Origin of the sequence: Methylobacterium sp. J-078, assembly GCF_022829285.1 — a bacterium.
Classification (GTDB): Bacteria; Pseudomonadota; Alphaproteobacteria; order Rhizobiales; family Beijerinckiaceae; genus Methylobacterium.
The window spans coordinates 56,588-170,830 of sequence record NZ_JAKSYI010000055.1 but is presented as its reverse complement, the minus strand read 5'-3'; the positions used below and the strand labels follow the sequence as shown (position 1 = coordinate 170,830).

At 69.3% G+C, this 114,243-nt stretch carries 101 protein-coding genes (1 of these 101 running past the window's edge); 55 read left to right on the top strand and 46 right to left on the bottom strand.

Annotated elements, in window-relative coordinates; translation table 11 throughout:
- Positions 1-907, top strand: partial view of a hypothetical protein gene (locus tag MKK58_RS07115; protein ID WP_243911398.1) — the 3' end only. The gene continues 7,268 nt to the left of window position 1, outside the view; 907 of the gene's 8,175 nt are visible here — the last part of the coding sequence; the start codon falls outside the window, past its left edge; it ends in the stop codon at positions 905-907.
- Positions 908-1,002: 95 nt separating this feature from the next.
- Here the strand turns inward: MKK58_RS07115 and MKK58_RS07110 are convergent, their stop codons facing one another.
- Both MKK58_RS07110 and MKK58_RS07105 read right to left on the bottom strand, forming a co-directional pair.
- Positions 1,003-1,455, bottom strand: a complete 453-nt coding sequence (locus MKK58_RS07110; RefSeq protein WP_243911397.1) for a DUF1489 family protein — start codon at positions 1,453-1,455, stop codon at positions 1,003-1,005.
- 77 nt (positions 1,456-1,532) lie between these two features.
- Positions 1,533-2,753 carry a hypothetical protein gene (locus MKK58_RS07105; protein ID WP_243911396.1) on the bottom strand — a complete coding sequence of 407 codons (1,221 nt, stop codon included), beginning with the start codon at positions 2,751-2,753 and terminating at the stop codon, positions 1,533-1,535.
- Positions 2,754-2,903: 150 nt separating this feature from the next.
- Here MKK58_RS07105 and MKK58_RS07100 point away from each other — a divergent pair, with 150 nt between their 5' ends.
- The 5 genes from MKK58_RS07100 to MKK58_RS07080 all read left to right on the top strand — a co-directional run bounded on the left by MKK58_RS07100 (position 2,904) and on the right by MKK58_RS07080 (position 8,049).
- Positions 2,904-4,136, top strand: a complete 1,233-nt coding sequence (locus MKK58_RS07100) for an MFS transporter (protein ID WP_243911395.1) — start codon at positions 2,904-2,906, stop codon at positions 4,134-4,136.
- 30 nt (positions 4,137-4,166) lie between these two features.
- Positions 4,167-5,333 carry an ABC transporter permease gene (locus tag MKK58_RS07095; RefSeq protein WP_409565206.1) on the top strand — a complete coding sequence of 389 codons (1,167 nt, stop codon included), beginning with the start codon at positions 4,167-4,169 and terminating at the stop codon, positions 5,331-5,333.
- Positions 5,334-5,487: 154 nt separating this feature from the next.
- Positions 5,488-6,210: an ABC transporter ATP-binding protein gene (locus MKK58_RS07090; protein WP_409565210.1), complete on the top strand. Its 723-nt coding sequence runs from the start codon at positions 5,488-5,490 to the stop codon at positions 6,208-6,210.
- A gap of 59 nt (positions 6,211-6,269) precedes the next feature.
- Positions 6,270-7,352 (top strand): MlaD family protein, encoded by a 1,083-nt coding sequence (locus MKK58_RS07085; protein ID WP_243911392.1) that lies wholly within the window; start codon positions 6,270-6,272, stop codon positions 7,350-7,352.
- Between the two features lie 109 nt (positions 7,353-7,461).
- A complete protein-coding gene (locus tag MKK58_RS07080; protein ID WP_243911391.1) occupies positions 7,462-8,049 on the top strand; it encodes an ABC-type transport auxiliary lipoprotein family protein in 588 nt (195 codons plus the stop codon).
- Positions 8,050-8,054: 5 nt separating this feature from the next.
- Here MKK58_RS07080 and MKK58_RS07075 read toward each other — a convergent pair whose 3' ends face one another.
- The 3 genes from MKK58_RS07075 to thiE all read right to left on the bottom strand — a co-directional run bounded on the left by MKK58_RS07075 (position 8,055) and on the right by thiE (position 10,316).
- A complete protein-coding gene (locus MKK58_RS07075; RefSeq protein WP_243911390.1) occupies positions 8,055-8,684 on the bottom strand; it encodes a helix-turn-helix domain-containing protein in 630 nt (209 codons plus the stop codon).
- 87 nt (positions 8,685-8,771) lie between these two features.
- The gene (gene thiD, locus MKK58_RS07070; protein ID WP_243911389.1) at positions 8,772-9,578 is read right to left on the bottom strand and encodes a bifunctional hydroxymethylpyrimidine kinase/phosphomethylpyrimidine kinase; all 807 of its coding nucleotides are present in this window, start codon (positions 9,576-9,578) and stop codon (positions 8,772-8,774) included.
- 27 nt (positions 9,579-9,605) lie between these two features.
- Positions 9,606-10,316 (bottom strand): thiamine phosphate synthase, encoded by a 711-nt coding sequence (gene thiE, locus MKK58_RS07065; RefSeq protein ID WP_243911388.1) that lies wholly within the window; start codon positions 10,314-10,316, stop codon positions 9,606-9,608.
- A gap of 153 nt (positions 10,317-10,469) precedes the next feature.
- Between thiE and MKK58_RS07060 the strand changes: the two genes are divergently transcribed.
- From MKK58_RS07060 to MKK58_RS07035, 6 genes are all read left to right on the top strand, one after another.
- Positions 10,470-11,048, top strand: a complete 579-nt coding sequence (locus MKK58_RS07060; protein WP_243911387.1) for a sugar O-acetyltransferase — start codon at positions 10,470-10,472, stop codon at positions 11,046-11,048.
- Positions 11,049-11,144: 96 nt separating this feature from the next.
- On the top strand, positions 11,145-12,143 hold the full coding sequence (locus MKK58_RS07055; RefSeq protein ID WP_243911386.1) for an NUDIX hydrolase: 999 nt from the start codon (positions 11,145-11,147) through the stop codon (positions 12,141-12,143).
- Positions 12,144-12,303: 160 nt separating this feature from the next.
- A complete protein-coding gene (gene nadA / locus MKK58_RS07050) occupies positions 12,304-13,329 on the top strand; it encodes a quinolinate synthase NadA (RefSeq protein WP_243911385.1) in 1,026 nt (341 codons plus the stop codon).
- Positions 13,326-14,885, top strand: a complete 1,560-nt coding sequence (locus MKK58_RS07045) for an L-aspartate oxidase (RefSeq protein ID WP_243911384.1) — start codon at positions 13,326-13,328, stop codon at positions 14,883-14,885. The genes nadA and MKK58_RS07045 overlap by 4 nt, the downstream gene beginning before the upstream one ends.
- A 65-nt stretch (positions 14,886-14,950) precedes the next feature.
- Positions 14,951-15,814: a carboxylating nicotinate-nucleotide diphosphorylase gene (gene nadC / locus MKK58_RS07040; RefSeq protein WP_243911383.1), complete on the top strand. Its 864-nt coding sequence runs from the start codon at positions 14,951-14,953 to the stop codon at positions 15,812-15,814.
- Between the two features lie 203 nt (positions 15,815-16,017).
- Positions 16,018-16,680: a L,D-transpeptidase gene (locus tag MKK58_RS07035; RefSeq protein WP_243911382.1), complete on the top strand. Its 663-nt coding sequence runs from the start codon at positions 16,018-16,020 to the stop codon at positions 16,678-16,680.
- 70 nt (positions 16,681-16,750) lie between these two features.
- On the opposite strand, the gene MKK58_RS07030 is transcribed toward MKK58_RS07035, so the two are convergent.
- The gene (locus MKK58_RS07030) at positions 16,751-17,098 is read right to left on the bottom strand and encodes a DUF6460 domain-containing protein (protein WP_243911491.1); all 348 of its coding nucleotides are present in this window, start codon (positions 17,096-17,098) and stop codon (positions 16,751-16,753) included.
- 256 nt (positions 17,099-17,354) lie between these two features.
- Here MKK58_RS07030 and MKK58_RS07025 point away from each other — a divergent pair, with 256 nt between their 5' ends.
- Genes MKK58_RS07025 through pdeM form a run of 3 tightly spaced genes read left to right on the top strand, consistent with a single transcriptional unit; the run spans position 17,355 to position 21,622 of the window.
- Positions 17,355-18,317, top strand: a complete 963-nt coding sequence (locus tag MKK58_RS07025) for an alpha/beta hydrolase (RefSeq protein WP_243911381.1) — start codon at positions 17,355-17,357, stop codon at positions 18,315-18,317.
- Positions 18,314-20,866, top strand: coding sequence for a ligase-associated DNA damage response DEXH box helicase (locus MKK58_RS07020; protein ID WP_243911490.1), 2,553 nt, complete (start codon positions 18,314-18,316; stop codon positions 20,864-20,866). Before MKK58_RS07025 ends, MKK58_RS07020 begins: the two co-directional genes overlap by 4 nt.
- 42 nt (positions 20,867-20,908) lie before the next feature.
- Positions 20,909-21,622 carry a ligase-associated DNA damage response endonuclease PdeM gene (gene pdeM, locus MKK58_RS07015; protein ID WP_243911380.1) on the top strand — a complete coding sequence of 238 codons (714 nt, stop codon included), beginning with the start codon at positions 20,909-20,911 and terminating at the stop codon, positions 21,620-21,622.
- Positions 21,623-21,636: 14 nt separating this feature from the next.
- On the opposite strand, the gene MKK58_RS07010 is transcribed toward pdeM, so the two are convergent.
- Both MKK58_RS07010 and MKK58_RS07005 read right to left on the bottom strand, forming a co-directional pair.
- Positions 21,637-22,074 (bottom strand): DUF3429 domain-containing protein, encoded by a 438-nt coding sequence (locus tag MKK58_RS07010; protein WP_243911379.1) that lies wholly within the window; start codon positions 22,072-22,074, stop codon positions 21,637-21,639.
- Between the two features lie 159 nt (positions 22,075-22,233).
- Positions 22,234-25,515, bottom strand: coding sequence for a tetratricopeptide repeat protein (locus MKK58_RS07005; protein ID WP_243911378.1), 3,282 nt, complete (start codon positions 25,513-25,515; stop codon positions 22,234-22,236).
- 277 nt (positions 25,516-25,792) lie between these two features.
- Between MKK58_RS07005 and MKK58_RS07000 the strand changes: the two genes are divergently transcribed.
- From MKK58_RS07000 to MKK58_RS06990, 3 genes are all read left to right on the top strand, one after another.
- Complete coding sequence (locus MKK58_RS07000; protein ID WP_243911377.1) at positions 25,793-27,580, top strand: acyl-CoA dehydrogenase C-terminal domain-containing protein; 1,788 nt, start codon at positions 25,793-25,795, stop codon at positions 27,578-27,580.
- A gap of 169 nt (positions 27,581-27,749) precedes the next feature.
- On the top strand, positions 27,750-28,958 hold the full coding sequence (locus tag MKK58_RS06995; protein WP_243911376.1) for an acetyl-CoA C-acetyltransferase: 1,209 nt from the start codon (positions 27,750-27,752) through the stop codon (positions 28,956-28,958).
- 101 nt (positions 28,959-29,059) lie between these two features.
- Positions 29,060-29,566: a hypothetical protein gene (locus MKK58_RS06990; protein WP_243911375.1), complete on the top strand. Its 507-nt coding sequence runs from the start codon at positions 29,060-29,062 to the stop codon at positions 29,564-29,566.
- Between the two features lie 30 nt (positions 29,567-29,596).
- Here MKK58_RS06990 and MKK58_RS06985 read toward each other — a convergent pair whose 3' ends face one another.
- The gene (locus tag MKK58_RS06985; protein WP_243911374.1) at positions 29,597-30,382 is read right to left on the bottom strand and encodes an EAL domain-containing protein; all 786 of its coding nucleotides are present in this window, start codon (positions 30,380-30,382) and stop codon (positions 29,597-29,599) included.
- A gap of 117 nt (positions 30,383-30,499) precedes the next feature.
- Between MKK58_RS06985 and MKK58_RS06980 the strand changes: the two genes are divergently transcribed.
- Positions 30,500-32,704, top strand: a complete 2,205-nt coding sequence (locus MKK58_RS06980; protein ID WP_243911373.1) for a 3-hydroxyacyl-CoA dehydrogenase NAD-binding domain-containing protein — start codon at positions 30,500-30,502, stop codon at positions 32,702-32,704.
- Between the two features lie 388 nt (positions 32,705-33,092).
- Here the strand turns inward: MKK58_RS06980 and MKK58_RS06975 are convergent, their stop codons facing one another.
- A complete protein-coding gene (locus MKK58_RS06975; protein ID WP_243911372.1) occupies positions 33,093-36,533 on the bottom strand; it encodes a DUF3971 domain-containing protein in 3,441 nt (1,146 codons plus the stop codon).
- A gap of 157 nt (positions 36,534-36,690) precedes the next feature.
- Here MKK58_RS06975 and MKK58_RS06970 point away from each other — a divergent pair, with 157 nt between their 5' ends.
- Complete coding sequence (locus tag MKK58_RS06970) at positions 36,691-37,158, top strand: peroxiredoxin (protein WP_243911489.1); 468 nt, start codon at positions 36,691-36,693, stop codon at positions 37,156-37,158.
- A 134-nt stretch (positions 37,159-37,292) separates the two neighbouring features.
- Entirely contained in the window at positions 37,293-38,516 is a 1,224-nt protein-coding gene (locus MKK58_RS06965; protein ID WP_409565205.1) for a peptidoglycan DD-metalloendopeptidase family protein, read from the top strand.
- Between the two features lie 100 nt (positions 38,517-38,616).
- On the opposite strand, the gene prfB is transcribed toward MKK58_RS06965, so the two are convergent.
- A protein-coding gene (gene prfB, locus MKK58_RS06960) for a peptide chain release factor 2 (protein ID WP_243911371.1) occupies positions 38,617-39,745 on the bottom strand; the annotation gives its coding sequence in 2 pieces (ribosomal slippage) (positions 38,617-39,675 and positions 39,677-39,745; 1,128 coding nt in all).
- Positions 39,746-39,853: 108 nt separating this feature from the next.
- On the opposite strand from prfB, the gene MKK58_RS06955 reads away from it, so the two are divergent.
- Positions 39,854-40,231: a DUF2809 domain-containing protein gene (locus MKK58_RS06955; RefSeq protein ID WP_243911370.1), complete on the top strand. Its 378-nt coding sequence runs from the start codon at positions 39,854-39,856 to the stop codon at positions 40,229-40,231.
- 6 nt (positions 40,232-40,237) lie between these two features.
- On the opposite strand, the gene MKK58_RS06950 is transcribed toward MKK58_RS06955, so the two are convergent.
- The 4 genes from MKK58_RS06950 to MKK58_RS06935 form a co-directional block, all read right to left on the bottom strand.
- The gene (locus tag MKK58_RS06950) at positions 40,238-40,561 is read right to left on the bottom strand and encodes a hypothetical protein (RefSeq protein ID WP_243911369.1); all 324 of its coding nucleotides are present in this window, start codon (positions 40,559-40,561) and stop codon (positions 40,238-40,240) included.
- 152 nt (positions 40,562-40,713) lie between these two features.
- Positions 40,714-40,926, bottom strand: a complete 213-nt coding sequence (locus MKK58_RS06945) for a hypothetical protein (protein WP_243911487.1) — start codon at positions 40,924-40,926, stop codon at positions 40,714-40,716.
- 166 nt (positions 40,927-41,092) lie between these two features.
- Complete coding sequence (locus MKK58_RS06940; protein WP_243911368.1) at positions 41,093-42,310, bottom strand: LL-diaminopimelate aminotransferase; 1,218 nt, start codon at positions 42,308-42,310, stop codon at positions 41,093-41,095.
- A gap of 243 nt (positions 42,311-42,553) precedes the next feature.
- Positions 42,554-42,892: a hypothetical protein gene (locus MKK58_RS06935; RefSeq protein ID WP_243911367.1), complete on the bottom strand. Its 339-nt coding sequence runs from the start codon at positions 42,890-42,892 to the stop codon at positions 42,554-42,556.
- Between the two features lie 144 nt (positions 42,893-43,036).
- On the opposite strand from MKK58_RS06935, the gene phaC reads away from it, so the two are divergent.
- The 3 genes from phaC to MKK58_RS06920 all read left to right on the top strand — a co-directional run bounded on the left by phaC (position 43,037) and on the right by MKK58_RS06920 (position 46,672).
- Positions 43,037-44,842, top strand: coding sequence for a class I poly(R)-hydroxyalkanoic acid synthase (gene phaC / locus MKK58_RS06930; protein WP_243911366.1), 1,806 nt, complete (start codon positions 43,037-43,039; stop codon positions 44,840-44,842).
- Positions 44,839-45,303, top strand: a complete 465-nt coding sequence (locus MKK58_RS06925) for a GNAT family N-acetyltransferase (protein WP_243911365.1) — start codon at positions 44,839-44,841, stop codon at positions 45,301-45,303. The genes phaC and MKK58_RS06925 overlap by 4 nt, the downstream gene beginning before the upstream one ends.
- A gap of 130 nt (positions 45,304-45,433) precedes the next feature.
- Positions 45,434-46,672, top strand: coding sequence for an MFS transporter (locus MKK58_RS06920; RefSeq protein WP_243911364.1), 1,239 nt, complete (start codon positions 45,434-45,436; stop codon positions 46,670-46,672).
- A gap of 25 nt (positions 46,673-46,697) precedes the next feature.
- Here the strand turns inward: MKK58_RS06920 and MKK58_RS06915 are convergent, their stop codons facing one another.
- Positions 46,698-48,035 (bottom strand): OmpP1/FadL family transporter, encoded by a 1,338-nt coding sequence (locus MKK58_RS06915; protein WP_243911363.1) that lies wholly within the window; start codon positions 48,033-48,035, stop codon positions 46,698-46,700.
- 438 nt (positions 48,036-48,473) lie between these two features.
- Between MKK58_RS06915 and MKK58_RS06910 the strand changes: the two genes are divergently transcribed.
- Both MKK58_RS06910 and bioB read left to right on the top strand, forming a co-directional pair.
- The gene (locus MKK58_RS06910; RefSeq protein ID WP_243911362.1) at positions 48,474-49,358 is read left to right on the top strand and encodes a fumarylacetoacetate hydrolase family protein; all 885 of its coding nucleotides are present in this window, start codon (positions 48,474-48,476) and stop codon (positions 49,356-49,358) included.
- A gap of 49 nt (positions 49,359-49,407) precedes the next feature.
- Entirely contained in the window at positions 49,408-50,427 is a 1,020-nt protein-coding gene (gene bioB / locus MKK58_RS06905) for a biotin synthase BioB (RefSeq protein ID WP_243911361.1), read from the top strand.
- 34 nt (positions 50,428-50,461) lie between these two features.
- Here the strand turns inward: bioB and MKK58_RS06900 are convergent, their stop codons facing one another.
- The 4 genes from MKK58_RS06900 to mnmA all read right to left on the bottom strand — a co-directional run bounded on the left by MKK58_RS06900 (position 50,462) and on the right by mnmA (position 54,818).
- Positions 50,462-51,937, bottom strand: coding sequence for a sensor histidine kinase (locus tag MKK58_RS06900; RefSeq protein ID WP_243911360.1), 1,476 nt, complete (start codon positions 51,935-51,937; stop codon positions 50,462-50,464).
- A 191-nt stretch (positions 51,938-52,128) separates the two neighbouring features.
- A complete protein-coding gene (locus MKK58_RS06895) occupies positions 52,129-52,905 on the bottom strand; it encodes a TVP38/TMEM64 family protein (RefSeq protein WP_243911359.1) in 777 nt (258 codons plus the stop codon).
- Between the two features lie 59 nt (positions 52,906-52,964).
- Positions 52,965-53,618: a class I SAM-dependent methyltransferase gene (locus MKK58_RS06890; protein WP_243911358.1), complete on the bottom strand. Its 654-nt coding sequence runs from the start codon at positions 53,616-53,618 to the stop codon at positions 52,965-52,967.
- A gap of 48 nt (positions 53,619-53,666) precedes the next feature.
- The gene (gene mnmA / locus MKK58_RS06885; RefSeq protein WP_243911357.1) at positions 53,667-54,818 is read right to left on the bottom strand and encodes a tRNA 2-thiouridine(34) synthase MnmA; all 1,152 of its coding nucleotides are present in this window, start codon (positions 54,816-54,818) and stop codon (positions 53,667-53,669) included.
- A 283-nt stretch (positions 54,819-55,101) separates the two neighbouring features.
- Between mnmA and MKK58_RS06880 the strand changes: the two genes are divergently transcribed.
- The 8 genes from MKK58_RS06880 (at position 55,102) to MKK58_RS06845 (ending at position 63,134) form a co-directional block, all read left to right on the top strand.
- Positions 55,102-56,754, top strand: a complete 1,653-nt coding sequence (locus tag MKK58_RS06880; protein ID WP_243911356.1) for a flagellar hook-length control protein FliK — start codon at positions 55,102-55,104, stop codon at positions 56,752-56,754.
- Between the two features lie 12 nt (positions 56,755-56,766).
- Positions 56,767-57,441 carry a flagellar hook assembly protein FlgD gene (locus MKK58_RS06875; protein WP_243911355.1) on the top strand — a complete coding sequence of 225 codons (675 nt, stop codon included), beginning with the start codon at positions 56,767-56,769 and terminating at the stop codon, positions 57,439-57,441.
- 100 nt (positions 57,442-57,541) lie between these two features.
- Positions 57,542-57,817 carry a DUF1153 domain-containing protein gene (locus MKK58_RS06870; protein ID WP_018044452.1) on the top strand — a complete coding sequence of 92 codons (276 nt, stop codon included), beginning with the start codon at positions 57,542-57,544 and terminating at the stop codon, positions 57,815-57,817.
- Between the two features lie 210 nt (positions 57,818-58,027).
- Positions 58,028-59,641, top strand: coding sequence for a flagellar basal-body MS-ring/collar protein FliF (gene fliF / locus MKK58_RS06865; RefSeq protein WP_243911354.1), 1,614 nt, complete (start codon positions 58,028-58,030; stop codon positions 59,639-59,641).
- Positions 59,642-59,680: 39 nt separating this feature from the next.
- Entirely contained in the window at positions 59,681-60,733 is a 1,053-nt protein-coding gene (fliG, locus tag MKK58_RS06860) for a flagellar motor switch protein FliG (protein WP_243911353.1), read from the top strand.
- A complete protein-coding gene (locus MKK58_RS06855; protein ID WP_243911352.1) occupies positions 60,730-61,329 on the top strand; it encodes a FliH/SctL family protein in 600 nt (199 codons plus the stop codon). The genes fliG and MKK58_RS06855 overlap by 4 nt, the downstream gene beginning before the upstream one ends.
- Positions 61,330-61,353: 24 nt before the next feature.
- Positions 61,354-61,698, top strand: coding sequence for a flagellar motor switch protein FliN (gene fliN, locus MKK58_RS06850; protein ID WP_243911351.1), 345 nt, complete (start codon positions 61,354-61,356; stop codon positions 61,696-61,698).
- A 68-nt stretch (positions 61,699-61,766) separates the two neighbouring features.
- Positions 61,767-63,134, top strand: a complete 1,368-nt coding sequence (locus MKK58_RS06845; RefSeq protein ID WP_243911350.1) for a sigma-54 interaction domain-containing protein — start codon at positions 61,767-61,769, stop codon at positions 63,132-63,134.
- 39 nt (positions 63,135-63,173) lie between these two features.
- On the opposite strand, the gene MKK58_RS06840 is transcribed toward MKK58_RS06845, so the two are convergent.
- The gene (locus MKK58_RS06840) at positions 63,174-63,440 is read right to left on the bottom strand and encodes a hypothetical protein (RefSeq protein WP_243911349.1); all 267 of its coding nucleotides are present in this window, start codon (positions 63,438-63,440) and stop codon (positions 63,174-63,176) included.
- A 53-nt stretch (positions 63,441-63,493) separates the two neighbouring features.
- The gene (locus MKK58_RS06835) at positions 63,494-64,807 is read right to left on the bottom strand and encodes a capsule biosynthesis protein (RefSeq protein WP_243911348.1); all 1,314 of its coding nucleotides are present in this window, start codon (positions 64,805-64,807) and stop codon (positions 63,494-63,496) included.
- A 256-nt stretch (positions 64,808-65,063) separates the two neighbouring features.
- Between MKK58_RS06835 and MKK58_RS06830 the strand changes: the two genes are divergently transcribed.
- The 6 genes from MKK58_RS06830 (at position 65,064) to MKK58_RS06805 (ending at position 71,871) form a co-directional block, all read left to right on the top strand.
- Positions 65,064-65,393 (top strand): (2Fe-2S) ferredoxin domain-containing protein, encoded by a 330-nt coding sequence (locus tag MKK58_RS06830; protein ID WP_243911347.1) that lies wholly within the window; start codon positions 65,064-65,066, stop codon positions 65,391-65,393.
- 93 nt (positions 65,394-65,486) lie between these two features.
- Complete coding sequence (locus MKK58_RS06825; RefSeq protein ID WP_243911346.1) at positions 65,487-66,566, top strand: lysylphosphatidylglycerol synthase domain-containing protein; 1,080 nt, start codon at positions 65,487-65,489, stop codon at positions 66,564-66,566.
- A 73-nt stretch (positions 66,567-66,639) separates the two neighbouring features.
- On the top strand, positions 66,640-67,470 hold the full coding sequence (locus tag MKK58_RS06820; RefSeq protein WP_243911486.1) for an EamA family transporter: 831 nt from the start codon (positions 66,640-66,642) through the stop codon (positions 67,468-67,470).
- Positions 67,471-67,774: 304 nt separating this feature from the next.
- On the top strand, positions 67,775-69,244 hold the full coding sequence (locus MKK58_RS06815) for a Hint domain-containing protein (protein WP_243911345.1): 1,470 nt from the start codon (positions 67,775-67,777) through the stop codon (positions 69,242-69,244).
- A 385-nt stretch (positions 69,245-69,629) separates the two neighbouring features.
- A complete protein-coding gene (locus MKK58_RS06810; protein ID WP_243911344.1) occupies positions 69,630-69,908 on the top strand; it encodes a hypothetical protein in 279 nt (92 codons plus the stop codon).
- A gap of 304 nt (positions 69,909-70,212) precedes the next feature.
- A complete protein-coding gene (locus MKK58_RS06805; protein ID WP_243911343.1) occupies positions 70,213-71,871 on the top strand; it encodes a GAF domain-containing protein in 1,659 nt (552 codons plus the stop codon).
- A gap of 34 nt (positions 71,872-71,905) precedes the next feature.
- Here the strand turns inward: MKK58_RS06805 and gmk are convergent, their stop codons facing one another.
- From gmk to MKK58_RS06760, 9 genes are all read right to left on the bottom strand, one after another.
- Positions 71,906-72,568: a guanylate kinase gene (gene gmk, locus MKK58_RS06800; protein ID WP_243911342.1), complete on the bottom strand. Its 663-nt coding sequence runs from the start codon at positions 72,566-72,568 to the stop codon at positions 71,906-71,908.
- 12 nt (positions 72,569-72,580) lie between these two features.
- On the bottom strand, positions 72,581-73,444 hold the full coding sequence (locus tag MKK58_RS06795) for a YicC/YloC family endoribonuclease (RefSeq protein WP_279578264.1): 864 nt from the start codon (positions 73,442-73,444) through the stop codon (positions 72,581-72,583).
- Between the two features lie 28 nt (positions 73,445-73,472).
- On the bottom strand, positions 73,473-74,834 hold the full coding sequence (mltG, locus tag MKK58_RS06790) for an endolytic transglycosylase MltG (protein ID WP_243911340.1): 1,362 nt from the start codon (positions 74,832-74,834) through the stop codon (positions 73,473-73,475).
- Positions 74,835-75,086: 252 nt separating this feature from the next.
- On the bottom strand, positions 75,087-76,010 hold the full coding sequence (locus tag MKK58_RS06785; protein WP_243911339.1) for a serine protease: 924 nt from the start codon (positions 76,008-76,010) through the stop codon (positions 75,087-75,089).
- A gap of 101 nt (positions 76,011-76,111) precedes the next feature.
- Positions 76,112-77,374 (bottom strand): beta-ketoacyl-ACP synthase II, encoded by a 1,263-nt coding sequence (gene fabF, locus MKK58_RS06780; protein WP_243911338.1) that lies wholly within the window; start codon positions 77,372-77,374, stop codon positions 76,112-76,114.
- 86 nt (positions 77,375-77,460) lie between these two features.
- Positions 77,461-77,697, bottom strand: a complete 237-nt coding sequence (locus MKK58_RS06775; RefSeq protein ID WP_018044468.1) for an acyl carrier protein — start codon at positions 77,695-77,697, stop codon at positions 77,461-77,463.
- Positions 77,698-78,238: 541 nt separating this feature from the next.
- Positions 78,239-78,979 carry a 3-oxoacyl-[acyl-carrier-protein] reductase gene (fabG, locus tag MKK58_RS06770; RefSeq protein WP_243911337.1) on the bottom strand — a complete coding sequence of 247 codons (741 nt, stop codon included), beginning with the start codon at positions 78,977-78,979 and terminating at the stop codon, positions 78,239-78,241.
- Between the two features lie 15 nt (positions 78,980-78,994).
- Entirely contained in the window at positions 78,995-79,936 is a 942-nt protein-coding gene (fabD, locus tag MKK58_RS06765) for an ACP S-malonyltransferase (protein WP_243911336.1), read from the bottom strand.
- 153 nt (positions 79,937-80,089) lie between these two features.
- Positions 80,090-80,812, bottom strand: coding sequence for a carbonic anhydrase (locus MKK58_RS06760; protein ID WP_243911335.1), 723 nt, complete (start codon positions 80,810-80,812; stop codon positions 80,090-80,092).
- 232 nt (positions 80,813-81,044) lie between these two features.
- On the opposite strand from MKK58_RS06760, the gene rpoZ reads away from it, so the two are divergent.
- From rpoZ to MKK58_RS06745, 3 genes are all read left to right on the top strand, one after another.
- Positions 81,045-81,455: a DNA-directed RNA polymerase subunit omega gene (gene rpoZ / locus MKK58_RS06755; protein ID WP_238279753.1), complete on the top strand. Its 411-nt coding sequence runs from the start codon at positions 81,045-81,047 to the stop codon at positions 81,453-81,455.
- A 182-nt stretch (positions 81,456-81,637) separates the two neighbouring features.
- Entirely contained in the window at positions 81,638-83,881 is a 2,244-nt protein-coding gene (locus MKK58_RS06750) for a RelA/SpoT family protein (protein WP_243911334.1), read from the top strand.
- Between the two features lie 459 nt (positions 83,882-84,340).
- A complete protein-coding gene (locus tag MKK58_RS06745) occupies positions 84,341-86,998 on the top strand; it encodes an MGH1-like glycoside hydrolase domain-containing protein (RefSeq protein WP_409565203.1) in 2,658 nt (885 codons plus the stop codon).
- Positions 86,999-87,158: 160 nt separating this feature from the next.
- Here MKK58_RS06745 and MKK58_RS06740 read toward each other — a convergent pair whose 3' ends face one another.
- Positions 87,159-87,425: a DUF6894 family protein gene (locus MKK58_RS06740; protein ID WP_243911332.1), complete on the bottom strand. Its 267-nt coding sequence runs from the start codon at positions 87,423-87,425 to the stop codon at positions 87,159-87,161.
- A 266-nt stretch (positions 87,426-87,691) separates the two neighbouring features.
- Between MKK58_RS06740 and MKK58_RS06735 the strand changes: the two genes are divergently transcribed.
- Positions 87,692-88,534, top strand: a complete 843-nt coding sequence (locus MKK58_RS06735) for a YdcF family protein (RefSeq protein WP_243911331.1) — start codon at positions 87,692-87,694, stop codon at positions 88,532-88,534.
- Here the strand turns inward: MKK58_RS06735 and MKK58_RS06730 are convergent.
- From MKK58_RS06730 to MKK58_RS06700, 7 genes are all read right to left on the bottom strand, one after another.
- Positions 88,483-88,752 (bottom strand): DUF3253 domain-containing protein, encoded by a 270-nt coding sequence (locus MKK58_RS06730; protein ID WP_243911485.1) that lies wholly within the window; start codon positions 88,750-88,752, stop codon positions 88,483-88,485. The genes MKK58_RS06735 and MKK58_RS06730 overlap by 52 nt on opposite strands.
- Positions 88,753-88,886: 134 nt before the next feature.
- Positions 88,887-89,609 (bottom strand): DUF599 domain-containing protein, encoded by a 723-nt coding sequence (locus MKK58_RS06725; RefSeq protein ID WP_238279748.1) that lies wholly within the window; start codon positions 89,607-89,609, stop codon positions 88,887-88,889.
- Positions 89,610-89,724: 115 nt separating this feature from the next.
- On the bottom strand, positions 89,725-90,003 hold the full coding sequence (locus MKK58_RS06720; RefSeq protein WP_243911330.1) for an acylphosphatase: 279 nt from the start codon (positions 90,001-90,003) through the stop codon (positions 89,725-89,727).
- Entirely contained in the window at positions 90,003-90,434 is a 432-nt protein-coding gene (locus tag MKK58_RS06715) for a gamma-glutamylcyclotransferase (protein ID WP_243911329.1), read from the bottom strand. The genes MKK58_RS06720 and MKK58_RS06715 overlap by 1 nt, the downstream gene beginning before the upstream one ends.
- A gap of 67 nt (positions 90,435-90,501) precedes the next feature.
- Complete coding sequence (locus MKK58_RS06710; protein WP_243911328.1) at positions 90,502-92,505, bottom strand: acetyl/propionyl/methylcrotonyl-CoA carboxylase subunit alpha; 2,004 nt, start codon at positions 92,503-92,505, stop codon at positions 90,502-90,504.
- A gap of 211 nt (positions 92,506-92,716) precedes the next feature.
- Positions 92,717-93,151 (bottom strand): hypothetical protein, encoded by a 435-nt coding sequence (locus MKK58_RS06705; RefSeq protein ID WP_243911327.1) that lies wholly within the window; start codon positions 93,149-93,151, stop codon positions 92,717-92,719.
- Positions 93,152-93,352: 201 nt separating this feature from the next.
- The gene (locus MKK58_RS06700; RefSeq protein ID WP_243911326.1) at positions 93,353-93,775 is read right to left on the bottom strand and encodes an aspartate 1-decarboxylase; all 423 of its coding nucleotides are present in this window, start codon (positions 93,773-93,775) and stop codon (positions 93,353-93,355) included.
- Positions 93,776-94,176: 401 nt separating this feature from the next.
- Here MKK58_RS06700 and MKK58_RS06695 point away from each other — a divergent pair, with 401 nt between their 5' ends.
- On the top strand, positions 94,177-95,106 hold the full coding sequence (locus MKK58_RS06695; RefSeq protein ID WP_243911325.1) for a histone deacetylase family protein: 930 nt from the start codon (positions 94,177-94,179) through the stop codon (positions 95,104-95,106).
- A 24-nt stretch (positions 95,107-95,130) separates the two neighbouring features.
- On the opposite strand, the gene MKK58_RS06690 is transcribed toward MKK58_RS06695, so the two are convergent.
- From MKK58_RS06690 to MKK58_RS06680, 3 genes are read right to left on the bottom strand one after another with little or no spacing between them, the layout of a single operon-like run.
- On the bottom strand, positions 95,131-96,180 hold the full coding sequence (locus MKK58_RS06690; RefSeq protein WP_243911324.1) for a sensor histidine kinase: 1,050 nt from the start codon (positions 96,178-96,180) through the stop codon (positions 95,131-95,133).
- Positions 96,181-96,193: 13 nt separating this feature from the next.
- Positions 96,194-96,607 (bottom strand): response regulator, encoded by a 414-nt coding sequence (locus MKK58_RS06685; protein ID WP_238279740.1) that lies wholly within the window; start codon positions 96,605-96,607, stop codon positions 96,194-96,196.
- A gap of 34 nt (positions 96,608-96,641) precedes the next feature.
- Positions 96,642-98,540, bottom strand: coding sequence for an MHYT domain-containing protein (locus tag MKK58_RS06680; RefSeq protein ID WP_243911323.1), 1,899 nt, complete (start codon positions 98,538-98,540; stop codon positions 96,642-96,644).
- 185 nt (positions 98,541-98,725) lie between these two features.
- Between MKK58_RS06680 and MKK58_RS06675 the strand changes: the two genes are divergently transcribed.
- Positions 98,726-100,348: an ABC-F family ATP-binding cassette domain-containing protein gene (locus tag MKK58_RS06675; RefSeq protein WP_243911322.1), complete on the top strand. Its 1,623-nt coding sequence runs from the start codon at positions 98,726-98,728 to the stop codon at positions 100,346-100,348.
- A gap of 18 nt (positions 100,349-100,366) precedes the next feature.
- Here MKK58_RS06675 and MKK58_RS06670 read toward each other — a convergent pair whose 3' ends face one another.
- On the bottom strand, positions 100,367-102,274 hold the full coding sequence (locus MKK58_RS06670) for a sigma 54-interacting transcriptional regulator (RefSeq protein WP_279578251.1): 1,908 nt from the start codon (positions 102,272-102,274) through the stop codon (positions 100,367-100,369).
- A gap of 171 nt (positions 102,275-102,445) precedes the next feature.
- On the opposite strand from MKK58_RS06670, the gene MKK58_RS06665 reads away from it, so the two are divergent.
- The 5 genes from MKK58_RS06665 (at position 102,446) to MKK58_RS06645 (ending at position 107,606) form a co-directional block, all read left to right on the top strand.
- Positions 102,446-103,807: a CmpA/NrtA family ABC transporter substrate-binding protein gene (locus MKK58_RS06665; protein WP_243911321.1), complete on the top strand. Its 1,362-nt coding sequence runs from the start codon at positions 102,446-102,448 to the stop codon at positions 103,805-103,807.
- Positions 103,808-103,810: 3 nt separating this feature from the next.
- Entirely contained in the window at positions 103,811-104,650 is an 840-nt protein-coding gene (gene ntrB, locus MKK58_RS06660) for a nitrate ABC transporter permease (protein ID WP_243911320.1), read from the top strand.
- A gap of 5 nt (positions 104,651-104,655) precedes the next feature.
- The gene (locus tag MKK58_RS06655; RefSeq protein WP_243911319.1) at positions 104,656-105,651 is read left to right on the top strand and encodes an ABC transporter ATP-binding protein; all 996 of its coding nucleotides are present in this window, start codon (positions 104,656-104,658) and stop codon (positions 105,649-105,651) included.
- Between the two features lie 36 nt (positions 105,652-105,687).
- Positions 105,688-106,176: a cyanase gene (gene cynS / locus MKK58_RS06650; protein ID WP_243911318.1), complete on the top strand. Its 489-nt coding sequence runs from the start codon at positions 105,688-105,690 to the stop codon at positions 106,174-106,176.
- 737 nt (positions 106,177-106,913) lie between these two features.
- Positions 106,914-107,606: an NYN domain-containing protein gene (locus tag MKK58_RS06645; RefSeq protein WP_243911317.1), complete on the top strand. Its 693-nt coding sequence runs from the start codon at positions 106,914-106,916 to the stop codon at positions 107,604-107,606.
- 272 nt (positions 107,607-107,878) lie between these two features.
- Here the strand turns inward: MKK58_RS06645 and smpB are convergent, their stop codons facing one another.
- On the bottom strand, positions 107,879-108,352 hold the full coding sequence (smpB, locus tag MKK58_RS06640) for an SsrA-binding protein SmpB (RefSeq protein WP_243911316.1): 474 nt from the start codon (positions 108,350-108,352) through the stop codon (positions 107,879-107,881).
- Between the two features lie 82 nt (positions 108,353-108,434).
- Positions 108,435-109,334, bottom strand: a complete 900-nt coding sequence (gene dapA / locus MKK58_RS06635; RefSeq protein WP_243911315.1) for a 4-hydroxy-tetrahydrodipicolinate synthase — start codon at positions 109,332-109,334, stop codon at positions 108,435-108,437.
- A gap of 187 nt (positions 109,335-109,521) precedes the next feature.
- Between dapA and MKK58_RS06630 the strand changes: the two genes are divergently transcribed.
- Both MKK58_RS06630 and MKK58_RS06625 read left to right on the top strand, forming a co-directional pair.
- Positions 109,522-111,792: a lytic transglycosylase domain-containing protein gene (locus tag MKK58_RS06630; protein ID WP_243911314.1), complete on the top strand. Its 2,271-nt coding sequence runs from the start codon at positions 109,522-109,524 to the stop codon at positions 111,790-111,792.
- A gap of 67 nt (positions 111,793-111,859) precedes the next feature.
- Entirely contained in the window at positions 111,860-112,618 is a 759-nt protein-coding gene (locus tag MKK58_RS06625) for a competence/damage-inducible protein A (protein ID WP_243911313.1), read from the top strand.
- Between the two features lie 219 nt (positions 112,619-112,837).
- On the opposite strand, the gene MKK58_RS06620 is transcribed toward MKK58_RS06625, so the two are convergent.
- Positions 112,838-113,017, bottom strand: coding sequence for a hypothetical protein (locus MKK58_RS06620; protein ID WP_243911312.1), 180 nt, complete (start codon positions 113,015-113,017; stop codon positions 112,838-112,840).
- Between the two features lie 264 nt (positions 113,018-113,281).
- Between MKK58_RS06620 and MKK58_RS06615 the strand changes: the two genes are divergently transcribed.
- On the top strand, positions 113,282-114,148 hold the full coding sequence (locus MKK58_RS06615; protein ID WP_243911311.1) for an outer membrane protein: 867 nt from the start codon (positions 113,282-113,284) through the stop codon (positions 114,146-114,148).
- The last annotated feature ends 95 nt before the right edge of the window (positions 114,149-114,243 follow it).

The window sequence follows — 114,243 nt, the reverse complement described above, 5'->3', positions numbered from 1 at the left end:
CGAGCTCGACGCCACCCGGGCCGATCTGCAGCGCGGCGTGCTGGAGATCCCCCGCGAGACGCAGGACGCGACGGCTGAGATGCGCCGCGTGGTCTCAGAACAGCTGAAGGCGCTGGGCGAACTCTCGACCCTGGTCCAGCGCTCGGGCCGGGCCGTCGACGCGGTGGCCCCCCAGGTCTCGGAGCCCCGGCGCCCCGAGGCCGCGAAGGTGGCGGCTGCCCCGGTCAAGTCCAGCCCGGCGGCCAACCCGGCGGCCAAGTCCGCGCCGCAAGCGAAGACCGTTCCGGAGGCCACGTCGGTGGCCGAGGCCAAGCCCGCCGCGTCGCCGGCCCGTTCGGGCCAGTCGATCAACCTGGTCTCGGCCCCCGCCGCCGGCCGCAATGCCGAGGTGCTGCGCCCGGGGACCTCCCCCCGCGCCGACCAGCGCGGCGGCGACAACCGCGGCTGGCTCTCGGACCTGCTCACCCGCGCCTCCCTCGACGACGAGCCGGAGGCCGTGCCGAGCAGCCGGGCGCCCGCCAAGGCGCCGGACGACGCGCAGCGGAACGCGGCCGAGCGGGGCCGCACCGCCCTGGAGACGATCTCCAGCGACATCGCCAAGATGATCGACCATCAGACGGCGGTGGACCTGTGGACGCGCTACCGTCGGGGCGAGCCGAACCTGTTCGACCGCCGGATCTACACCGCGCAGGGTCGCCAGACCTTCGAGGAGGTCCGCCGCCGCTACGCTGCCGACGCCGATTTCCGCCGCACGGTGGACCGCTACGTCGGTGAGTTCGAGCGCCTGCTCGGCGACGTCTCGAAGAACGACCGCGACTCCTCGCGGGCGGATGCCTACCTCACCTCCGAGACGGGCAAGGTCTACACGATGCTGGCTCATGCCAGCGGCCGCTTCGACGGCGCTTGAGGCCCGCCCCGCGCGTACGATGCCCGACGCTAGAAACCCCGCCTCCCCCGGAGGCGGGGTTTTTCGTCAGAGATGCGGGGCCGCGCGGGCCCGGGTCAGATGAGCCCGAGGCCGGCGAGTTCCCGGCGCAGGGATTCGGGCATCTCGGCGAGGCCCCCGGCGGTGCGGGCGTCGAGATCGGTGGGCGCGTCGTCCGCCTTCAGGTAGCGCCAGCCCTGGAAGGGCCGGCACGGGCGTGGCGAGACCGCGGTGACGACGGGGTCCAGGATCAGCCGGCAGCGGCCGATGCCGTCCGCATCGGTGAAGGGCGTAATCGCGCGGATGGATTGCCGGCAGAGCAGCGTGCCCTTGATCACCCAGTAGATCGAGCCCCGGCCGGCGATGTCGCCGGCGCGCGTCGGCACCATGCGGGTGGTGTGCACGGGAGCGGGATCGCGGCCCGCGCGGCGCGCCTCGTCGGCGTTGCGGGCGATGCGCTCTTCCAGCTCGCCTATGCTCGCCGGACCGACGCAGAGCTTGAGGAGATGGAGGGGCGCGCGAGCGGACATGGCGGCCTTGTAGCAGCCGCACCGGCCGCGCGCTCGGGTCGCGGCAGCGGCGCGACCCCGCGCCGCTGAGGCCGGGGTCAGGAGAACAGGGCGCGCTTCTCGTCGTCCGAAAGCGCGTCGATCTCCGCGAAGGCGCTGGCGATGTCGGTCTGGGGCGGAGCGGCGGCCGCGGCCATCTTAAGGGCGACCGGGTCCGCCATCGGCGCGGGCTCGGCATCCTCGGCCGGTTCCGCCGCGCGGGCGGGTGCGTGCGCCACCGGATTCGAGTCCGGCGCTTCGACGAACGGGGCGGACGCGGGCTCGTAGGCCACGGCGTCGAAGGCGACCGCGTCCGGCGCGGCATCGTCGGCCGGCTCCGGCGCGCCCGCGTGGGTCGGCTCAGCCACCTCGTCGTGGGTCGGCTCCGCCGCGTGCGCGAGGACTTCCGCAGCCGTCACCGGCGCGTCCGCGACGTCCTCCGCGACCTCGGGCTGCTCGGGCTCGGCTCGGGGTGCGGAGGCGGACGCCTCCGGCGGATCGACCAGGTCCGTGGCTTCGAGGAACACGATGTCGTCGTCGACGGAGAGGTGCTCCGGCAGCTTCGAGGCCGCGACGGGAGCATCGGCCTCGCCCGTGGACGCCTCTCCGTCGATGTAGCGGTCCACATCGCTCTGGCAGAGGTCGGTGGGCAGGGTCTCGCCCTTGGATTCACCGGGCGCGGGCGGAACCGATTCCACGGCATCGCCCCAGATCGCCATCATGGCGGCGAGGCGCTCCTCGAGGTAGCGCAGGGTATGGATGATCCGCGCCGTGCGCTGCGCGGTCAGGTCCTGGAAGGAGCAGGCGGTGTAGATGCCGGTGGCGCGCCGGTCGAGCTCGTCGCAGATCGTGGCGTCCGAGCCGGATTCGCGCAAGGTCCAGGCGGCCTCCTGGACTTGCTCGGCGGCGCTGAGGATTTCGGAGGTGGCGCGCTCGGTGGAGCGCACGATGGCGTCGAGGGCGGCGGAGGCGCCTCCCAGGCGGCTCTGGTCGTGGTCCGGTGCGCTGATCGCGGCGATCTCGGCCTTGGTCCGGGCGATGGCGTGGGCCATGTCCATCAGGTCGCCGCGCACCCGGCCGATCTGATCCTGTTCCCGCTCGCCGGTGACGGCCTTCTCCAGCCGCGCGATCGCATCGAGCAGGATGCCGGTGTCGTGCGCGCGGTTGCGGCGCAGATACGCGTCGAGGAACCAGCGCCCGCGCTCGCTCTCGCTCATCGCGGCCTCGATCCGATCGTATTCGGATACGTCGATCGACGTCAGCGATTGGGAACTCGACATCACGCACACGTCCTTGGCGAGGCTGCGACCGGCGGGCGGTCGCTGGTTTCCAAGCGACCGGAGATTGACAGGATCGCTTTAACGCCGGCTTTACGCAGCCTCCGCCTGGGGAAGACGTTTCCACAGGCTCCCTCGTCACCGCCCGGTCGCGTGTCTCATCCGATTTCTCCGCTCGCGGAGCCGAAAGCCTTTCGCCTCTCGGTTCTCTACGCCGTCGTCTTCGTGGAGATCGGGATCGCGATGCCGTTCATGCCGGTCTGGCTGAACGCGCTGGGTCTCGATGCCGCGCTGATCGGCCTGCTGCTGGCGCTGCCCATCGCGATCCGGATCGTGGCGACGGCGCCGCTGGTGGGGCTGATCGACCGGGGTATCGCGGCGCGGCGCATCCTGCTCATCGGCAGCCTCGTCCTGGCCGTCACCTACGCGCTGATGCCGGCCGGGGCCGCCGTGGGCTGGCCGCTGCTGGCGCTCCTCATCGCCCTCAACGCGGTGGCGGCCGCCCCCCTCGTCCCGAGCATCGACTACATGACGCTCAGTGCCGTGCGCCGGAGCGCGCGGCTCGACTATGCCCGCATCCGGATGGCGGGCTCCATCGGCTTCCTTCTCGCCAACCTCGCGGGCGGGGCCGTGCTCGGCGCCATGGGCGAGCGGCTGGCGGTGCCGCTCATTCTCACCGCCCTGGCGCTCCTCGCGGCCTGCGTGGCGCTGGTCGCTCGCGTCGACGGACCGGCGGCGGCGCCTTGCGACCCGGCGGCCGGGCGCCCGCGCCTGCCGGGCGTCCTCTGGCTCTCCATCGGGGCGGCGGCGCTGATCCAGTCGAGCCACGCGGCGATCTACGCCTTCGGCAGCATCCACTGGAGCACGCACGGGATCGGGACGGCGTGGATCGGCACGCTCTGGGCCATCGGCGTCGCCTCGGAAATCGTGCTGTTCGCCCTGATCGGCCGGGTGCCGGCGCGCTGGCGCGGCCCCTTCGCCCTGCTCGCCCTCGGGGGCGGGGCGGCCCTGGTTCGAGCCCTCGGCATGGCGATCCTCGGCGACCGCCTCGAAGCCGTCATCGTCCTGCAGGTGCTGCACGGGCTGACCTTCGGGGCGACGCAGCTCGGCGCCATGGCGGCGGTGTCGCGCTTCGCGCCGGAGGGCGCGCGCGGGCGGGCGCAGGGCACGGTGAGCTCGGCCGGCGCCCTGGCCTCGGCGAGCGCGACCCTGCTCACCGGCGCCGCCTACGGGGCCGGGGGCGGCACCCTCGCCTTCGCGCTGATGGCGCCGCTTGCCCTGTGCGGCCTGTGCCTCGCGGCACGCGCCGCGCAGGCCGCCCGCGTTTTCGGCCTTCACACCACCACGTTTGTGGGCCAGCACCCGCAGCATCGCGATCGATCTTGACCCTCCGGTAACCGTGATCGGTGATGCGTGATGGGGATATGGAGCGCGGCCCCTTTGGCTAGAGCCGAGACCAGGACCCACCCCGACACCGCAGACGCCGCCCTCCTCGAGGGCGGGCGCGTCGGGCTGTCCGGGCGTTGGACCGCCGACCAGGGCGCGGCCGTGGAGGACGCCGCCGCGCGCATCGCCTGCAGCGCCGCGGGCACGCCGATCCTCGTCGATCTCAGCCGAATCAGCCGCCTCGACACCCTGGGCGCCTGGGTGCTCGAGCGGACCCGGGCCGAGATCGAGGCCGCCGGGGGGCGTCTCGCCTATGCGGGGGCCGCCCCCGAGCACCGCATCCTTCTCAGCGAGGTGAAGCTGCGCGCGGCCGAGCCGCCGCCGGCCCCGCGCGGGCGCCTGTTCGGTTTCCTGGAGGATCTCGGCAAGCGGATGGTCGGCGCGAAATCCGACCTCGTCACGGGTCTCGCCTTCTTCGGCGAGGTCGTCACCGCCTGCATCCGGGTCGCGGCCCGGCCCGGCACCTTCCGGGGCACGGCCCTCGTCAACCAGATCGAGCAGGTCGCCTTCCGGGGCGTGCCGATCATCGTGCTGATCTCGTTCCTGGTCGGCGGCATCGTGGCCCAGCAGGGCATCTTCCAGCTCCAGCGCTTCGGCGCCCAGAGCTTCGTGGTAAACCTGATCGGCCTGCTCATCCTGCGCGAGCTCGGCGTGCTCCTCACCTCGATCATGGTGGCGGGCCGCTCCGGCTCGGCCTTCACCGCCGAGATCGGCTCCATGCGGATGCGCGAGGAGGTCGATGCCCTGCGCGTCATGGGCCTCGACCCGATCGAGATCCTGATCGTGCCGCGCATCCTCGCCCTGGTGATCGGTCTGCCGATCCTCACCTTCCTGGCCTCCCTGGCGGCACTCGCGGGCGGTGGCCTCACGGCCTCGCTCTACGGCGGCATGACGGTGGACGCCTTCCTGGCGCGGCTCCAGGCGGCGGTGTCGCTCCACCACGTCGCCGTCGGCCTGATCAAGGCGCCCTTCATGGCGTTGATCATCGGGATCATCGCGACGATCGAGGGGTTCGCGGTGGAAGGTTCGGCCGAGTCGCTCGGGCGCCACGTCACGGCCTCAGTCGTGAAGTCTATCTTCATGGTCATCGTCCTCGACGGATTGTTCGCCGTCTTCTTCGCCGCCATCGATTTCTGAGGCGCCCGTTCCGACAACCATGACAACTCTGTCCGCCATACCGGTTCACGCCGCGCAGCAAGTGCCCGCCCATGGCGAGACCGCACGGGCGGGCGCGCCTGAGCCGATCATCCGCGTGCGCGACCTCGTGGTCGGGTTCGGCTCGAAGATCGTGATGAAGGGGCTCAACCTCGACATCCGGCGCGGCGAGATCCTGGGCTTCGTCGGACCGTCCGGCCAGGGCAAGTCGGTGTTGACGCGGACCATCCTGGGCCTCGTGCCCAAGCGCGCCGGCACCATCGAGGTGTTCGGCGAGGACGTGGACGGCCTGACCGTGACGCGCCGCCGCCAGATCGAGCAGCGCTGGGGCGTGCTGTTCCAGCAGGGCGCGCTGTTCTCGGCGCTCACCGTCAAGCAGAACATCCAGATGCCGATGCGCGAGCACCTGAACCTGTCGGAGCGCCTGCTCGACGAGTTCGCGCGCCTCAAGATCGAGATGGTGGGCCTGAAGCCGGATGCCGCCGACAAGCTGCCCTCGGAACTCTCCGGCGGCATGATCAAGCGCGCGGCGCTGGCCCGGTCCCTGGCCCTCGACCCCGAGATCCTGTTCCTCGACGAGCCCACCTCCGGGCTCGACCCGATCGGTGCCGGCGAGTTCGACGACCTCGTGGCCACCCTCAAGCAGACGCTGGGCCTGACCGTGTTCATGGTCACCCACGACCTCGACAGCCTCTACACCGCCTGCGACCGCATCGCCGCGCTCGGCGACGGTCAGATCATCGCGCAGGGCACCATCGCGGAGATGCTGGAGAGCGACCATCCCTGGCTGCGCTCCTACTTCCACGGCAAGCGCGGCCGCGCCGTCGTCCCGCAGGGAGGCCGCCATGCACAGGCCTGACGCGCCGGGTGCGGCCTCGCACCGCGCGGTCCCCATCCCGCCAAGGTATCGCTGATCCCATGGAGACTCGTGCCAACTACGCCCTCATCGGCGCCTTCACCCTCGCGGTCGTGGTGGCGGCCTTCGGCTTCGTGTTCTGGCTCCAGGGCGGCTCGCGCAGCCAGGTCCGGCAGGCGGTGCGCATCGTGTTCTCGGGCAGCGTCGGCGGCCTCGCCAAGGGATCGACCGTGGCCTTCAACGGCATCAAGGTCGGCGAGGTGATGGACGTGCGCCTGCTGCCGCAGGACCCGCGCCGCGTCGTCGCCGTGGTCGAGGTCGAGCGGACCACGCCCCTGCGCGCCGACACCCGCGCGCGCCTCGATTCGGCGATGCTGACCGGCGTCTCCACGATCTCGCTCTCGGGCGGCAATGCGGATTCGCCCGTTCTGCCCCCGGGCTCGGGTGACCAGATGCCGACGATCTTCGCGGATTCCTCCGACATCCAGGACATGATGGCGGCCGCCAAGCAGATCGCCCAGCGGGCCGACGACGTGCTCCAGCGCCTCGACAAGGTGGTGGCGGGCAACGAGGGGGCGATCACGCGCACGCTCGCCAACGTCGAGTCCTTCTCGAAGACCCTGGCCGAGGCCGGTCCGGCGGTGAGCGGCCTCGTCAAGGCCATCGACGGGCAGAAGCTGAACCGCGTCATCGACAATGCCGACCGCTTCTCCGGGGCGCTGGCGGCCGGCAGCCCCGACATCGAGGGAGCGCTCAAGGACGCGCGCTCGCTCGCCGCCAAGCTCAACGCCTCGGCCGACCGGGTCGATTCCGTGCTGAAGGGCGCCGAGGGCTTCCTCGGTTCGGCCTCGGGCTCGGCCGGCACCAGCACCTTCACGGAGGTACGCGAGGCCGCGATCTCGGTCCGCGACGCCGGCAAGGCGTTCCGGACCCTCAGCGAGAACCTCGACAAGCGCACCTCGAACATCGCCACCAGCTTCAACCGTCTCAGCGGCACCGGCCGCCGCGAGGTCGAAGCCCTGTCGACGGACGGACAGCGCACGCTCAACACCCTGAACCGGACGGTGAAGAGCCTGGAGCGCGACCCCTCCCAGGTGATCTTCGGCGGCAAGCCGTCGTTGCCGGAATACAACGGTGGGCGCTGAACTGTGGTCCACCGGGCCATGCGTGCTGCGGCGCACGGCACCAATCGCCCGGCCCGCTAGTTTACGGCCACGCTGCGCGTCGGTGCGGCGACGGGTTTCCGGAATGCGTATGTCTCACCACAGAACGGCCCCCGCGCTCGTCGCGATGCTCCTCGCGGCAACCCTCGGCGGCTGCGGCGGCGGCGCGGTGCCGCTGACCTTCGATCTGGCCGCCCTGCCGCCCAACGGCCGGGTCGGCACCTCCGCGCGCTCGTTCAGCGTGGCCGAGCCCGTGGGCATCCAGCCTTTCGAGGCGGACCGCATCATCGTGCGCGAGCCGGGGGGCGCACTGTCCTTCCTCGGCGGCGGTCAGTGGGCCGACCGTCTGCCGCGCCTGATCCAGACGCGACTGATCCAGAGCCTGGAGAATTCCGGCCGCCTGAAATCCGTGAGCCGCCCCGGCGACAAGATCGTTTCCGACTACCAGTTGATCAGCGAGATCCGCGCCTTCGACATCGCGGCCGGGAGCGGCGAGGCCGTGGTCGACATCTCCGCCAAGATCATCACCGAGGGCACCGGCAAGGTCGTGGCCGCCCGGGTCTTCACCGCACGGGTGCCGGTGCCGAAGGTCGATGCCGGTACCGCCGCCGTGGGCCTCGACGCGGCGCTGGCTCGGGTGCTCGCCGAGATGGTGGCGTGGGTGAATTCGGGGCGCTGAACCCCTCACTCCATCACGGCGGCCTTCATGATCACCACCATGATGGCCTTGGCGGGCTCGGGCCCGATGCAGCGCACGGTGTGCGGGCGGTCGCAGCGGTAGCGCAGCGTTTCGCCGGCGCGGGCGCGCTGAGTCGTGCCGGCCACCTCGACCTCGAGCGTGCCGGCGGTGACCGTCAGCGATTCCACCGAGCCGCGCTGGTGCGGATCGGAATCGAGCTGCCCGCCCGGATCGGCGGAGACCTCGTACCATTGCAGCCACTCGACGGTCTTGATCCAGCCGACGATGGCGAGACGCACCTTGCCGTCGTCCGAGACCAGGATCGGCGTGTCCGCCCGCGAGGTCTTCTCGATGAAGGGCTCCTCGTCGCTCGTGGCCAGTACGCGCTCGATGGAGACGTCGAGGGCCTGACTCAGGCGCCAGATGGTCGCCAGCGTCGGATTGGTCTCGTTGCGCTCGATCTGACTGATGATCGACTTGGCGACGCCGGACTGCTCGGCGAGTTCGGACAGGGACAGGTTGTAGGCCTTGCGCAGGCGCTGGATCGTCTTGCCGAGCTGGCCGGAGAGGACCTGTGCGCCGCTGAGGATATCGCGCTGCCGCCCGCGTTCGGGCGTCGTCAACTGGTTGTCCATGGGTCCCGAGATCCGCGCATCCGTTCCGTTAAGCGGACGCTTGTACGGTACTTCAAACGCAAACGGGACGGCGACGCAAGGCTCGGGTCAGGTCCAGAGGGCGTGGAAATGGTGCACCGGCCCGTGCCCGCGCCCCACCGCGACGCCGTCGGCCCCCGCGATCGCCGCCGAGACGTAGCGCTTGGCCTGGGACACCGCGTCGACCAGCGAGAGCCCCCGGGCGAGTCCGGCCGCCACCGCTGCCGACAGGGTGCAGCCCGTGCCGTGCGTGTTGCGGGTCTCGATGCGCGGCGCGGCGAAGCGGCGGAGCGTGCCGTCGCTGCTCATGAGATGGTCGACGCTCTCGCTGCCGACGCTGTGGCCACCCTTCACCAGCACCGCGCGGGCGCCGATGGCGAGGAGGCGCCGGCCCTGCGCAACGGCGGCGTTCTCGGTCTCGGCGGCGGGTTCACTGATGAGGGCCGCGGTCTCGGGCAGGTTGGGGGTGACGAGGTCGGCCAGCGGCAGGAGGTGCCGGCGCAGGGCCTCCACCGCGTCTTCCGAGATCAGCCGGTCGCCGGAGGTGGCTACCATCACGGGATCGAGTACGATGGGGATCGTGCCGGCATGCCGGGCGAGCCCCGCCGCCACGGCCTCGATGGTGGCGACCTGGGACAGCATGCCGATCTTGACCGCCGTGACGGCGAGGTCCGAGAACACGCTCTCGATCTGCGCTGCCACGAAGTCGGCCGGCACGTCGTGGATCGCCTGAACCCCTTGCGTGTTCTGGGCCGTCAGGGCGGTGATCACGCTGGCGCCGTAGACCCGCAGGGCCGCGAAGGTCTTCAGGTCGGCCTGGATGCCGGCGCCGCCGCTCGAATCTGAACCCGCGATGGTGACGGCGATCGGTGTCATGGCGTGTCCTCGAAGCTTTGAGGGAGCTTAGGCCGCGACGCCCCGCGCGGCGAGGGCCGAATCCACCCGGTCCCGCAGATCGCGCGCGCAAGCCTCGACCGAATCGCCGGAGAACAGCGAGGCGATCACCGCGATCCCGTCCGCCCCGGCCCGGATCACGGACGCCGCGTTGCCCGCGTTGATGCCCGCGATGGCCCCGAGGGGGAACGCGGTGCCCCGTGCGAGGCGTCCCCGGAAGACGATGCGGGCGAGCCCGTCGAGCCCCACCGGCGGATCGGGATTGTCCTTGCTGGCCGTCGCGAACACCCCCCCGATGCAGGCGTAGTCGACCGGCAAGCGGTAGAGCTCGTCGGCCTGGACGGCGGTCTTGAGCGTCAGGCCGATGATCGCACCGCGCCCGAGCAGGCGGCGCGCATCGGCCGGATGCAGATCGCCCTGGCCGAGATGCACGCCCTCGACCCCGGCCGCCAGCGCGAGATCCACCCGGTCGTTGACGAGGAGCGGAACGCCGGTGCCGGCAATGGCCGCATGGATCGCGCGGATGCGGGCGAGCGCCGCGCGGGCATCCGCGATGGATTTTTCCCGATATTGCAGCAGCGTGCAGCCCCCCTGCACGGCCTCGGCCGCCATCGCGGCGAGCCGCGCGCCGTCATGGCCCGACACGCCGGTGTCGAGGAGGCCGTAGAGCCGCAGGTCGACCGCCGGCCCCGAGCCGCCCGCTTCCTTCTGTCCGATCACGCGGCGCCTTCCTGAACGTCGTGGCAGGGGTGTTGGGTCTCCCCGCCTCAGTCTAGGGCCCCTGCGGCCCGGTCGGAAGATGGGCGCGCGGCCGGGAGCCCCTGGCGTCGTGCGGCGTTACCGCCGCACCCTTCCTCGGAGACGCAGCCTCGCATGGATCGCACACCCAAACAGCAGATGCTCGCCGGCGATCTCTACGATCCGGACGATCCGGAGCTTCACGCCGACCACCGGACCGCGCGGGACTGGATGGCGCGCTACAACGCCGCCGCCGCCGAGACGCCCGCGATCCGCCGCGAGATCCTGCGCGAGCGCTTCGCGTCCGTCGGCGACGGCGCGGTGGTGCGGCCGCCCTTCCACTGCGATTACGGGCTGCACATCAGCCTCGGCGCGCATGTCTTCCTGAATTTCGGCTGCGTGATCCTGGATTGCGCCCCCGTGAGCATCGGCGAGCGCACCCAGATCGGTCCCGGGGTGCAGATCCTCACCCCCGACCATCCCCGCGAGCCGGGCCCGCGCGAGGCAGGGCTGGAATTCGCCCGCGCGATTCGGATCGGTCGCAACGTCTGGATCGGCGGCGGCGCCCTGATCCTGCCGGGCGTCACCGTGGGCGACGACGCCATCGTGGGCGCCGGCAGCGTGGTGACCCGCGACGTGCCGGCGGGCGCCACGGTCGTGGGCAACCCGGCCCGGGTCCTGGCCGCCCGAACCCCGCCCGCGCCGGAGGCCTGACCGGGGCGGGTCGGTTTTTCGCGTTCATCGCGCGCCCGCAATGTGCGATGAGCAGCCGCGAAGCGATGGGCGAGCAGCGGGCGAGGATCGGGCAGCGTGACCACGGCGCAGGAGACCGAAGGGGAGGCGCAATCCACGCTCTCCAATCCGTCCGCCGTGGGGCTCGTCGCCGTCATCGTCGCGGCGACCGACGGCGAGCCGCGTGCCCTGACCGTGCAGGTCGGCGGCCAGGCCCGGGGCCGTTCCGACGGCCTGCCCGCGGGGCCGCTCGTGCCCGAGCACCCCACCCTGGAGCGGGGCCTGCGCGCCTGGGTGGAGCGCCAGACCCACCAGCGCCTCGGCTACGTGGAGCAGCTCTACACCTTCGGCGACCGCGACCGGCAGGGCGACGACGACGGCGGCCTGCACTCGCTCTCGGTGGCCTACCTCGCCCTGGTGCGCGAGCTGCGGCCGGCCGGACTCGCCGAGGCCGCCTGGCGCAACTGGTACCATTACCTCCCCTGGGAGGATTGGCGCGCCGGGCGGCCGGACTCCCTCGGTGAGATCGAGGCCAAGCTCCTCGCCTGGGCGGAGGGCAGCGGCGACCCGAAGCAGCGCCGCCGCCGCGAGGACCGCCTCGGCCTGACCTTCGGGCTGTGCGGCGGCGCCTGGAACGAGGAGCGCGTGCTGGAGCGCTACGAACTGCTGTTCGAGGCCGGGCTGATTCCCGAGGCGCAGGGTCAGTCCGGCGAGGCGCGCGACGCGGACCTGACCGTGACGGGCCAGCCCATGGCCCTCGACCACCGCCGGGTGCTCGCGACCGCGATCGGGCGCCTGCGCGGCAAGATCAAGTACCGCCCCGTAGTCTTCGAGCTGATGCCGCCGACCTTCACGCTGTTCCAGCTCCAGCGCACGGTGGAGGCGCTGTCGGGCACCAATCTGCACAAGCAGAATTTCCGCCGACTCGTGGCCCAGCAGGGGCTGGTGGAGGAGACGGACGGCGTGACCTCCGGGGCGACGGGGCGCCCGGCCCGCCTCGTCCGCTTCCGCCGCGAGGTTCTGCTGGAGCGCCCCGCCCCCGGCTTCCGCCTGCGGCCCGCGCGCCGGCCGACCTGATCGCGGCGCCCCGGCGCAGGCAGGATGACAGTTGCACCGCAACGTCATTCTCGCATCGCAAAAACGTTATGCTCAAAGCCTGCATATCTAGACAAGCCGTCACGCCCCGCCTACGTTAGTCGGCACAATGCTCAGTTTGAGCATAAGTGAGGACGCGTCAATGGCGGCGACCAGTCTCCCGATCGGCAGCAATCTCGCGGGTGTTCCGAGCGGCCTTCCCCTGCCGCACATCTACGAGCGCGTGAGCCGTCACGTGCCGGCCATCGAGTGGCCGGCCCTGGCCGACGACGTGGCGGCGATCCTCGAACTGAAGAAGACCCGCAACGCGGTCATCCTCGCGCACAACTACCAGGCGCCGGAGATCTTCCACACGGTGGCGGACATCGTCGGCGACAGCCTGGCCCTGGCCCGCGAGGCCGTGACGGTCGACGCCGACGTCATCGTGCTGGCGGGCGTCCACTTCATGGCCGAGACCGCCAAGCTCCTGAACCCGGGCAAGACGGTGCTGATCCCGGACACCCGCGCCGGCTGTTCCCTCGCCGATTCGATCACGGCCGCGGACGTGCGCGGCCTGCGGGCGAAGTATCCGGGGGTTCCGATCGTCACCTACGTCAACACCTCGGCGGCGGTGAAGGCCGAGTCGGACCTGTGCTGCACCTCCGGCAACGCGGTCGAGGTGGTGCGCTCGCTCAACGCGCCCCGCGTCCTCATGATCCCCGACGAGTTCCTGGCCCAGAACGTCCAGGCGATGGTGCCCGAGGTGGAGATCCTGACCTGGGCCGGGCATTGCGAGGTGCACGAGCAGTTCACCCCCGCCGACATCCGCGAGGTGCGCGAGAGCTACCCCGGCGTCACCGTCATCACCCACCCGGAATGCCCGCCGGAGGTTGTCGCCGAGGCCGACTTCTCGGGCTCCACCGCGATGATGATGAACTTCGTCCTTGAGAAGCGCCCGAAGCAGGTGGTGCTCGTGACCGAGTGCTCGATGGGCGACAACATCGCGGCCGCCAACCCCGACATCGAGTTCATCAAGCCCTGCAACCTGTGCCCGCACATGAAGCGCATGAGCCTGAAGAACATCCGCCACGCCCTGGAAACCATGACCCACGAGGTCACGGTGGAGCCGGAACTCGCCGAGCGCGCCCGGATGGCGGTGGAACGCATGCTGGCGGTCCGCACCCGATGAACGCGCACGCCCCCCTCGCCTTCGCGCTCCCGGGCGCTGACCGCATCGTCGTGGTGGGCGCCGGCATCGCCGGCCTCGCCACGGCGCTCCGCCTCGCGCCGCGCACCGTCACCCTGGTCACGGCCGCTCCCTTGGGCACCGGCACCGCCACGGGCTGGGCGCAGGGCGGCATCGCCGCCGCCATGGGGGCGGACGACGCGGCCGCCCTCCACGCCGCCGACACCCTGGCGGCGGGCGCCGGCCTGACCGAGCCCGACGTAGCGGCCCGCGTCGCCGCCGCCGGACCGGCGCTGATCGACTGGCTGGTCGGCCTCGCCGCCCCCTTCGACCGGGATTCCGCCGGGGCCCTCGCCCTCGGACTCGAGGCCGCGCATTCCCGCCGCCGCATCGTGCGGGCCGGCGGGGATTCCACCGGCCGGCTCGTGCTCGAGACCCTGGTGCGGGTGGTGGGCCGGACGCCCTCCATCACCGTGCTGGTGGCGTCGGCGCGGGAACTCCTGCGGGACGCGGGCGGCGCGGTGGCCGGCCTCGTCTGCGAGCGGGAGGGCGCGCGCTTCACCCTGCCGGCCCGCGCCGTGGTGCTGGCCACGGGGGGCACCGGCGCGCTCTACGCAGCGACCACGAACCCGCGCGGCGCCACCGGGCGCGGCCTCGCCCTGGCGGCGCGGGCCGGCGCGACCTTGCGCGACATGGAGTTCGTGCAGTTCCACCCCACCGCCATCGCGTGCGGCGCGGACCCGATGCCGCTGGCCACGGAAGCCCTGCGCGGCGAGGGGGCCCGCCTGATCGACGAAAGGGGTGCGCCCGTGATGGCGGGGATCGCCGGGGGCGATCTCGCCCCCCGGGACGTGGTGGCGCGCGGGATCTTCCAGGCGCTGTCGCGCGGCGCCAGCGTGTTCCTCGATTGCCGGGGCGATCTCGGCGACCGCATGGCGACACGGTTTCCCACCGTGGCGGGTCTGTGCGCGCAGGCCGGCATCGATCCGCGCCGGCAGGCCATCCCGGTGCGCCCGGCGGCCCACTACCACATGGGCGGAATCAAGGTGGATGCCACCGGCGCCAGCACGGTGCCGGGTCTGTTCGCCTGCGGCGAGGTCGCCTCGACGGGCCTGCACGGGGCCAATCGGCTGGCGAGCAACTCGCTTCTCGAAGCCATGGCCTTCGCCCCCTGGATCGCCGAGGCCGCGAGCGCCCTGCCCGCCCCGGGCCATGCCCTCGCCCAGCATGCCCTGGCCCAGCCGGAGCGGGCGCGCGGCGCGATCGATCTCGACACCCTGCGCGGCGTCATGGACCGGCAGGTCGGCGTCGTGCGCGAGGCCGGGGGCCTGGCGGACGCGATCCGCCACCTCGCGCCGGCCGCGCGGACCGGCAGCGACGCGGCTCTCACGGCCCTCGCCATCGCGGTCTCGGCGTCCACGCGCCGGGAAAGCCGCGGCGCCCATTGGCGCAGCGACCACCCCGGGCAGGAGCCCGCGCGCCACACCGAGGTGACGCTGGCCGAGCTTCAGGCCCTCGCCGAGGCGTACGTCCCCGATCGTGACGTCGTCGCGGCCTGACACGGAGGCGGCGGGCCGGCACGGCCCGCCTCGATGACGCGAAGACTTCGACCGAAGGACGATCCATGACCGACCGCACCGATCTCGCCCCCCTGCCCCGCCTCATGGTGGAGCCCATCGTCCGCGCGGCCCTGCTGGAGGATCTCGGCCGGGCCGGCGACATCACCACGGATGCGATCGTCCCGGCGAGCGCCCGTCTGGAAGGCGTCATCGCCGCGCGGCAGGACGGGGTTATCTCGGGCGTCGACGCGGCGGTGATCGCCTTCGGGCTGATCGATCCGGCCGTCGCCGTGACGGTGGAGCGCGGCGACGGCAGCCGGGTCAAACCGGGCGACGTGGTGATCCGCCTCGCCGGTCCGGCCCGTGCCATCCTCACCGCCGAGCGGGTGGCCCTGAATCTGTTGTGCCGGATGTCGGGGGTCGCGACCGCCACCGCCTCCCTGGTCGACGCGGCGCGGCCACACGGCAAGGCCCGTATCGTCTGCACCCGCAAGACCACCCCGGGCCTGCGCTCCCTGGAGAAACATGCGGTTCGGGCCGGTGGCGGCTCGAACCACCGCTACGGCCTCGACGACGCCGTGCTGATCAAGGACAACCATGTGGCGGTGGCGGGCGGCATCGTGCCGGCCATCGCGCGGGCCCGGGCCTATGCCGGGCACCTCGTGAAGATCGAGGTGGAGGTCGACACCCTGGAGCAGCTCGAACAGGCGCTGTCGGTGGGCGCCGACGCCGTTCTCCTCGACAACATGACCCCCGATCAGCTCGCCCGGGCGGTGGCGATGATCGACGGGCGGGCCATCGCGGAGGCCTCCGGCCGCATCAATCGCGAGACCGTGGGGGCGGTCGCGGCCTCCGGCGTGGACCTGATCTCCTGCGGCTGGATCACCCACAGCGCACCGATCATCGATCTCGGCCTCGACGCGGTCTGATCGTGGCTCCGGGGGGGAGCGTAACGGCCAAGGTGCCACGGTGTTGCCACGAAATCACGACGCCCCGGCAACCGACGCCGGGGCGGGAATAGAGCTTGGCTTTAAAGGGCGAGCGTTTACGTCTTGGGCAGACTTCGCGCCGTAACGTGCGTCGAGTTTTCCTAGTCCGCTCCACAGATTTCGTTCGCCTTCGAGAGGCTCCGATGCGCCGTTTCGCCCCCGCCCTGACCGGGCTCCTCTGCGCGCTGGGCGCATGGGCTTCGCCCGTGGCCGCCTACGAGATCGATCCACTCACCCGCCAGCCGCTCGACAACGCCCTGGTCATCCGGGTGCGCCCGCAGAACGCGCCGGTGGTTGTCCCCACGGCCAATGCCTCGCTGCCGGCCGACCCGATGAGCCCGGCCTCCTCCGTGCCGCAGATGTCGGCGATCCAGCGCGAGGAGGTCGCCTTTGGCGGCAACTACGCGCCCGGCACCATCGTGGTCTCCACCGCCGAGCGGCGCCTCTACTACGTGGTCGGCGACGGCAAGGCCCTGCGCTACGGCGTCGGCGTCGGTCGCCCGGGCTTCACCTGGGGTGGCGTGCAGACCATCACGATGAAGCGCGAGTGGCCCGATTGGCGTCCCCCGGCCGAGATGCTGCGCCGCCGCCCCGACCTGCCGCGCTTCATGAAGGGCGGCATCGAGAACCCCCTCGGCGCCCGCGCCATGTATCTCGGCAACTCGATCTACCGCATCCACGGCTCGAACGAGCCGGAGACCATCGGCACCGCCGTGTCCTCGGGCTGCATCCGCATGACCAACGACGACGTGGCCGACCTCTACACCCGCGCCAAGGTCGGCGCGAAGGTCATCGTCCAGCGCTGAGCGTCGCGGACCTGGAGTATGTGACGTCAAAGGGGTCGGCGGAAACGCCGGCCCCTTTCGCGTTGGAAACCTACTTCGACACCACGAAGAACCGCGACAGCAGCCAGAGCGGCACCACCACCACGGCGCCGGCGAGGATCCAACGGCCGAAATCGTGGAAGGTGGCGAGGCCGAGGTCGATCAGGGTCCGCACCGCGTCGTAGGCGTGCCAGAACAGCAGGCCCGGGGTGACGCCGAGGGTCGCCATCACGGCGCCGACCAGCACCGACAGGAACAGCAGCTTCATGAACACGGCGGCGGGCGAGCCGCCGAGGAAGCGCCGCAGGGCCGAGCGCCGGCCCTGATCCGGGAACGGTGCGCCGGCATAGGGTTGGCCCGGATAGGGCGAGGGACGGCGCGGATCGTGTTCGGGGGTCATGCCGGAGGTCATGCGATGATTCCTGGGAACGCCCGGCCGGTGTCGCGGCGGCGCGCTTCGCCTCTCTCAACCCGCCGATCCCGGCGGAACCGTGACGCGGACGCCACAGGATGGGAGGAAACCCAACCGGGCCTGAGACGTTGGGCGATTTCGCACAAGCCACGGATGGCACCGATGCCCGCGCGGTCCCATTCTAGGGTCTGCATTCGGATGCGCGCGTCGCGACGGCCGGCCTGACAATGAAACGAACGGATTCATGATCGACCACGCCCTGTTCGATCCGGCGATGATCGAACCGGAAACCAAGCGCCTGAATGCCGAGATCGTGGCCGCCCATGCCGCGCAGGGCGACCCGTGGTCGATTCCGATGACGGAGGTCCGCGCGCGCCGTCGCCAGGGCACGCAGGCTTCCCCGGCCATGCCCCGCAGCGCCCGGGCCGAGACCCTGACCATCGACGGGCCCGGTGGTCCGCTGAACTTACGCGTCATCCGCCCGAACCCCAAGAAGTGGGCGAAGCTGCGCGGCGCCTACCTGCACATCCATCGCGGCGGCTGGGTCTGGGGATCGGCCGACGAGCAGGACCCCTGGCTCGAGCGCATCGCCGACGTCTGCGGCTTCGTCTGCCTGTCGGTGGAATACCGACTGGCGCCGGAGCACCCCTATCCGGCGGCCCTCGAGGATTGCGAGGCGGCGGCGCTCTGGCTCGCTGGTCCGGGCAAGGCGGAATTCGGCGTCTCCGCGCTGACCATCGGCGGTGAATCAGCCGGCGCGCAACTCGCCGTGATGGTGCTCCTGCGCCTGCGCGACACGCACGGCCTGCCGCGCGCCTTCCGGGGCGCCAATCTCAACGCGGGCTTCTTCGACCTCGGCCTGACGCCGAGCGTGCGCAACTGGGGCGCGGAGCGCCTCGTGGTGAACACCGAGGACCTGACGCGCTTCGCCGACGTCTACGTGCGCGACGGCATCGATCGGCGCCGGCCCGACGTCTCGCCGCTCTACGCCAACCTGAAGGGCCTGCCCCCGGCCCTGTTCACGGTGGGGACGCACGATCCGCTCCTCGACGACACGCTCTACATGTCGGCCCGCTGGGCCGCGGCCGGCAATGGCGGCCACACCGCGATCTATCCGGGCGGGTGCCATGTCTTCGTGCGCTATCCCGGCGCGATGACGGAGCGCGCCCTCGAACTGATGGACCGGTTCCTGATGGCCCTGGCCTGAGCACGACGCCCGAGACCGCGACGCCCGAGACACCGCTGCCGGAGCGCTTCGCCGCCTGGTTCGCCGCGCGCGGCTGGGCGCCCCGACCGCACCAGCTCGAACTCCTCGCCCTCGTACGCGGGGGCCGATCCGCCTTGCTGGTGGCGCCCACCGGGGCGGGCAAGACTCTGGCGGGGTTCCTGCCGAGCCTGACGGCCCTCGCCGAGCGCCCGGCCTCGGCCAAGGCGCGCGGCCTGCACACGCTCTACATCTCGCCCCTCAAGGCCCTGGCGGTGGACATCGCCCGCAATCTCGAGGCGCCCATCGCCGAGATGGGCCTGTCCATCCGCGTCGAGACCCGCACCGGCGACACGCCCTCGCACAAGCGCACCCGGCAGATCGCGCGCCCGCCCGATATCCTGCTGACCACCCCGGAACAGCTCGCCCTGCTCATCGCCCACCGTGAAGCGGCCGACCTCTTCGCCGGCCTGTCCTGCGTGGTCCTCGACGAACTGCACGCCCTGGTCACCTCCAAGCGCGGCGACCTCCTGTCCCTGGCGCTGGCCCGGCTGCACCGCCTCAGCCCGGGGCTGACCGCGATCGGGCTGTCCGCGACCGTGCGCGAGCCGGACGAGTTGCGCCGGTATCTGGTGCCGCAGCATCCCGCCCCGCCCACGTCCCTCGTTGAGGGGAGCGGATCGGCGGTGGCGATGTCCGAACTCGTCGTCGTGCGGGGTGGCGCCGCGCCCGATCTCCACATGCTCGACACCGGCCTGACCCTGCCCCTCGCCGGCCACACCGCCTGGCAGGCCATGCCGGCGATCTACGACCTGATCGGCCGGCACCGCACGGTGCTGGTCTTCGTCAACACCCGCCTCCAGGCCGAGTACACCTTCCAGGAACTCTGGCGGATCAACGACGCGAACTACCCCATCGCCCTGCATCACGGCTCCCTCGACGCCACGCAGCGCCGCCGGGTCGAGGCCGCGATGGCGGCGGGGCAGCTGCGGGCCATCGTCTGCACCGCCACCCTGGACCTCGGCATCGACTGGGGCGACGTCGACCTCGTGGTGAACATCGGCGCGCCGAAGGGCGCGAGCCGGATCATGCAGCGCATCGGCCGGGCCAACCACCGCATGGACGAGCCGTCGAAGGCCTATCTGGTGCCGGCCAACCGCTTCGAGATGCTCGAATGCCAGGCCGCCCTCGACGCCGTGGAGGCCGCCGCTCAGGACACGCCGGACGCCCGCCTCGGCGCCCCCGACGTGCTGGCCCAGCACGTCCTCGGCATGGCCTGCGCCGACGCGTTCGACGCGAACCAACTCTACGACGAGATCGTCTCGGCCGCGCCCTATGCGACGCTGTCCTGGGAGGATTTCGAGGCGGTGGTCGATTACGTGGCCACCGGCGGCTACGCGCTGCGCGCCTACGAGCGCTTCGCCAAGATCCTGCGCGGGCCGGACGGCCTCTGGCGGGTGCGCGACGCGCGCATCGCCCAGCAATATCGGATGAACGTCGGCACCATCGTCGAGTCCGCCAAGGTCAAGGTGCGCCTCGCCCGGGGCGTGCGCGGCAAGCCCGGCGCGATCCTGCCCAAAGGTGGGCGGGTGCTCGGCGAGATCGAGGAGGATTTCGCCGACACCCTGACGCCGGGCGACACCTTCCTGTTCGCCGGCGAGGTCCTGCGCTTCGAGGGCCTGTCCGAGGACGAGGCCCTGGCGACCCGGGCCGGACCCGGCACAGACCCGGCCATCCCCTCCTACGCGGGGGCGAAGTTCCCGATCTCGACCTTCCTCGCCGCGCGGGTGCGGGCGCTCATCGCCGATCCGTTCGAATGGGACCGGCTGCCGCGGCAGGTCTCGGACTATCTTCTGCAGCAGCGCTCCCGCTCCGTCCTGCCCGGCCCAACCGGCCTGCTGGTGGAGACCTTTCCCCGCGCCGGGCGGTACTACCTCACGGCGTTCCCCTTCGAGGGCCGCCTCGCCCACCAGACCCTGGGAATGCTGCTGACCCGCCGCCTGGAGCGGGAGCGGATGCGGCCGCTGGGTTTTGCCGCCAACGATTACGGCATCGCCATCTGGCTCACCCGGGATGTCGGCGAGCGCATCGGCCGCGAGCCGGACTTTCTGGAAGCCCTGTTCGCCGAGGACATGCTGGGTGACGACCTGGAGGCCTGGCTCGACGAATCCGCCATGATGAAGCGCACCTTCCGGCAATGCGCGGTCATCGCCGGGCTGATCGAGCGGCGCTACCCGGGGCAGGCCAAGACCGGTCGTCAGGTCACGATCTCCACCGACCTCGTCTACGATGTGCTGCGCAAGCACCAGCCGGACCACCTCCTCCTGAAGGCCGCGCGCCAGGATGCGGCAACCGGACTCCTCGACGTGAAGCGCCTCGGTGTGATGTTGAGGCGCATCCAGGGGCGAATCATCCACAAGGCGCTCGATCGCGTCTCGCCCCTCTCCGTGTCCGTGATGCTCGAGATCGGGCGCGAGCGGGTCTACGGCGAGGGCGCGGACGAGATCCTGGCCGAGGCGGAAGCGCAGCTGCTCGAAGAAGCGCTGGGCTAAAGCGCGGTGAAGCGCCCTTTCCAAAAATCAGAGGATGCGGTTTTGGCGCTCGGCCAGAGACTTGAGAAGACCACCCGGGCCCCCGGCCTGACCCTCGCCGGAGAAACCCTTGCCCTCGACCTCTGCGGCGGCCTCTGGCTCGGCGCCCACCGGACCCTGATCGTGTCCGATCTCCACCTGGAGAAAGGCTCGGCCTATGCCGCGCGCTCGGGCCAGTTCCTGCCGCCCTACGACACCCGCGAGACCCTGGCCTGCCTGCACGAGGTGGTGGCCCGCCTCGACCCGGCACGCGTGGTGGCGCTGGGCGATTCCTTCCACGACGCGCGTGGGCCAGAGCGGATGGAGCCGGGCGACCGCGCCATGGTGGCGGCCCTGCAGGAGGGGCGCGACTGGGTCTGGATCTCGGGAAACCATGACCACGCCGTCACCGAGGGCGTCGGAGGGCGCTACGCCGAGACCCTGGCGCTCGGCAGCCTGACCCTGCGGCACGAGCCGACCGCCGACGCCCCCGAGGGCGAGGTCGCCGGCCACCTGCATCCCTGCGGCAAGGTCGCGATGCGCGGGCGGGCGGTGCGCCGGCGCTGCTTCGTCACCGACGGCAAGCGCCTGATCATGCCGGCCTTCGGCGCCTATGCGGGCGGGCTCAACGTCCGCAATCCCGTCTTCGAGCCGCTGTTCCCGGCGGGCTTCACGGCCCATCTCCTCGGTGACGGCCGCGTCTTCGCCATCGGCAAGGGGATGCTGAGCAAGGACTGATTAAGACCGCCCGTTCAGGCGGCCACCAGCAGGGAAGCGCCGGCGACCCCGGACAGGACGAGGCGCAGGCGCCCGAGCCAGACTGGGACGAGGCCGCGCCGGGGCAGGTCCTGATCGACGAGGCCCCAGGCCAGCACGAGGATGCCGAGGACCCGCAGGTCCCACGGGGCGGGCGCGGCCAGGGCCGCCCAGGCGACGAGGGAGGGCAGGATGGCGATGGCGTAGTCGGCGCCGCCCGAGCCCCGCGCGGCGGCCGCCCCCCAGCGGATGCCGCCGAGGAACGACGCGATGACGGCGCCGTAGGTGGAGAGCACGAGCCGGGGACTGAGGCCGATGGTGCCGAGCCCCGCATCCGTCCCGCTGACGGAGAGCAGGGCGAAGCCCAGGAACGGAATCAGGCCGGCGATCCCCAGGACGAGGGCGGCCGGTGGAACCGCTGTGACGCGCGCCATCGGGTCTCCAGGCTTGGTGGCCACCCCGGTCGGCGGCACGGACATCGGGAACGAGCGGCGGGCGTGACCTGCCCTTCGAAACCCCAACGCCTGGAAGTCCCGTCCGCTGCATCGCGAACGGGCGGCAGAAGCCCGCATGCCGGAGGGCGGGGGCGCCCCTCAGATGCGGCGCGCCGGGGGCGTTGCGCCGGGGCTCGGCGGTGGGGCGCCGAGGAGGCTCATCGTGTTCTCGACGGCGAATGGGGCCGGCGGCTCGTTCGCGGCCGGGTCCGGCACCCGGGCCTTGAAGGCGGCGACCTGCGCCTTCGCTGCGGCCAGCGCCTTCGGTTCGAGCTTGGCGGCCACGTCGTCCCGCTTCTTGGCCGCATCGCTGTCGCCCTGGGCCGAGGCGGCCGAGAACCAGAGGTAGGATTGTTCGAGATCCTGCTGGACGCCGAGGCCGCGCGCGTAGAGCACCGCGAGGTTGTACTGGCTGTCGCGCAGGCCGAACTCGGCGCCGCGCTTGAACCATTGCGAGGCCGTGGCGAAATTGGGCTTGCCGTTGGCGGCGGGGTTCTCGGCGTAGATCACCGCGAGGTTGTGCATGGCCCGCGCATTGCCGAGTTCCGCCGCGCGGCCGTACCAGAGCTTGGCCTGAGCGAGATCGCGGGGCAGGCCCACGCCCTTTTCGTGAAGGCTGGCGAGCTTGTACTGCGCCGGGGCGTAGCCGGAGGCGGCCACCTTTTCCAGAATCCGGGCAGCCAGGACGTTGTCCCGCGGCATGCCCCGGGCCTCGGAGGCGCGGGTCGCGAGGTCGTAGGCGGCGACCGCGTCCCCGTCGAGGGTGGCCTGCCGCAGCTTGCCGAGGGCGGGCGGCACCCCCGCGAGGTCGCCCGACAGGCTCGCGAGCCCAGGGACCTTCGGCGGCCCGGCCCGGTCCGGGCCCGTCTTCGCCGGGCTCGCCGGCATCGCGGCGCTGGGTGTGTCGGCGAGGGACTGGGTGGTCTGCGGTTCGACCGGCGGTTTCGCCTCGGGCGCCTTCACGGGGGCTGACGCGTCGCCGAGGGCCTGGGTGGTGGCGGGCGCGGTCTCGGTGGCCGGCGGCAGCGTCGCCGCCTCGGACATGGCCGGTGCCGCCTCGCCGGCCGACCGGCGGGCGTTCACGGCCTGGAGGGCGCCGAGGGCGAGGACGATGGCGGCCAGGCCGAGGAGCAGGGGCTTGCGGCGGCGGTCGATCTCGCTGCGCAGGCGTGCCAGGCGGCCCTCGCGCTCGGTCGCCTTGCCGGCGCCGCGGGCCTCGGGGGGATCGAGGGGAATGGACTGACCCGCCGCCTCCGCCTGGGCGGCCTGGGCGGCCCGGCGGGCGGCGGCGATGAAGCTCGTCTTGATGTCGCTGTCGGCGACGGCCGGCGCCTCGGCGGACTCGGTCTGGCGCTCACGGCCGGGCCGGGCGGCGCCGGGCTCCAGGGGCAGGTCGGGGCCGGTATGGAGCGCGGCGGGAATCGTGGGTCGGCTCCCCCGGGGCACCTCGCCGCGCGGTCCGGCCCGGTCAAGGGGCGCCCGCTCCGGATTGGCCCGCTCGGAGATCGGCTCGCGGCCCGTTCGGCCGGAGCCGGCCTCCCCTTCCAGGGTGCCGAGGCGGCCGACGAGGCGCTCCAGGGCCGAGTAGACACCGTTGAGGGTCGCCTGCATCCGCTGCTCGGACGCGACCTGATGCGCGCGCAAGTCGGCCAGACTCGCCCGCAGCAAACCGACTTCCTCGGGATCGGCGACGGCGCCGATGCTCTCCGCGACGGCGTTGCGGGCGGCGCGCTCCACCGCCGCCTCGATCGGCGCCTCGGCGCGCAGGGCCGACACCTGATCGAGGAGGTCGCTCATGGTGCGCTCGAGGCCGGCGAGGGCCGGATCGGCGTCGCGGGTGTCGATCCGCTGGGCGAGCGCCAGGACCTGCTGCTCCAGGGCGTCGAGGCCCTCGTCGCGGGGCCCCTCGCCGGTGCCGACCCGGTCGAGCTTGACCGTGAGGTCGTGCAGCATGCTCCGGATCGAGGCGAAATCTTCTTCCGGCGGCGCGGGGCGGCGCAGGGTCGCCCCGAGGTCCTCGAGACGGCCGATGAGGTCGCCCACCGGGTTGATGTGGACGCGCTCCACCTGCTCGGAGAGCACGTCGAGGCGGTGCAGGATGGCGTCGGACTGCGCCCCGGCGCTGATCGGCGCGCTGCCGCGCAGGGCGTCGAGCTTGGCGCCCATCTCCTGGATCTGCTCGCCGATCGCGGCATCGGGGCCGGAACGCAGTCCGCTGCGGATCTCCTCCAGCAGCGGGCGCAGCTCGGCGAGGCTCCCAGCCTCGCCCGGCTTGCCCTCGTGCAGCTGCGCGATCTGGGTGCTGATGGCCTGCAGGCCCGAGGCGAGGCTCTGGATGCGCTCGGGGCCGGCAAGGGAGCCGATGAGGCGACGGATCTCGTCGAGTTCCCGGAACAGGCCGCCGAGCACGTCCTGCTCGGCGAAGCCGGCCGGCGCGCTGTGCAGGGCCCCGTCCACCTTGGCGGCCAGGCGCTCCACGTCCGCCGCGACGCGGGCATGGACGTTCTCGGCCACGTCCTCGGCCAAGCGCGCGACCTGGACCCGGATCAGCTCGATGGGGGCCGCGATGGCGCCCAGGTCCGAGGGCGCCTGGGCGCGCTGCACGCCGGCCGCCAGGGCACGCATGGCCTGCTCCAGGGCACCGACGTCGCGGCCGCTGGCGAGGCCGCCGATGGATTCGCGCAGGCGCGAGGTCTCGCTCTGGAGTTCGGCGATGGCCGGGGAGCTGGCCCTGGGGGCTTGTCCCTCGGAGGCATGTCCTTCGGTTGCTCGCGCCTCCGGAGCCGTGCCCGCGGCGAGTTCGCGCTGGCGCTGGCGGATCTCGCTGACGGCGTCGCGGATCTCGGTCTCGGCGGCCCGGCCCCGGCGGCCGATGGGCCGCGGATGGGCGATCTGCGTGCCGATCTCGGTCATCCGGCGCTCGATCTCGGCGAGCCGCTCCACCAGCTCGGCCGGCGCGGCGGCGGGCTCGGCGGCAGCGCCGAGGCGCGCCTCGATCCCGGCGATCGTGCGGCTGGCCGCTTCCTGCGACGCCTGGCTCTCGCGGGTCATTCGCTGGTCGATGGCGTCGAGGCGCTGCATCATCTCGGACAGGGCCGCTTCGATCCCCGCCGCAGCGGGGGTCGGTGCCGATGTCGCTGCCGCTGCGGGTTCCGCCGCGACGGTCTGGGGAGGCGCGGCGGGTGGGACTTCAGCCGCGGCCGGCATCGGAGGCGACGGCTGACGCCGCTCCTCGGTCGCCGCGCGCGCGGCCGCGTCCGGGTCGACGATGGAGGCGATCCAGGTCTCGACGGGGATTCCGGCGCGCCGGGCCACGTCTCGGGCCGCCTCGAGCACGTCGGGATCGAAGCCTTCGAGGTTGAGCGTGGCGTTGCGTGTCATCGTCAAACCTGACTCGGCGAAGTCCGTGGCTCGATCCGGGCAAGGCCCCCACGCCAACGCGCATGAGGCGTTAACGGCAGATCGCATGTCCCCGACATTTGGTATTCTTGGTAAACACCCGGTTAAGGTCCCTGCGTCGGGCGGCGCGAACGCTGAGGGGCTCGTTCGAATCTTCTCCTTTGCGCCCGTCCAAAAATAGTTTAGATATGAACCATCAGGTGCGCCGGGGGCCGCAGGGCCGTCCAGGAACGCAACCGTTTCCGGGAGATGATGCGCGATGCCAAGCTACAAGGCACCGGTCGAGGACGTCCTGTTCCTGCTCAACGACGTGTTCGGGTTCCACCGCTACGACAACCTGCGCGGCTTCTCGGACGCCTCGCCGGACGTGATGGAGGCGGTGCTCAACGAGGGCGCCAAGCTCGCCGAGACGGTGCTCGCGCCCCTGAACGCCGTCGGCGACCGGGAGGGCTGCACCCGCCATCCCGACGGCAGCGTCACGACCCCGAAGGGCTTCAAGGCCGCCTACGACGCCTATGCGGGTGGCGGCTGGATGGGCCTGTCGATGCCCGAGGCCTACGGCGGTCAGGCCCTACCGCACACCCTCAACACCGCGATCCAGGAATTCGCCTCCGGGGCCAACCTGGCGCTCGGCATGTATCCGGGCCTGACCCAGGGCGCGATGGCCGCCCTCCTGGTGCACGGCTCGGAGGAGCAGAAGGCGCTCTACCTGCCCAAGATGGTGGAGGGCGCCTGGACCGGCACCATGAACCTCACCGAGCCGCATTGCGGCACGGATCTCGGCCTCCTGAAGACCAAGGCGGTCCCGAACGGCGACGGCTCCTACAGCCTCACCGGCACAAAGATCTTCATCTCGGCCGGCGAGCACGACCTCTCCGAGAACATCATCCACCTCGTCATCGCCCGCATCGAGGGGGCGCCGGCCGGGACCAAGGGCATCTCGCTCTTCGTGGTGCCGAAGTTCCTCGTGAACGACGACGGCTCGGTGGGCGCGCGCAACCCGGTCTCCTGCGGCTCCCTCGAGCACAAGATGGGCATCCATGGGAATTCCACCTGCGTGATGAACTACGACGGGGCGAAGGGCTGGCTGGTCGGCCAGGAGAATCGCGGCCTCAACGCGATGTTCGTCATGATGAACGAGGCGCGGCTCGCCGTCGGCGTCCAGGGCCTCGGCCAGTCCGAGGTCGCCTACCAGAACGCCGTCGCCTACGCGCGGGACCGGCTCCAGGGCCGTGCGCTCACCGGCGCCAAGGCGCCCGACAAGGCCGCCGACCCGATCATCGTCCATCCCGACGTGCGCCGCACCCTGATGGGCATCCGCGCCTTCAACGAGGCCGCCCGCGCCCTCGTGCTCTGGACCGCGCTTCAGGCCGATATCGGCCACCGCTCCGACGACGAGAAGCAGCGACAGGCGGCCGATGACCACATGGGCCTGATGACGCCCGTGGTGAAGGGCGTCCTCACCGACAAGGGCTTCGCCAACGCGGTCGAGGCCCAGCAGATGTTCGGCGGCCACGGCTACATCGAGGAATGGGGCATGTCGCAGTTCGTGCGCGATGCCCGCATCGCCATGATCTACGAGGGCGCCAACGGCATCCAGGCCATGGACCTCATCGGCCGCAAGCTGCCCAAGGACGGCGGCCGCGCGATGATGAGCTTCCTCGGCGAGGTCCAGACCTTCATCAAGGACCACGGCGAGGACGACGGCATGAAGCCCTTCGTCGCCCCCCTCCAGGCCGGTTTGAACGACCTGCAGGGCGCCACCATGTGGTTCATGCAGAACGCCTTCTCGAAGCCCGACAACGCGGGCGCGGGCGCCACCGATTACATGCACCTCCTCGGCCTCGTCGCCATGGGCTACATGTGGGCGCGCATCGCGAAGGCGGCCCTCGCCCGTCAGGCCGAAGCCGCTTCCGAGGCGATGGCCGCCAAGCTCGTGGTCGGCCGCTTCTACATGGAACGGATGCTGCCGGAGACCGCAACCCGGCTGGTCCGGATCAAGGCCGGATCGGAAACCACGATGGCGCTCAGCGCCGAGGCGTTTTAGACCGGCACGACGCCCCCCTCCTCCCCCTTGCGGGGAGGAGCCGGAGGTGGGGGTCGTTGGGCGACCCTCCGTCGGCCGAGGCTGGCGGCGCCACCCCCACCCCTGACCCCTCCCCGCAAGGGGGAGGGGGAATGCCCGCGCCGCCAGGGTCAAGAGAACGAGGACACGCATGCCCGAGGCCTTCATCTACGACCACGTCCGTACCCCCCGGGGACGCGGCAAGCCCGACGGCGCACTGCACGAGGTGACGGCGCTTCGCCTCGCCGAGGTGGCCCTGCGCGCCCTGAAGGACCGCAACGCCCTCGACACGCGCCGCGTCGACGACGTGGTCTTGGGCTGCGTCGATCCGGTGGGCGAGGCCGGGGGCGACATCGCCCGCGCGGCCGCGCTGGTGGCCGATTACGGCACGCACGTGCCGGGCGTGCAGATCAACCGCTTCTGCGCGTCGGGCCTCGACGCGGTGAACTTCGCCGCCGCGCAGGTCATGGCCGGCCAGCACGACATGACGGTGGGCGGCGGCGTCGAGTCGATGAGCCGCGTGGGCCTGGGCGCCTCCGGCGGGGCCTGGCCGGTGGACCCGGCCATCGCGATCAAGTCGTGGTTCATGCCCCAGGGCGTCTCGGCCGATCTCATCGCCTCGAAATACGGCTTCTCCCGCGACGATTGCGACGCCTACGCGGTCGAGTCGCAGAAGCGCTCGGCCGCCTCCTGGGCCGAGGGGCGCTTCGCCGACGCGGTGGTACCCGTGCGCGACATCAACGGAATCACGCTGCTTGCGCACGACGAGCACATGCGGCCCTCCACCGACATGCAGTCACTGGGGCAGCTCAAGGCCTCCTTCGTACAGATGGGCCAGATGGGCGGCTTCGACGCCGTGGCGATCGACGCGCATCCCGACGTCGAGACCGTCAACCACGTCCACCATGCGGGCAATTCGTCGGGGATCGTCGACGGCGCCGCCGCGGTGCTGATCGGTTCGCGCGAGGCCGGCGATGCCGCGGGCCTCAAGCCGCGCGCCCGCATCCGCGCCTTCGCCAATATCGGCTCGGACCCGGCCCTGATGCTCACCGGCCCGGTGGACGTGACGAAGAAGGTCCTGGCCCGCGCCGGCATGAGCCTGTCCGACATCGACCTGTTCGAGGTCAACGAGGCCTTCGCCGCCGTGGTGCTGCGCTTCCAGCAGGCCTTCGACGTCGACCCGGCCCGGATCAACGTCTGCGGCGGCGCCATCGCCATGGGCCATCCGCTGGGGGCCACCGGCGCCATGATCCTCGGCACCGTGCTCGACGAACTGGAGCGCACCGGCAAGGAGCGCGCCCTGGTGACCCTGTGCATCGGCGCCGGCATGGGCACGGCCACCATCATCGAGCGGGTGTGAGGCCGGGTCGCCTCCCCATCCCTTCTGCGATGGGGTAGACGGCGGCGCCCGCCGTCGCCCGGCGGTGGGCTCACAAGAAGACTTTCGAGGACAACGCCACGATGACGCGCCTGCTCGCCACCCTCTGCCTGACCACGGCCCTGTGCCTGCCGATCACAGCTCGCGCCGACGATGCCGCCGACCGGATCGCCGCGGCCAAGGACCTCGTCCAGAAAACGACGCTGAAGAACCTGGAGGTCGGCTTCACCGGCGCCCTGGAGAAGACCGTGGCACCCATGAAGGAAGACAAAGCCGATGCGGTCCGCAAGGAGATCCGCGCCGAGTTCGACAAGCAGCGCGAGACCATGCTAGACGGCCTGTCGAAGGCCTATGCGGAGAAGTTCAGCCTCGACGAGCTGAAGCACCTCTCCGACATCTACGGCGACAAGACCTACCAGAAGTTCCAGGCCATCAACGCCGATCCGGCCTCCACCGTGACGGCGGTCTCTCAGGCCTCGGTCACCAAGCTCCTGAACATGCTGGCGATCGCGGCGGCCGGCGACTCGGTGGCCAACGGCGCCCCGGGCGCGCCCGGTGCGCCGATGCCGATGCCGATGCCGGCACGCTGAGGCGGTTCGGCGGGCGCTCCGATGGCCGCTTCAAGCCACAAGCGCGTGGTCGTACCCGCCCGCCGGAAAGCCCGCCACCGGCGGGAGCGCCTCCAGATGCGGCTTGGCGAAGTGATAGCCCTGGAACAGCGTCGCGCCGAGGCCGCGCAGGGTCTCGAGCTCAGAGGCCGTCTCGACCCCTTCGGCGATCACCGCGATGCCGAGGGAACCGGCGATGCCGATGATGCCCGCCACGATGACCTGGCGGCGCCGGTCGGTGTCGATGCCGCGCAGGAGGTCCATGTCGATCTTGATGAGGTCCGGCTGGAAGTTCGCCAGCAGGCTCAAGCCCGCGAAACCCGCGCCGAAATCGTCGAGCGCCGTCAGGAAGCCCTGTCGGCGATACTCGGAGACGATGCGCGAGACGTGGGCGGTGTCGCGGAACTTCTCGTTCTCGGTGAACTCGAACATGATCCGGTCGTGGGCGAAGCCCGCCCTGCGCGCCGCCTCCAGGGACGAGCGGATGCAGGCCGCCGGCTCGTAGACGGCGTTCGGCATGAAGTTGATCGACAGGCGCGTCGCGTCGTCGGCGGGAAAGAGGCGGCCGGCGAGCTCGATCGCCTTCACCCGCGCCGCCTGGTCGAACCGGTAGACCGTCTCCGGGGTGACGCGCCCGAGGATGGAGGCGGCGGATTCGCCGCCCGTGCCGCGCACCAGGGCCTCGTAGCCCCAGACGCGGTGCGCGGCGAAGTCGAGGATCGGCTGAAAGGCCATCGTGAAGGTGAAGTCGAGGTCGGCGCCATCGCGGCAGCCCTGGCAGCCGATCCGTCCGGTCATGGTCTTGTCCTGTCGCAGCGATGTGCTTCCTGGCAATCCGGGATGCACACGCAAGTTTTGAGATTGGCTTAAGCGCTTCCGCCGAAGCCCTAACCGCCGCCAACCCGAGGATCAGCGATGAATCTCACCAATTTCCGTCTTGAGACCGATGCCGACGGGATCGCGCTGGCGACCTGGGACATGCCGGGTCGCTCCATGAACGTCTTCACCGACGCGGTGATGGACGAGCTCGGCCAGGTGGTCGACGCCGTGGTGGCGGACGCAAGCATCAAGGGCTGCGTCATCGTCTCCGGAAAAGAGAACTATTCCGGCGGCGCCGACCTGACGATGCTCCAGGGCCTCGGGCGCGCCTACGAGTCGCTCAAGGCCGAGCGCGGCGAGGAGGCGGCGATGCGCCACTTCTTCGAGGAATCGCGGAAGCTGACCCTGGTGTTCCGCAAGCTCGAGACCTGCGGCAAGCCCTTTGCGGCGGCGGTGAACGGCATCTGCCTCGGCGGCGCCTTCGAACTCGCGCTCTCCTGCCATTACCGGGTGCTCTCCGACGATCCGAAGACCCGCGTCGGCCTGCCCGAGATCAAGGTCGGCCTGTTCCCGGGCGGCGGCGGCACCCAGCGTGTCGCGCGCCTGATGCAGACGGGCGACGCTCTCCAGATGCTGTTCAAGGGTGAGCAGATCCGTCCCCTGATGGCGAAGAACATGGGCCTCGTCCACGAGGTCGCGGGCCGGGAGGAGATCGTCGCCAAGGCCAAGGCCTGGATCGCGGCCGGCGGCTCGGCCGTGGCGCCCTGGGATCAGCCGAAGTTCAAAGCGCCGTCCGGCAAGGTCTATTCGCCGGCCGGCATGATGATCTGGCCGCCGGCCAACGCCATCTACCGGCGCGAGACGCACGACAACTACCCCGCCGCCAAGGCGATCCTGGCCTCGGTCTACGAGGGTCTGCAGCTGCCGATGGACCAGGCCCTGCGCGTGGAGAGCCGCTACTTCGCCCATATCCTGCGCACCAAGGAGGCGGCGGCGATGATCCGCACGCTGTTCCTTTCCATGGGCGAGCTGAACAAGGGCGCGCGCCGCCCGAAGGACGTGCCGGCCACCAAGGTCAGCCGCGTCGGCGTCGTGGGCGCTGGCTTCATGGGGGCGGGCGTCGCCTATGTCAGCGCCAATGCGGGCATGGAGGTCGTTCTCGTCGACCAGTCCCTTGAGGCGGCCGAGAAGGGCAAGGCCTACGCCCACAAGCTCGTCACCGATCAGATCAACAAGGGCCGGGCCAAGACCGCCGACCGCGACGCGCTGCTCGCCCGCATCACAACGAGCGCCGACTACGCCGATCTCGGCGCCTGCGACCTCGTCATCGAGGCGGTGTTCGAGGATCCGAAGGTGAAGGCCGACGTCATCGCCAAGGTCGAGGCCGTGATCCGGCCGGAGACGATCTTCGCCTCCAACACCTCCACCCTGCCGATCACGGGCTTGGCCGAGACCTCGGCCCGGCCGGAACAGTTCGTCGGCATCCACTTCTTCTCGCCGGTGGAGAAGATGATGCTCGTCGAGATCATCAAGGGCGACCGGACCGGCGACGCGGCGCTGGCCACCGCCCTCGACTATGTCCGGGCGATCAAGAAGACCCCGATCGTGGTCAACGACGCGCGCGGCTTCTTCGCCAACCGCTGCGTCGGCGCCTACCTGCTCGAGGGCCACAAGATGCTCAACGAGGGCATCCCGGCGGCGATGATCGAGAATGCCGGCCGCCAGGCGGGCATGCCGGTCGGCCCGCTCTCGCTCACCGACGAGGTCGCGGTCGACCTCGCCCTGAAGATCGTCAAGGCGACCGAGGCGCAGCTCGGGGCCGAGAGCATCGACCCGGCCCAGAAGGCCCTGCTCACCACCCTCGTCGAGGGCGAGGGCCGCCTCGGCCGCAAGAACAAGCGCGGCTTCTACGATTATCCCGAGGGCGCACCCAAGCGCCTGTGGCCCGGCCTCGCCGGCCTTCAGGCGACCAAGGTCGATCCCGACGCGGTCGATTTCGCCGAGCTGAAGCAGCGCCTCCTCGTGGTGCAGGCCCTGGAAGCCGCCCGCACCGTCGGCGAGGGCGTCGTCACCGATCCCCGCGAGGCGGATGTCGGCTCGATCCTTGGCTTCGGCTTCGCGCCCTTCACGGGGGGCGCCCTGTCCTACATCGACTTCATGGGCGCCCAGGCCTTCGTGGCGCTGGCGCAAGGGCTGGAGGCCAAGCACGGCCCGCGCTTCGCCGTGCCCGAGAACCTCCTCGACATGGCCGCGCGCGGGGGGACGTTCTACGGCGACGCGGCGGCGAAAAAGGCGGCCTGACGCAGAGTTCTGGCGTTTCTCCGTCGCCGGCTGATCCTCTCCTCGAGGAAGGGAGCAGCCTGTCGCGCAAAGCCGATCGAAGACAATCGACCGAAAGCGGTATCACACTGCTCCGAATTTCCTCCGAAACGCCTTGACACCCACCCCTGTCATTCCGGGGCGCCGCAGGCGAACCCGGAATCTAGATCCGCTGCGGTGGCAGGATGAAGCCGTTTCGGCGGATCTGGATCCCGGGTTCCGCTGCGCGGCCCCAGGATGAAGGCTCTGGAGCGACGAGCGATCGCACCGGGCGAAATGCGTGAATCCGGTAGCCCGGATGGGGGAGAGGTTCTGCAAGGGGGGAGCGTGCCGTCGCGTTTCGCGAAGCGAGGTCCGCCCCCGAAATCCCTCAGCGTTCCGTCTCGGCCGGCAGCGTCGCGCCCGCGACGCCGTCGTTGCCGCCGCCCGCGCTGAAGAGCTTGCGCAGGATGCCGGGGGCCAGCGCCGAGAGCGGGTTGACGCTGACATCCGGCTTCGAGAGCCGGCCCGAGACCCGGAAGTTCAGGGCGAACAGGCCTTCGTTGCGGCCGCCCCCGAGCAATTGTCCGAGGATCGGCAGCTGCGAGACGACGTTGTTCAGGCCGTAGAGGGGCACGAAGGTGCCGTTGATGTCGGTGCGTTCCTTGGCGGTGTCGAGGAACCCCGTCATGGTGAAGCCCATGGCGGGGTTCGAGATCGCGGCGTCGCTGATGTCGATCCGGGTACCCGTGCGGGTGAAGATCGCCCGCAGCCGGTCGAACTCGACGTCGTTGCCGGCGTTCTGCACCACATACTTGCGGCCCCGGGAATCCACCGCCTCGCTGGTGGCCGGCCCCTGCGCCACGATGCTCGACAGGGCGGGCTCGTTGCGCAGGACGAAGTTGCGGATCTGCACGGAGCCCGGCTGCGGCCCGTCGCTGAGGGCGCTCGTCATGACGAGCTTGCCGCCGTACATGCGCTTGTAGATGTCGGCGAAGCGCAGGGTCGAGCCGGCATCGAGGGTCTCGATGGTGATGCTCGCGGCGCCGCGCTCGCCGTGCGTGACCTGGGCGCTGAAGGGTGCGCCGGTGAACTTGCCCTGGAGGCGCCCGCTGCGGATGTCGCGCCCGCGTAAGCTGACCTTGGCGCTGGCATTGGTCAGGGCCTCGCCGTTGAAGCCCGTGAGGATGCCGAGGCTGACATCGGCGTCGATGTCCTTCGGCGCGCCGTCGCGGCCGCCCTTCCCCTCCGGGCCCGTCAGGCCGCGCAGGAACGGGCGCGCATCGCCCACCGCGCCCTTCACAGAGACGCGGTAGCCGTTGCCGCTGCGCTCCGCCTGCACGCGCATGTCGTCGCCGGGCGAGAGCTTCAGGGTGGTGAGGTCGGCGCGCTCGAAGCCGCCCTCCCCGCTCAAGGTCGCGCTGCCGCGTACGGTGACGGGCGCGGCGTCGAGGCTGAGGTCGCGCAGGTCGAGGCCGCCGTTGGCGCCCTCCACCACCGTGAAGCTTGCGCGGCCGGGCTTGCCGGCCGCCTTGATGAAGCCGGGCAGAAGCCCGTCGCTGGCGGCGCGGACGAGGTCCGCCTCCACGCGGATCGGCGGCTTGCCCCCCCGCCCGAAGGGTACATTGATCCTGACAGGAATCGTCCCCGAGAGCTGCGGCGCGACGGGCAGGCCCTTGCGCGCCCGCAGGGCCTCGTCGAGGGCCAGCGACACGTTGAGCTCGCCCGGCGCGCCGGCCTTGGGCTGGCGCAGGTCCACCGTCAGGGGCGAACCCATCACCCGCGCGTCGCCCTTCAGGGTGAACGCGCCCCGGTCGTACGAGACCGCGAAGCGTCCGGCCTCCAGGCGCTCCTTGCCGAAGGCCTTGTCCATGGCGATGTCGGCGAGCGTGCCCGAGATGGTGACGGGCAATTCGGCCAGATCCGGGATGTGCTTGAGGTTGAGGGGAAAGTCGATGCGCAGGTCGGCGCTGCCCTTCACCGCCGCTGGATCGAGGTCGAGCCCGGTGAGGTTCTTGAACATCTTCGTCTGCAGCATCGAGACCAGGGCGTCGGCCCCGCCGCCGAGGCGCAGGCCGATCTGGGCCACCACCGAATCCGGTGCGATCTTCGGGATCACGAAGGATCCGTCCGCGATCGAGAGGATGCGGTTGTCCGGCATCCGCAGGTCGGCGGTGACGTTGCGGATCGTGGTGGTCTGTCCGGTGATGGTGCCGGTCACCCGGCCCTTCGTGAGGGGCGGCGCGTCGGGCGCCACCGCCAGGGTGGCGTCCGAGACCGTGAAGTCGATATGCACCGCGTTGTCGGGCATCGGCTCGCCCCGCGTCGCGGCGGCGAGTTCGGGTCCGCTCATGTCCACCGTGATGTCGACGGAATCGGCGGTGCCGGAGCGCAGGTTGTCCACGAGGTAGTTGCGCGCGGGCGGCGCCACGTGCTCCGGCCAGAGCCTCAGGGCCATCCGGGCCCCCGTGCGGGCGGCGGTGATCCGCAGGGTCAGGCCGTCGTCGTCGGCGGTGGTGCCCAGCGTGCCGGTGATCTGCCCGCTGGCGGCACCCGCCTTCACGGTGAAGTCGTCGATGACGACGCCGCCGGCCTTGCCGGTGAGGTGGGCCGAGACCGCGTCGAGGGTGACGGGCTTGTCCCCCGCATTGGCGCCGCGCAGCACCGCGTTCTCGCCCGCGAGCTGCAGCGTCCAGGCCGCGTCCGAGCCGGCGGGGCCCGCGAGCCAGGCGCCGGTGAGGTGCACGGCGTTGCCGGCACCGCGATAGTCGAGGCCGTCGAGCCGCATCGCCCGCTTGCCCTCGTCCCAACTCACCAGGGCCTTCAGGCTGTCGATGGTGACGGGGTTGAAGTCCTTCTCCTCGATGAGGACGTTGCCGCCGCCGGTGCCGATCTCGGCCGTCATGGTCTCGATGCGGCCGGCATCGATGGCGACGTCCGCCTTGGCGGAGAGCTTCAGGTCGGTCTCCACCGGCAGCTTCGACTGGCCGGAGAGGAGCAACAGATCGTTGATCGGCAGGTCGTCGAGGGTGATCGTGCCGGTGCGGCGGGTGCCGCCGGCCTCGTGCAGGGTGCCGCCGAAGCGCCACTCGCCGTGCGGCCCGTCGATGCGCAGCTCGAACACCCGGGCGTCCCGGGTGGCGTCGCGCCGGAACAGGCCGTTGACGTGCTCGAAGACCGCCCGCTGGCGGGCGTCGTCGTCGATCAGGGTCAGCCGCCCGTTGGTGATCCGGGCCCGGTCGAGGGCGCCCACGATGCCGGCGGAATCGAGCACCACGCCGAAGATCGAGGCGACGCTCGCGGAGATCGGCGAGACCTTGCCGAGCGCCGCGTCCACGCTCGGCAGGGTGTGGGGCTGGACGGTCCCGGCCTGCTGGGTGTCGGAGGCTGCGAAGGCAATGCTGCCGTCGCGGTGGACCAGGGCGGTCATCTGCAGGTCGCGGAACTCGATGGCGCGGGGCTTCACCACGAGGCGCAGGAGCCCCCAGGTGTCGAGGCTCACCACGGCCTGGGGCGCGCGCACCACGAGGGCGCCTTCGGGGTTGCGGATGTCGAGCCCCGCCACGCGCAGGGCCAGGGATTGCTCGGAATCGATCTCGAGGGCGCTGTCGCTGAGCGCGACGCGCCAGCCCGGGCCGATGCTGCCCGCGATGGCCGCGGCGACCCGCTCCGACATGCCGTCGATGCGCAACGGCCCCGAGCTGAGGCGCGCGATGAGGCCGCCGACGGCGAGGACGAGACCAAGCACGAGGGCCGCCGCGATCCAGAGCAGCGGACGCCGCCGCGCGGCCGGCCGCGCGGGTCCCAAACCTGTGGCCGTTTCCTGGTCCATCAATCCTTGTGCCGCTGGATCGGAACGTCCCCTCGGGCTATCGAGCGGCTGTCCTTGAGGGTTTCAGCTTCCGGTGCCGTTCGTTCGTCGCGGGCGGTCGGCCTCGCCACGGTGCAACCCGAGAGGCACACTATCAATCGGCCGAAAGGAAGGCATGATGCCCCTCGATACCGGAGATCAGGCCCCCGACTTCACCCTGGCGGGTGCCGGCGGGGAGACGATCAGCCTCGCCGCCCTGAAGGGCCGCAAGGCCGTGCTCTACTTCTATCCCAAGGACGATACGAGCGGTTGTACCCTGGAGGCGCAGGGCTTCAACGCCCTCGGCTCCGACTTCGCGGCGGCTGACGCCATCGTGATCGGGGTCTCGCCGGACTCCGTGAAGAGCCACGACAAGTTCCGGGAAAAGTACGGCCTCACCTTCCCGCTCGCCTCCGACGAGGGCAAGGCGATGCTGGAGGCCTACGGGGTCTGGGTCGAGAAGAGCATGTACGGGCGCAAGTACATGGGCGTGGAGCGCACCACCCTACTGCTCGACCGCGTGGGCCGCATCGCCCGGATCTGGCCGAAGGTGAAGGTCCCGGGCCATGCCGAGGAGGTCCTGGCCGCCGCGCGCGCCCTCCCGTGACGCCTGGTCGCCCAGGGAGCCCACGGGGTCCCGCCCCCTCGGCGGCTCGCGCGCTCTTGGCGTTTCGCGCTCTTTTGGCGGTTCGTTAACTCTGATTCCGGCAAGGTGGCGCGGTGGATCAGGTCACCCGTCCCATGAGAACCTCCCCTCGACCGTCCAGCGCCAAGGCGGTCCGTCCGCCGGTTCCCGCCGCGTCCCTGCGCCCGCGCCTCATGGCCGGAGCGCTGGCCCTGGCCACCCTCTGGGCCGGCGGGGCGACCTACTACCTCGTCTTCCACGACGAGGTGCTGGCCCGCTTCGTCTCGCAGCAGAGCGCCCTCCAGTACGGCTACGAGGAGCGGATCGGCGCCCTGCGCCTTCAGCTCGATCGGGCCGCCCTGGAACAGGCCTCGGTCCGCGAGCGCATCGCCCAGCGCATGGCGGAGCTCGGCCAGCGCCAGGCCGCCCTGGAAGCCCGGCAGGCGCAGCTCGCCGGCCTCGCGGGTGAGCCGGGCGTCGCTCCGCCGCTCGCCTTGCCGGTTGCTTCGCCCGTCGCCGAGGAGACCGCCACGGACGAGCCGGCGCCGCGCGGCGCGGGCGCCAAGCCCTTCCCGACGCCCGAGACCCTGGAACTGCGCACCCGCGACGATGCGATTCCGGGCCGCCAGTCCACCCGCAGCGTCGAGACCCACATGGCCGTGCTGGAGAAGCGCCTCGACGGCCTCGCCCAAGCCCAGACCTACCTCCTCGACGGCATCGGCGTGAGCGCCGGGCGGGGCGCCCAGCGCCTGCGCGGCCTCGTCGCCCGCCTCGGCCTCGACCCGGCCCGCTTCGAGCGCGGCCGGGACCGAGGCCGGGAGTCTGGCCTCGGCGGTCCCCTCGTGCCCCTGACCGGCGACGCCTTCGGCGCTGCGATGGCGCAGGCCCAGCGCAGCCTCGCCGAGACGGCGCGTCTGCGCCGCATCGCGGCCGCGCTACCGATCCGCCGGCCCCTCTCCGGCGAGATCAGCCTGTCCAGCACCTTCGGCGCCCGCCTCGATCCGTTCACCCGCGGCTACGCCATGCACACCGGCATGGACATGCGGGCGGAGACCGGGGAGCCGGCCCGCGCCACGGCGGCCGGGCGCGTGACCCTGGCGGATTACAACGGCGGCTACGGCAACATGGTGGAGGTCGACCACGGCCACGGTCTGGTGACCCGCTATGCCCACCTCTCGGCCTTCGACGTCACGCCCGGTCAATGGGTCGAGCCCGGCAACATCGTCGGCCGCGTCGGCTCAACCGGCCGCTCGACGGGGAGCCACCTGCATTACGAGACCCGGATCGACGGCGAGCCAGTGGACCCGCAGCGCTTCCTGCGGGTCGCCGACGCGCTCTGAGTGGCCTGGCTCGATCCCCTTCCCCCTTGTGGGGAGGGTTTAGGGGTGGGGGTGGTTCCGCCGGCCGCTGCCGCTTGCGGGTCACCCAGGAGCATCCGCCCTAATCGATGTCTTCCACCACATCCGCCCCGCCATAGACCCGCTGGGCCAGGGAGGCTTCCATGAACGGATCGAGGGAGCCGTCCAGCACCGCGTCCGGGTCCGTCGATTGCGTGCCCGTGCGCAGATCCTTGACCAGCTGATACGGCTGCAGGACGTAGCTTCGGATCTGGTGGCCCCAGCCGATATCGGTCTTGGCGGCGGCCTCGGCGCTGGCCTTCTCCTCCCGCTTCTTCAACTCGGCCTCGTACATGCGGGCGCGCAGCATGTTCCAGGCGGTGGCGCGGTTCTTGTGCTGCGAGCGCTCCTGCTGGCAGGCCACCACGATGCCAGTCGGAATGTGGGTGATGCGCACCGCCGAATCGGTGGTGTTCACGTGCTGGCCGCCCGCGCCCGACGACCGGTAGGTGTCGATGCGGCAGTCGGATTCCTTGATCTCGATCTCGATCCGGTCGTCGATGACGGGATAGACCCAGACGCTGGCGAAACTGGTGTGGCGGCGTGCGCTCGAATCGTAGGGCGAGATCCGCACCAGCCGGTGTACGCCCGACTCGGTCTTGAGCCAGCCATAGGCGTTGTGGCCCTTGATCAGGAGCGTGGCGCCCTTGATCCCGGCCTCGTCGCCGTCCGACCACTCGACGATCTCGACCTTGTACTTCCGGCGCTCGGCCCAGCGGCCATACATGCGCTGGAGCATGTTGGCCCAGTCCTGGCTCTCGGTACCGCCCGCGCCCGAATGCACTTCGAGGTAGGTGTCGAAGCCGTCGGCCTCGCCGGAGAGCAGGGTCTCGATCTGGCGGCGCGCGGCCTCCTTCTCGACGGCGCGCACGCCGGCCTCGCCTTCCTGGATGCTGGCCTCGTCGCCCTCCATCTCGCCGAGCTCGATCAGCGTGTGAGCGTCCTCGAGGTCCTGGGAGAGCTTCTTGATCGCGTTGACGGCGTCATCGAGCTGGGTGCGCTCGCGCATGACCTTCTGGGCCGCCTCGGCGTCGTTCCAGAGTTCGGGGTTCTCGGAAGCCGCGTTCAGCTCCGCGAGGCGTTTCTCGACGGTATCCCAGTCAAAGATGCCTCCTCAGCAGTCCGATCGACTGCTTGGCGGCATCCGAGAGTTGTTCGATCTCGGCGCGCATCTGGTGTTTCGGGCTCGTGTTTTCGGGGTGTGGGACCGGGTGATACCGGGACGCCCCGGTGGTGTAAACGGCCTGCGGCCCCGCCCCGCTCCCCGGAATGCTGACCCGATGACACACGCTGCGCGCGTTCGGCTCCGCCTCCTGGCCTTCACCGTCGCGGCGATCGCCGCCGGCCTGAGCCTGCGTCTCTTGCCCCTCGGCCTGCCGTGGTGCGTGACGAAGTGGGGCGGCTCGGTGCTCTGGGGCGCGATGGTCTACGGAACCGTCGGGCTGGTCCTGCCGCATCCGCGCCGGCGCATCGTGGCGCTGGCGGCCCTGATCGCGGTGGCGGTGGAGTTCTTCCGGCTGGTGCACATGCCCGGCCTCGACGCTTTCCGGCTGACGCTGGCCGGCAAGCTCCTGATCGGTCGGGTTTTCGCGCCCCTCAACCTCGTCGCCTACGCGGGCGGCATCCTCGCCGCCCGCCTCGCCGACCGGCGGGGCTAGCGCCGCCTACGGAAGTGCGGGACGCACGAAGTCCTGCGGGCCGATCCGGGCCGGGGCCAGCACGAATTCGCGGGGCCGGTGGCGCTTGTTGAGCGGACCCTCGGTGATGCTGTCGCTGTAATAGTCCGTGCCCGTCAGGCCGAAGCCGCCGCCGTTCATCACGTGCGGGACCGGCACGGCGCGCGGATCGTCCGGCACCGGACGGCCCGAATACGGGCTCGTTGGCAGTACCACCGGGCCGTTGGCGCCGAGGAACAGCGTCTGGGCGCTGGCCGCGCAGGTCAGCCCGAGACCGATCAGGCCGGTGGCGAGGACGGTTCGCAAGGTCATCAGCACGAAGGCACTCCGGCGGGCAGCCTGGGTCTGTGGAGACGCGCCCGGCCTCATTATGGCCGAACGCGGGGGTCTTGTCCGTGGCCGGGGCGCCGCAGCTTTGCGGCATCCACGCCTAATCACACGGGCGGCCGGGCGTCAGCGCTTGGTCAGCCCTTGGCCCGCACGACCACCTGGGGCTCGCGCAGGAGCGGCTCGCACGCGGTCTGGAACGCGTTGAGCACGGTCGGGCGGGAATCGCAGGCATAGCCGACGCCCGGGGCCGGTGCGGGCACCGGGTCGCGGGCGACGATGGGCTTCGGGGCGCAGGCGCCAGCGGTCCCGGCCAGCGCCAGGGCGGCGGCGAGCGTCAAACCACGCATCATCGAACCACGCATACGATCCTCGGGCCTCAACCGCCGGCCACCGATGCGGCGCGGCCTCGTCCCGACCCTGCGGACCGGGCCGGCCCGTGACAAGCGCGCCGGGTCGGCCCGCGCCGCTTTGCGGGCGGCTGTCTCCCGGCCGCAACAACGGCCGCTCGCCGCCTCAGCCGGCCTTGGAGAGCGGCACGACGTTGTGCAGGGTCTTGTCCGAGGTCTCGAAGAACCGGCGGATGTTGCGCGCGGCCTGCCGGATGCGCTGCTCGTTCTCCACCAGCGCGATGCGGACGTAGTTGTCGCCGTGCTCGCCGAAGCCGATGCCGGGCGCCACCGCGACGTCGGACTTCTCCAGCAGGAGCTTGGAGAATTCGAGGCTGCCGAGGGCCTGGTACTTCTCCGGAATCGGCACCCAGGCGAACATCGAGGCGGAGGGGGTCGGAATCTTCCAGCCGGTCTTGCCGAAGGATTCGATCAGCGCGTCGCGGCGCTTCTTGTAGATCCCGCGCATCTCCACGATGCAGTCCTCCGGCCCATTCAGGGCGGCCGTGGCGGCGACCTGGATCGGCGTGAAGGCCCCGTAATCGAGGTAGGATTTCACGCGCGTCAGGGCCGCGAGCAGGCGCTCGTTGCCCACCGCGAAGCCCATGCGCCAGCCGGCCATGGAGAAGGTCTTCGACAGGGACGAGAACTCCACCGTGCAGTCGATGGCGCCCGGCACCTCCAACACGGAGGGCGGCGGCTCGCCGTCGAAGTAGACCTCCGCGTAGGCGAGGTCCGACAGGATGATAATTTCGTGGCGCTTGGCGAAGGCGACGAGGTCCCGGTAGAAATCGAGGCTCGCCACGTAGGCGGTCGGGTTCGAGGGGTAGCAGACAACGATCGCCACGGGCTTGGGGATCGAGTGCTGCATCGCCCGTTCCACCGCCGGGAAGAAAGCGGGCGTCGGCTCGGCCGGCACGGAGCGGATGACGCCGCCGGCCATGAGGAAGCCGAAGGCGTGGATCGGGTAGCTCGGGTTCGGCACCAGCACCACGTCGCCCGGCGCCGTGATCGCCTGGGCCATGTTGGCGAAGCCCTCCTTCGAGCCCAGCGTCGCCACCACCTGGGTGTCGGGGTTCAGGCTGACCCCGAAGCGGCGCTTGTAGTAGCCGGCCTGGGCGCGGCGCAGGCCCGCGATGCCCTTCGAGGCGGAATAGCGGTCCGTGCGCGGACGGCCGGCGGTCTCCACCAGCTTGGCGATGACGTGCTTCGGCGCGTCGAGGTCCGGGTTGCCCATGCCGAGGTCGATGATGTCGGCGCCGTTGGCGCGAGCCTGAGCCTTGATCCGGTTCACCTGCTCGAACACGTAGGGGGGCAGGCGCTTGATGCGGTGGAAGTCGGTCATGGCCTTCACAATGTCCGGGGGATAAGAATTTCGGTCCGAGAGCACGAGGTTGGGTGCGCGTGGCGTGCCTGATCGCGCGGAACTGTCATCGCCCCGAGACGGAGACGTGGTCTAGACCGGATGTCCCTCGGGTGGCATCCGGCCGTCGCCGACGCACTCGCCGCGCGAGACCGTCGGTGAATTCGCACGTCTGCCCCGTGTCTAGCAGTTTTGTGCCACGGCGCCGAACGATATCTGCACGGCTCAGGGCTTGGGGGCCTGCCCGGTCTTGCCGGCGGCGCTCTCGGCGGAGCGGCCCTTGGCCTCGTTGCGGCCGCGCGCGGCCATCAGCTCGTCCTCCAGGGCCTTGGTGCCCTCGGCGGACTTCGCCCGCACGGGCCGGGCCGGGGCGGAGACGCCCACGGGCATGAAGTCGCCGCCGCCGCGCCGGGACTGGGCCACGAAGTCGGGCGTCTTGGCCGGCGGCCCGGCCTCGCCGGTGCCGTAGGCCATGCGCATGGGGTTCAGGTCGCCGGAACAGCCGCCGAGGAGCGCGACGGCGGCCAGGGCAGCGACAAACTGAGGGTTGTGAAGCCGGGACATGGGGGCGGTGGGCCGATTCGAGGACGGGCGCTCTGGCGGAACTGCGCGATGGCGCGTTAATTTGTCGGAAACGAGGCTCCCCAGGGCCGTGTGGCAGGCGTCGCGCGGCGAAGGGACCGAGCCGGAACGGGGAGAAATGCACGCGTGACGACCGAACGGACGACGCCGCTGCCCGATATCGAGGCCCTGTCCCGCAACGCGAGCCTGCTGGTCGAGGAGTTCGGGCGCGCGGCTTCACGCTACATGAAACCCGTCGCCACCCCCGACGCCCTCGTGGTCCCGCCCGTCGAGCCGCCGGAGGAGGTCAAGGACGTGGTCCGCACCCTCGGCAGCGTCGCCGAGACCTGGCTCGCCGACCCGAAGAAGACCGTCGAGGCCCAGACCCGGCTCAGCGAGGCTTTCATCACCCTGTGGGGCTCGACCTGGCAGCGCCTGCAGGGCGAGGACGCCTCGCCCGTGGCCCAGCCCGAGCCGAAGGACAACCGCTTCGCCCACGCGGAATGGTCCACCAACCCGATCTTCGACTTCATCAAGCAGAGCTACCTCATCACCTCCCGCTGGGCGGAGACCCTGGTCGACGAGGCCGAGGGCATCGACGAGCACACCCGGCACAAGGCGCAGTTCTACCTGCGCCAGATCTCAGGGGCGCTCTCGCCCTCGAACTTCGTGATGACCAACCCGGAACTGATCCGGCACACCCTGAAGGAGAATGGCGCCAACCTGGTTCGCGGCATGAAGATGCTCGCCGAGGACATAGAGGCCGGCCAGGGCCAGCTCCGCGTGCGCCAGACCGATCCGGGTGCCGGCTTCGAGGTTGGCGTCAACGTGGCGGTGACGCCGGGCGAAGTGGTGTTCCGCAACGACCTGATGGAGCTGATCCAGTACGCGCCGACCACCGAGACGGTGCTCAAGCGCCCGTTCCTCATCGTCCCGCCCTGGATCAACAAGTTCTACATCCTCGACCTCAACCCCGCGAAGAGCCTGATCGCCTGGATGGTCTCCCAGGGGCTGACGGTGTTCTGCATCTCCTGGGTCAACCCGGACGCGCGGCACGCCGACAAGGACTTCGAGAGCTACATGCGGGAGGGCATCGAGACCGCCATCGACGCCATCGGTGTCGCCACGGGCGAGAGCGAGGTCGCGGCGGCGGGCTACTGCGTGGGCGGCACCCTGCTGGCCGTCACCCTGGCGATGCAGGCGGCCACCGGCAACAAGCGCATCAAGAGCGCCACCTTCCTGACGACGCAGGTCGACTTCACCCATGCGGGCGATCTCAAGGTGTTCGCCGACGAGGACCAGATCCGCCTGATCGAGTCGCGGATGCAGAAGCGGGGCTACCTCGAGGGCACCGGCATGGCCACCGCCTTCAACATGCTGCGCCCCAACGACCTGATCTGGTCCTACGTGGTCAACAACTACGTGAAGGGTCAGGCGCCGATGGCCTTCGACCTCCTGTACTGGAACGCCGATTCGACCCGGATGCCGGCGGCCAACCACTCGTTCTACCTGCGCAACTGCTACCTCGACAACACGCTCGCGCAGGGCAAGATGATCCTCGGCAACGTGCGCCTGGACCTGAAGAAGGTGAAGATCCCGATCTTCAACCTCGCCACCAAGGAGGACCACATCGCGCCCGCCCTGTCGGTGTTCGAGGGTTCCTCGAAGTTCGGCGGGCCGGTCGACTACGTGCTGGCCGGTTCCGGCCACATCGCCGGGGTCGTGAACCCGCCCGCCAAGCCGAAATACGGCTTCTGGACCGGCGGTCCGGCCACCGGCCGGTTCGAGGATTGGGTGGCGGCCGCCTCCGAGACCAAGGGGTCCTGGTGGCCCTACTGGTTCCAGTGGCTGGAGCATCAGGCGCCCGCTCGGGTGCCGGCGCGGGTGCCGGGCGAGGGCGGCCTCGCCTCCCTCGGCCCGGCCCCCGGCACTTATGTGCGCATGAAGGCGTGAGCGGCCACGAAGGCCCGAGCGGCACGGACTGGACCCTGCGGCTGGAAGCGGAGCCGGACCCAGCCATGCGTGCCGACATCCTGGCGCCACTCGTCGCGTACAACGAAGCCCAGGTGCCCGGGGGCAACTGGGACCTGTTCGCGGTCACGGTTCGCGATGCGGGGGGAGCCATCGTCGGCGGCCTTTGGGGCCGCACCGGTTACGGCATGCTGTTCGTCGAACTGCTCGCCCTCGGTCCCGCACGGGGCCAGGGCCTCGGACGCCGTGTGATGGCGCTGGCCGAGGACGCGGCGCGGCGGCGCGGGCTCGCCGGCATCTGGCTCGACACCTGGACCTTCCAGGCGCCGGCCTTCTACGAGCGCCTGGGTTTTTCGGAATGCGGGCGGATCACGGATTACCCGCCCGGCCACGACCGCATCTTCTACGTGAAACGCCTGACGGGACCGGTGCCGGCGGTGTGAGCCGGTCGCCGGCCGGTCCCATCGGCTCCCCGCGAGCGTGATTCGGGCCGTCGGGTCGCCTGCTGGCCAAGCGTTTGCCAATCGGGCCCTCGGGCGCGATCTTGAGCCGGCAAAAATAGAAAGCGCCTGCATGCCGCTCGCACCGGACCTGACATCGCCGCGCCCGTCCCTCGAACCCGCAAGCCCGCCCGAGACCCGCCGCACGCTGATCGGCGTCGGCATCAACCACGCCCTGCACGACGGCTACACGGATCTCATCTACGTGCTGCTTCCGGTCTGGCAGGCGGAATTCGGCCTCGGCTTCGCGGCCCTCGCCCTGCTGCGGAGCCTCTACAACGGCGCGCTCGCCGCCCTGCAGATGCCGGCGAGCCGCCTCGCGGAACGCCTCGGTGTGCGGACGGTGCTGATCCTCGGCACCCTGCTCAGCGCCGCCGGTTACGCCCTCGCGGGTATCTCCGGTTCGCTGATCGGCCTCAGCGTCGCGCTGACCCTCGGGGGCACGGGCAGCAGCACCCAGCATCCCCTCGCCTCCACGCTGATCGCCCGGGCATACGGCCGCAACGCCCGTGGGCCCCTCGGGACCTACAACTTCACGGGCGACCTCGGCAAAGCGAGCGTGCCGCCCCTCGTCGGCCTCCTGCTGACGCTGACGGATTGGCGCACTGCCCTGTGGCTGATCGCGGCGCTCGGCGTCGCGGTCGCCGCGAGCCTGCCGTGGCTCCTGCCCCGCGATCCCGGTGCGCGCTCCGAAGCGGCGGCGCGGACCTCGCCCGCCTCAGGCACCGGGGATTCACGCGCGGAACCGGCGCGCGGATTTCCCCTGCTGGTGGCCATCGGCATCCTCGACAACGCCGCGCGCCCGGCCTTCCTGCTCTACCTGCCGTTCCTGCTCCAACAGAAGGGTGCCGGTTTGACGACGGTCGGCTTCGCGCTCTCGGCCGTCTTCGTCGGCGGCGCGCTGGGCAAGGCGGTCTGCGGACGGCTCGGCGAGCGCCTCGGCGTGACGCGCACGGTGGTGCTGACCGAGACCGGCACGGCGCTCGCGATCCTCGCCGTGATCCTGCTGCCGCTCGCCCCGGTCCTCGCCGTGCTGCCGGTGCTCGGCGTGATGCTGAACGGGACCTCGTCCGTCCTCTACGGCACGGTGCCGGAACTCGCGCCCGGCGGGCAGGTCCAGCGGGCCTTCGCGGTCTTCTACACCTGGACGCTGGGCGGCAGCGCGCTTGCGGCCCCGCTGCTCTACGGCCCCCTCGGGGATGCGGTGGGACCGCGGGCCGCGATGCTGGCGGCGGCGGCAACCGCGCTCGCCGCCGTGCCCGTCATGCTCGTCCTGTCGAGCAGCCTCGCGCCGGCCGCGCCGCGACGCTGACGGCGCGGAGGGGCCCTGAGCGTACTCAGAACTTGCGCACGATCGGCGCCGGGGCGGCGACCGCCGGCTCGCCGAAGATGTAGCGGAAGCCCACCGAGACGATGTCTGCGCTGCTGTCGGCGACGCCCGCGAAGGCGACGTTCTGCACGTTGTAGTCCCGCCCGACGCCCGACAGGATGCGGCCCTTCTCGACGAAGAAGTGCGAGTAGGCGGCGGTCAGGGTCAGCTTCTCGCTCCAGCGGTAGCTCGCGCCCACCGAGACGTTGACGCGGTTGGCGTCGGGCAGGCGCACCGAGCGGTTCTCGAAGTCGATGGGCGAGACCTCGTAGGCGACGCCGGCCCGCACCGTGAGCGCCGGCGACCAGTCGTACTCGGCGCCGACCGCGTAGGTGAACCCGTCCTTGTAGTTCAGGGGCAGCGCGGTCCCGGCGCGGCCGAGGACCAGCGGAACGACGGCGACGTTCTTCAGGCGGCTCCAATTGTCCCACTCGAACCCGAAATTGACGCGGGTGACGGGGTTGATCGCCTGGGTCACGCCCACCGTGACCTTCTCGGGCGTGTTCAGGTTGGCCGCCACCGGACCGCCGAGGGCGGCGGCGGGGCCGGGCAGCCGAAGCGAACCCTCGATGTCGTGATGGACCGTGGAGCGGTAGCCGACGCCGAAGGCGGTTCCGGCCCAGGGGGTGATCAGCACGCCCGCCGTGAAGCCGACGCCCCAGGAATCGCCCGTCAGGCGCGCGCTCGCGAGGTTCGCCGGGTCGAAGGGCACCCCGGTGATCTGCGCCTGCTTCAGGGTGAGCTTGAAATACTCGATGTTGGGACCGGCGGCGATGGAGAGCCACTCGTTCACCTTGAAGCCGATCACCGGGTTGAAGGCGAGGGTAAAGATCCGGTTCGAGCGGCCGTAGAGCTCGCCCGCCCAGGTGTCGCGCGGCTTCGTCACGAGGCCGAAGGGCGCTCCGGTCTGGATGCCGATCCAGAGCCGGTCGTTCAGCTGGTAGGAGGTGGCGCCCGCCGGCACGATCGCGCCCTGGCCGATGTCGCCGCTGTCGCCCAGGCGCGCGAAGGCCGGGTTGGTGCCCGCCTCCGGGGTGATCTTGCCGGACAGGTTGATCAGGCTGAGGTTCTGCTCGGTGACCCAGCCCGGCCGCATCGTCACGGTGGCGGGGTTCCAGAACATCGACGAGACGCCGCCGGAGCCGGAGGCCGTGCCCGCGAAGGCGAGCCCTTGCGCCTCCGTGCTCTGCTCGCGGATGCCAAAGGCCCCGGCCGAAGCCTGCGTGACGCCGGCGGCGAGGAGCGCGACGGAAACGCCCGAGCGCGCCCAGTTGCGGTAAGAACGGCTCCGAATCGTGCCCGTCATGTCGTGAGACCCACCCCTGTGCATGGTGCTTGGCTTGGTCCCGCCCTGTCGGACCGGGTGCTGCACCTTGGACACGACAATGGCGCGACCTCCGCGACTGCGCAATGCCTGACGCCATAAGTAAAAACCAAGATGAATTGTGTCACTGCATTGGAATTTGCGCGATATTGCAGGGCCCGAGCCTCTATCCGATCGGCACAGGCAGAATGGTTCACATCTAAACTCTCGTCGGCGTGAATAAGCGTCGAAGCAGAAAAACGGGCCGGTGCCGCATCTCGGGGCGGCGGTGTGACCTTTTGGTGACGAATCGGGCAACCCGGGCTGTCCCGGCAGCGGTCGTGCCGGCGATTTGCCCACCGGACCGCGTCCCGCGCCCCTTGCCGTTCCGGTCCGTCCGATCGATGTCTGCCGGAAAGATCCTGCGCGGAGGAACGAGCGATGAAACTGATCCGTCACGGCGAGAGCGGCGACGAGAAGCCCGGCCTCGTCGATGCGCGCGGCGGCTTGCGCGACCTCTCGGACCATGTCCGCGACATCGCCGGATCCGTGCTGTCGCGGGAGACCCTGGAGCGTCTGCGCCGGATCGACCCCGAGAGCCTGCCGCTCCTGCCGCCGGCGACCCGCCTCGGCCCCTGCGTCGGCGGCACCCGCAACGTCGTCGCCATCGGGTTGAACTTCACCGACCACGCCGCCGAGATCGGCGCCGACATCCCGCCGGAGCCGATCCTGTTCAACAAGGCGCCCTCGTGCCTCGCGGGCGCCAACGACCGGGTGATCCTTCCCAAGGGCTCGGCCAAGACCGACTGGGAGGTGGAACTCGCCCTCGTGATCGGCGCGCGCGCCTCTTACGTGCATACCAACGAGGCCCTGTCCTACGTGGCGGGCGCCTGCATCTGCAACGACGTCTCCGAGCGCGAATTCCAGATGGAGCGCGGCGGCACCTGGGCGAAGGGCAAGGGCTGCCCGACTTTCGGCCCGCTGGGCCCCTGGCTCGTCACCCTCGACGAGATCCCGGACCTCAAGAACCTTCCCATGTGGCTCGACGTGAACGGGACGCGCATGCAGACGGGCTCCACCGCGACGATGATCTTCGATCCCGCGCAACTCGTGGCCTACGTCTCGCACTTCATGATGCTGGAGCCCGGCGACGTCATCACCACCGGCACGCCCCCCGGCGTCGGAATGGCCCGCAAGCCCCCGCGCTTCCTGCGCAGCGGCGACGTGATGACCCTCGGCATCGCGGGTCTCGGCGCGCAGCGCCAGGAGATCGTCGCCTTCGACGACTGGACCGCCAAGGTCGCGGCGGGCGAGCCGACGAACTGAGGCCGCACGGCCGGCTTGATTTTTAGGCCGGGATTCGCCTCATGGGGGCATGACCGAGACCCTGGCCCCCCGCGCATCCACCCCGGCCGTCGAGCCCGCCGCGATCCGCCACGACTGGAGCGTGGCCGAGATCCAGGCGATCCACGACCTGCCGCTCCTCGACCTCGTCTACCGGGCGGCCGCGGTACACCGCGCCCACAACGACCCGGCCGACATCCAGCGCGCCGCCCTGCTGTCGATCAAGACCGGCGGCTGCCCGGAGGATTGCGCGTACTGCCCGCAATCGGCCCACCACAAGGGCACCGGCATGGCCCGCGAGCGGCTGATGCCGGTCGACGCCGTGCTGCGGGAGGCCGCCGCCGCCAAGGCAAACGGGGCGCATCGCTTCTGCATGGGCGCGGCTTGGCGCCAGCCCAAGGACGGGCCGGAATTCGACGCCGTGCTCGCCATGGTGCGGGGCGTGCGCGGTCTGGGCATGGAGGCCTGCGTGACGCTGGGCATGCTCACCCCCTCGCAGGCCGGGCGCCTCGCGGAGGCCGGGCTCACCTCCTACAACCACAACCTCGACACCGGCCCGGACTTCTACGGCGACATCATCTCCACGCGGACCTACGCGGACCGCCTGACCACCCTGGAGAACGTGCGCGCGGCCGGCATCGGCGTCTGCTGCGGCGGCATCGTCGGCATGGGCGAGGGCGTGAAGGACCGGGCCGGCATGCTCCAGGTCCTGGCGAACCACGCGCCCCACCCCGAGAGCGTGCCGATCAACGCCCTCGTGGCGGTGGAGGGCACCCCCCTGGAGGACCGCCCGGCGGTCGACCCCCTCGACCTCGTGCGCATGTGCGCCACGGCCCGCATCGTGATGCCGCGCGCCCGCGTGCGCCTCAGCGCCGGCCGCAAGGGCCTGACCCGCGAGGCCCAGATCCTCTGCTTCCTGGCCGGCGCGAACTCGATCTTCTACGGCGAGCGCCTGCTCACCACCGCCAACAACGAGACCGATTCGGACGCCGAACTGCTGCAGGACCTCGGCATCGCGGTGCCGGGCCTGACCCTGGCGGCCGCGGAATAAGGCGCGGTCCCCGGCCCTTCGCGAACCCGCCCGCTCAACCCACCGGGTCGGGGATCACGATCCGGAAGCGGGTGCCGACCGGTGTCTCGTCGAGGGACAGGGTCCCGCCGTTGAGCTGGATCAGCTCCGACGCGATGGCGAGGCCGAGTCCGGTGCCGCCCGGGCGCGAGGCGCCCTTGAAGGGGCTGAACAGGTGCTCGCGCGCCCGCGCCGGCAGGCCCGGGCCGTTGTCGGTGATCAGGACCATCGTCCCGGTCCCGATGCGCCGCGCCTCGATGGTGATGGTCGGATCGGCGCGCGTCACCGCCTCGTAGCCGGGGCCGGGCGGCGCCAGGGCCTGCACGGCGTTGCGCACGATGTTGGCGAGCGCCCGGGAGAACTGATCCGGATCGACGCAGATCTGCAACCCGTTCGGGCAGACCGCGCGGATCACGATGTCCGAATCGCGCTCGCGCCCGGAAAGGTCCGCCTGCTCGGCGAGGATGGGGGCCAGCGGCACGAGGCGCCGGTTCGGGTTGCGCTCCGTGGCACGGCCGTAGGCCAGGGTCTCCTCGCAGAACCGGATCGCGCGATCGAGGGTCGCAACGAGGCGCGGGGCGACGCGCTGGACCAAGGGGTCGGCGACCCCGTCGAGGCGGTCGCTCAGAAGCTGCGCCGTGGTCAGGAGATTGCGCAGCTCGTGGTTGATCTTGCTCACCGAGAGACCGAGGTCGGCCAGATGCCGCTTCTCGCGCAGTTCCCGCGCCAGGGCGGTCTCCATCTGCGCCAGCGCCACCTCCGCGTGGCCGATCTCGTCGGTGCGCCGCGAGGGGACGATGACGCCGGCGGCCGCCTCCGGATCCTGCGCGAATTCCGTGATGTTGTGCACGAGCCGCCGCACGGGGCGGACGATGGCCCGCTGCAGGACGAGGAAGATCAGGCCGGCCACCGCCGCCGCGATGGCCAGCGAGGACAGGGCGAGCTGGATCGCGAAGGCCGTCACGGCGTCGCGCACCGGCAGGCAATCGATGAGGATCTCCACGAGGTCGAAGCCGTCGCGGCCGTGCCCGATCACGCGGATCGGCCGGGTGCCGTCCGCCATCAGGGTTCGGGCCACGCCCCGGATCGACTCGATCAGGTCCTCGTTGCGCAGGTCGATGTGGTCGGAGACCGCGTCCGGAACCGTCTCGTCTGAGAGCAGGCGCCGGGTGCCGTTGCCCTGCACCACGATGGCCCGTGCGCCCACCCCCGCCAGGAGGCGCTGGGCGAGGCTCTCCGAGACGCGCTGGTCGGGGGCTGCGTCGAGTACCAGGGCGGCCACCTGCGCGGCGGCGATCCGGTCGGAGAGCCACATGCGCCGGTAATTGGCCACCGTCGGCACGTAGATCAGCACCTCGATGAAGGCCACGAAAGCCACGGTGAGCAGGAAGAGGCGCCCGGACAGGCCGAGGTGCCGGCCGAGGCCGCGCGCCGCCGGCACGCTGGGGGCGGCGACGTCCTGACCGAACACAACGCGAGAATTCACACCCATCTTGGCTCTTCGGGTTCCCGGTCCCCTCGGCGCGGCGGGTGTCGGCTGGAGGTCCGGCTGACGGTGACCCGACGGCGTTTCCAGAGCGTAAGCTCGATGCGCAATTGCACCTCATAACGCCTCTGAGGCCGTTAGGCTGCCTCGCACCTCACAGTTTTTGATCAGACTTATGGCTAAATTGGATCAGGAATTCACGGTCCGTCCGAACCGGCGGCACCGGCCGGCATTCTGCGCTGGAAGCGCCTGCGGAGGAATACCGAGAGCAGCGCGAAGGCCGCGAGGGCGCCCAGGCCCGCGACCATCTTGGGGGTCACCAGGGCCCGCAGGGTCAGGGCGTTGTCGCAGTCAAGGCCGTCGGCCGCCAGGCACGCGGCCTTGGCGCTCTCGTGGGCGAGGACCACGTCCTCGATGGCCGCCCCGGTGGAGGCGTAGATGAAGACGCCGGGCAGCAGTCCCACCAGGGTCGCGAGCACGAAGGTGCTGCGCTTCACCCCGAAGGCGGCCGGCGCGAGGTTCGTCATCCAGAACGGGAAGATCGGCAGCAGCCGCAGGAAGGCGATGTAGCCGAAGGCATCCGCGCGGAATCCGGCCGCGAGGCCGGCGAGGCGGGGTCCGGCCCGGCGCAGCAGCAGGTCGGCCGCCGCCCCGCGCCCGATGGTGAAGACGATCGCCGCCCCCGTCGTCGCCGAGGCCAGGGCGATGAGGGCTCCCGGAACGATGCCGAACAGGAAGCCGCACAGCATCGTCAGGAACAGCGAGGCCGGCACCGAGACGACCACGGCCGAGACGTAGACGAGGAAGGCCACCACCATGGCGCGGAAGCGGTCCTCCGCCACCCAGGCGATCAGCCAGGTCCGCGAAGCCAGGAGCCGGTCGAGGCTGAGAAGGTGCGAGGCGCCCGAGACCAGCACGGCGAGCGAGGTCCCGACCAGGAGCAGAAGTGGAAGCCAGCGCAGGACCCGCCGCATCCGCGTGGGCCGCGCCGAAGGCTCCGGCGTCGGCTCGGACGAGGGAGGCGGTGGCGTGCTCACCCGGGCTTGCGCATCCGCAGGATCTTGAAGAACCCGCCGGGGAAAGTCGGCGCCACGCCGATGAACTCGACCCCGTGCGACCGGGCCCAGGCCTCGATCCGGGTCGACTTGAAGTCCGAGGACCAGCCGATCTTGGTGCAGAGCGGGGCGACGATTTCCTCGACCTTGGCCACCGGGCCGGTGCTCTGACCGAAATGGTTGGCGAGCACGATCTCGCCGCCGGGCCGGACCACGCGCAGGAACTCGGAGAGCGCGGCTTCCGGGTCCGGCACCAGGGTGATGAGGAACTGGGCCACCACCGCGTCGAAGCTGGCGTCGGCGTAGCCGAGGCGGCAGACATCCATGACCTGGAGGCCGCGCACGTGGCGCAGGCCCCGCCGCAGCACCTTGGCGCGGGCGCGCTTGAGCATGTCCTCGGAGAGGTCGACGCCGCAGACGAAACTCGTGGAGGGATAGTAGCCGAGGGACAGCCCCGTGCCGACGCCGGCCTCGAGGATGCGGGGGCCGCAGGCGACGGCCGCCTCGACCGCGTCGCGGGCGGCCGGCTCGGTGAGCTTGTCGTAGACGACGTCGTAGACCGGCGCCCAGCGCGCATAGGCCTTGCGCATCAGGGCGGTGCTCGGACCGGCCTCCCGCGGCTCGCTCAGCATGTCGATCTCGAAGTCCTGTGGGGGAAGAGGGTGGATCGGGCCGCGCGTTCAGGCGGCTCGTGCGGCGCCGCTGGCCAACGCGTCGACCCGGCGAATGGTGCCGCCGCCGAGCACGCGGGCGCGTGGGCCGTCATCGGCGTAGATCACGCAGGCCTGCCCCGGCGAGACGCCGTCCTCGGGGGTCGCCAGCTCGATCTCGGCCCCGTCGCCTTGCGGGTCGCGGAAGAGGAGCGCCGGCCGGGGCTCGCGGGTGGAGCGCACGCGCACCGCGACGGGCCGCGCGGCTCCGTCGCCGGGACCCCCGAGCCAGTTCAGGTCGCCGAGGCGGATCCGGCTCGTGGCCAGGGCCGTGCGCGGGCCGACCACCACGCGGGCGGTGTCCGGCTCAAGGCGGATCACGTAGAGGGGCTCGCCCAAGGCGAGGCGCAGGCCCCGGCGCTGGCCGACCGTGTAGTGGATGATGCCCTCGTGCCGCCCCAGCACCTGCCCGCCGAGGTCGACGATATCGCCGGCCCGGGCTGCGTCGGGGCGCAGGCGCGCGATCACGTCGGCGTAGCGGCCCTGCGGCACGAAGCAGATGTCCTGGCTGTCGGCCTTCTCGGCCACCGCGAGGCCCAGCTCCCGGGCGAGCCGCCGCGTCTCGTCCTTTGGCAACTCGCCCAAGGGGAAGCGCAGGAAAGCGAGCTGTTCGTCCGTGGTGGCGTAGAGGAAGTAGCTCTGGTCGCGGGCCGGATCGAGGGCCCGGTAGAGCCCGCGCCCGCCGGACGCCTCCGGGCGGCTCGCCACGTAATGGCCCGTGGCGAGGCAGTCGGCCTCAAGATCGCGGGCGGTGCGCAGCAGGTCGCGGAACTTGATCGAGCGGTTGCATTCCACGCAGGGGATCGGCGTCTCGCCGGCCAGATAGCTCTCGGCGAAGCGGTCGATCACGGATTCGCGGAAGCGGTCCTCGTAGTCGAGGACGTAGTGCGGGATGTCGAGGGCCTCGGCCACCCGGCGGGCATCGTGGATGTCCTGGCCGGCGCAGCAGGCGCCCTTGCGGTGCGTGGCGGCGCCGTGATCGTAAAGCTGGAGCGTGATGCCGACGACGTCGTAGCCCTGGCGCTTCAGGAGCCCGGCCACGACGGAGGAATCGACGCCGCCCGACATGGCGACGACGACGCGCGTCTCGTGCGGAGCCTTGGGAAGATCGAGGGAGTTCATCGCGCCAGGGTTTACCGGAAGGGGCCGGTCCGGCCCTTCGCGTGAGTCTATAGCGATCCTCGCCCCCGGTTTCCAGGGCGGGCGCATCGTGACCCACCCCGGAGGACGTGCGCGCCGGTCGGGTGGGGCGAGCGGTCAAAGCTGCCGGGTCGGGGCAGGAATTGCCGGGCCGCGCGATCCCGGTCGATGCCGGTTCACGGAAAACCCATTGTTTGCAGCGGCTTGTCGAGTGCCACGTCTGGCCCGACGTTTGCGCTCCGTCGCCGAGGGAGAAACGCAGCGCATGGCCTTTCCGGCGATTGATATGGATTCCTCGACCCTGCGCCTCGCCTCGGCGATGCCCGCCCGATCGCGGGAGCCGGGCGCCCACGCCTTCACGATCGACCTTTCGGCACCGGAGGCCGCGCCGCCGCCGGTGCTCGTGCGCCAAGTTTCCGCAGCGACGGTGCCCACGACGCCCGCGATCGATCCGGACGCCTCCGCCGCGGCGACGGACTTCCTGGCCCTTCTGGAGGGGCCATCAGCAGCGGCAGGCCAGGCGTCACCGCTGGGCCAGGCGGCGGCGCAGGCGACCCCGGCCACCCGCAGCCTGTCAGCCCGGACCGTGGCGACTCCGGTCGCGCCGGATGCCGGTTCGCCGCCGGATGGCGGTTCCGCGCGCTCCGCCGGGCTGTTACCGCCTGCCCCCCTCGGCGCCGTCCTGCCGCCCGAGCCGGCCTCCGGGACCATGCCGGTCGCCGAAGCAGCGAAGCCGGACGCCTCGGGCGCCGCGCCCGACCCGTCCACGGAGCCGGATTCGAAGACAGTGGGCGACCTGCCTGCGGAGACGCAGGCTGCCCCGGCGAACTCGACGCCCCCCCCTGTCGCGATCGCGCAGCCCGCCCCGCCGCCGCCTTTCCCCCCGGCTCCCGCCGTGACGCCGCCGCCCGAGGGAACGGTCCCGGCGACGCCGGGCGCCCGCACGTCCGCCGCGCGGGGCCCGGTCGCTGCGTCCGCGACCCAGGCGGCGGATACTGGGCCGAATGCAGCGTCCGCCGCGACGCCGAACGTCGAGACCGGCGAGCCGTCATCCGCGCAGCCGGTTGCGTCCCGCTCGGCGCCGGCCGAGGCCGGCCTCGCCGCGGCCCTCGCGTCGCTCCAGCCCGCAGGTCCAGGCGCGAATCTACCGGGAACCCCGATTCAGCCGCCCTCCGCGAACCAGCCGGGGGAGATCCCAGCCCAGACTGCTGGAGCGCAGCTCGTCGGCGCGGCCGCCTCCGCCGCGCGCGGCGCGTCCCGCCCGGGGCGGGGCGAGGCCGCGACGTCGGGCGAAACCACGGCGTCCACCAAGGAGGGCGAACCCGCTTCGTTCCTCGCGGCGGACGCCGATCCGTCGGCGCTTCTCGCGCAAGCGCCCACGGCGGCGGCACCTCACGCGCCCACCTTGGAAGCGGCGATTCCGGCCAGGCACGAAGCCCCGGCCCCGGCGCCCATCCCCCTGGGGGTGGTGCCGATGACGATCGGCCTGCGCTCGCTCTCGGGCAGCAACACCTTCGAGATCCGCCTCGATCCGAAGGATCTCGGCCGGATCGAGGTCAACCTCGCCATCGACAAGGAGACCGGCGCGGTCCAGGCCAGCCTGGTGGTCGACCGGCCCGAGACCCTGGCGCTCCTCCAGCGCGACGCCGGCAACCTCCAGCAGGCGCTGACCCAGGCCGGCCTCGACGCCCCCGACGGCAGCATCACCGTGAGCCTGCGCGGCGACGGCGCCGGCAGCGACGCGGGGGCGGACGGTCAGGGCTCCGGCGGCCAGGGCGCGAACGGTCAAGGCTCGAACGGCCAGGGCTCCGGCCCCCAGGGCCAGCCGCGCCGCCCCGGCCACGAGACCCAAAGCCCCCTGAACGCCGTGCCGCTGCGCCTCTACGGCGCCGGGCGCGGCCTCGACATCCGCATCTGAGGAACCGATCCCATGGCGTCCGGCATCAGCAGCACCACGAGCGGCACCGCGACGGGTGCGGCCACCAAGACCTCAACGCAGGAACTGGCGGGCAACTTCACGCAGTTCCTCACGCTGCTCACCACGCAGCTGAAGAACCAGAACCCCCTCGACCCGATGGATACCAACCAGTTCACGCAGCAACTGGTGCAATATGCCGGGGTCGAGCAGCAGCTGAAGTCGAACGACCGCCTCGATTCGATCCTGAGCAACGCCAAATCGTCGAGCGCGGCCTCGGCCACCGGGTTCATCGGCCAGACCATCACGGCGGACGGCAAGTCCACCGCCCTGAAGAGCGGCGCGGCCAGCTGGACCCTGACGCCGGCCCGGGCCGCCACGCAGGCCCGGATCACGATCAGCGACGCCAAGGGCAACGTGGTCGCGACCCAGACCAAGGCGCTGGCCGCCGGCGTCCAGACCTTCGCCTGGGACGGCCGCTCCACCAGCGGCTTCACCTCCGCCGACGGCACCTACGCGATCAAGGTGGATGCGGTGGACGCGACGGGCGCCCAGGTGGCGGTGGACACCAAGGTTGCCGGCACCGTGGACGGCGTCGACCTCACGGGAACGGAGCCTGTGCTCCTGCTCGGCACGACCCGGGTTCCACTCTCCGCCGTTCAGAACATCGGCGCGAAGTTGTCCACATGAAGGCGCTATGATTCCAAAGCGATCGAACCGCTTCAAGATATCTTAAGCGGGCAGGACTAGCTTCCAATCTCGACAGGTCAGTCGAGTTGTAGAGCGTATCATGACCGAACCAAGCCGCCCGAGAGTGAAGTACGTGATCGGGCCTGATGGAAGTCCGTTAACCATTGCGGACCTTCCGCCGACCACCACGCGTCGATGGGTCATCCGTCGCAAGGCCGAAGTGGTCGCCGCCGTCAGGGGCGGTCTCTTAAGTCTCGAAGAAGCCTGCCAGCGCTATACCCTCACCACCGAGGAATTTCTGAGCTGGCAGTTCTCCATCGATCAGCACGGTCTGGCCGGCCTGCGCACCACGCGCATCCAGCACTACCGTCACTGAGCGCGAGGCCCCCAGGGGCATCGGCCGAACCACGAAGCCCCGTCATCGGAAGCCGCGTCCCCTCACCCGGGCGCGGCTTTCGCGTTTCCGTTGCCGGGACCCGGCGCCGTGCGCGCCATTCGTTAACCGGACGCTAACCACGACCTGGGCAAATTTTGCCGGGCGAGCGCGGAGGGTCCGTCGCCGCCGGTCGGATGGGTGCGTGGCGTCGTGAAACCGGTCTTCGACCTCGTGACAAAGCTCGGCCCGGCACGGCTCGCCGCCATGGCCGCCGTCACGATGACGCTGATCGGCTTCTTCGCCTTCGTGATCCTGCGCGTCTCGAAGCCCGATATGGGCGTGCTCTTCGCCGACCTGTCGATGTCGGATTCCTCGGCCGTGATCCGCGACCTCGATGCGCGCGGCATCAAGTACGAGACCCGGGGCGATGCCGGCCAGACCGTGATGGCGCCCCGCGCCGACCTGCCCCGCCTGCGCATGGATCTCGCCGGCAAGGGCCTGCCGAGCCAGGCCGGCGTCGGCTACGAGATCTTCGACAAGGGCGACGCCTTCTCGTCCACCAACTTCGTCCAGAACGTGAACCACCTGCGGGCGCTCGAGGGCGAGTTGTCCCGCTCGATCCGGGCGATCGGGCGCGTTCAGGCCGCCCGCGTCCACCTCGTGATCCCGGAGCGCCGCCTGTTCGAGCGCGACCGCGAGAGCCCGAGCGCGGCTATCGTCCTCAAGCTGATGGGCGACCTCGACGCCTCGCAGGTGCGCGCCATCCGCCACCTCGCCGCCTCGGCGGTGGAGGGCCTCAAGCCCGAGCGGGTCTCCATCGTGGACGAGCGCGGGCGGCTCCTGGCCGACGGCGCGCGCGGGGCCGAGGCCGAGACCGGGGCCGGCATGGAGGAGAAGCAGGTCGGCATCGAGCGGCGCCTGCGCTCCCAGATCGAGGAGATCATCGCGGGCATCGTCGGGGCCGGGCGCGCCCGCGTCCAGGTCAGCGCCGAGCTCGACCTCAACCGCATCGAGAGCCGCTCGGAAAGCTACGATCCCGAGAGCCGGGTCGTGCGCTCCACCCAGACCCGCAGCGAGAACGCCCTCTCGGGCGGCAACGAGGGCGCGGTCAGCGTCGGCAACGAATTGCCCGGCGCCAACCAGCCCGGCCAGGCCCCGACCCAGAAGGATTCGACCAACAAGAACGAGGAGACCACCAACTACGAGATCTCCCGCGTCACCAAGACCGAGGTCGCCGAGGGCGGCCGGGTCAAGCGGCTCTCGGTGGCGGTGGTGATCGACGGCGCCTACGTGGCCGGACCCGACGGCAAGGCGGTCTATCAGCCGCGCCCGGCGGCGGAGGTCGAGCGGATTGCCGCCCTGGTGCGCACCGCCATCGGCTTCGACAAGGCACGGGGCGATCAGGTCGAGGTGGTGAACCTGCGCTTCGCCGAATCGCCCGCCCAGGCCGAGTTCGTCGAGCCGACCCTGATCCAGTCGCTGCTCAGCCCCTCCAAGGAGGAGGTGATGCACATCGTTGAACTCGCCGTCCTCACCATGCTGACGCTGATCGTGCTGATGTCGGTGGTGCGCCCCCTCCTCAAGAAGGTGCTGGCCTCGGAACCGATCCAGATCGCCCTGGTGGCCGGAGCCGGGGGTGCCGCCGTGGCGGGAAGCCCGGAGGCCCTGCTGGCGCAGCCCGAGAATCCCACCGCCCGGCTGGTGGATTTCGCCCAGTTGAACGGCAAGGTCCAGGCCGAGACGGTGCAGCGCGTGGTCGACATGGTCCGCGCCAGCCCCAGCGAGACCGTGGAAGTCCTTCGCAACTGGATTCACGAGAGCTGATGCCGATCCCCCCTCACGCAGCCGCGAGGCGTTGAGCCCATGTCGTCGGGACTGAACATCCAGGCCGAGCTCGCCAAGGGCAGCAGCGGCGCCTTCGGGGCCATGACGGGCGCCCAGCGCGCCGCCGCGCTCCTGCTGCTGCTCGGCGAGAGCGAGGGCGCGCCGATCTGGCAGATGCTCGACGAGGACGAGGTCAAGCTCGTCTCGCACGCCATGGTCCAGCTCGGCTCCCTGGAGGCCGAGACGGTCGAGAAGCTCATCGTCGACTTCGTCTCGCGCCTGTCCTCCGGCGGCGGCATCACCTCGAACTTCGAGCGCACGGAATCGCTCCTCCTGAAGATCTTCCCCACCGAGCAGGTCTCGGCGATCATGGCGGAGATCAAGGGCGCCTCGGGCAAGCGCGTCTGGGCGAGCCTGACCCAGATCGACCCCGAGATCCTGGCCTCGTTCCTGCGCAACGAGTACCCGCAGACCGTGGCGGTGGTGCTCTCCAAGGTGCGCTCGGACTACGCCGCCAAGGTGCTGACCATCCTGCCGGAGGAATTCGCCATCGACGTCCTCAACCGGATGCTCCGGATGGAGACGGTGCAGAAGGAGGCCCTGCGCCACATCGAGGAGACCCTGCGCGTCGAGTTCGTCTCCACCATCGCGCAGACCACCCGGCGCGACGCCCACGAACTGATGGCCGACGTCTTCAACGCCTTCGACCGGCAGACGGAGGGGCGGTTCCTTACGGCCCTCGACCAGGCCAACCGGGGCTCGGCCAAGAAGATCCGCCAGCTCATGTTCACCTTCGAGGACCTGCTCAAGCTCGATGCGGGCAGCGTCCAGACGCTGCTGCGCAAGGTCGACAACGAGACCCTGTGCCGGGCCCTCAAGGGTGCCGACGAGCGCGTGCGCGGCTTCTTCCTGAAGAACATGTCCACCCGGGCGGCCAAGAACATCACCGACGAGATGGGTTCGCTCGGGCCCATCCGCCTCAAGGACGTCGACGAGGCCCAGGCCAAGATGACCGAACTCGCCAAGGACCTGGCCGAGAAGGGCGAAATCATGATCGCCAAGTCGAGCGGCGAGGAGGAGCTGGTCTATTGAACGCGCGCCGGTTCCTCTTCGACACCGATTTCCGGCCCCGGCCGGACAACCCCGTCCAGGCGCAGGAGGCGGCCGCCCAGGCGGAGGCCGTGGCGCGGGCCGAGGCCGAGGCCTATGCGCGGGGCCTGCGCGAGGGCCAGGCCCTGGCCGAGCAGCAGGTCCAGGCCCGGCTCTCGGACGCCATCACCCGCCTCGGCCTCGCCGCCGCGGGGCTGATCGGCCAGTCCGACGCCCGGGACGCGGCCCGCGAGGACGAGGCGATGGACTTCGCCATCGCGCTGGCCCGCAGGATCGCCGGCGAGGCCCTCGACGCGCATCCGCTGGCCGCCATCGGCGACGCGGCGCGGGCCGCGCTCCAGCACCTGCGCGGCGTGCCCCACCTCGTCGTCCGGGTCCACGAGAGCCTCGTCGACGAAGCCGAGGCCCTGGTGAAGCGCCTGGCGCGCGAGCGCGGCTTCGAGGGCCGCCTCGTCGTCCTCGGCGAGCCCGACCTATCTCCGGGCGACGCCCGCATGGAATGGGCCGATGGCGGCGTCGTCCGCGACCGCGCCCGCATCGAGGGCGCCGTCCTGTCCGCCCTCGGCATCGTCGTCTGATCCCCGTAAACCCGCGAGCCCCCCATGTCCGACGATTTCAGCCTGCCCCAGCTCAACGGAACGGATGCCTCCTTCGACGGGCTCGGCACCGAGTCGATCCGCGAGGCCCCCACCACGCCGAAGAGCGCGGCCGACCTCGAGCAGGTCTTCGACGTGCCCGTGATGGTCTCGGCGGTGCTCGGCTCCTCGCGCATGCCGATCGGCGACCTGCTCCGGCTCCAGCCCGGCGCCGTGCTGGAACTCGACCGCAAGGTCGGCGAGGCCATCGACATCTACGTGAACAACCGCCTCGTGGCCCGCGGCGAGGTCGTGCTCGTCGAGGAACGCCTCGGCGTGACGATGACCGAGATCATCAAGAGCGACCACTGACCCCCCTTCACCCTGCCGGCTGCCGCGCGCGCCCTGCGCGAAGCCGACCCTGACGGAGACCTTCGTCCATGCGACTCCTCATCATCGGACGCCTCAACGGCGAACTGATCACCGCCTCGAAGATCGCCATGAACCGGGGCGCGGCCGTCACCAACGCCGAGAGCCTCGCCCAGGGGCTCGCGGTGCTGCGCGCCAAGGGCGCGGACCTCATCATGATCGATGTCAGCCTCGCGATCCGCGACCTCGTCACGGCGCTCGCCGACGAGCGCATCCGCACCCCCGTGATCGCCTGCGGGGTCGCCACCGACGCCAGGGCGGCGGTCGCGGCCATCGAGGCGGGGGCCCGGGAGTACATCCCCCTGCCGCCGGACCCGGAACTGATCGCCGCCGTGCTGCAGGCGGTCTCCGAGGATGGGCGCGCGTTCGTCTGGCGCGACGCCTCCATGGAACGGGTGGTCAAGCTCGCCGAGCAGGTGGCGCGCTCGGAGGCCTCCGTGCTCATCACCGGCGAGAGCGGCACCGGCAAGGAGGTGCTGGCCCGCCACGTCCACGGCAAGTCGAACCGGGCCAGCCGCCCCTTCGTCTCCGTGAACTGCGCCGCGATCCCCGAGGCGCTCCTCGAATCCGAGCTGTTCGGCCACGAGAAGGGCGCCTTCACGGGCGCCGTGGCCCGCCGCATCGGCCGCTTCGAGGAGGCCCATGGCGGAACCCTGCTCCTCGACGAGATCTCCGAGATGGACGTACGGCTGCAATCGAAGCTGCTGCGTGCTCTCCAAGAGCGGGTCATCGACCGGGTCGGCGGCACCGCGCCGGTCAAGGTCGACATCCGCGTGCTCGCCACCTCGAACCGCAACCTCGTAGAGGAGGTCCGAAAGGGCACGTTCCGCGAAGACCTGTATTACCGGCTGAACGTGGTGCACCTGCGCCTGCCCCCCTTGCGCGAGCGCCCCGGCGACATCCTCGAACTCGCCGGCCACTTCGCCCGCAAGTACGCCGAGGTGAACGGGATGCCGGTGCGGCCGCTGAGCGCCGAGGCGCAGGGGCTGGTGCGGGCCAACCCCTGGCGCGGCAACGTGCGCGAACTCGAGAACACCCTGCACCGGGCGGTGCTCCTCGCCTCGGGCCCGGAGATCGGCCCCGACGCGATCCTGACGCCGGAGGGGGACAGTATCGCGCCGGTCTCCGCCGGGCCGGCCGAGCGCGCGGCGCGCGTGGCCGAGGCCGCCACCCGCGGCCTCGTGGGTCAGACCGTGGCGCAGGTGGAATGCGACCTCATCCTCGACACCCTGGACCATTGCCTCGGCAACCGCACGCATGCGGCCAAGATCCTCGGCATCTCGATCCGGACCCTGCGCAACAAGCTCAACGAGTACGTGGATGCCGGCCTCTCCGTGGCCGAGCCCGGCAGCGCGCGGGCGGTGGCCGCCTACGGCTGAGGCGATCGGCGCCGGCACGGAGATCCGTCGCGCGGCGGGTCAGCGCTTCTCGGCACCCATCTGGGCCGAATGCGCCCGCTCCAGCTTCTCGAAGGAGAGAAACCGCGCGATGTCGGATTCGACGTCGCGGATCGTCTCCTCGACGAGGTGCTGCTGCAGGGCGATGCGCGGATCGTCGGGGGTCAGGCCGTCCCGGGTCTGAAGCCGTGCGACGGCCTGCTTCACGACGCCGTAGACCGCCTCGCGCTCGGTGCGGGACATCGCGGGGTTGACGGCGCGGGCGACGAGGTCGCTGAACTCGGACATGATCGGCAGGGCTCGGTGAGGCGGTCGGGCGTGAGGATCCGGGCGGACGGGACTCAGAGGCGCTGGTCGTTGATGCCCGCGATGATGAGGGCGATGGAACTCCAGGTCACAAGGCAGCAGAAGAACACCACCAGGATCGCGTGACCGCGCAGCGGATAGAGCGAGTCGCCCGGCAACGCCGGCTCCACGAAGGTCGCGAGGAAGATCTGCTGCTTGCCGGCCGCGATGCGGGCCCGGTCGACCATCAGGTTGGCCGATTCGTTGAGCTTGCCCGCGATGGTGCGCTCGACCTGGAGGCCCTCGAATTCCAGGAGCGCCTTCGTCATGTTGTTGGTGATGTCCGGCCCCGTGCTCGCCTCGGTGGTGAGCTGGTCAGTGAGCTTCTTGATCTGCTGGTCGAGGGCGGTCACCAGCGAAACCAGGTTCTGGACGCTGCGGGCCTTCTCGTCGAGATTCGAACCCCGCAGCACGACGAGGTCGGATTCCGCCTTCAGCCGCTCCTTGCGCAGGCCGCCGATCGTGGTGAGCACGGCCTCGGCGGTCTTGGCCGGATCGATGATGCCCCAGCGGTTGCGATAGGTCTGGAGGGCCAGGTGGGCCTTGCGCAGGCGGTCCTGGGCTTTGGCGGCGTCCCCCTCGGCATGGGTGAGCATGTCGGCCTGGGCGCGCCGGGAGATGTCGTTGATAAGGCGCTCGCTGCGGGCGACCACGTCGCGGGCGATGACGAGGGCGTCCTCCGGTGTGAAGGCCCGCACGTTGAGGGTGATGATTCCCGAGATTGGTTCGATCCGGGTGGTGACGCGCTTGCGCCAGTACTTCACCAGTTCCTCGACCGGCTGGTTCGTGTCGTAGCGCTCCCAGAAATCCACGCCCGGGCGCGAGAACATGGTCGAGACCTTCAGGCTGGCCTCCACCGCGGAGACCAGGGTCTGGCTCTGGACGTAGTCCTTGACGATGAAGCTGTCCTGGCTGTTGTGCTTCTGGGCTAGGCCGGCGAAGCCCGCGCTGGCACTGTCTTCCATCGGCTCGACGTTGCCGCGCACGGCGAATTGCGCCGTGGCGATGTATTGGTCGCTGGCGAAGACGTAGAAGTAGAACGTCGCCATCAGGGTCGGCAGCAGCACGAAGATCGCGAACTGCTTGACCACGCCGCCGATGATGTTCTGCGGACGGGACGGCGGACGGCGGATGCCCGGCAGCTGGCGCCAGTCGAGCCGCTCCCGCGCCCGGCGCAGGAGCGCGGGCAGCCTGACGGGTGCGACGGGGGTGACAGTCTCGGCGTTGCGCCGCAGATCCGGCACGGAGCGCAGCGCGAGGTCGATCATCCCGCGCACGCGGTCCGTCGGCTTGATCTCGTCGACCTTCATGGATTCCGGTTTCCAGGGGCTCGGCGCGGTCGGGTCACGGGTGGACATCCGGGGCGCGTGCGCCCCGCGACGGTGCAAATGGTCACGCCCGCGGAGCCCTCTCGACACGTTGCCGTTGTCCCCGGCAATCCCGTGTTTTTCGGCCCTTTTTAAGGCGTCGCTTTCCCCGTATCGGATCGGCGCGACCGGGTAAGCGAAGTCTGGGGGGTTCATGGACAGCAAGGACGGGACCGCGCCGAGGCCGGCACGGATCCGCATGGCCCGCGCCGGGTTCTCCGAACTCGTGCTCGTCTGCACGAAGTGCGTCAAGCGCCAGGGCCTGAAGAAGGGCGCCCTGCGCTCACGCATCAAGCGCGAACTGAAGGGCAGGACCATGCCCGGCAAGCCGCGGGTGGTCGAGGTCGGCTGCCTCGGGCCCTGCCCGAAGCGGGCGCTCGCCGTCGCCACCGCCGACAGCCTGGCCAAGCAGCGCATCCACCTTCTGGACCCCGCCGCCACCCCGGCCCAGGCGGTCGACGCGCTCTTCCCCGATTTCGGCCCCAAAGGAAGCCTAACCGGAGACCTCACCCGCATGCGGGAGCCGTGAGGCGCCCGCGTTCCGAACGAGCGCGCGCCCGCCGCGCGCCCCGCTTCCCTCACCGGCGCGCCCGGCGCGCCCGGCCAGCCGCGAGCCAGCCGCTTGACCGATCCCGCCCTCGATACGGACCGACCACGTCCGGCGCGCACCCTCGGCCGCGCCGTCCTGCGGCGTCTGCCGCTCGCCGGCACGCTGCTGGGGCTCGCCCTGGGCACGTGGCTCGTGGCCACCAACGATCTCGGTGCGATCGCGGATGCCTTCGGCCGCGTCGGCGCCCTGGGCCTCGCCGCCATCGTGCTGGTGCGCGTCCTCATCCTCATCCTCTGCGGCATGGCCTGGGGCCAGGCGATCCGGGGGCTCGCGGGGATCGGGCAGGCCGGGTCCGGTGCCTTCGCGGTCCTGCGCTTCGTGCGCGAGGGCATCAATGTTCTCTTGCCGGTCGCCTCGGTCGGCGGTGACGTCGTCGGCGGACGCCTGCTGACTTTCTGGGGGGCCACGGGGGCCCTGGCGGCGGCCTCCATCATGGTCGACATGCTGTTCCAGGCCGGCACGCAGGCGGTCTTCGCCCTGCTGGGCGTCGGCCTGCTGCTCCAGGTCGGCGGTGAATCGGCCCACGCCCTCGCAACCTGGGTGCTGCGGGCACTCGCGGTTACCGCGCTCCTCCTCGCCGGGTTCGTGGCCGCCCAGCGCAGCCCGGCGGCGCGGGCGGCCGCGCGGCGCGTCGTGGCCTGGGGCCGCCGGGCCCTGCGCGGACCCGAGGCCGCCGATTCGCCGGAAGGCGGTGGCGTCTACGGCGCCCTCGACGCGATCTGGGACCCCGCGCGCCGGGGCAACCTGGCGGCCGCGATCCTGCTCCACCTGGCGGCTTGGCTCATCGGCGCGGTGGAGATCGGCATCGCGCTCGCCTGCATCGGCGTCCCCTCGGTGGGCGTCGCCGAGATCCTCATCATCGAGGCGCTGAGCCAGGCCATCAAGTCGGCGGCCTTTCCGGTGCCGAGCGGCCTCGGCGTGCAGGAGGGCGGGTTCGTGCTCCTCGGCGGGCTGTTCGGCATCGATGCGGGCACCGCGCTGGCGCTCTCGCTGGTCAAGCGGGTGCCGGACGTGGTGCTGGGCCTGCCCGCCCTGATCCTTTGGCAGACGCTGGAGGCCCGCCGCGGCACCATCCTGCCGCCGCGCGCCTGAACACCCGCATGCGTGACCCGAGGGCAGGTCAGCGGTGAGGAGCCTCGCCCCGGTCGCGGCCCTCGTCGCCAGCATGGTCTCCCTCAGCGTCGGGACCTCGTTCGCCAAGCACCTGTTCGCCACGGTGGGCGCCGAGGGCACGACCGCCCTGCGGGTCGGCCTCGCGGCGCTGATCCTGGTCGCGGTCTGGCGCCCCTGGCACCTGCGGCCGAGCCGGGCGGATGCCGGCGCGCTCCTGCTCTACGGCGGCGTGCTCGGCGCGATGAACCTGCTCTTCTACCTGTCCCTGCGGACGATTCCCCTCGGCCTCGCCATCGCCATCGAGTTCTCCGGGCCCCTCACCCTGGCGCTGGCCGTCTCGCGACGGCCGATCGACTTCGTCTGGATCGCCTGCGCGGTGCTCGGCCTCGCGCTCCTCCTGCCGCTTGGGGGCCTCTCCGGCGGGCTCGATCCGGTCGGCGTGGCCTGTGCCCTCGGGGCCGCCCTGTGCTGGGCGCTCTACATCGTCTTCGGCCAGCGCGTCGGCCACCTTCATGGCGGCCGCTCCGTCGCCATCGGCATGTCGGTGGCCGCCCTGGTGGTGCTGCCCTTCGGGATCGCGCGCGCGGGCGCCGCCCTCCTCGATCCCGCGACCCTCGCTTTCGGCCTCGCCGTCGCGGCCCTGTCGAGCGCCCTGCCCTACTCCCTGGAGATGGTGGCGCTGAAGCGCCTGCCGAAGCAGAGCTTCGGTGTTCTCCTCAGCCTGGAACCGGCTATCGGCTCGCTGGCCGGCCTCGCCATCCTCGGCGAGCGCCTGAGCGCCACGGAATGGTTCGCCATCGCCTGCATCGTCGTCGCCTCAGTGGGCAATACGGTCAGCACGCAGCGGCGGCGCCCCCTGGCCGCCCCGGTCCTGCCGGCCTGAAGCGGCCCCACGCCGGCAGTCGGGATAAAATGGCAATTCGATCGGGATTATCTTGCAGTCCGTTTGCCTAAATGGACCGAACAGGCTGCGTACTTATCCCGGAATTCTTGTATATCCGCAGATGCTTGTGGCCGACGCGCAACATTGCCTGAGAACAGTCGGGCCTGTCCCGTATATTCAGGGATTGGAGATGGGTGATCCATTGCTCGGGCCACCCGGGCGCGGCATTCTCCGGCTCAGGCGCAGATATGCGGCCAAAAACTCAAGATAAAAAAATCTCAGACCGCGTGTAGGGAGTCGTACGATGGCGATTACTTTCAACAACACCACCTATCCACCCGGCTTTCTCGGTATCGATGATGGTGGTGTTCCGGCTAACGGAACATTTCAGGTCGACTCGCCGTCGACCTATACTGTGCGGGTCAACGGCACGGTGAACCAGGCCGGCGACACGGTCACGATGACCTACGGCGCCGATGCACCGGCTGCCTACGCGAACCGCGCCGTCACCCTGACGGCCTCGTCCCTCGACAATTCGAACCAGATCCTCTTCACCAGCACCAGCATTCCGCCCGGCGAGGTCGATGCGGGCACCTACCGCTACCTCCTGTCGAACACGCAGGTCTATGGAAGCCCGCCCCCCGCCGGACAGACCCGGACGCGCTTCACCGCCGACACCGACAATAGCCTCAACAGCTACAACGTGGCGGCCGTGCCCTGCTTTGCCAGCGGCACGCTGATCCTGACGGATCGCGGCGAGGTCGCGGTGGAAGAACTCGCGGTCGGCGACACGGTGGTGACGGCCTCCGGCGCGCACCGGCCCATCGTGTGGATCGGCCAGCGCAGCATCGACTGCACCCGTCACCGCATCCCCGACGCCATCTGGCCCGTGCGCGTGCTCGCCGGCGCCTTCGGCGAAGACTTGCCCCGGCGCGACCTCTGGCTCTCGCCCGACCACGCGGTGCGCGTGAGCGTCCTCGACGAGGTCCTGATTCCGGTCAAGCACCTCGTCAACGACGCGACCATCACCCAGGTGAAGTCCGAGACGGTGACCTACTGGCACGTCGAACTCGACGCGCACGACATCCTCGTCGCCGAGGGCCTGCCGACCGAGAGCTTCCTCGACACGGGCGTGCGCAACGGTTTCGAGAATGCCGGCGCGTTCATGGCGCTGCACCCCGATTTCAGCCCGCTCTCCATGGACGGGTTCTGCCTGCCGCTGGTGCAGGAAGGCCCGATCGTCGATGCCGTGCGCGTCCGCCTGCTGGCCCGGGCCGCCGCCCTCGGCTGGACCCTGACGGATACCGATGACCTGCACGTCATGGCCGACGGCGTTGCGATCCAGCCCGAGCGTGACGGGGCCGTCGCTCGCTTCGCAATCCCGGCTGGCACGGTCGAGGCCCGCCTCGTCTCGCGCAGCTTCGTGCCGGAGCGCGTGCGGGTGGGGGCCGGTGACGGCCGCCGCCTCGGCCTGCCCCTGCGCGGCCTCTCGGCCGTCGACGGCGCCGGCGTCGTCCGCAGCCTGCCGATCGACCATGCGCTGCTGACGGACGGCTACTCCTTCGTGCAGACCGCCGAGGGCGATGCCTGGCGCTGGACGGACGGCAACGCCACGCTCCCGGCAGCGCTCTGGGCCGGCACCACGGAGGCGGTGACGCTCAGCGTGGAAATCGCCGCCGATCGCGGGACCCTGCTGGCCTGGCAGGCCCCGTCCACGGTCGACGCGACCGCCGGAGCGGTCGACGCCTCCGCGGACACGGAGCGCGCCGCCTAAGCGACCCGTCGGACCACCGACACAACGACCCGGCCCGCCGTTCCGGCGGCCGGGTCCCAGACCTGACCGGCGCCCGCGATCCTCCGATCGTGGGCGCCGTTCCGCTTCGGGCGGATGATGGTGGGGAGATCGGGCGCAGCCTCCGAGATTGCACGAAACGGCAACGTGTCCGAGATCGCCCGAGGGCGAGTAAAAGCGCGATTGCCATGAACGCATGGCTCTGCAAACGAGATGGGTGTTCCGTGACAGGGTTTCTGACTGCCTCACAACCCAACTCCAGCGAGGTTGCATATTCACTGCGGAGAGAACAGGTCCACGACCGCGGGTTGTGCTTTCTCGCCGAGATGAAGACAGGCCCGAAGCGGCCTGTGTTTGCGAGAGCGAAATGATGAGCGATGCAAAGGCCCGCTGGGACAGTCTCAAGGCCGAACTCTCAATCCCGCCTAGTGCGACAGATCCGGAGCGCGGCGAGCGTATTGAGCGGGCGATGGAACCTGCTTACGCCTTGTTGAAGGCTTTCGAGCGAGGGCGGGACCACCACCCGTTCGTCTCGGAGGCTCCGTGCCCCATCTGCGAGATCGGCATCGTCAAGTATTGGCGAAAAGCGCCGCTGATCGGACAGATGGCGTGCAATACGCCTGAGTGCATCTCCCTGAATCTTTGAGCGAGGGGCCGCTGTCCATCGAAGGCATGTAAGGACGCTGAAGCCATGGAGGATCTTCTAAAAAACTGCGTGGGCGGCTCCGCGAACCGAAGCTTCACTCGGCTGCACCCACTCTGTGCGCCTGTGCATATCAGCTGGGTGAAAGATAGCTCTTCGGTCTCGGGGAACGCTTCCGCCTTCTCGCGGTGTAGTCACCACGTTCCAGCAACGATGCGACAGCAGGGCCCGTCCGGGACCGTTCGAGCCGAGTGACAGGGAAGAAAACGGGAGATATAACGGCGAACCGTTGGGGAAAGTTCCCATCATGAGCTACCATCTCGACCAGGGCATCAGGCCGGATACATCCGACGCGGTGCGGCTCGACGAACTGGCCGGGCTCCAGATCCTCGACACCCCTCCGGAGCAGGCCTACGACGACGTCGTTCAACTGGCCCGGCTTCTCTGCGGGGCCCCGGTCGCTCTGGTCAGCCTCGTCGACGGCAACCGGCAATGGTTCAAGGCGCGCGCCGGCTTCCCGCCCTGCGAGACGGATCTGAGTGCATCCGTCTGCGTCTATGCCCTGAGCGAGCCCGACCTCCTCGTCATCCCCGATCTGGCACGCGATCCCCGTACCCGCCGGAACCCCCTGGTGACGGGCGAGCCGCATATCCGCTTCTATGCCGGGGCGCCCCTGCGGATGCCGAGTGGCCAGGTGCTCGGCAGCCTGTGCGTGCTCGACCATCAGCCGCGCCCGGACGGGCTGACGGACGATCAGGCGGACGGGCTCCGCCGCCTCGGGCGGCAGGTCACGACCCTGCTGAGCGAGCGTCAGCAGATCGCCCGGGTCAAGGCCGAGGAGATCTACGCCCGCGCGGCCTCACTTCGGCGCGCCGCCCTGATCGAACTCGGGGATTTCCTGCGCCACGAATCGTCGATCCCCGCCATGACCCACCGGGCGGCGGAGATCGTGGGCCGGACCCTGGATGCGAACCGGGCCGGCTACGGCGAACTCGACGCCGCCGGCACTCACGTCATCATCCATCGCGACTGGACGACCCCCGGCTCGGAGAGCCTCGTGGGGCGCCACCGCTTCCTCAACCACGAGACCCTGGGTCCCGACCTCTCGCGGGGGGAGACCCTGGTGGTCGACGCCCTGGCGGACGACCCCCGCACCCTCGATACCGCCGCCCACGCGGCCCGTATGAGCGTCGGCGCCATGCTGAACGTGCCCGTGCCCGTGCGCGAGCGCGAGCGCAACGTCGGACTGTTCTTCGTGCACAGCGCTGCCCCACGCGCGTGGCGCCCCGAGGAGGTCGCCTTCGTCCGCAACGTCGCGGACCGCGTTCAGGTCGGCATCGCGCGGCTGCGCGCCGAGGAGCAGCAGGCGGTGCTCAACCGCGAGCTCAGCCACCGCATGAAGAACATGCTGGCCATGGTCCAGGCCATCGCCACTCAGACCCTGCGCACCGCGCCCGACCTCGAGACGGCCCGGGACGTCCTGGCCGACCGGCTGATCGCCATGGGCAAGGCCCACGACCTGCTGCTCGCCGGCACCCGGGAGAGCGCCGGCATCGAGGCCGTCATCCGGGGCGCCCTCGCGATTCACGACGATGCCCGCTCGGAACGCCTGCGGCGCGAGGGCCCTGCCATCCAGGTCGGCTCCCAGGCCGCCCTGTCGCTCGCCCTGATGATCCACGAACTCGGGACGAACGCCGCCAAGTACGGGGCCCTGTCCTGCCCCACCGGCACCGTCACCGTCGCCTGGTCCATCGACGAGAGCGGCCCCGAGGCGATGCTGACCCTGCGCTGGACCGAGCGCGGCGGCCCGGCGGTCGCCACCCCCACGCACCGGGGGTTCGGAAGCCGGCTGATCGAGCGGGGCCTGGCCGGCGCGGTGGGGGGCACGGTGCGCACCACCTACGCGGAAGCGGGCCTCGTCTGCGAACTCACCGCGCCCCTGCGCGGGATCGGCGCGGAGGAATAGGCCGGCAGACCGAAGCAATCCGCCGGAAACCGCCTCAGTCCGGCTCGGCCAGAAGCCCTTCCACGAAGGGGGTGAGGCCGGTGCGGCGGTCGCGCTTCAGGCGCTCGGCGATGAGGATGCCCTCCAGGGAGCGGAAGGCGTCGTCGAGGTCGTCGTTGACGATGACGTAGTCGTATTCGCTCCAGCGCTGGATCTCCATCCGGGCGTTGGCGAGGCGCTTCTCGATGGTGTCCGGCGAATCCTCGGCCCGGCGCTCCAGGCGGTGGCGCAGCTCGGCGAGCGACGGCGGAAGGATGAACACCGTGACCACGTCGTCGGCGAGCTTGGCCCGCACCTGCCGGGTGCCCTGGTAGTCGATGTCGAAGATCATGTCCCGGCCCGCGCCCAGCACCCGCTCCACGGGCTTGCGCGGGGTGCCGTAGAAATTGCCGTGCACCTCCGCCCATTCGAGGAGGTTGTCGGCGCTGCGGAGCGCGTCGAAGGCCTCGCGGTCGATGAACTGGTAGTGCTTGCCGTCGATCTCGGAGGGGCGGCGCTGGCGGGTCGTCACCGAGATCGAGAGGTCGAGCCCCCATTTCGGGTCGCCCGCCACCGCCCGCGTCAGCGTGGTCTTGCCCGCCCCCGAGGGGGAGGACAGGATGAGGATGAACCCGCGCCGCCCGATGGCCGTGGCACTGCCCGTTGATGAGACCTGCATGGTCTGGAAAACCTACTCGACGTTCTGAACCTGCTCGCGGAATTGCTCCACCACGGCCTTCAAGTCGAGTCCGATCCGCGAGAGGGCGATGTCGTTGGCCTTGGCGCACAGGGTGTTGGCCTCGCGCCCGAGTTCCTGGGCCAGGAAATCGAGCTTGCGACCGATCGGGCCGCCGGCGGCCAGGAGTTCGGCCGCACTCGCCAGATGCGCCTGGAGGCGGTCGAGTTCTTCGCGCACATCCGCCTTCGCGGCGAGCAGCACGGCCTCCTGATGCAGGCGGTCGGGGTCGAGGCCGCCGGCCTCCACCAGGCTCGCGACGGTGGCGGCGAGGCGCGCCTTCACGGCCTCGGGCGTGCGGGCCGGGCAGGCCTCGGCGAGGGCGGTCAGCCGGGCCATCTCGGACAGCTGGCCCTCGATCACCGTGCGCAGCGCCCTGCCCTCGGCGCGGCGGGCCTCCACGAGGTCGGCGACCAGCCGGACCACGCCCTCGGCCAGATCCCGGGCGAGGGCCTCGGTGTCGGCGCCCGGCTCCTCGTCGGCCTCGATCACCCCCCGCACCGTTAGCAGCCCGTCGAGGGTGGCGGGCGCGATGCCCTCCGGGCGGGGCACGCGGGCGATCGTGGCGGCGAGTTCCGCGAGCAGCGCTTCGTTGATCCGCACGCGGGGCGCGGTGTCGGCGCGGGTCAGGCTGAGGTTCAGCTGGCACTGGCCCCGGGTCAGGGTCTTCTGGAGGGCGGTACGGGCGACCTCGCCGATGGCGTCGTAGCCGTTCGGCACCCGCAGGCGCACGTCGAGGCCGCGCCCGTTCACGCTGCGGGCCTCCCAGGCCCACTGCGCCGGGCCGGTGGTGCCCGAGGCGCGGGCGAACCCGGTCATGCTGGAGAGGATCACGGCGTCGCTCTCCCTACGGCTGCTTCAGCACCGGCACGGTCTTCGGCGAGTTCAGGTCGAAGGTCTTGTTGCGCAAGGGATCGAGGCGGGTGCCCTCGGAGGCGTCGAAGGCCTTGGGGCGCACGGTGCCGGGCTCGGGGGTCGCCGCCATGTTGGTGCCGTCGGGCGCGTAGGCCGAGGCGGTGCCGGGCACGGCGGAGGCGCCCGGCGGATCGGCCTTGTCCACCGCCGCGTCCGGGGTCGGGGCCTGGCGGGCCTTCTCGACCTGGCGCCAGCGGGCGACGTTGCGGGAATGGCCCTCCAGGGTCTCGGCGAAGGCGTGGCCGCCGGTGCCGTCGGCCACGAAGAACAGGTCCTTGGTGCGCGAGGGGTTGGCCACCGCCTCCAGGGCCGCGCGGCCCGGATTGGCGATGGGCCCCGGGGGCAGGCCCTCGATCACGTAGGTGTTGTAGGGCGTCGCCCGCTCGATCTCGGAGCGCTGGATGCCGCGCCCGAGGGTGCCGCGCCCGCCCACCAGCCCGTACACGATGGTGGGGTCGGATTGCAGCTTCATGCGCTTGTTGAGGCGGTTGACGAACACGCCCGCCACGCGGGGCCGCTCGTCGGCCCGGCCCGTCTCCTTCTCGACGATGGAGGCCAGCGTCACCATCTCGGCGGGCGTCTTCACCGGGATTTCGGCCGAGCGGCGCAGCCAGATCTGGTTCAGGACCTCGCGCTGCTTGGCGCGCATGAGGTTGACGATCTGCTGGCGGGTGGCGCCGCGCTCGAACTTGTAGGTGTCGGGCAGGAGCGAGCCCTCGGGGGGGATCTCGTTGATGTCGCCCGTGAGGATGTCGTTGTCGTTGAGGCGCACCACGATCTGCTCGGAGGTCAGCCCCTCCGGGAAGGTGATGGCGTGCTGCACCTGCCGGCCGGAGGCCAGGGTGTCGATGGCCTCCCCGATGCTGGCATGCGCCTTGAAGGTGTACTCGCCGGCCTTCAGCGCCTTGCCGGAGAGCCGGGCCGCCCACTCGAACAGGGCGGTGTGGCTGATGACGCCCTCGCGGGAGAGCGCCTCGGCGATCTCGGTGGTGCCGCTGCGGGGCGGGATCACCACGACCTTGTCGGCGGGCAGCGGCCCCGGCTCCTTGGTCTGGCGCTCGAACAGCGTCACGCCGATCATCACCGCGATGGCCAGCACCACGGAGGCGGTGAGCAAACCGGAGATGCGGGCGAGCAGCCCGCCGCGCTCACGGACCGGACGGTCGGGCGGCGGCGGCGCGGCGGTGGGCTTGATCGCCTCGGAGGGGCTGCGCGGCGACAGGCGGTTGGGCAGGGCCGGCTCGTCGGAGGGGATCGGCGTCGGCGCCGGATCTGGGCGTTTGCGGAAGAACATGGACATCCTGTTCGGGCCTCAGGTCCCCGCCCCGGCCGCCGCTGGAGTGTTAGGGGATCTTTTGCTCACGCGTCGAGTCATCGCGCGCGCGGGGCATGGATTTTGGCGCGCGAACTTGGTGGGTTTTGTGGCGAGATTTAGCTCCCTGCTGTGTTTGGGTTTGGAGTCCTTCTTTGATAAAATTCCTAAAAATTATCCTACTAGCAAATTTGCCGTACAAAGCACTGATGTTGAAGCTATAATCAATCCCAATCAATTGAGAGCCTTCATGAACAGTTCTTCGATGGCTCCAACCTTCCAAACTCGACCGAGCGCTAAATCTGCTTCGTTCGTTGTTACGCCCTCGCGCCCCGCATATACTCCCAGAAGTAAAGGATCTCTGTTTTTTCCTAAGACAGTGCCACCACCTTCAGTAAATAGTGGCTCGTCTGGGTCAAGCAACCGTATTACTGGAGCGCCGCTCATTCCGGATCGAGTCAGCCCATCCACCAGAAAAACTTCGTTTGTAATATATCCAGATAAATTTGTGGAAACGAGCGGCTCCGATGCTATTGTTGCGCCCTTCCATATTGGAAAGACATTTGAAAAACTAATGCCTACCGGATATCCAACTACGAATACTTGTCGACCTACTGCCGGGTAATATCTACGAACAGCTTCTTTCGGAACTTCCAGAAGACTTGGTTTTGAAGCAAATTCACCTGAGATCGCTACATTTCCACCTTGTATTGCGCGTAGTCGGGAGCCCGCTTCTTTTAGCTCTGGAATACGATCATTAAGCAAAATCAAGCAAAAGTCGCTCTGAGAATTTCTATCCCGGTCATCAAACCATATTGGATCAAGAAAATCGTTGTCTTTATAGAGCTCGATATGCATTGGCTTGAAAAATAGCGTTTCACCTTTGTCTGGCCCATCTGCGTCGGGCCACGATACTACTACGTGAAATTTTATATTGTTTGGAATTCCGCCCGTCTTTGAAAGACACTTGCCGTCGATGGGACTCCTGCCTGTAAGTACGTGCCAATTCGTTATAAGGCCGTATTGACCTGCGAATTGCAGAACGAAGGCAGTCGCCGAGGCAAGTTTTTGATCATTGAAATAGCAAACTATTTGTGTTGTAGTATAGCTAACAGGGTGACCTGGAAGAAATGATACCTCATCTACATCAGAGATCATCGACCTTCTCGCAGCATCTTTATTTAATTGGCTTAATATATCATACGTGCAATAATTCTGCGCAGATTGGTCCAATAACAATGCGGATATAGAAAAGAGGCTCAATCCACCCGTCGCATCACCAAGCTCGCATTCGTCCCACCGAACCCGAACGAGTTCGACAGCACCGTATCCACCCGCTTGCGCTTGGCCTCGTGCGGCACGAGGTCGATCGCGGTCTCGACGGAGGGGTTGTCAAGGTTGAGGGTCGGCGGGAGGATGCCATCGCGGATGGCCAAAATCGAAAAAATCGCTTCCACGGAGCCGGCGGCGCCCAGGAGGTGGCCGATGGAGGACTTGGTGGAGGACATGGAGGCCTTGGCGGCGTGGTTGCCGAGCAGGCGTTCCACGGCCTTCAGCTCCAACTCGTCGCCCATGGGCGTCGAGGTGCCGTGGGCGTTGATGTAGTCGAGGTCGCTGGCCTGGATGCCGGCGCGCTTCACGGCGGCGCTCATGCAGCGGAAGGCGCCGTCGCCGTCCGGGGCCGGCGAGGTGATGTGGTAGGCGTCGCCGGTGAGGCCGTAGCCGATCACCTCGGCGTAGATCTTCGCGCCGCGGGCCTTGGCGTGCTCGTACTCTTCCAGCACGACGACGCCGGCGCCTTCGCCCATCACAAAGCCGTCGCGGTCCTTGTCGTAGGGGCGCGAGGCTCGTGCGGGGTCGTCGTTGAAGCCGGTGGAGAGGGCGCGGCAGGCGGCGAAGCCGGCGAGCGCGAGGCGGTTCACGGGCGATTCGGCGCCGCCCGCCACCATGACGTCGGCATCGCCGAACTGGATCAGCCGGGCCGCGTCGCCGATGGCGTGCGCGCCCGTCGAGCAGGCCGTCACCACCGCGTGGTTGGGACCCTTGAGCCCGTGCGCGATCGAGATCTGGCCGGAGGCCAGGTTGATGATGCGGCCGGGAATGAAGAAGGGGGAGATCCGGCGGGGGCCCTTGTCGTGCAGGGTCACCGAGGCGTCGTAGATGCCGCCGATGCCGCCGATGCCGGAGCCGACCATGACGCCGGTGGCGCACTGGTCTTCGTAGCTCGTCGGGTGCCAGTCGGCGTCGGCCAGCGCCTCGCTCGCCGCCGCCATGGCGTAGACGATGAACGGATCGACCTTGCGCTGCTCCTTGGCCTCCATGAAGGCGTCGGGGTTGAAGGTGTCGTTCGCGCCGTCGCCGAACGGCACGGAACAGGCGATGCGGCAGGCCAGATCGTCGACGGGGAACGCCGTCACGACCTTGGCCGCCGACTCGCCGGCGATCAACCGGCTCCAGGTGGCCTCGACTCCGCTGGCCAGCGGCGTCACCATCCCCAAGCCCGTCACCACTACCCGACGCATCGCGCTATCCCGAACCGGTCCTGTCATCACAACGAATGGCGCGCGGGGTCCGTTTCAGACCCCGCTCACGCACAACCCGTGGCGTTTTAAGCGGAGTTCTTCTCGAGGAACTTCACCGCGTCGCCGACCGTCTGGATGGTCTCGGCGGCGTCGTCCGGGATCTCGACGTTGAACTCTTCCTCGAACGCCATCACGAGCTCGACGGTGTCGAGGCTGTCGGCGCCGAGATCATCGATGAAGTTCGCGCCCTCGACCACCTTCTCCGGCTCAACGCCGAGGTGCTCGACAACGATCTTCTTCACGCGCTCAGCGATATCGCTCATCGGTCTTGGTCCTTAGCTCTTCAAGGTCGTGATGGTGCAAGGATCTTGTTTGGTGAAGGATCTTGCTGGTGAAGGTGCCGTGGCCGCCGTCCCGTCCCGGGACTGTGTCTTGAGGCGGCCGGTGTGTTCGATCGCGCGTTTCGGTCAAGTCACCGGGTTTGTCCAGTCGGTGACCCGGGTTTTTTAAGACGTCCGCAACACGCTGAATCGGCACCCCCCTCGCACGGCAGCCGGGGTGTTAACACAGGGTTCCGACGCTGGCGAGTGGCGGTTCACAACCCGTTCATCGGTGTGGCTTTTCCGAGCCAATCGCCGAATTTTTTGGGCTGTGCGATGCAACAGAATCCTGTTGCTGCCGGTCAGTTTGTCGAGTTTCGCAAGGCCGATGCAGCCCGTGCGTCCCTCTCCCCTCTGCGTGAGAGGGTGGCCCGCGAAGCGGGTCGGGTGAGGGGGCGACCTCTCCGGACTGCGCGCTCCCCTCTCCCGCCTGCTCCGCAGGCACCCTCCCCCGCATTGGGGGGAGGGGTTCGGGGTACCCCCCTCAATACATCGCCATGCCGCCGTTCACGTGGAGCGTCTGGCCGGTGACGTAGGCGGACTCGTCCGAGGCGAGGTAGATCGCGGCCGCCGCGATGTCGGTGCCGGTGCCGAGGCGCCCCATGGGCACGCGGGTGAGGATGCCCTCGCGCTGCTTGTCGTTGAGGGCATCCGTCATCGGCGAGGTGATGAAGCCCGGCGCGATGCAGTTGACCGTGAGGTTGCGGGTGGCGACCTCGGCGGCCAGCGCCTTCGTCATGCCCACGAGGCCGGCCTTGGCGGCGGCATAGTTGACCTGGCCCGGATTGCCGGTGGCGCCCACCACGGAGCCGATGTTCACGATGCGGCCGTGGCGGCGCTTCATCATGCCCTTGACGGCCGCCCGCGAGAGCCGGAACGCCGCCGAGAGGTTGACGGCGATGACCGCATCCCACTCGTCGTCCTTCATGCGCAGCACGAGGTTGTCGCGCGTGATGCCGGCATTGTTCATCAGGATGTCGAGGCCGCCCAAAGCCGCTTCCGCCGCCGGCACCAGGGCCTCCACCGAGGCCTTGTCGGAGAGATCGCCCGGCACGACGTGGACGCGCTCGCCCCCGAGCTCGGCCGCGAAGGCCTCGAGCGCCGCCTGGCGGGTGCCCGAGATGGCGACGGTGGCGCCCTGGGCGTGCAGGCCCCGCGCGATGGCGCCGCCGAGGCCGCCAGTGGCGCCGGTGACGAGGGCCTTGCGGCCGGTCAGGTCGAACATGGGCTATCCTGTCGTTCAGCCGAGGGCGGGGAAGCTGGCGATGTCATCGGGCGTGCCGACGGTGCCGGCCGCGGCCCCCGGGGCGATGCGCTTGACGAGGCCGGTGAGCACCTTGCCGGTGCCGACTTCGGAGAACTGGTCGATGCCGGCGGCCGCCATGGCGGCGACGGATTCGCGCCAGCGCACGGTGCCGGTGACCTGGGCCACCAGGGCCTCGCGGATCGCGCCCGTCTCGGAGACGGGGGCCGCCAGCACGTTGGCGTAGACCGGGACCACGGGGCTGTGCATCGCGACCTCCGCCAGCGCCGCCCGCATGGCCTCGGCCGCCGGCGCCATCAGCGAACAGTGGAAGGGAGCCGAGACGTTGAGCATGACCGCGCGCTTGATGCCGCGCCCCTGCGCGATGGCGACCGCGCGCTCCACCGCCACCCGGGTGCCGGAAAGGACGACCTGCCCGCCGCCGTTGTCGTTGGCGACCTCGCAGACCGCGCCCTCGGCGGCCTCCTCGGCGATGGCCTGGGCGGTCTCGGCATCGGCCCCGATCAGGGCCGCCATGGCGCCCTCCCCCGGGGCCACCGCTCCCTGCATGGCGGTGCCTCGGATGCGCAGGAGCCGGGCGGTGTCGGCGATGGAGAAGGTGCCGGCGGCGGCCAGCGCCGTGTACTCGCCGAGCGAATGGCCGGCCACGCAGGCCACGTCGCGCTTCAGGTCGAGGCCGCGCTCGGCCTCCAGCACGCGCAAGGCGGCGAGGCTCGCGGCCATCAGCGCCGGCTGCGCGTTGGTGGTGAGCGTCAGCTCCTCCACCGGGCCCTCGAACATCAGGCGCGAGAGCGGCTGGCCGAGGGCATCGTCGACCTCCGCGAACACGTCGCGGGCCTGGTGGAAATGCTCGGCGAGCGCCCGCCCCATGCCGACGGCCTGGCTGCCCTGGCCGGGGAAGATGCAAGCGCGCGCCATGTGAACTCCTCGTCGTCGTGCCGAAGTCACTTCGCTGCCGAAGCGCTCGTCGGTGCCGGGCCCCCCCGGAGCCGGCTCGGCCCCGGCGAGGGCGGCGCAGTCGCACCGCCCGCCCCCTGTGTCAACATGGCACCGCAGCACGAGCCGGGCGGTTCAGGCCTCGTCGAAGAAGTCCACGGTGCCGTTGTCGAGGCTGTAGGAGGCGCCGACGATCCGCAGCCGGCCCGCCTTCAGGGGGTCGAGCAGGGACGGCTCCGAGGCCGAGCGCAGGCGGTTCACCACCCGGCTCACGTTGGCCCGCACGCAGTTCTCCACGAAGTCGCCCGGCTTGTCGCGCTGCGAGAGCACCGCGGGCACGATCGGCTCGATCATCCGGCCGATGGAGCCGGGGAACACGGTGTTGTTCTTCACGACATCGACGGCGGCCTCCACGGCGCCGCAGCGGCTGTGGCCCATCACCAGGACGAGCGGCACCCCGAGTTGCGAGACCGCGTACTCGATGGAGCCGAGCGCCGCCGTGTCCACGCAGTTGCCGGCATTGCGCACGATGAAGAGCTCGCCGAGCCCGCGCCCGAACAGGATCTCCGGCGAGACGCGCGAATCGGAGCAGCTCACCAGCACCACGAACGGCGTCTGACCGAGGGCGATCTCGATCCGGCGCTCGCGGCCCTGGACCGCCCGAACCGGACTGTCGGTGTGGTAGAGGCGGTTGCCCTCCTTCAGGGCCTCCAGGGCTTGGTCGGCGCTCATCGTCGTCTTCTTGGACGAGGGAGCGGCGGCGAAACTCATGTTCGGCAGAGTGGTGGCGGCGAAGCAGGCCGCGCCGATCCGGCATCCGCAGGCGAGCAGGCCCCGGCGGCTGAGCATCATGGTCATGGTCGCGTCTCCCCCTCGTCGGACCGGTTCTGCGATTCGGCCGCAGACCTGTATACAGAAGTCATCCGGCCCGTCGCCGAGGCGTTTTGCGTGACGCATCGCGCGGATGGCCCCCCGGGGGCCGGACGTGCGCCGCATGATGCACCCGCGCGCGCCGCTTGTTGCGCGGGCACATCGGGTGTAAGAGGCGGGCTCAGCCCAGAAATTCCGTCCGAGGAAGGAGCCGTCCGCCATGGCTCGCGTCACCGTTGAAGACTGCATCGACAAGGTCGAGAACCGCTTCGAGCTGGTTCTGCTGGCCAGCCATCGGGCCCGCCTGCTCGCGGCCGGCGCCCCGCTGACCATCGACCGCGACCGCGACAAGAACCCCGTCTGCGCGCTGCGCGAGATCGGCGACGAGACGATCACGGCGGACGACCTCAAGGAACAGCTCATCCATTCGATGCAGAAATACGTCGAAGTCGATGAGCCGGAGGCGGAAACCGTTCCGCTGCTCTCGAGCTCTCCGGCCGCTGCCGCCGTGGCTCCGCAATCCTCCAGCGACGACAGCGCCGTGCAGTTCGACCGCATGAGCGAGGAGGATCTCCTCCGCGGCCTGGAGAATCTGGCGCCCCCCACCGAGACGGACGACGAAGCCGAGTAAGGTTTCACGCTTCGTCGGCCCCGACAGAACCCGGCCTCCGCGCCGGGTTTTTTCATGGGCGAACCCGGAATTCACCCCGGATGCGACGCCGTGGGGCTGGCGCCCCCGCGTGCGATGCGGGACACATCGAAGGCGCGCGTCCGCTGCCGGACCTGCCGTGTCGTGAAAGGGTCTTTCGGCGGATGATGCGCCAATACGAGCTTGTCGAGCGGGTCAAGCGCTACAATCCTGCGACGAACGAGGCCCTGCTCAACCGCGCCTACGTCTACGCCATGCGCGCCCACGGAACTCAGAAACGCGCCTCGGGCGACCCGTTCTTCGCGCATCCCCTTGAGGTCGCAGCGATTCTCACGGACCTCCGACTCGACGATGCCACCATCGTGGCGGCGGTCCTGCACGACACGGTTGAGGACACGGCCGCCACCCTCGACGAGATCCGGGAGCTGTTCAGCCCCGAGATCGGGGCCCTGGTGGATGGCCTGACCAAACTGAAACGGCTGGACCTCGTCTCGAAGAGGGCGGCTCAGGGTGAGAACTTTCGCAAGTTGCTCCTGGCTGTCGCGGCCGATGTCCGTGTCTTGCTGGTCAAGCTCGCAGATCGCCTGCACAACATGCGAACGCTCCACCATATGCGGTCGGACAAGCGCGAGCGGATCGCCCAGGAAACCCTCGACATCTACGCACCCCTGGCCGGCCGCATGGGCATGCAGGAACTGCGCGAGGAACTGGAAGACTTGGCGCTTCGAAATCTGAAGCCCGAGATCTACGCGACCATTGCGCAACGTCTGACCGATCTATCCTCGAAATCCGAGCGGCTCGTCGAAAGCATCGAGCAGGATTTGACGGCGAAGCTCGCCGCTCAAGGCATCGAAGCGGTCGTGACGGGGCGGCAGAAACGCCCCTACTCGATCTCCGCCAAGATGGAGCGTAAATCCGTCGCCTTTGAGCAGTTGTCCGACATCTTCGGATTCAGGGTCGTCGTCAAGACATTGTCGGATTGCTACGGCGCACTCGGCGTCGTCCACACCAGTTGGCCAATGGTACCGGGACGATACAAGGATTACATCTCGACCCCGAAGCAGAACGACTATCGCTCCATCCACACCACGGTGATCGGCCCGAAAAGCCAGCGCGTCGAACTCCAGATTCGCACGGCCGCGATGGAGGAGATTGCCGAGTACGGCATCGCGGCCCACGCGCATTACAAGGAAAGTGGACGCAAGGGCGAAATCGGCGGTGTTCATCCCCGGCTCGCCACAGAGAGCGGCGCCTATCAGTGGCTTCGCCGAACGATCGAACTTCTTGCCGAGGGCGACAGTCCCGAGGAGTTTCTCGAGCACACGAAACTCGAACTCTTTCAGGATCAGGTCTTTTGCTTCACCCCGAAGGGGCGTTTGATCGCCCTCCCGCGGGGCGCCACACCGATCGATTTCGCCTACGCGGTCCATACCGATGTCGGCAACTCGGCGGTCGGGGTGAAAATCAACGGCCGCATGGCGCCGCTTCTTCATGAACTCGTGAACGGTGACGAAGTCGAGATCGCGCGCTCCGACGGCGCTTCGCCGCCGGCCGCCTGGGAATCCCTCGTGGTCACGGGAAAAGCCCGTTCGGCGATTCGACGGGCGACGCGCTCGGCCGTGCGCCGGCAATATGCTGGCTTGGGACGTCAAATCTTGGATCGCGCTTTCGAGCGGGCCGCCAAGAGCTTCTCCGAAGATAAGCTGCGCGGAGCGTTGCCGCGCCTCGCGCGCCAGAGCACCGAGGACGTGTTCGCCGCTGTCGGCCGTGGCGAGATGTTCTCCGGCGATGTGGTGCGGGCTGTCTATCCCGACCATAAGGATGAGCGCCGTGGCGCCCCGGCGCGTCTTCCCCAGCCGGCCTCGACGGACGGAGCTGGCCGCCTCAGCTTGGCCAAAGATCAGACGATGCGCCTGACGTTCCCGGAGGGCAGCACCAGCGACATCGGCCGGACGGATGGAATTCCCATCCGTGGTCTCGATGGTGATTTGCCCGTGAGCTTTGCCCCCAATGGAGGGGCGGTCCCCGGTGATCGGATTGTCGGGATTCTCACACCGGGCATCGGCGTCACGATCTACCCGATCCAGTCGGCGGCGTTGGCGGCCTTCGACAACGAACCGGATCGCTGGCTCGACGTGCGCTGGGATGTGGAAGCTGGCACGAGCGAGCGGTTTCCCGCACGTCTCGCCATGCAGTCCATCAATGAGCCGGGCGTACTCGCACAGATCGCTCAAGTGATCGCGGATCACGACGGAAACATCGATAACGTATCGATGAAGCGAAAGACTCAGGATTTCACACAGGTCGTGATCGATCTATCCGTGTGGGATCTCAAGCACCTGAATGCGATTATCGCCGAACTGCGCGGAAAGCGAACTGTCAATAAGGTCGAGCGCGTGAACGGATAGACTGCGGGGAGCGCGCGCCGATTTGACCTTCTGACGGGCGGATTGACTCGATCAATCGAGTGGCCCGAGCGCTGCAAATACCGACTGAATGAGACCGGCCATCGGTGACTCATGCTTTCTTCGCATGATACGAAAAGCGTGATCCGAATCCTGATCTGACAAGATCACTGTTTGGTTGCAGTCGGATGGAGGCTCGATCTGCCGCCAGCGCAGGTCCTTTGGCCGGGCGTGATATCGCCCGTTGAAGGCCAGTGCCTCCGAGGAGCGAGGAATCGATATGACGCCACGCTCTTGGCGCTATTGATGCATCCGCACGGGTCACCATGCGCTGCCACCGGAACCAATGAACGTGATCAGCCTCCTCAGTTCGGCACCGCGCCGAGCATACATCCATTCATCCGACCCGTTTCGGTCGGAGCGGGACCATCGCGTGGAACACGGCGCCGTCGAGCTATGCGCGTGAGTGAACTCGATGGTTGGGCCGAGCGCCGCCGGATCGCCGAGCAGGCACGGGCGGAGCGCCCATGGTCGCTCTGGGGGCCTTATCTCGCGGAGCGCCAATGGGGTACCGTGCGCGAGGATTACAGCCGCGACGGGAACGCTTGGCGCTCTCTCCCCCATGAGGAGGCGCGCTCCCGCGCCTATCGCTGGGGCGAGGACGGACTCGCGGGACTCTGCGACGAGCGCGGACAGATGTGCCTTTCGCTAGCCCTGTGGAACGGACACGATCATATCCTGAAGGAACGCTTGTTCGGCTTGGCGAACGAAGAGGGTAACCACGGCGAAGACGTCAAAGAGATCTACCACTATCTCGACGCGGTTCCGAGTCATGCCTATCTGAAATTCCTCTACCGCTATCCGCACGCCGCTTATCCTTACGACGAATTGGTGCGCGAGGGGCAACGACGGGGCCGTAACGAGCCGGAATACGAACTCGAAGACACCGGAATCTTCAAAAACAACAGCTTCTTCGATGTGACGGTCGAATATGCGAAGGAGGATGTCGACGACATCCATGTGGTCATCACCGCCGTCAATCGGGGCGTCGAGACTGCCGATCTTCACATCGTCCCACAACTTTGGTTTCGCAACACCTGGTCGTGGCAGGAGGGGACGACACAACGGCGTCCAAGCCTGACACTGCGACCGGATGGCGGCGTCGCATGTCAGCATCCGCGCCTTGGGTCGTATCGCCTCTCCTTCGACGGCTACCCCGATCCGTTGTTCTGCGAGAACGATACGAATCTGCGTCTCCACGGCTGGCAGCCCAATGCCATCGGTCCCTTCAAGGACGGGTTCCACGCCGCCATCGTCGACGGCGACGACTCCGCGGTCAGCCGCGAATCCGGGACGAAACTCGGGCTGCATTATTTCCGCCGGCTGGAGCCGGGGGAAACCACGCGCGTGACGCTGCGTCTCTCGGCCGGCACGCGCCTGCGTCCGGTGGATCGCGAAGGAACGATCATCCATCGCCGCATTGCGGAGGCGGACGCCTTCTATGATTCGCTACAGGACGGCATCACGGATGCAGACGCGCGCGGAATCTTTCGTCAGGCCGCCGCGGGGCTTATCTGGTCCAAGCAATTGTATTCCTACGATGTTCGGCTCTGGCTCAAGGGGGATCCATCCCAGCCGGCGCCGCCGAAAGAGCGAAACGAAGGCCGCAACATTCACTGGCGCCATTTCGCGGCGGCCGATGTGCTCTCGATGCCGGACAAATGGGAGTATCCCTGGTTTGCCGCCTGGGATCTCGCCTTCCACTGCCTTCCGCTCGCACTGCTCGACCCGGACTTTGCCAAGAAGCAACTCCTTCTCCTTACTCGCGAATGGTACATGCACCCGAACGGCCAGCTTCCGGCCTATGAGTGGGAATTCGGCGACGCCAACCCGCCGGTTCACGCATGGGCGACCTATCGGGTGTTCGAAATCGATCGCGACCGACGCGGCGGGCGCGGCGACCTCGCCTTCTTGGAGGGCGTGTTCCACAAACTTCTGATCAACTTCACCTGGTGGGTGAACCGCAAGGACGCCGAGGGCCGCAACGTCTTTCAGGGCGGCTTTCTAGGCCTCGACAATGTCGGGGTGTTCGACCGCTCGCGACCGCCGCCTGGATTTGGGCGCATCCACCAGGCCGACGGCACCGCCTGGATGGCGATGTACGCACTGAACATGATGCGCATCGCCCTCGAACTGGCGCTCCATAACGACGTCTACGAGAGCACCGCCTCGAAGTTCTTCGAGCACTTCCTGCTCATCGCCGAGGCGATGACCGACATGGGGGGCGAGGGCTTTGGTCTCTGGGACGAGGATGACGAATTCTACTACGACGAGGTCGATATCCCCGGTGGTGGAATGCTGCCCCTGCGAGTTCGCTCGGTGGTCGGCCTCGTCCCACTCTTCGCTGTCGAGGTGATCGAACCGTGGGTGCTCCAGCGCCTGCCCGATTTCGCCCGGCGCCTGAACTGGCTTCTCGAGAACCGCCCCCATCTCGCCTGCCTCGTCTCGCGCTGGGACGAGGGTGGGGTGCAGGACCGTAAGCTTCTCTCGCTGCTGCGCGGTCATCGCATGAAGGCGCTGCTGCGCCGCATGCTCGACGAGGCCGAGTTCCTATCCGCCCACGGGATCCGCTCCCTCTCGAAGGCGCATCGGGATCAATCCTACGCGTTGAACGAGTTCGGCGCTTCCTTCACCGTCCGCTACGATCCAGCTGATTCGACATCCAACATGTTCGGCGGCAATTCGAACTGGCGAGGGCCTGTCTGGATGCCGATGAACTACCTCATCCTCGAGGCGCTGCGTCGGTTTCACACCTATTACGGCGACGACTTTTTGGTGGAGTATCCGACTGGCTCGGGAGAGCACAAGACGCTCAGTGCGATCGCGGACGCTCTGGAAGACCGCCTCATTGCGCTATTTGCAAAGAATGAAGACGGGCACCGTCCCTTTCACGGAAACCGTACGCCCATCCCTGACGCTCCGGGCTCAGATGAAGCGCTGCTCTTCCACGAGTTCTTCGATGGCGATACAGGGCGTGGACTTGGTGCGTCCCACCAGACCGGGTGGACAGCGCTGATCTTGAACTTGCTGCACAGCCGGGCAACCCGTTCAGGAAAGTAAAAATGCGCTCGAAGGCTCCTATGATGGCGCGGTCGAGCGCTTCGTGACCGCCAACGGTTCGGCCTACAAAAGTCACCTGTTCTGCGACGCGCTCGCCGCCGAGGCCGTCGCTGGCGATCGGAGTTCACGATCCGGCCAGCTCCGCATCCGTGCGGCGCAGTCAGGATTCGTTGCGCGGGATCTCGAGGGTGCCGTCGATCTTCTCGATGTCCAGGGATAGATGGGCGCGATAGAGCACGGCCGCGGACTCGTCGCGCACGATCGCCAGATAGTCCTGGCGTTCGGTGTCGAGACTGAATTCCTGCGCGATCTTGGCCATGATCCGCACGAGCTTGCCGCGAACGGCGGATTCATCGGCGAGCTCGAAGCCGACCTTATCCTTGACGTAATGCGCGCCGTCGTGGAGATCGATGAAGTAGCGGGACATGAAGCCGAGTATCCGTGGGAATTTATCCCACCATCATGGTTAACCTAAGCCGTTGTCGCATGAAGTGCAATCGCTGCAGGGCGCTTCGGTGCCGCACGGGACATTTCTGTCACGTGCGACCGGAGGGTTCCGAGCGGTCGCACGGGTGGGGCCGTCGGATGAGAATCGCCGTCGATCGCGGGTCGGATGGCGGTCTGCAATGACACGGGACAGCACCTCGCGCCTTGCTGTATGACCCTGTTCCCGTCCCGAGAGTTCGCGTCCCGATGTTCTTCCCGCTCTCGAAGCTCCTCTACTTTCTGGTCACGCCGTCGAATGCCCTGACGCTTCTGGTGCTTGCCGGGATCGGCCTCGCGGCAGCCGGCTGGCTGCGCCTCGGCCTCCTGCTCGGTGCCCTCGGGAGCATCCTGCTCGTCACGGTCGGCTTCACCCCCCTCGCGGGCCTGGTCGCCCTGCCACTGGAAGAGCGATTTCCCGCCCACGTTGCCGATGACGCCCCGGTGGCGGGCATCATCGTGCTCGGCGGTGCCATAGAGACCCGTACCTCGGCGGAACGGGGCCAACTCGTCGTCAACGATGCCGGCGAGCGCCAGATCGCCATGGCAGACCTCGCCCGGCGATATCCTCAGAGCCGCCTCGTCTTTACCGGCGGCAGTGGCAGCCTCAACGGCAGCATTGCCTCCGAGGCCGAGATTGTCGGGCGCTACGCGGAAACGATGGGCCTGCCGCGAACCCGGCTGATCCTGGAGGATCGCTCCCGCAACACCCGCGAGAATTCGGTCTTCAGTGCGGCTTTGGTGAAGCCAAAGCCCGGCGAGCGCTGGCTCCTGGTGACATCCGCCTGGCACATGCCCCGCGCCGTCGGCTGTTTCCGTCAGGCGGGATTTACGGTCACCGCCTACCCGGTGGATTACCGCACCAACGGGTGGAGCGATGCCCTGCGCTTCAACGGCTTCGCCTCGGACGGGCTGATGCTCCTCGACCTGATGGTCAAGGAATGGCTCGGCCTCGTGGCCTACAGGCTCGCCGGCTATACCGACGCCCTGTTGCCCGCGCCTCAATCCGCGTCCGCATCGTCCGAGGTCGCCGAGACGGCGCCGAGCCGGTAGATCCCGCGAAAGTCGTCCGGATCCTCGACGGGCTTGCCCTTGCGCAGGATCGCGACCTCGCCGGCCTTGGTCATCCGCACCGCGACCCTGCGGACGGGCTGCATCAGCGGGCTCCAGGCTTCCGGCTGCGGTCCGGCGAGATCACGCGCCACCTCCGAGGGGCAAACCGTCTTGCCGGCCTCACGCGCCGCGACGAGGCGCAGGATCGTCTCGGCGATGGCTTCCTCGGATGGGCCCTTGCGCTCGGGCCGCCCACCCGCCTTCGCGGCGGCCGGTTGAGCAACCGGTTTGGCCGCCTCGGGGGGCTTCTTCGGGGAGGAGGTGCGCTGGCGCGTCGGCTTTTTTGGAATCGTCATGGCTGCCACCCCTGCCCTGTCCCGTCGTCTTCCGCCAGCAGGGCCGCGCGAATTTTCGAGGCGAATTGCCGCCGCCACATGACGAGGACCACCGCCGTGGTCGTCAGCATGAGGAGCCAGGGACTCACGAACCAGCCGAGATAGGCCAGGGCGAAGAAGAAGGCCCGCTGTCCGCGCGCGAAGTGGCTGCCGGCGGCGATGTTCATCGCCGCTGCTTTGCGGGCGGCACGCTGCATCTGTTCCGGTGTGGCGCCAGATCCCTTCGGCGGCACGGCGCCGAGGAGGATCGCGCCGTAATTGAACAGGCGGTAGGCCCAGGAAAACTTGAAGAAGGCGTAGACGAACACGACCGCCAGGCCCGCGACCTTGATCTCCCAGGTGACCCGCGTGGCGATGGCCCCGAAGGGCAGTGCCCCGAACAGGGTGAGCACGTCGTCGCCGGAGCGCGACAGGGTCAGCACGCCGCCCAACGCGATCAGTGATGTCGAGGCGAAGAAGGCGGTGCCGTTCTGCAGCGAGGCGTTGATGGTGGTGTCGACCACGCGATTGTCGCGCCCGATGAGCTGGCGCGTCCACTCGGCGCGCTGGGCGTTCATGATCTGGCTGAGGCTGGTGCGGCGCCCGCGCATGCGCGCGACGGCGACGCCATATCCGGCCCAGGCCGCGACGAAGTAGCAGAGCGCCGCGAGGTCGAGATAGGAGAAGTCGGCGGTAAGCATCAGGTCCGGTCTCTGGACGCCCGGTGGCCGGCCGCCTCCCACCGGGCGCTAGCCTGGATGCCGACAGGCTGTCCACCCGTCCTGTACCCTCAAACCGATCGAAGGGCGTCCGGCGTCAGCGGATCGCGAATCCAGCCTGTGGCGGCGCCCCGCCGTGATCGGACACGACCACGTCGTTGACCCGCGCGCCGGGGGGCCCGTGCCGGCAGGCCTCCAGCATCCGACCGACAGCGTCCGCCGGACCCGAGAACACCGCTTCGACGCTGCCGTCGGGCCGGTTGCGGACATGGCCCGCGAGGCCCCGGCGATCGGCCTCGTCCCGCGTCCACATCCGGTATCCGACACCTTGGACCCGCCCACGGATGATGACGGCAACGGTACGAATCTCGGACATCACGGGGTTCGTCCTCGCTGCCAGGCCTGCAATTCGGCGCGATACGTCGCCGGCAGTTGCGCAGCGGTGGCGGCGGCCAGGACCGCTTCCAGGTAGCCCGGGCGGGGTGAACCCGTGACGCTCGTGCCGCCGAGGTAGATCAGCGCTCGTTTCGATCCACCCGGCACCGTGACCGGCTGCATCGCTTTGATATAGAGGCCCGAGGCCACACCCTCGTAGCGGTCGAGGGCCGCTACGTCCCCGAGGGCGAGGTCCCACAGGATTCCGAACACGGTCGCACGCGGATCGCGTACGACCGAGGCATAGCCCTCGCGCATGATGATGAAGCGATGCCGGTTCAGGCGGCCTTGCCCAATCAAGGTTGAGCGCGGGCAGCGCGCCGCCATCGCGCCGGCGTCCATGTTCGCGCCGTAAGCGAAATAGAGGGGCATCGACCCGTCCCTGGCTCTTGTCACGCACGCTTCGTCCGAGAGGCGAAGCGCGCGCGGCGGCGGATCCTCAGGCGAATTCGAGGATGACGGCGTCGACCGCGAGGCTGTCGCCTTCCTTCGCGGCGATCTTGGCGACGGTGGCATCGCGTTCGGCGCGCAGCACGTTCTCCATCTTCATCGCCTCGACGATAGCGAGCGCCTCGCCGTTCTTCACCTCCTGGCCCTCCTTGACCAGGATCGCCTTGACGAGGCCGGGCATCGGGCAAAGCACCTGCTTGCCCGAACCCGCATCCTCCTTGACGGGCATCAGGGCGGCCAGCGCTGCTTCGCGCTGCGTGTAGACGCGGGCTTCGGCGGCGGCGCCGGCATGCTGGAGCGCGACGCCGTTGAGGAGGCCACGCACCTGCATGGCGACGCGGGTGCCGGCGATCTCACCCTGCCAGACCGGCTCGCCGGGACGCCAGTCGCTCGACACCGTCCAGGTTTCGCCGTCCTCGGCCTTGACGATGAGGGTGCCGCCCACCGCCTCGACGGTGACCGGATAGGATTCGCCCGCCAGCACCACGACGCGCTCGCGCTCGAAATGCAGCAGGGCGGGGTCGCGCATCTGGCCCGAGATGCCGCGCTTGCGCTGGTTCATCTTGTGATCGATGGCCGCGGCCGCGGCCGCCATGCGCCGGGCGATCTCGCCCTTCGGCTCGGGGGCGACGAAGCCCTCCGGAAACTCCTCGGCGATGAAGCCCGTGGAGAGATTGCCCGAGCGCCAGCGCGGATGCGCCATCAGGGCAGCCAGGAACGGGATGTTGTGGCGGATACCGTCGATGGCGAAGGCGTCGAGGGCCTCGCCCTGCGATTCGATGGCCTCGGCCCGGGTCGGCGCCCAGGTGACGAGCTTGGCGATCATCGGATCGTAGTGGATCGCGATCTCGCCGCCCTCCTCCACGCCGGTGTCGTTGCGCACGGTCGCGGCGCCGAATTGCCCCTCTGCCGGCGGCCTGTAGGTGGTGAGGCGGCCGATCGAAGGCAGGAAGTTGCGGGTCGGGTCCTCGGCGTAGACGCGGCTCTCGACGGCCCAGCCATTCAGCTTCACGTCCGCCTGAGCCAGCGGCAGGGCCTCGCCGGCCGCGACGCGGATCATCAACTCGACGAGGTCGAGGCCGGTGATCATCTCGGTGACCGGATGCTCCACCTGGAGCCGGGTGTTCATCTCGAGGAAGTAGAACGACTTGTCCTGGCCGGCCACGAACTCCACCGTGCCGGCGGAATCGTAATTCACGGCTTTCGCCAGGGCCACGGCCTGCTCGCCCATCTTCTTCCGGGTCGCCTCGTCGAGCAGCGGCGACGGCGCCTCCTCGATGACCTTCTGGTTGCGGCGCTGGATCGAGCACTCACGCTCGCCGAGATAGATCACGTTGCCGTGCTTGTCGCCGATCACCTGGATCTCGATGTGGCGTGGATCGGTGATGAACTTCTCGACGAAGACGCGGTCGTCTCCGAAGGACGAGGCGGCCTCGGACTTGGCACGAGCGAAGCCCTCGGCGACCTCATCGGAGGAGTATGCGATGCGCATGCCCTTGCCGCCGCCACCGGCCGACGCCTTGATCATCACCGGGTAACCGATCTCGTCCGCGATGGTGACGGCGTGCTCCGGGCTCTCGATGACGCCGAGGAAGCCCGGCACGGTCGAGACGTTGGCGGCCGAGGCGGCCTTCTTGGATTCGATCTTGTCGCCCATCGCGGCGATCGCGCCCGGATTCGGCCCGATGAAGACGATGCCGGCCGCCTCGAGCGCACGGGGGAAGGATTCCCGCTCGGACAGGAAGCCGTAGCCGGGATGCACCGCCTGGGCGCCGGTCTGCTTGCAGGCGTCGATGATCTTGTCGATCAGCAGATAGGACTGCGCGGCCGGGGCCGGGCCGATATGCACAGCCTCGTCGGCCATGGCGACGTGCACGGCGTCTCGGTCGGCGTCCGAGTAGACCGCCACGGTCTTGATGCCCATGCGGCGGGCGGTCTTGATGATGCGACAGGCGATCTCGCCACGGTTCGCGATCAGAATCTTGTCGAACATCTTTCCGCGCACTCTGCTCGGTTGGGTCGGTTGTGGCGCGTCGAAACGCCCAAGCTCGTCCCCGTTAAAGCAGTTATGCGGCTTCGGGAAGCTGATCGCTCCGGGGGTCTCCAGAGTTTTCTTGCGTGCGCCGCAGTCATGTTAAGGTGCGTTGCACAAATGGATTTTGTATGCGCGGAAGCGTGACGGCCGGACGGCGCGGGTGCCCCGGTCAGGCGGCCAGGAGCATCATCGCCGAGGCTTTCGTCTCGGCGATGTGGCGGTTCGCGGCCAGCGCGAAGGCGATGAGTGCCTCGTCGCTGGCCTGGGCCTCGCGCACGACCTCGCGGGCGATTCGGGCGGCGAGCGCGGTCGGGCCGCTGCCGTTGCCGAGTGATCCGACGAGCCAGCGGGCCACCTCGGCGTCGATGTAGCCGGTCGGCCGCTCGCCCCACACGGCGAAATCCACCACAGAGGTCACGAGGTAGTCGCCGAAGGCGGCATCCGAGGTCGCCACGCGGTCGAGGGCGATGAGCATGTCGGCCTCGTCCCGGCAGGTCAGGCCGTCGGGAAGGACGTTCCGCGTGAGAGCCTGGACGTCCTCGGCGGTGATGCGGCCGGCGGCGACGATACGGTTACAGAAAACCTGCAGCGAAAGGTTGATCATCTCTTAGTACCTCCCCGGCTTTGTCTTGGCCGGCCTGTGTGTCTTTCGATAGTTCGACTATGCGGGAGGGCATCGTTCAAGTCCTTAACGCACAAATCTGAATCGACGTTCAGGTTAAAGCCTGCTCACGAATGAGCGTTTCGAAATCCTGACCTGCCTTCCGCGTCGCCGAACCTCGGCGCGCGATCGCGATGCGTGGATTCATGCGATCGGTCCGGTGCTGAGGACGCGCATGTCGAGCCGCCCCTCCGCGTCGCGGAAGACATCGTAGGCGACACGGTCGGCAACAGTGTTGCCGTCACCAAAGATGAGGACCTTCGGCTTTTGCGCGATGACGTCCGCCACCGAACCGTAGGTCGACGAGGCGATGATGACCTCGTCACCGACCTGACAGGTCCGCGCGGCAGCCCCGTTCAGGATGCAGCAGCGTGAGCCGGCTGCTCCGTAGAGGACGTAGGTGCTGATCCGCGCGCCTGACATCTTGTTCCAGATCTCGACGAATTCCAGCGGATCGAGTCCGACCTCCCGGCAGAAGTCGGCGTCGAGGGTGATCGAGCCGTGATAGTTGAGGTCGGCGCCGGTCACCCGAAGGCCATGCAACTTGGCGCGAACGAAATTCTGCATCGTCTGGACTTCCCTTGTGCGGCCGTGTCCGTGCATCGGCGCCGGCCCGTGATTTCGCGATCGACCATCGGGGCCGCCGCCCCGCGCTTCCGCGCGTGTCGCGCCTCGCTTCCGCGCAGGCTCATCGCGTGCGGGCGGCCCGCAATGCAAGCGTAGATCCCCCGTAGAGCGAATCTCAGGCTTCACGGGCTCGCCCGGCCCACCGTCCGAGTGTGGGTGTGGGTCAGCGGCGGAGCGTATCTGGAAAATCGTGGCCTGGTCGACGAAGGCTTGCACAAACGAAGGCTTGCACAACCGGAACGCGGCGCGCATCCCGGCATGGTGGAGCGCGCGCAGGCGTGACACATCTGCGATGCCCGCTGCCGCGCGGCGGCGCGCCGCGATGCTGCCGGGGGACGACCGTGACGACGCTGTACGTGAGCCATCCCGCTGCCCTTGACCACGCCATGCCGGAGGGGCATCCCGAGCGGGCCGACCGCATCCGCGCCGTGGACCGGGCGCTGGAGGACGAGCGCTTCGCCGGACTCGTGCGTGCGCTGGCACCGAAGGCCGCACCGGAGGTGCCGACCCTCGTCCATCCGGTGCCCTACGTGCAGGCGATCATCGAGGCGTCCCCGCAGGACGGCTACGTCCAGATCGACGGCGACACCCTGCTCTCGCCCGGCACCCTGGAGGCGGCCCTGCGCGGTGTCGGCGGGGCGGTCCACGCCGTCGACGCGGTGATGACGGGTGAGTGTGCCAACGCGTTCGTGGCCATGCGTCCGCCCGGACACCATGCCGAGCGCATGACCGCCATGGGCTTCTGCCTCTTCAACAACGCCGCCATCGCTGCCCGCCACGCCCGCGAGAGGCATGGGGCGACCCGCGTCGCCGTGGTCGATTGGGACGTCCATCACGGCAACGGCACCCAGGACATCTTCTGGGACGATCGGTCCGTGATGTACGCCTCGACCCACGAGATGCCGCTGTTTCCCGGCACCGGCGCACCCGGCGAGCGGGGCAACCACGACACCATCGTGAATGTGCCCCTGCGCGCCGGCGACGACGGCACCGTCTTCCGCGAGGCCTTCGAGGCTGTCATCCTGCGCCGCCTCGAGTCCTTCGCGCCGGATCTCGTCATCATCTCGGCGGGCTTCGATGCGCACCACCTGGACCCCCTCGGAAGCGTACGCCTCACCGAGGCCGATTTCGGCTGGGCCACCCGCCGCCTCATGGAGGTGGCCGAGCGGCATGCCGGCGGACGCGTCGTCTCGGTGCTGGAAGGGGGCTACAGCCTCAAGGGACTCGGGCTTTCCGTCTCGGCACACGTGGATGCGCTGATGGGGCGTTGAGGCGTCGCGGCGGCGTGTCCGGCCTCAGCCCTGGAACGACAGCGTCGCCCGCGTGCCCGCACGGCCGCTGGCATAGACCAGGGCCGTGCGCAGGTTCGTCGCCATCGCCTTGACGATGCGGGAGCCCAGACCGGTCCCGCGAGGCTGGCCCTCGCCGGTCCAGCCGATCCCGTCATCCTCCACGGTCAAGGTCAGGCCGTCCGCGCCCTCGCGGACCACCGAGACACGAATCTCCCCCGGCACGTCCGGTGGGTAGGCGTACTTGTAGGCGTTGGTCACGAGCTCGGTGACGACGACGCCCACAGAGACCGCCTTGTCGGTGGCGAGGCGCATCGGGGCCGCGTCCAGGCGGATGGCGTGGTCGCGTCCCGCTGCCTTCATCGCCGCCTGAAGTTCCTCCACGAGGCTGGCGAGGTAGGCGTCGAGGTCGACGGCCTCCACGTCGTCGGAGGTGTAGAGCCGTCGGTGGATGCCGGCGATCGCGGAGATCCGCGCCTGCATCTCGCGCAAGGCCGCCTTGGCGGCCGGGTCGACGACCGCGTTGGTCTGCATGTGCGTCAGCGCCGCCACCAGCGCCAGCGAATTGGCCACGCGGTGATTGACCTCACGCAGCATGATCTCGGCCCGGTCGCGGGCCTCGCGCACCGCCTGTTCGGCCCGCTCCTTGTCGCGCCGGAGCGCCTCCTGGCGTAGGGCCGTGTCGACCGCCTCGCCGAGGAGTTCGCGGAACTGGCCCTGGAGGTCCTTCCAGACGTAGTCGACGGCGCCGGCCTTCAGGGCCGCCACCGCGACGCGGCTGTCCTCGGACCCGGTGACGTAGACGACGGGCGGCGCCTCGGGCAGGGCGCGGATGCAGGGCAGGATGTCGAGGCCGGTCTGGCCGGGCATGTGATGGTCGAGGGCCACCACGTCGATGCCGCCCGCCCCGAGGCGGGCCAATCCGGCATCGCCGTCGAGGGCCAGTTCCACGGCGTAGCCCCGCGCCGTGAGCGCGCGCTGCACCAGCCGCCCCAGGCCGGGATCGTCGTCGATGTAGAGGACGCGTCCGCGGCCTGAAGGCACGGTCTCGGTCATGAGCGGGCGGACATCATGGGTTTTCCGGCACTTGCATGACCGAGAAGAACAGCCCGAGCTGCCGGATGGCGTTGGCGAAACCCTCGTAGTTCACGGGCTTGGTGATGTAGACGTTGGCGCCCAGATCGTAGCAGCGCTGGACCTCGCGGTTGTCGTCCGTGGTGGTGAGGACGACGACGGGCGAACGCTTGGTGTGCGGGTTCGCCTTCACCTTCTCGAGGATGTCGATGCCGGTCATGTCCGGCAGGTTGAGGTCGAGGAGGATCAGGATGTGGCGCTTGGCGCTCGCCTCGCCGGAGCCGTCGGCACCCAGGAGGTACTCGAGCGCAGACGTCCCGTCCCGGAAGGGCAGGATCGTGTTGTTCACGCCCGCCCGGCGGATGTTGCGCTCGATCAGACGGGCATGACCCTCATCGTCCTCGATCATGACGATTTCGACGGCGTTCACGCTGGCCGAGCCCTTACTCTGCTGCGAGCCGCACCCGCGGCCCGTCCCGATCGGGAATGGACGAGGCATGACCTGTAACGCTCTCGCGGGGCAGCGTCACGCTGAAGGTTGTGCCGATGCCCAACTCCGAGTCGATGTGAATGCGCCCGCCGAGGGAGCGCACGAGCGCTTTGACGTGGGCGAGCCCGATGCCCTCCCCCGGCTTGTCCTGCGCGCCGGAGCGCCGGAACAGCTCGAACACCCGAGCGTGGTCCCGCGCGGCGATGCCCCGGCCGTTATCGATGACACTGAAGCAGACCCGGCGTCCGCCGACGGCGTCGGCGCGGATCTCGACCCGGCCTGGCCGGGCGGGATCGAGGTACTTCACGGCGTTGTCGATGAGGTTTCCGAATACCTGCTCGACGGCGAGCCGGTCCGCCTCGATGACGGGAAGGTCGGGGGCGACGATCACCCGCGCGCCCGCCCGCTCGGTCTGATGGCGCTGGGCGTCGGCGATGCGATTGAGGAGCGCCGTCATGTCGAGGCGTTCCGGCGCGAAGGTGCGGCGCCCCTCGCGCGACAGCTTCAGGATGGCGGCGATCAGGCTCTCCATCCGGGTCACGGCCGCCTTGATGAAGCCGAGGGCTTCCTCGAGATCGGCGTCGATCCGCGCCGTCTGCGGATGATCGCCCAGGGCCGCGCGCACGTCCTCACGGGTGGCGTCGAGCTCGCTGGTGAAGCCCATCACGTTGACGAGGGGCGCGCGCAGGTCGTGGCTCACGATATAGGCGTAGCGCTGGATCTCCTCGTTCGATTCGCGCAGCTCGGCCTCGGCCAGACGCTGCTCGGTGATGTCGGTGTGCACGCCCACCCATTCGCGGATCGCCCCGCGGGCATCCGTCACCGGCACGGCCCGGATCGCGTAGTGGCGCCAGCCCCCATCGGCGGAGCGCACCCGGTGCTCGTGCACGAAGGTCCGGCGCTCCCGCACTGTCTCGTTCCAGGCGTCGATGCTGGCCTGCTTGTCATCCGGGTGCACGGCGTCGGCCCAGCCATAGCCCTGGTACTCGGCGCGGGTCTGGCCGGTGATGGCGCTCCAGCCGGGTTGGTCGCCGATCATCCGGCCCTCCGCGTCGTTGGTCCAGAGCACGCCGCGCACGGCCTGGACGGCGGCCCGGAAGCGCGCCTCGCTGGCGCGCAACTCGGCCTGGACCCGTTGCTGGTCGAACGAGGAAGCGAGCATCGCCAGGAAGAGGATCAGGAAGGTCGCGCCAGAGACCCCGAGGGCGAGGTTCTGCTGGGCATGGCTCAGGACGGCTTCGTGGAGCGCGTGGGTGCCCAGCTCCTCGGCGGTGAAGGTCGCGGCCGCCATGCCGGTGTAGTGCATGCCCGCCACCGCGATGCCCATCACCACGGCGGCGATAAGCTTCTGCCAGACGCTGTTTCGACGGAATGTGAGCCAGAGCGCTGTGGTCGCGGCGATCACCGCGATGAGGACCGAGACCATCACCACGGGCCAGTGATAGGCGAGGTTGCCCGGCACGCGCATCGCCGCCATCCCGGTATAGTGCATCGCCGCGACGCCGAGCCCCATCACCGGGCCGGCGATCAGGAGGCTGCGGCCCGTCGCACCCCGCCAGCTGATCCACGCGAAGGCCGCCCCGGTGAAGATGACCGCGAGGATCAGGGACAGCGCGGTGATGGGCAGATCGTAGGCCGCCGGCATCCCCATCTCGAAGGCCAGCATGCCAACGAAGTGCATCGACCAGATGCCGCCGCCCATCGCGACCGCCGCACCGGCGATCCAGCCCCAACGGCGCTTCGATCCGGTGGCGTCGACGCGGGCACCGAGGTCCAGCGCCGTGTAGGACGCGAACACCGCGATGGAGATGGACAGGGCGACGAGCGCCGGATTGTAGCCGGTGTGAACCATCGTTGCGCGCGGAGAGCCGTTCCGGAAGTGACGGGGCGAACCTATCCGGTCCGTCGGCCCAGAGCCATCGTCGGCGCAGGCCGCATCGATCCGATCGGTTGCCGCGCTGCACTACCCCTCGGCGCCCGCATGCCGTAAGGCCGCTGCACCCGCCCGAGCCATCGTGACTCCGTGATCCGCACCCCATGATCCGCCTCGAAAAAATCGGCAAGCAGAACGGCCGCCAGATCGTCTTCATCGAGGCCTCGGCCGCGCTTCAACGGGGCGAGAAGGTCGGCCTCGTCGGCCCGAACGGCGCCGGCAAGACCACCCTGTTCCGGATGATCACCGGCGAGGAGCAGCCCGACGAGGGTCAGGTCGCCGCCGATCGCGGCATCACCATCGGGTATTTCAGCCAGGATGTGGGCGAGATGTCCGGCCGCACCGTGGTCTCCGAGGTGATGAACGGTGCCGGGCAGGTCAGCGCGATCGGGGCCGAGCTGAAGGAGATCGAGCAGGGGCTGGCCGACCCCGACCGGGCCGACGAGATGGAGGCCCTGATCGAGCGCTACGGCGAGGTCCAGGCCCGTTTCGAGGAACTCGACGGCTACGCGCTGGAGGGCCGCGCCTACGAGGTGCTGGCGGGCCTCAGCTTCTCGCAGGAGATGATGGACGGCGACGTCGGCAAGCTCTCGGGCGGCTGGAAGATGCGCGTGGCGCTCGCCCGCATCCTGCTGATGAACCCGGACGTGATGCTCCTCGACGAGCCGTCGAACCACCTGGACCTGGAAAGCCTGATCTGGCTCGAGGCTTTCCTGAAGGGCTACGAGGGCGCCCTGCTGATGACCTCGCACGACCGCGAGTTCATGAATCGGATCGTGACGAAGATCGTTGAGATCGACGGCGGCCAGCTCACCACCTATTCGGGCGATTATGCCTTCTACGAGCAGCAACGGGCGCTGAACGAGACCCAGCAGCAGGCGCAGTTCGAGCGCCAGCAGGCGATGCTGGCGAAAGAGATCAAGTTCATCGAGCGCTTCAAGGCGCGCGCTTCACATGCCGCGCAGGTCCAGAGTCGGGTCAAGAAGCTCGACAAGATCGAGCGGGTGGAGCCCCCGAAGCGCCGCCAGAGCGTCGCCTTCGAGTTCCTGCCGGCCCCCCGCTCCGGCGACGACGTCGTCATGCTGAAGAACGTGCACAAGCGCTACGGCAGCCGCACCATCTACGAAGGCCTCGATTTCGCGATCCGCCGGCGCGAGCGCTGGTGCGTGATGGGCATCAACGGTGCGGGCAAGTCGACGCTCCTCAAGCTCGTCACCGGCACCGCCGCGCCCGACGACGGCAGCGTGGCGGTGGGCGGCAGCGTCAAGCTCGGCTACTTCGCTCAGCACGCCATGGATGTCCTCGACGGCGACCGCACGGTGTTCGGATTCCTGGAGGATTCCTTTCCGCAGGCCGGCCAGGGCAGCCTGCGGGCGCTCGCCGGCTGCTTCGGCTTCTCGGGCGACGACGTGGAGAAGCGCTGCCGCGTGCTTTCCGGCGGTGAGAAAGCCCGCCTGGTGATGGCGCGGATGCTCTACGACCCGCCGAACTTCCTCGTCCTCGACGAGCCGACCAACCACCTCGACATGGGCACCAAGGAAATGCTCATCGCCGCGCTCGCAAACTACGAGGGCACGATGCTCTTCGTGAGCCACGACCGGCACTTCCTCGCCGCGCTCTCGAACCGCGTCCTCGAACTCACTCCGGACGGGATCCACCAGTACGGCGGCGGCTACACCGAATACGTCGCCCGCACGGGCCAGGAGGCACCGGGCCTGCGCAGCTGAGGCTGCCTCCGCCGGTGTTCAGGACCGTTTCCCGCGATACGCCCGGCCGTCGATCCCCAGCACCTTGATCCGCGAGGCCAGGGTGGTGGGCCGGAGCCCCAGCATCTCGGCCGCCCCCCCTTCGCCGAACACCTTGCCGCCGGTCATCGCCAGAGCTGCCTCGATCTCGGCGCGGTCGCGGGCGCGCCGTTCGCCCTCCGTCACGGGCTGGATCGCTGGGGCGAGGGACGGGACCGCGTCACGGCCGCGCGCTGTGGGCTCCGCCTCCGGCAGATCGAGATGCAGGCGGCCGCGCACGGCCAGGATGGCGCCGCGCTCGATGACGTTCTCCAGTTCGCGCACGTTTCCCGGCCAGGGATAGCGCGCAAGGCGGCGCGCATCCCCTTCCGTCAGACGCGGCTCCGGGATGTTCAGGCGGCGCGCGGCCCCTTTCAGGAAATGCTGCGCGATCAGGGGAATATCTTCCGGGCGCTCGCGCAGGGGGCTCGCCGCGATCGGAAAGACGTTGAGCCTGAAGTAGAGATCCTCGCGGAAGCGGCCGCGCCGGACCTCATCGCGCAGATCCCGGTTGGTGGCGGCGATGAGGCGGACGTCGACGGCGCGGGTGCGCTCGTCGCCGACGCGCTCGAAGGAGCGTTCCTGGAGCACCCGCAGCAGCTTGCCCTGGAGGTCGAGGGGGATCTCCCCGACCTCGTCGAGGAACAGCGTGCCGCCATCCGCGAGCTCGAAGCGCCCGACCCTGTCCCGCAGGGCACCCGTGAAGGCGCCCTTGGCATGGCCGAAGAACTCGCTCTCGAACAGCTCGCGCGGGACGGCGGCACAGTTCACCCGGATCAGCGGCCGGTCGCGGCGGCGGCTCGCCTCGTGGATCGCGCGGGCGATCAGCTCCTTGCCCGTGCCGGATTCGCCCGTAACCAGCACTGTGGCGTCGGTGCCGGCCACGAGGTCGATCTGGCGCAGCGTCGCCTCGATGGCGGGGGAGCGGCCGATGATGCCCTGGTGGTGGCTCTCCAGCCGGATCTCCTCCTTGAGGTAGGCGTTCTCGAGTTCCAGGCGCTCGCGCAGGGAATCGACCTCGGCGAGCGCCTGGCGCAGGCGCTCGTCGGCTTCGCGGCGCTGGCTGACGTCCCGAAACACGATCACGGCGCCGAGGAGGCGGCCCCGGTCGCGGATCGGCGTCGAGGTGTATTCCACCGGGAAGGCGGTGCCGTCGCGGCGCCAGAACACCTCCGTGTCGACCTGGTGCACGGCGCCATCGCGAAAAGCCGCGTAGATCGGGCAATCGTGGTGGGGGTAATGCGCCCCGTCCGGATGGGTGTGGTGCACGGTGGCGTGCATGTCCTTGCCGACGAGGTCGGTGGCGGCCCAGCCCAGCATGCGCTCGGCGGCCGGGTTGATGAAGGTGGTCACCCCCTCGGCGTTGACGCCGTAGATGCCCTCTCCGGCCGCCCGCAGGATGAGCTGGTTCTCACGCTCGATATCGCGAAAGATCCGCTCCATGCGCTGCCACTCGGAGAGGCCCGCGCGCATGTGGGCGTCGGCCTGCGCGTCGACCTGCCGATGGCGGCGATCCTCCAGGTCGGACAGCGTCACAAGCATCAGCGGCGCCGCGCTCGTGAGGAGCGAGCCGGCATATTCGAGGCGCAGCGCCCTGCCCTCGCCGTGGCGCGGGCTCAGCGCGTGCGTCCACCAGTGGCCCTTGGCCTGCACCGCCTGCGTGAACACAATCAGCGTCGGCAACTGGCCGGGATGCAGCGTGCTCGCGGGCATGGCCTGAAGGCCGCCTCGCGGATGCCCGAGCAGGCGGGCGGCGGCCGGGTTGGCGTCGACGATGCGGTCCGCTGCAGGATCAAGCACCAGCATGGGCTCGCGACCCTCCTCGAAGGCGAGTCCGAAGTCAGGCTGACCGCCCGCATGTCCGGTCATCGGCGGTCCTGTGTCACGAAACTTCGGAGTCTGGCTCCGTGATTTCGTAGATCACAAATTCTCGTAGATGTCGATCGATCCGCTAAGCTGTTGTCAGATTTGCCGAAAGATTTCCGCGGGCGTTGGCATGCTGCTTGCCAACGATGGGCATCACCCTGCGGCGAGGCAATCATGGCCCTGTTCGACAATCCCTTCGATGCGTCCCGCCGGCTTCGTCGCGGCGGCTGCTCCTGCGGCGCGCATGATTCTCAGAGCGAGCACGATGCGGCCTTGCCGAGCGGAGATGCGGCGATCCTGCGGGTCGTCGAGGGCACGGTGATGCGGGCGCTGTTCCCGCGGGATGCCGAGCGGCGCGCCTTCCTGAAGAGCGTCGGGGCCGGCACGGCGCTCGCCGCCGTCAGCCAGTTACTGCCCACGGGCCTCATCGCCGAGGCCTTCGCGCAGGGCGCCAAGCCCGAGAAGACCGATCTGAAGATCGGCTTCATCCCGATCACCTGCGCCACACCGATCATCATGGCGAAACCCATGGGCTTCTACGAGAAGCAGGGCCTCAACGTCGACGTGGTGAAGACCGCCGGTTGGGCGGTGATCCGCGACAAAACCCTGAACCGGGAATACGACGCCGCCCACATGCTGGCGCCGATGCCGATCGCGATCTCGCTGGGGGTCGGCTCGAACCCGCAGCCCTACACCATGCCGGCGGTGGAGAACGTGAACGGGCAGGCGATCACGCTGGCCATGAAGCACAAGGACCGGCGCGATCCGAAGGACTGGAAGGGCTTCAAGCTCGCGGTGCCGTTCGACTACTCGATGCACAATTACCTCCTGCGCTACTACCTCGCGGAAGCAGGCATCGACCCTGACACCGACGTGCAGATCCGCGCGGTGCCGCCGCCCGACATGGTCGCGAACCTGCGCGCCGACAACATCGACGGCTTCCTCGCCCCCGACCCCGTCAACCAGCGCGCGGTCTACGACGGCGTCGGCTTCATCCACATCCTGTCGAAGGAGATCTGGGACCGGCACCCCTGCTGTGCCTTCGCGGCCTCGCAGGACTTCATCACCCAGACACCGAACACCTACGCGGCCCTGCTCCGGGCCATCATCGAGGCCACCACCTACGCGTCGAAGGCCGAGAACCGGAAGGAGATCGCTGCGCAGATCGCCCCGGCCAACTACCTGAACCAGCCCGTGACGGTGGTGGAGCAGGTGCTGACGGGCACCTTCGCGGATGGCCTCGGCAACGTGCGCAAGGTGCCCGACCGCGTCGATTTCGATGCCTTCCCCTGGCAGTCCTTCGCCGTCTGGATCATGACTCAGATGCAGCGCTGGGGTCAGATCAAGGGCGACGTCGACTATGCGGCCGTGGCCGCCAAGGTCTACCTCGCCACCGATGCCGCCAAGCTGATGAAGCAGAACGGCCTCACGCCCCCGGAGACCACCACCAAGAGCTTCGTGGTGATGGGCAAGACCTTCGATCCGGCCAAGCCGAAGGAATACCTCGACTCGTTCAAGATCAAGCGGGCGGGCTGAACCATGGCCAACACCCTTCGGTTTCGCGCCGGCCTCGTCTCGCTTGCTCTACTGCTCGCCTTCCTGCTCACTTGGCAGATCGCGGTGAGCGGCACGGCCAAGACCGAGGCGATGGACCCGGAATACGCCGCGCTCATGGGCGCCAGCGCCACAACCGGAAAGTCGGCGATGCCAGGGCCCCTCGATGTGGGCGCCACGATCTGGAAGCATCTGCGGGACCCGTTCTACGACCGGGGGCCGAACGACAAGGGGCTCGGCATTCAGCTCGCCTATTCAATCGGCCGCGTGGCGCTCGGCTACGGGCTCGCGGTGATCGTGGCGATCCCGATCGGCTTCCTCATCGGTATGTCGCCGCTGATGGGCCGGGCGCTCGACCCCTTCATCCAGTTGCTGAAGCCGGTCTCGCCCCTCGCCTGGATGCCGCTCGCCCTCTACACGATCAAGGATTCCGGGCTCTCGGCCATCTTCGTAATCTTCATCTGCTCGCTCTGGCCGATGCTGATCAACACCGCCTTCGGGGTCGCCGGAACACGCAAGGAGTGGCTCAACGTCGCCCGAACTCTGGAGGTCGGCCCGTTCCGCCGGGCCGTCACCGTGATCCTGCCGGCGGCGGCGCCCACCATCCTCACGGGCATGCGCATCTCCATCGGCATCGCCTGGCTCGTCATCGTGGCGGCCGAAATGCTCGTGGGTGGCACCGGCATCGGCTATTTCGTCTGGAACGAGTGGAACAACCTCTCGATCACCAATGTGATCACCTCGATCCTGGTCATCGGCCTCGTGGGCATGATCCTCGACCAGGTGCTGGCGCGGGCGCAACGCCTCGTCACCTTCCCGGAGTGAGCGCCATGGCCACCCTCCTCCCCTTCCGCGCCTTGCCCTTCCGCTCCGGATCGTCGGACACCACCGGAGACGCCCGCATGCCATCCCAGACCACGCCCCAGTCCGAGAAATTCATCTCGATCGAGGGGATCGCCCGGCGCTACCCCGCGCCCGGCGGCACCAGCACCACGGTCTTCGAGAATCTCTGGCTACCGATGCGGCGGGGCGAGTTCGTCTGCATGATCGGACATTCCGGCTGCGGCAAGACCACGGTGCTCAACATCCTGGCCGGGCTGGAGGCGCCGAGCGAAGGCGTCGTCATCGCGGACGGGCAGGCCATCGAGGGCACCAGCCTCGACCGGGCGGTGATCTTCCAGGGCCACGCCCTCCTGCCCTGGCGCACGGTTTTGGGCAACGTCGCCTACGCGGTCTCCTCGCGCTGGCGCAAGGCGCCCAGAGCCGAGGTCGAGGCCCGGGCTCGCAAGGCGATTCGTACGGTGGGGCTGGCCGGATCCGAGCACAAGCGGCCGTCGGAGCTGTCGGGGGGCATGAAGCAGCGCGTCGGCATCGCCCGGGCGCTGGCCATCGAGCCCAAGATCCTGCTCATGGACGAGCCGTTCTCGGCGCTCGATGCGCTGACACGCGGCACGCTCCAGGACGAGGTCAGGCGCATCTGCGTGGAGACCGGTCAGACCGTCTTCATGATCACCCACGACGTCGACGAGTCGATCTATCTGGCCGACCGCATCGTGCTGATGACCAACGGCCCGCAGGCCAAGGTGGCCGAAATCGTCGAGAACCCGCTGCCGAAGGTTCGCGACCGCACGCAGTTGCACCACGCGCCCGGCTACTACGCCCTGCGCAACCACCTGATGGACTTCCTCGTCACGCGCTCGAAGACCCTGCGGGACGCGATGCCAGCCGGCTACGACCAGCGCCACCCGCCGGTGATCCGCCCCAGCCTGAGCGAGGCGGACACCGCCGCACTCCTGGGCGCCGAGGCCCCGGCCCTGCGCGCCTGACCAATCCCCTTCCAACCCGTCACGGAGACGAAAGCCATGAAGCGCGAAGACCTCACCGAGAAGCTCCTCGACATCAAGCGCGAGAAGGGCTGGACCTGGAAATACATCCAGGACGAGATCGGTGGCATCTCGCCCATCCTGATCACCGCCGCCTGCATGGGCCAGATGAAACTGCCCAAAGCCCAGGCCGCCAAGGCTGCCGCCCTGTTCGGCCTCTCGCAGGCCGAGGAGCGCATGCTGAACGAGGCACCGTTCCGCGGGTCCATTGCCCAGATGCCCCCCACTGACCCGCTGATCTACCGCTTCTACGAGTTGGTCATGGTCTACGGCACCACCTGGAAGGAACTGATCCAGGAGGAGTTCGGCGACGGTATCATGTCGGCGATCGACTTTAATATGACCATGGAGCGCGAGCCCAACAACAAGGGCGACCGCGTGAAGATGAACCTTTCGGGCAAGTTCCTGCCCTACAAGTACTATGGCAACGAGGAAGGCGTACCGGATTACGGCTTCAAGGAAGGCTGAGGACGATCCTCCCGCCCCCGGGCGCGTCGGGACCGAATAAGGGCGCCCCCGGGCCCGGCGGCGTGGGGGCGGCCGCATCGGACAGGTCGGAGGAGTCCGCGCGTCGAAGGCCTCGATCATGGCGAGCGCCGGACAAGATGGGCGTTCGCCTTCATCCGGGCGCCGGCGTATCGCTAGATGTCCTTGCTTTGAAGGTTGTCCATACGGGTGGGGCAGAGGAGGTCGCAGTTGCGAAGCCTGCAAACCTGCACCTGGAACTTCGGATGTGCTGCGCCTGTGCTGGCCGCCGTCCGGTGTCGGTCGTCCACGTGGTGGTCAACGGGATCTGGGTGAGGGACGACGCCTCCTGTCGAAAAGCAATGAGCTAAGGGCGAGCGAGGGCTGCTGAGGCGGCGCTGGCCTTCCGAGGCCGATGCCTTGTTGGACCGCGCGCGTGAGGCAGGTGCGACCGCGGATGAGGTGCATTCGATGGCGACAACCCGTTGGCGCTTACCCTGAAGCGGCCGATGACCGACACGACGAACACAGGTCACAAAATTGACATTCCCAAGGCTATGATAATAGTTGTACAGCGCTTGAGTTGCAACTTTTGCTACGATTTTATCTTTATTGTCTGCTTGTAAAGAATAATTTCTTATGTCTTCATTGGAGTTTAATATTAATGGGTTTTTAATATCGCTCAGGATCATATATCTCGCTCATTGAGTCATTTTGATAGACAAATTTTGGATCATTGCATGCATTCCGGTCAACGCAGTGCGCTCTTTATTGATGGAGCAAATCTATATGCGGCAACAAAAGCTCTTGGTACGGAAATCGATTATCGGCGACTTCTGAGAGAATTTCAGTCTCGTGATTTGCTCGTGCGGGCATTCTACTACACGGCAGTCATCGAAGATCAAGAATACTCTTCGATTCGACCACTGATCGATTGGCTGGATTACAATGGGTTTTGCGTTGTCACGAAGCCCGCCAAGGAGTTCGTGGATTCGCAGGGACGGCGAAAAGTCAAAGGTCACATCGACATCGAGTTGGCGATCGATGCCCTCGATCTGGCCCCGCGCATCGATCACATGATCCTGTTCTCGGGTGACGGCGATTTTCGTTCGCTCGTGAAGGCCATGCAACGGCGCGGCGTGAAGGTCACCGTCGTCTCGACGATCCAGACGCAGCCCGCCATGATTGCCGACGATCTGAGGCGCCAAGCCGATGAATTCGTCGACCTTGCTCATCTGCTGCCGCGGATCGGACGCGATGCCGGCGAGCGGTCACCGCGCAACCACGAGACACGTGGGCAGGAGGCACGCCCCCATGGCGAAACGCCCACGCGCTCGCGCGGGGAGGGATCGGCGGATCGCTCGGTGCGGCCGAGTCCGGCCCTGGAAAGTCGCTACGGCATTCGTCAGAACGACGAGGTCTCTGAAACCTGACGCGACGGTTGCTTCGGACGCCCTCGCTCCTCGAGCCGTCCATACTGCGCTGCCGTGCCGATTAGAATCGGGCGCGGTAGCGCGGGTTCGCGACAATCGCATCGACAGCAAGGCCCCGCGCCGAGGCTGACCATCGCGATCTCCGACGACCACCGTTCGGGGGCGAGGACCAAAGCAGATTTCGCAAAAGTGGCTGCCGGTTTTGCGACGACAATCCGCGACACACCAAGACCCTAAGCGGACGAAGCGTTGGCGTGCCAACGCGAGGCTGCTTAGCCTCGATCCCGCAGGATCCGGGCGCGGTCACGCTGCCAGTCGCGCTCCTTGGCGGCCTCGCGCTTGTCGTGGAGCTTCTTGCCTCGGCCAAGGCCGAGCTCGATCTTGGCCCGGCCCCGCTCGTTGAAGTAGATCTTGAGGGGCACGACGGTGAAACCCTCGCGCTGGGTGGCGCCGATCAGCTTGTTGATCTGCTTGCGGTGGAGCAGCAGGCGACGCGGCCGCTTGGTCTCGTGGTTGAAGCGGTTCGCCTCGACGTATTCCGGGATGTAGGCATTGAACAACATCAGGTCGGTGCCGGACGGACCGGCATAGGCCTCGCCGATGGTCGCCTTGCCCTTGCGCAGGGATTTGACCTCGGTCCCCGTCAGGGCGAGTCCCGCCTCGAACGTATCGGTGATCTCGTAATGGTAGCGGGCGGCGCGGTTGTCGGCGACGACGCGGCGGTTCGATTCGGGTTTGGGAGCCATCACAACGTCGGGTCAGGCCGGCCGCGCCATCGCGACCGGGCCGAGGAATATGGTTCTGCGCGGTCCGCTTCGCCAGTCGGGCTCAGGCGTCGAGCAGGCCCGCATGGCGCAGGGCGGCATCGACAAGCGCCTTCGTCTCCGCGCTGACCGTGAGGAGCGGAAGTCGGACCTCGTCGGTCATCAGGCCGAGGCGCGCCAGGGCATACTTCACGGGAGAGGGGTTCGGCTCCACGAACATGCTGGCGTGCAGGGGCATCAGGCGGTCCTGGATCGCGAGGGCCTTGGCGTAGTCGCCTCCCAGCGTCGCCTCCTGCAGGTCGGCGCAGAGCCGGGGTGCCACGTTCGACACCACCGAGATGCAGCCACAGCCGCCATGGGCGTTGAAACCGAGCGCCGTCGCATCTTCGCCCGAAAGCTGGACGAAGTCCTCGCCCATGGCCTGGCGCTGCAGGCTGACCCGGTCGAGCTTGGCCGTGGCATCCTTCACGCCGGCGATGTTCTTGAGTTCGTACAGGCGCGCCATCGTCTCGACGCTCATGTCGACGATGGAGCGGCCGGGGATGTTGTAGAGGATGATCGGGATGCCGATGGCGTCGTTCACGGCCTTGAAATGCGCGTAGAGCCCGCCTTGCGTCGGCTTGTTGTAGTAGGGCGTGACCACGAGAACCGCATCGGCCCCGGCCTTCTCGGCGTGGCGCGCGCGTTCCACCGCCTCGGCGGTGGAATTGGAGCCGGCGCCGGCGATGACGGGTACGCGGCCGGCGGCCTCCTCGATGCAGATCTCGACCACGCGGTCGTGCTCCGCGTGGCTCAGGGTCGGGCTCTCGCCGGTGGTGCCGGTCGGAACGAGCCCGTGGATACCCTGCGCGATCTGCCAGTTCACGAATTTGCGGAAGGCCGCCTCGTCGAAGGCACCGTCCTTGAACGGGGTCACGAGGGCGGACATCGCGCCCCTGAGGCGTCGTGTGGAGGTCTCGGTCATCCTGGCGTTCCCAGCCGTCGGTCTCGTCATGCGCCGGTTGTCCGGCCGCGTCCCGCTTCGCGCGGACGGGCAGACATAGGCCCTCGGCCGCACCGGCGCAAACGCTGCTTTCACGGGGTTAATGCCTTCTTAATGCCCTTCGGGTGAGCTTGAAGGTCTGTCCACGGTGATGGGACTGGAAGAACCAATGGTGTTCTCGACGCAGCGCGCAGCCCTGATGCTGGCCCTTAGCCTTGTTTCGGCCGGCGCCCTCGCAGCCTCCACGGGCCTGGAGGGGGACGCGCCGAGCCTCCGCCCGGCCAGCGATGCGGTGGCCCCCTCCGCCGCCCTGCCCGAGGCCAAGGTCGCCGACCCCATCGCGGTGGATGCCCTGAAGATCGAGGCGAAGACGCCGGAGGCCGCTCCGAGCCAGGGCCTGCCGGCGGCCGCCAAGGCCTACGCCTCCGCCGATCCCGAGGCGGGCATCGCCTTTCCGATTCCGGATGCCACCGTCTCTCCGGCGGCTCCCGTCCCCGAGGTCCCTGACCCGAGCCGCGCCGCCCAGGTGGCGCCCGATGTCGACTTGCCCGCGCTGCGCCAGGCGATCGACGCCTATCGCAAGGGCCGCGTCTCCGAGGGCGACCGCCTTCGGGACGGATTCAAGGACCCGGCGGCGCGCGCCCTTCTCGAATGGGTGGCGATCCGGGCAGGCGCCGGCATCGGCTTCGAGCGCACCGTCGCCTTCACCCGCAGCAATCCCGACTGGCCGGCCGGTCCCCTCCTCCGCCGCCGCGCCGAGGAGGCCCTGCTCACCGAGCGTCGCAATCCCGCGACCGTGCGGGCTTACTTTGCCGCCTCGCGGCCGGCGAGCGCGCCGGGCAAGTTCGCCCTGGCCCTGGCCTTCCGGGCGGAAGGGCTCGACGAGGACGCCGCCGCGCTGGTGCGCGACCTGTGGCGCTCCGAGACCTTCGGGCGGAACCTCGAGATGCGGGTGCTCGATGCCTTCCCGACGACGCTGAGCCGGGTCGATCACCGCTACCGGATGGAGCGCGCGCTCCTGAAGGAGGATTACGACACGGCCGGGCGGGCGGCGACGCTGGCGGGCGGCAGCTACGCGACCCTCGTGCGTGCGCGGCGCGCGGTGGAGGACAAGAGCTCGAGCGCGCCGGCCGCTCTCAACGCGGTGCCGCCGGCCCTGCGGAGCGATTCCTCCTATATTCTGTCGCGGGCTCAGTACCTGCGCCGCCACGACAAGTTCGTGGAGGCGGCCGCGATGCTGGCCACCGCGCCTACGAACCCCGACGTGCTGGTCGACGGCGACGAGTGGTGGGTCGAGCGCCGGATCGTCGCCCGCAAGTTGATCGACGCCAACGACCCTGGAGCCGCCTACGCGGTGGCGCGGGCACCCTGCGCCCGCACCGTCGAGAAGCGGATCGAGGCCGAATTCCACGCCGGTTGGATCGCACTGCGCTTCCAGGACGACGCGGCGAAAGCGGCGCAACACTTCGCCGAGGCCGCCCGGATCGCCGAGACGCCGATCTCGCTCGCCCGCACGGCCTATTGGCAGGGACGCGCCGCCGAAGCCCTTGGCCAGTCCGGTGCCGCCAAGGGCTTCTACGAGCGGGCGGCCCTTCAGCCCATCGCGTATTACGGCCAGCTGGCACGCACGAAGCTCGGGCGCTCCAGCCTGTCGCTGCGCAGCATCGCGAGCCTCGACGCCGCCCAGCAGGTGGCCTTCGACCAGCGCCTCTACGTGCGGGCCCTGAAGATGCTGGAGGCCGCTGCGATCCGCGACCTCGCGCTGCCGCTCTACATCGACACGGCCAACCGCCTCACCGACGCGGCCGAGCTCGAAGCGCTCGGAAACATCGCCGCCGAGCAGCGCAACTCGCGGGCCCTCGTGGCCATCGGCAAGGCGGCGGTGCAGCGCGGCCTGCCCCTCGACGCCCATGCCTACCCGACCATCGGCATCCCGAATTATGAGGCGTCGGCCGCCGTTCCCCTGGTGGAGAAGGCGATGGTCTTCGCCATCGCCCGGCAGGAGAGCCAGTTCGATCCGCTCGCGCAGTCCAGCGTCGGCGCGCGTGGGCTGATGCAGATGATGCCGGCCACCGCCCAGCGCACCGCCCGTCGCGTCAACGCCAGCTTCGACCAGGACCGCCTGACCAGCGATCCCGCCTACAACGCCCGCCTCGGCCAAGCCCATCTCGGCGAACTCATGGAGGATTGGCGCGGCTCGTACATCCTCGCGTTCGCGGCCTACAATGCCGGCGGCGGCAACGTGAAGAAGTGGATCGATGCTTTCGGTGACCCGCGCAGGGCCGGCATCGACCCGATCGACTGGGTCGAGCGTATCCCCTTTACGGAGACGCGCAACTACGTCCAGCGGGTGATGGAGAACCTGCAGGTCTACCGCAACCGCCTCGACGGCAAGAGCGCGCTCCTCATCGACGGCGACCTCCAGCGCGGCGCACGCTGAGAACGCGTGGTCAGGCGGGCCCTGCTGCGCTACTTGGCAAGGTCTCGCCCCCTGCCCCGGATCTACCGTGCCCGCACCCATCGAACCCGCCGCCGTCACCGCTGCCGTCCTGGTCATCGGCGACGAGATCCTGTCCGGGCGCACCAAGGACAAGAACATCGGCTCCATCGCGGATTATTGCACCGCCATCGGCGTCGACCTGAAGGAAGTCCGCATCGTGCCCGACGAGGCCGACCGCATCGTCGCGGCGATCAACGCTCTGCGCGAATCCTACACCTACCTCTTCACCACCGGCGGCATCGGCCCGACCCACGACGACATCACGGCCGACTGCGTGGCTGCCGCCTTCGGGGTGACGATCGACGTCGACCCCCGGGCGAAGGCGATGTTGCTGGAGCGCCACAGGCCAGAGGATCTGAACGAAGCGCGCCTGCGCATGGCGCGCATCCCGGCCGGGGCCGACCTCATCGCCAACCCCGTTTCCAAGGCGCCGGGCTTCCGCCTGGGCAACGTCATCGTCATGGCAGGCGTCCCGGGAATCATGCAGGCGATGCTCGACAATGTCGGCCCGACCCTGGCGACCGGCGCCAAGGTCCTGTCGGAGACCATCGAGGCCGGCAACCTGCCCGAGGGCAACTACGCGGGTGGTCTGGCGACCATCGCCAAGGCGCACGCGACGGTCTCGATCGGCTCCTATCCGTCGATGACACCGAACGGATTTGCCAATCGCATCGTCGTGCGCGGGCGCGATGCCGCCGCGCTGGCGGCCGCACGGGCCGACGTGGACGCGCTCCTCAACGGGTTGCGCAGCGGCATCTCTGCCTGACCGTTCACAGTCGCATGACGCTTTTCCCTCGACGACCCCTGAAGCGGATGCGGAGGGTTCTCCGAGCAGAAGGGCGCCGAGGGTGAACTCTCAATCGGCGACTGGAAAGTCTCGCCGCTCGTCGGAGGTTCGAACACGGGCATCGGCGGCGTAAGGGTGGAAACTTCAGCGAGATCCAACCGGAAGAACCGCCCGGGCCAGCCGGCACGAGGCTTCGGTTCAGGCGCGAACGACGCTCTTGCCCTTCACCGCAGCGGCGAGAGCCTTCAGGTTGCGGTTCAGGTCCGCGATCTCGTTCAGCGCGATCGTCTTGTGGCCATCCTTGACGGCGCGCTCGATGTCGCTGACCTGGTCGGCGGCGATACGCTTCAGTTCGGCGGCGAGTTGGTCCCGTGTCATCGTCGCTCCCGTCACGGTTGGAAAACGTCCCCGAGCGGTTTAGCCCAACGTACTTAACCGGCCGTTCACGTATCCCGCGACGCGCCGTTCGGGGCCGCAGGCTTTTCGCGCATCGCGCATCATGCGGCGGTTTAAGCTTTCCGGAAGCGCGACTTTGTGCGTCGGCGAACGCATCTGTGGTTGGGTGTGGCTTGGCGGGCATAGTCCGTGCCGGCGGGGCGAGCTAGCGTGACGGTCAAGCCTCGGATTTCGGAACCCACCGTGATGATCAAGAAGTTTCTCCTGGCCGGCGTCGCCTCGCTGGTCGCCATCGGTGCGGCCTCGGCCGCCGACCTGCCGCGCCGCCAGGCGCCGCCGCCGGTCTTCACGCCCATCCCGGTCTTCACCTGGACCGGCTTCTACCTCGGCACCCACAGCTCGTACGCGTTCAGCGACCGCCAGAACATCCGCACCACCGGCAACGATGCGCTGACGCAGACCAACGTCGCCCTCAACCGGCGTCCGCAGAACTTCCGCTCCGAGCAGGACGGCATCGGCAACGTCGGTGGCGGCATCGGCTACAACTATCAGTTCACCCCGGGCTCCGGCTTCGTCATCGGCGTCAACGCCGACGTGACCTGGACCGACATCAGCAAGCGTTACGGCTACCTCGGTCCCTTGACCCCCCTGAACCCGGTGCTGCGCGATCCCGCGACCTTCCGCCAGCGCCTCGACTACCTGGGCACCGTGCAGGGCCGCCTCGGCTACGCCTTCGACCGGTTCCTGGTCTACGGAACCGGCGGCTTCGCCTACGGCAGCGTCGATTACCGCGCCGACTTCTTCACCGGCACCAACGTCCTGGCCTATTCGGGCCGCTACAACGAGATGCAGACGGGTTACGCTTACGGCGGCGGCATCGAGTACGCGATCCCCACCGACAGCTTCCTGAACCGCTTCAACTTCATCGGCAGCCTGCTCGGCGCCAGCGCCATCACGCTGAAGGCCGAGTACCTCCACTACGACCTCGGCAGCCGCAACGTCATCGTGAACAATGTCGGCCTCCCCGCCGCCACGGGCTCCTACACCTCGCGCTTCGAGACCTCGGGCAACATTATCAAGGCCGGCTTCAACTACAAGTTCGGCGGCCTCTGAGGAGACCGCGCTCCGGCTCCCTCGCGGGGCCGGAGCGTACGACGAAAGAAGGCCCCGCTCTCGCGAGCGGGGCCTTCTTTCGTTCCGGTCGTGCG

Coding starts and splice junctions, on each gene's coding strand:
- MKK58_RS07080 (WP_243911391.1), top strand. CDS start 7,462: ATGTCTCACCACAGAACGGCCCCCGCGCTCGTCGCGATGCTCCTCGCG.
- fabG (WP_243911337.1), bottom strand. CDS start 78,979: ATGTTCGACCTGACCGGCCGCAAGGCCCTCGTCACCGGCGCCACTGGC.
- MKK58_RS06955 (WP_243911370.1), top strand. CDS start 39,854: ATGACACACGCTGCGCGCGTTCGGCTCCGCCTCCTGGCCTTCACCGTC.
- MKK58_RS07075 (WP_243911390.1), bottom strand. CDS start 8,684: ATGGACAACCAGTTGACGACGCCCGAACGCGGGCGGCAGCGCGATATC.
- MKK58_RS06940 (WP_243911368.1), bottom strand. CDS start 42,310: ATGACCGACTTCCACCGCATCAAGCGCCTGCCCCCCTACGTGTTCGAG.
- MKK58_RS06710 (WP_243911328.1), bottom strand. CDS start 92,505: ATGTTCGACAAGATTCTGATCGCGAACCGTGGCGAGATCGCCTGTCGC.
- gmk (WP_243911342.1), bottom strand. CDS start 72,568: ATGCAGGTCTCATCAACGGGCAGTGCCACGGCCATCGGGCGGCGCGGG.
- MKK58_RS06990 (WP_243911375.1), top strand. CDS start 29,060: ATGACGCGCCTGCTCGCCACCCTCTGCCTGACCACGGCCCTGTGCCTG.
- MKK58_RS06785 (WP_243911339.1), bottom strand. CDS start 76,010: ATGATCTCTGATGTAGATGAGGTATCATTTCTTCCAGGTCACCCTGTT.
- MKK58_RS07030 (WP_243911491.1), bottom strand. CDS start 17,098: ATGACCCCCGAACACGATCCGCGCCGTCCCTCGCCCTATCCGGGCCAA.
- MKK58_RS06725 (WP_238279748.1), bottom strand. CDS start 89,609: ATGCTTACCGCCGACTTCTCCTATCTCGACCTCGCGGCGCTCTGCTAC.
- MKK58_RS06735 (WP_243911331.1), top strand. CDS start 87,692: ATGTTCTTCCCGCTCTCGAAGCTCCTCTACTTTCTGGTCACGCCGTCG.
- MKK58_RS06680 (WP_243911323.1), bottom strand. CDS start 98,540: ATGGTTCACACCGGCTACAATCCGGCGCTCGTCGCCCTGTCCATCTCC.
- MKK58_RS07105 (WP_243911396.1), bottom strand. CDS start 2,753: ATGTCGAGTTCCCAATCGCTGACGTCGATCGACGTATCCGAATACGAT.
- MKK58_RS06915 (WP_243911363.1), bottom strand. CDS start 48,035: ATGACGGGCACGATTCGGAGCCGTTCTTACCGCAACTGGGCGCGCTCG.
- MKK58_RS06835 (WP_243911348.1), bottom strand. CDS start 64,807: ATGAAGGTCGACGAGATCAAGCCGACGGACCGCGTGCGCGGGATGATC.
- MKK58_RS06685 (WP_238279740.1), bottom strand. CDS start 96,607: ATGATCGAGGACGATGAGGGTCATGCCCGTCTGATCGAGCGCAACATC.
- MKK58_RS06700 (WP_243911326.1), bottom strand. CDS start 93,775: ATGCAGAATTTCGTTCGCGCCAAGTTGCATGGCCTTCGGGTGACCGGC.
- ntrB (WP_243911320.1), top strand. CDS start 103,811: ATGGCCAACACCCTTCGGTTTCGCGCCGGCCTCGTCTCGCTTGCTCTA.
- MKK58_RS06875 (WP_243911355.1), top strand. CDS start 56,767: ATGGCGTCCGGCATCAGCAGCACCACGAGCGGCACCGCGACGGGTGCG.
- MKK58_RS06815 (WP_243911345.1), top strand. CDS start 67,775: ATGGCGATTACTTTCAACAACACCACCTATCCACCCGGCTTTCTCGGT.
- MKK58_RS06665 (WP_243911321.1), top strand. CDS start 102,446: ATGGCCCTGTTCGACAATCCCTTCGATGCGTCCCGCCGGCTTCGTCGC.
- MKK58_RS06810 (WP_243911344.1), top strand. CDS start 69,630: ATGATGAGCGATGCAAAGGCCCGCTGGGACAGTCTCAAGGCCGAACTC.
- bioB (WP_243911361.1), top strand. CDS start 49,408: ATGACCGAGACCCTGGCCCCCCGCGCATCCACCCCGGCCGTCGAGCCC.
- MKK58_RS06950 (WP_243911369.1), bottom strand. CDS start 40,561: ATGACCTTGCGAACCGTCCTCGCCACCGGCCTGATCGGTCTCGGGCTG.
- cynS (WP_243911318.1), top strand. CDS start 105,688: ATGAAGCGCGAAGACCTCACCGAGAAGCTCCTCGACATCAAGCGCGAG.
- MKK58_RS06845 (WP_243911350.1), top strand. CDS start 61,767: ATGCGACTCCTCATCATCGGACGCCTCAACGGCGAACTGATCACCGCC.
- MKK58_RS06995 (WP_243911376.1), top strand. CDS start 27,750: ATGCCCGAGGCCTTCATCTACGACCACGTCCGTACCCCCCGGGGACGC.
- MKK58_RS07035 (WP_243911382.1), top strand. CDS start 16,018: ATGCGCCGTTTCGCCCCCGCCCTGACCGGGCTCCTCTGCGCGCTGGGC.
- MKK58_RS06705 (WP_243911327.1), bottom strand. CDS start 93,151: ATGATCAACCTTTCGCTGCAGGTTTTCTGTAACCGTATCGTCGCCGCC.
- MKK58_RS07110 (WP_243911397.1), bottom strand. CDS start 1,455: ATGTCCGCTCGCGCGCCCCTCCATCTCCTCAAGCTCTGCGTCGGTCCG.
- MKK58_RS06935 (WP_243911367.1), bottom strand. CDS start 42,892: ATGTCCCGGCTTCACAACCCTCAGTTTGTCGCTGCCCTGGCCGCCGTC.
- dapA (WP_243911315.1), bottom strand. CDS start 109,334: ATGACCGAGACCTCCACACGACGCCTCAGGGGCGCGATGTCCGCCCTC.
- MKK58_RS07060 (WP_243911387.1), top strand. CDS start 10,470: ATGGATCGCACACCCAAACAGCAGATGCTCGCCGGCGATCTCTACGAT.
- mltG (WP_243911340.1), bottom strand. CDS start 74,834: ATGTTCTTCCGCAAACGCCCAGATCCGGCGCCGACGCCGATCCCCTCC.
- MKK58_RS06690 (WP_243911324.1), bottom strand. CDS start 96,180: ATGACCGAGACCGTGCCTTCAGGCCGCGGACGCGTCCTCTACATCGAC.
- MKK58_RS06750 (WP_243911334.1), top strand. CDS start 81,638: ATGATGCGCCAATACGAGCTTGTCGAGCGGGTCAAGCGCTACAATCCT.
- MKK58_RS06795 (WP_279578264.1), bottom strand. CDS start 73,444: ATGACCGGGTTCGCCCGCGCCTCGGGCACCACCGGCCCGGCGCAGTGG.
- MKK58_RS06645 (WP_243911317.1), top strand. CDS start 106,914: ATGCATTCCGGTCAACGCAGTGCGCTCTTTATTGATGGAGCAAATCTA.
- MKK58_RS07010 (WP_243911379.1), bottom strand. CDS start 22,074: ATGGCGCGCGTCACAGCGGTTCCACCGGCCGCCCTCGTCCTGGGGATC.
- fabD (WP_243911336.1), bottom strand. CDS start 79,936: ATGGCGCGCGCTTGCATCTTCCCCGGCCAGGGCAGCCAGGCCGTCGGC.
- MKK58_RS06655 (WP_243911319.1), top strand. CDS start 104,656: ATGGCCACCCTCCTCCCCTTCCGCGCCTTGCCCTTCCGCTCCGGATCG.
- MKK58_RS06670 (WP_279578251.1), bottom strand. CDS start 102,274: ATGACCGGACATGCGGGCGGTCAGCCTGACTTCGGACTCGCCTTCGAG.
- MKK58_RS06965 (WP_409565205.1), top strand. CDS start 37,293: ATGAGAACCTCCCCTCGACCGTCCAGCGCCAAGGCGGTCCGTCCGCCG.
- MKK58_RS07000 (WP_243911377.1), top strand. CDS start 25,793: ATGCCAAGCTACAAGGCACCGGTCGAGGACGTCCTGTTCCTGCTCAAC.
- thiD (WP_243911389.1), bottom strand. CDS start 9,578: ATGACACCGATCGCCGTCACCATCGCGGGTTCAGATTCGAGCGGCGGC.
- MKK58_RS06980 (WP_243911373.1), top strand. CDS start 30,500: ATGAATCTCACCAATTTCCGTCTTGAGACCGATGCCGACGGGATCGCG.
- smpB (WP_243911316.1), bottom strand. CDS start 108,352: ATGGCTCCCAAACCCGAATCGAACCGCCGCGTCGTCGCCGACAACCGC.
- fabF (WP_243911338.1), bottom strand. CDS start 77,374: ATGCGTCGGGTAGTGGTGACGGGCTTGGGGATGGTGACGCCGCTGGCC.
- MKK58_RS06775 (WP_018044468.1), bottom strand. CDS start 77,697: ATGAGCGATATCGCTGAGCGCGTGAAGAAGATCGTTGTCGAGCACCTC.
- MKK58_RS06620 (WP_243911312.1), bottom strand. CDS start 113,017: ATGACACGGGACCAACTCGCCGCCGAACTGAAGCGTATCGCCGCCGAC.
- MKK58_RS07085 (WP_243911392.1), top strand. CDS start 6,270: ATGGAGACTCGTGCCAACTACGCCCTCATCGGCGCCTTCACCCTCGCG.
- MKK58_RS06740 (WP_243911332.1), bottom strand. CDS start 87,425: ATGTCCCGCTACTTCATCGATCTCCACGACGGCGCGCATTACGTCAAG.
- rpoZ (WP_238279753.1), top strand. CDS start 81,045: ATGGCTCGCGTCACCGTTGAAGACTGCATCGACAAGGTCGAGAACCGC.
- MKK58_RS06830 (WP_243911347.1), top strand. CDS start 65,064: ATGGCCCGCGCCGGGTTCTCCGAACTCGTGCTCGTCTGCACGAAGTGC.
- MKK58_RS06715 (WP_243911329.1), bottom strand. CDS start 90,434: ATGCCCCTCTATTTCGCTTACGGCGCGAACATGGACGCCGGCGCGATG.
- MKK58_RS06945 (WP_243911487.1), bottom strand. CDS start 40,926: ATGCGTGGTTTGACGCTCGCCGCCGCCCTGGCGCTGGCCGGGACCGCT.
- MKK58_RS06900 (WP_243911360.1), bottom strand. CDS start 51,937: ATGGGTGTGAATTCTCGCGTTGTGTTCGGTCAGGACGTCGCCGCCCCC.
- mnmA (WP_243911357.1), bottom strand. CDS start 54,818: ATGAACTCCCTCGATCTTCCCAAGGCTCCGCACGAGACGCGCGTCGTC.
- MKK58_RS06805 (WP_243911343.1), top strand. CDS start 70,213: ATGAGCTACCATCTCGACCAGGGCATCAGGCCGGATACATCCGACGCG.
- MKK58_RS06760 (WP_243911335.1), bottom strand. CDS start 80,812: ATGACCATGATGCTCAGCCGCCGGGGCCTGCTCGCCTGCGGATGCCGG.
- MKK58_RS06720 (WP_243911330.1), bottom strand. CDS start 90,003: ATGTCCGAGATTCGTACCGTTGCCGTCATCATCCGTGGGCGGGTCCAA.
- fliG (WP_243911353.1), top strand. CDS start 59,681: ATGTCGTCGGGACTGAACATCCAGGCCGAGCTCGCCAAGGGCAGCAGC.
- nadC (WP_243911383.1), top strand. CDS start 14,951: ATGACCGACCGCACCGATCTCGCCCCCCTGCCCCGCCTCATGGTGGAG.
- MKK58_RS07005 (WP_243911378.1), bottom strand. CDS start 25,515: ATGACACGCAACGCCACGCTCAACCTCGAAGGCTTCGATCCCGACGTG.
- MKK58_RS06675 (WP_243911322.1), top strand. CDS start 98,726: ATGATCCGCCTCGAAAAAATCGGCAAGCAGAACGGCCGCCAGATCGTC.
- MKK58_RS06630 (WP_243911314.1), top strand. CDS start 109,522: ATGGTGTTCTCGACGCAGCGCGCAGCCCTGATGCTGGCCCTTAGCCTT.
- MKK58_RS06880 (WP_243911356.1), top strand. CDS start 55,102: ATGGCCTTTCCGGCGATTGATATGGATTCCTCGACCCTGCGCCTCGCC.
- MKK58_RS06970 (WP_243911489.1), top strand. CDS start 36,691: ATGCCCCTCGATACCGGAGATCAGGCCCCCGACTTCACCCTGGCGGGT.
- fliN (WP_243911351.1), top strand. CDS start 61,354: ATGTCCGACGATTTCAGCCTGCCCCAGCTCAACGGAACGGATGCCTCC.
- MKK58_RS06820 (WP_243911486.1), top strand. CDS start 66,640: ATGGTCTCCCTCAGCGTCGGGACCTCGTTCGCCAAGCACCTGTTCGCC.
- MKK58_RS06975 (WP_243911372.1), bottom strand. CDS start 36,533: ATGGACCAGGAAACGGCCACAGGTTTGGGACCCGCGCGGCCGGCCGCG.
- MKK58_RS06910 (WP_243911362.1), top strand. CDS start 48,474: ATGAAACTGATCCGTCACGGCGAGAGCGGCGACGAGAAGCCCGGCCTC.
- MKK58_RS06870 (WP_018044452.1), top strand. CDS start 57,542: ATGACCGAACCAAGCCGCCCGAGAGTGAAGTACGTGATCGGGCCTGAT.
- MKK58_RS07025 (WP_243911381.1), top strand. CDS start 17,355: ATGATCGACCACGCCCTGTTCGATCCGGCGATGATCGAACCGGAAACC.
- MKK58_RS07090 (WP_409565210.1), top strand. CDS start 5,488: ATGAAGGGGCTCAACCTCGACATCCGGCGCGGCGAGATCCTGGGCTTC.
- MKK58_RS06920 (WP_243911364.1), top strand. CDS start 45,434: ATGCCGCTCGCACCGGACCTGACATCGCCGCGCCCGTCCCTCGAACCC.
- MKK58_RS07045 (WP_243911384.1), top strand. CDS start 13,326: ATGAACGCGCACGCCCCCCTCGCCTTCGCGCTCCCGGGCGCTGACCGC.
- nadA (WP_243911385.1), top strand. CDS start 12,304: ATGGCGGCGACCAGTCTCCCGATCGGCAGCAATCTCGCGGGTGTTCCG.
- MKK58_RS06895 (WP_243911359.1), bottom strand. CDS start 52,905: ATGCGGCGGGTCCTGCGCTGGCTTCCACTTCTGCTCCTGGTCGGGACC.
- MKK58_RS07095 (WP_409565206.1), top strand. CDS start 4,167: ATGGGGATATGGAGCGCGGCCCCTTTGGCTAGAGCCGAGACCAGGACC.
- MKK58_RS06890 (WP_243911358.1), bottom strand. CDS start 53,618: ATGCTGAGCGAGCCGCGGGAGGCCGGTCCGAGCACCGCCCTGATGCGC.
- MKK58_RS06985 (WP_243911374.1), bottom strand. CDS start 30,382: ATGACCGGACGGATCGGCTGCCAGGGCTGCCGCGATGGCGCCGACCTC.
- MKK58_RS06840 (WP_243911349.1), bottom strand. CDS start 63,440: ATGTCCGAGTTCAGCGACCTCGTCGCCCGCGCCGTCAACCCCGCGATG.
- MKK58_RS06615 (WP_243911311.1), top strand. CDS start 113,282: ATGATCAAGAAGTTTCTCCTGGCCGGCGTCGCCTCGCTGGTCGCCATC.